This is a genomic window from Streptomyces sp. NPDC058001, from assembly GCF_042886315.1.
GTDB lineage: Bacteria > Actinomycetota > Actinomycetes > Streptomycetales > Streptomycetaceae > Streptomyces.
The window spans coordinates 230055-345397 of record NZ_JBHVQT010000007.1 but is presented as its reverse complement, the minus strand read 5'-3'; the positions used below and the strand labels follow the sequence as shown (position 1 = coordinate 345397).

Genomic DNA, 115343 nt, shown 5'->3' with positions numbered 1-115343 from the left:
GGGCCGCCGCCACCGTGCTCCTGGCCGTCGCGGTGCTCTTCACCTTCGGTGAGATCTGGGGCGAGGCCGCCCGGTGGGGGCTGCGGTACGAGTTGGCGCCCGCGAACGCGCAGGGCCAGTACCTGGGGGCCTTCGCGACCGGTGACGCCTTCGCCCTGATCGCGGGGCCGGCCCTGGTCACCACCGTGCCCGACCGGTTCGGCGGCCTCGGCTGGCTGCTGATCGCCGTGCTGTTCCTCGGCGTACTGGCCGCCAGCGGCCCCGCCGTCCGCTGGGCGGAACGGACCCGGGTGCCGGAGACCGGGACAGCAGATGTCCCGCTGACCACAAAACCGTAACCCGCCGTCGGCTTTGTCCACCGCGACTCGATCGCACGAGGCGTTGGGCGGCACGGCGGGTGCGGTGAAGGCGCCGTGATTTCTTCATGTCTTCGGTGTGATCCGTTCGCTGCTGGAACGGAGCGGACGCTTCCATACTGGAAGGCACGAGCGGATCGGCGGGCGGAGCCGCACTTCCTGTCGGCTCCGACAGCCCTAGGAGGTCCGTTCACCGTGATACCACCCGCGGAAGACTCCCCCGCGCGCATGCACCACCTGTGGTCCCTGCGCGAGGACACGGTGGTCGGGTGGGACGACGAAGGCCGCACGCTGGTGCTCAGCGGTCCGCAGGGCACGGAGCGGGTCGAGGATCCCACGCCCGCGGTGGTCGAGGCGCTGCGCCGGATGGAACTCGGTCCCGTGCTGCTCGCCAACCTGTTGCAGGCGAACGGCGGGACGTTCTCCGGGCACGACACCTACACGATGGTCCTGTCGGTGCTGCGCGGGATCTCCCACGTGGTGATCAGGACGCTGTCCCTGGAAGACCTCAAGGGGCCGGTGCTGTCGGTGGTGCCGGAGGGCCGGACCGCCCACTTCTCCCTCGTCCCGCTGTCGGCGCAGCGCAGGGTGCGATTACGGCCCACCGTGACGATCACCGTGCGGGGGGACGTGTTCCGGGTGGAGTGTCGCACCCTGGAACATCGGGTGGAGATCCACCGTCCCGAGGCGATGTGGGTGGTGTCGCTCCTTGCCTGGCCCATGACACCGGACGCGATGGTCGAAGTGTTGCCCCTGCCCGCCGAGTTGACCCTCGCCATCCTCGGCTATCTGGCGGGGGCCGGGATGACGGTGGCCGCGGGCTGACCGCGCCACCGTCCAGGGCGGGGACGGGAGTTGACCCCGCTGGTCACAGCAGCCAGCCCGACTCCCGGGCGATCCGGATCGCGTCGACCCGGTTACGGGCGTTGAGCTTGGTCACGGCCGTGGTGAGGTAGTTGCGTACGGTGCCCACCGAAAGATGGAGGTGCCCGGCGATCTCCTGTGGTTCCGTGCCTTGCGCTGCCAGTTGCAGCACCTCGGTCTCGCGGGTGGTCAGCGGGCTCTCCGTGCCGCCCCAGGCGGCCAGGGCCAGTTGGGGGTCGATCACCCGCTGGCCCGCGACGACCCGGCGCACGGCCTGGGCGAGATCGCTGGGCGGGGCGTCCTTGAGGAGAAATCCGGCGACATGCGCGGACATCGCCCGGCGCAGTGTGCCGGGGCGGCCGAGGCTGGTGAGGATCAGGGCCCGGCACTCGGGGAGGCGCTCGTGCAGGAGTTCGGCCGCGCTGAGACCGTCCAGGCCGGGTAGGTCGATGTCGATGATGGCCACGTCCGGCCGGTGTTCGCGCGCCGCGCTCAGGATCTGGTCGCCGCGTTCGAGTTCGGCGATCACCTTCAGGTCGTCTTCCAGATTGAGCAGAGCCACCAGTGCGCCGCGGACCATGTGCATGTCCTCGGCCAGGAGGATCCGTATCATTGTCGCTTCCCCCGTCCCCCCACGTACGTGAAGTTGCTGGATCTTACCCAAGCGCATTCGCCGTCGGTGTTTCGTCAACAGGCAAGAACAGGCCAAGGTTGCTCATGCGACACTGTCGGCCCGGCCGTACGGCTGCTCGCCGTTCGTGATCTCGATTGAGCGCGGTTCGCCGACCCGGGCCTCCTGGACCGGTGCCTCGGCGGTGAGCCGGAAGACGTCCACGTCGGAATCGTCGAGGAAGCGCCGCACGAGCAGCCGGCCTCCGATGTCTTCCAGCCGCCGCTCAAGGTTGCCCAGGCCGCTGCCGCTGTGCGGCGACGGGGTCTGATGGCCGAGCGTCAGGCCGTCGTTGACGATCGTGAGGCGGGCGAGATCGTCCTCGATCCGCGCGGAGATCCGGCAGTACTCGGCCTTGGAGTGCCGCAGCAGGTTGGTGACGCCCTCGCGCAGCACCGTGGCCAGCACGGTGGACGTCGCCGTTCCCAGGCGCTCGACGGCGTCGTGGGTGTCGACGGTCACCGAGACCCCGGCGGCGCCCAACACCGACTCGGCGGAGGCGAGTTCGGCGCTGAGGGACATCTCCCGGTACCCGCGGGCGACCCGACGCACATCGGCCAGTGCCTGGCGGGAGATGACGAGTACCTCGTCGACCTCCTCGCGGGCCCGGTAGGGGTTGGCCGGGATGAGGCGGTGGATCAGCTCGTTCTTGAGGGTGATCGCGGAGAGGCTGTACCCGAGCAGGTCGTGCAGGTCCCTGGAGAACCGTAACTGCTCGTTGCTGACGGCCAGTCGGGCCAGATCGGTGCGGGCCCGGTGCAACTGGTCGACCAGGCTGTTCAAGCGGCTCAGGCCGTACACCACGAGACCGGTGAGCGCGGTGGTCTGACACATGTACACCATGTCGACCACGCTCCGGTCGTACAGGATGCCGGGGATGAGCAGGCTGAGCGCCGTCAGTCCGTACAGCGTCCAGCCCGCCCGGGGCGGCAGGAGAAGCAGCAAGGAGCCGGCGAAGAAGCCCGCCATGGCGCCCCAGGACACCCCGAACCAGATCAACGGCAGGTAGGAGAGGACGCCTTGGGCGGCCAGGGTGAGCATCTTGGTGCGCACCCGTGCCTCGGAGATGCTGGGTCCCGAGTGCACGAGTTGCAGCAGGAACACCAGCACCAGGCAGATCAGCGCGAAGGTCAGGCCGTACCCGTCGAACCGTTGAGAAAGGATGTTGAGGAAGGTGATGCCCAGATAGCAGACCAGCGCGGCCACCAGAACGCCCCGGGCGGTTCTTGTGGCCACGCTGCTGTGGTCCTGCGATTGGCCGGAATGTGATGGAAACCTATGTGGATCGGTACCGTCCATTTCTCGTCCGAGCCCCCCGTCGTTTACTCGATTGCCGTTCGGATGCAACCGGCGTCATTCTAGACAGAGGACGGTCTGAGACTGGCGCAAAGTGTCTATTGGGCGATCGGGCAACTGTCCGAAAATAGTCGCGTCGCACTCACGTCACACAAAGAGCGGAATCGGGTTCAACTGCTCATACGGTGTGGGCCGGGAGAGGCGTCCGAGCGCGACCGGTACATCGAAGAGCCTGCCCGGCGCGTACCGGGCCCAGAAGTGCCGGAGCCCCGGCACCATCACCTTGACCACCGGCATTCCGACGTCCGGCCGGGTCTGGTCGAGAACGAGAAGCTCCAGGCCCTTGGACCGGACCAACTCCGTCATGGCCTTGACGTCATCGAGCAGATCGGTGCGCGCAACGTAGGTCCAGTGGCCGGGAGTTCGCGGCCGGGTGGCCGGATCGGGCGCTAGATATGACTGGTTGGCGAGGGTCGCCTGCCGCCACCAGCGAACCGGGAGCGGATCCGTGATGCCGTAGCCCCCGCCGGGGCGGCCCGCGCCCACCGCCGGCAGCAACTGCCCCATCTCGGTGAGCGCGCGGCGCAGCGCGAGCGCGGGGTCGAAGTGGGCGCCGAAGCCGAAGACGATGTCCTCGGTGGGCCCCTCCGTACGCCGGGACAGTGCCACCACCGCGGGGATGCCGAGGTCCGAGGTGAGGTCCAGCGCCCACAGGTCCCGGCCCAACTTCCGGTATCCGTCGCGCAGTCGCTCGATGTACGGCTCGTCGAACGCGTTCAGGTCGATCGCCGGCTGCCGGGTCCGGTTGTACCACCACAGGGCGACGGCGTCCCGCTCCACCAGTTCCAGGAAACCCTGCAACAGGGCGTCCTCCGGGCTGCTGCCCGCCGCGTTGCCGTTGGAGTCGGCGTACGGCCCGTGCGGGGACGGGGTGCCGGACGGGAAGTAGAGCATCGACGTGGGCAAGAGCCGGTGACGCCGCTCGGTCAGGGACCACACGGGTGTCCACTCCACCGGCCGGTTCTCGTCGAAGGGCTCGGGTACGTGGTGGAAGGGCGAGCCGGAGCGGTTCCAGCGGTCCCGCTCGCGGAACTGCCGATCCGCGTACAGCTGGCAGGAGTTGGGGTGGACGGCATGGTCGCCGAGGGCGCGCAGGGTGTCCACCACCAACGGTTCGTCGCCGTGCCGTGTCCCGCTGTAGCGCTCCACCGACTCGCACAGCGCGCTGGTGCGGGCCTCGGTGTCGGTCAGGCCCTTGCCGCCGCTGAGCGAGCGCAGCCCGGCCAGACCGCCCTCCCGCATCGCGAGGTTGCGCCCCGACACATAGGTGGTGGCGAACTCCGGTGCCCCGGGCGACGGTTCGAGCACCGGAACGATTCCGGTGACCGGGCTCACCAGGTGCCCGTAGCGCTTCAGTAGTTGGTCGGGGCTGAGTGCACGGTGACCGCCGCCGCCCTGCCCGGCCTTGGGCCGCGACACCGGGACGAACGGCGCGAGCACGCGCCGGCTCGTCAGTCCCGGGTCACCGCAGGAGGGGCACTGGGGGATACGGGACACGGCGTGCACGCGGGTCCGCAGGTTGAGGGTGTCGACGGTGCGGACGGAACCCTGGTCGGCGTAGCGCAGGCCGGCCAGCCACTTGGCGGCCTCCAGGACCGTGCTCTGCGCGGCCATGACGCGTCCCGCCGACAGTGAGGCGATCGGCCGGCCGAGCGGACGGTCGAGGCCCAGGGCCTGCTGGAGCGATCCCTCGTACCCGCGGTGCTGCTTCAGCCGGGCGGCCAGACACGACCAGCAGGGTCCCTCGTCCGGCCGGAAGAACGGGCCGATCCAGGGTTCGTAGCCGCACAGCCGGGTGAGCAGCCAGGGCCTGCCCGCCGCCCGGTGCTCGGCGTCGACCCGCTCCAGCTCCGGGGAGAGGTAGTCGTCGCACAGGACCAGCGTGAGGTCCGCGTCCGATTCGGTCACGTTGATGCCGGACTCGACACCCGCAGCGAGCACCGCTTCGGCGTCGACGCCGGCGAGCGGCAGGACCCGGAGCCGGGAGCCGGCCAGCCCCGCCGCCGCCCGTGCGCCGTCCAGTCCGGCCAGGTCCCAGTACGCCTCGGCGACCGGGTCGGTGCCCGTCGCCGCCGGGGCGGGGCCGCCGAAGCGGAGCAGTCCGGCCTCGCTGAGGAGGCGCAGCCCGCCCTGCGCCTCCTCGGCGGTCAGGGCGGGCGCGGCACCGTGCAGGATCTCGGCGAGTGACCTGGTGCCGTCGAGCAGCGGGACCAGCACATCGACGAGGGCGCCGTGCAGGGTGGTCATGCCCCGGCGGGAGACCAGGTAGGTCGCCTCGCCGGGGATGGTCGCGGGACGCAGGTGATGCCTGAAACCCACGAGGGTTGAGCCGTCCTGTAGGGCGGCCGATCCGAGTCTCCTGGTGTGCGGCGACCCGGAAGTCATATCCAGGACCCCCCGACCGCGTCACCCTCCACGCCCACGGGAGCCGCGGTCTCCGCACCGAAGTCATCGGTGGGGGCGGTCTGGACGCAGTAGGTGAACTGGGCGGTGTCGGTCGGGGCGGTCTGGGCGCAGTAGGTGAATTGGGCGGTGTCCATGGGGATTGGCTGGGCGCAGAACGTGAATTGGGCGGTGTCCATGGGGATCGGCTGGGCGCAGTAGGTGAACTGAGCGGTGTCCATGGGGATCGGCTGGGCGCAGAACGTGAACTGGGCGGTGCCGGTGGGCGCGGCGTCCATGCCGTAGGTGAACAGCATGGTGGAGCCGGCGGAGTGGTCGAGGGTTTCGACCACGAGGAGCGGACGAGCGGGAGCTGCCTCGGTGATGCGCGCCGAGTCGGTGACAGGGGTGGTGACACTGGCGTGGCTCATCGGAGAGGATCCTCACTGACGTGGTCGGATGGTGCTCCAATGGCCGGAATTCTTCGTGGGTCAGAGCTTCACGGACAGTGTCCCTTTCACCGGTGACAGGTGAAGTTCTCACTCAAGTGGAGGCCCCAGCTCCGTCAGCCGCCCGCTTGAGCGGTTCCCACCAGTTTCGGTTGTCGCGATACCACCGCACGGTTTCGGCCAGACCCTCATCGAAGCTCCTACGGGGTGAGTAGCCCAGCTCCTCACGGATCTTCGTACAGTCGACGGAGTAGCGGCGGTCGTGCCCCTTGCGGTCCTCGACGTGTTCGACGCTGTTCCCCCAGTCGGCGCCGCACGCTTCGAGCAGCATCCCGGTGAGTTCCTTGTTGGACAGCTCGGTGCCGCCCCCGATGTTGTAGGTCTCGCCCGCGCGGCCCTTGGTGCGGACCAGTTCGATGCCCTGGACATGGTCGTCGATGTGCAGCCAGTCACGGACGTTGCCGCCGTCGCCGTACAGCGGGACCTTCCCGCCGTCGAGGAGGTTGGTCACGAAGAGCGGGATGACCTTCTCGGGGAAGTGGTGGTGGCCGTAGTTGTTCGAGCAGCGGGTGACCCGGACGTCCAGGCCGTGGGTGCGGTGGTACGACAGCGCGATCAGGTCGCTCGCCGCCTTGGACGAGGAGTACGGCGAGTTGGGCCGCAGAGGGTGGCTCTCGGGCCAGGAGCCCTCGTCGATCGATCCGTACACCTCGTCGGTGGAGATGTGCACGAAGACCTTGACGCCGGCCCGGTGCGCCGCGTCGACCAGCGTGTGCGTGCCGACCACGTTCGTGCGCACGAACTCGGCGCCCCCGTCGATCGAGCGGTCGACGTGCGACTCGGCGGCGAAGTGCACGACCTGGTCGTGCTCGGCCATCAGCTTCCCGACCAGCTCGGGGGAGCAGATGTCGCCCTGGACGAGGGAGAAGCGCGGGTGCGCCCGGACCTCGTCCAGGTTGGCGGGATTGCCCGCGTACGTCAGCTTGTCCAGGACGGTGATCGCGACGTCGCCGGGCCCCTCGGGGCCGAGCAGCGTACGGACGTAGTGGGAGCCGATGAAACCGGCGCCGCCGGTCACCAGGACGCGGGTCGTGGTCGTCATGACGGCACCGGTGCCTCAGCGTGGTCGGACGGGGTTCCGGCGGCGGTGTACTGGTTGACGGGCAACGGATGCCCGGCGTACCTGTTCATCGCCACGATCGCCTCGCTGAGGTCCTCGTAGCCGAGTTCGTGGTACAGCGGTGCGCCCTGCCGTGAGGCGAACAGGCTCACGCGCTCGCACCCCGACGCCAGGAACCGTTCGGTCAGGTGGTGCGCCAGGGTGCCGCCGATGCCCCGGCCGCGGTACTCGGGCAGCGTGGAGACGGCGATGACGAAGCCGGCGGCCGTCGCGGGGGACTCGGGGCTGGGGAAGCGGGACCTTGTCTCGCCGGTCGCGGCGGCGACGGCGGTGCCGTCGACCTCGGCGATATAGGCGTGGAAGGTGGGGTCGTTCTCCAGTCGGTGCCGCGTCATCTCCTCGCAGGCCGGCATCCAGTCCGTGGGATGCGGGCCGTTGATGGTGTCGTGCATGACGCGGCGCAGCTCGGTGAGGACCTTGGCGTCGGCCGGTGTGGCCGGTCGTATCGGGAGCATGGACGGACTCCTTGGTCGGGCACGGGGGACTCTTGTCAGGCGGCGCGGACGGCCGGTTCCGGGAGACGGCGGGACGCGACCTCCGCGACGTAGGCGCCGTAGTCCGTGCCGCTCATCTCCTCGCCGAGGCGCAGGCACTGCTCGGGGCTGATGAAGCCGCGGTTGAGCGCCACCTCCTCGACGCAGGCGATCCACTCGCCCTGCCGCTGCTCGACCAACTGGACGTACTGCGCCGCCTGGAGCAGCGAGTCGTGGGTGCCCATGTCCAGCCAGGCGAAGCCGCGGCCGAGTTCGGTGAGCCGGGCCCGGCCCTGCGCCAGATAGGCCAGGTTGACGTCGGTGATCTCCAACTCGCCCCGCGCCGAAGGGGAGAGGTTCTTGGCGATCCCGACCACGTCGCTGTCGAACAGGTACAGCCCGGTCACCGCTAGGTTGGAGCGCGGGCTGAGGGGCTTCTCCTCCAGCGACAGCAGCCGGCCGTCGGCGTCGATCTCCCCGATGCCGTACCGCTGCGGATCGCGCACCCGGTAGCCGAACAGCGCGGCGCCGTCGAGCCGGCGCACCGCGTCGTCGAGGAGCACCGAGAACCGTGGCCCGTGGAAGATGTTGTCGCCCAACACCAGCGCGACCTGGTCGTCCCCGATGAAGTCGGCGCCGATGACCAGGGCTTCGGCTATGCCGCGCGGCTGGTCCTGCTCGGCGTAGGAGATGTTCAGGCCGAGCCGGGAGCCGTCTCCGAGGAGGGTGCGGAAGCTGTCCGAGTGGTCCCTGGACGAGATCAGCAGGATGTCCCGGACGCCGGCCAGCATCAGTGTGGAGAGCGGGTAGTAGATCATGGGCTTGTCGTAGACCGGCAGGATCTGTTTGGACAGCGCGCCGGTCAGCGGGCGCAGCCGGGTGCCGTTGCCGCCGGCGAGGATGATGCCCTTCATCTCAGACCTCCTCCTTCCACTGCTGTTCGAGCCGGGTGCTCAGCTCGTACCGCGGCAGCAGGCCCTGCTCCGCGGCCTCGGCCAGCGTGGGCGCCACGGTGTCCCGCTCGGAGTAGACCGGCGTGATGTCCTCGGGGATCGGCAGATCGAGCGCCGGGTCGGTGACCGAGATCGCCAGCTCGTGCTCGGGCACATAGCTGCTGGTGACCATGTAGGACATCACCGTGTCGTCCTCCAGCGCGATGAACGCGTGGCCCAGACCGACCGGGAAGTACATGGCCCGGAAGTCGTTCTGGTCCATCAGCACCACGTCCCACTTCCCGAAGGTGGGCGAGCCGACCCTGATGTCCACCACGATGTCCAGGGCCGAACCCTTCGGGCAGTAGACGTACTTGGCGCATCCGGGCGGGGTCAGCGTGTAGTGCACCCCGCGCACCACACCGCGCTTGGACCGGCTGTGGTTGGTCTGGGAGACCGGGAAGCGCGTGTTCCCGGTGGCCTCGGTCCAGGCCGGTCCCTGGAACGGGGAGAGGAACAGCCCGCGTCCGTCGGGGAAGACGGTGGGGGTGAACTCCAGTGCACCGGCGACGGCCAGTTCGCGGACCTTCATCACAGCACCTCCCGGAGGGTGGTGATGACCTTGTCCTGGAGCCCGGACGGCAGCGACGGGTACATCGGCAGCGAGAAGATCTCGCCCGCCAGCTTCTCCGTCACCGGCAACGAGCCCTTGGCGTACCCGAGGTGGGCGAAGCCGGTCATGGTGTGCACCGGCCACGGATAGCTGATGTTGAGGCTGATGTCGTACGCCTTGAGAGCCTCGATGATCCGGTCGCGCTCGGGGTGGCGGACCACGTAGACGTAGTAGACGTGCGTGTTGCCCTCGTTGACCTTGGGCAGCAGCAACTCGGTGTCGCCCAGGGCCTCCTGGTAGCGGCGGGCGACCTCCTGGCGGCCGGCCACATAGGCGTCGAGCCGGGTCAGCTTGCGGCGCAGGATCTCGGCCTGCACCTCGTCCAGGCGGCTGTTGTGGGCCGGGGTCTGGACCGTGTAGTACACCTTCTCCATGCCGTAGTAGCGCAGCTTGCGCAGCGCGGCCTCGACATCGGGACGCGAGGTGACCACGGCTCCGCCGTCGCCGTAGGCGCCGAGCACCTTCGTCGGGTAGAAGGAGAAGGCGGCGGCGTCGCCGGTGGTGCCGGCGAGCTTGCCCTGCCGGGTGGCGCCGTGCGCCTGCGCGCAGTCCTCCAGGAGCGCCAGGCCGTACCGGTCGGCCAGGGCCTTCAGCGGGTCCAGGTCCACGCACTGGCCGTAGAGGTGGACCGGCAGCAGGGCCTTGGTGCGCTCGGTGATCGCCGCCTCGACCTGGCCGACGTCCATCAGGAAGTCGTCCTCGTTGACGTCGACGAAGACGGGCGTGGCGCCGGTGCCGTCGATCGCGACGACGGTGGGCGCCGCGGTGTTGGACACCGTGATCACCTCGTCGCCCGGACCGACCCCCAGGGCCTGGAGGGCGAGTTTGAGCGCGTTGGTGCCGTTGTCGACACTGACGCAGTGGTCGATGCCGTGGTACGCGGCGAACTCCTCCTCGAAGCCCTTGACGCTGTCGGCGAGCACCAGCGCGCCGGAGGAGAAGACCTTGTCGACGGCGTCGAGGATGTCCTCGCGCTCGCTGTGGTACTCGGGCAGGTAGTCCCATACGTAGGTGGTCATGCGCGTCCTTCTCGTGTCGTCGTCCTGGTCCTGCGGCGCGGGTGAGGGGAGTTCAGCGGGTGCGGGGAGTTCGGCGGTCCTGCGGTACGGCGTGGCTCAGGGCGGCCACCGTGCGTGCCAGGCCCTCGTCGAGAGAGACCCTCGGACGCCAGCCGGTCACCGAGCGGAACGGGGTGGAGTCGATGGTCACGCTCAGGAAGTCGGTCTTCGGGGCGTGCGCGGGCGGCGGCACCGAGACGACCGGGACGGCGGGGGCACCGGTACGGGCCGCCGCGTGCCGGGCCACCGTGCGGAAGACGTCGCCGAGCGCGTCGCCGCGTCCGGCGCCCAGGAGCCAGGCGCGGCCGGCCAGTTCGGCGGGATGGTCCAGGGCGGCGACGAACGCGGCGGCGATGTCGGCGATGTGCACCAGGTCGCGGCGGACGGTGCCGTCGTGCCACAGGGTGATCTCCTGGCCGGCCAGCGCCCGGCGGGCCATCGCGGCGACCACCCCGCGGTCGGCGGTACCCGGCACGGTGCCCTCGCCGTACACCGTGGGCAGCCTGAGGCCGACTCCGCGGACCAGGCCGGCCTGGCTCGCCGCGAGCAGCAGCCGTTCCGCGGTCAGCTTCTGCTCGTCGTACACCGTGCCCGGCCGGTCCGGTTCGCCGCCGTCGAGCGGTTCCCGCGGCGGGGCGCCGACCTGTGAGGCGGCTCCCGCGTAGACCACCAGTGGCGGCCGGTCGGCGTTCGCGGCCACCTTCAACAGGTCGCGCATCACCCCGACGTTGACCCGCTCGCCGCCCGGTTCGGCCGCGGCCCGCCAGCCGCCCTCGCACAGCAGTACGTGGATCACGGCGTCCGCGTCCTTGACGGTGGCGGCCAGTGCGTCCCGGTCGGTGAGGTCGGCGGTGACCACCTCGACCTCCGCGCGGGCACCGTCCGGTACGGCGGCGGGGCGCCGGGCCACCGCCCGCAGCCGCAGCTCGCGCCCGGCCAGCGCGGCGAGCACGGCCGAGCCCACGAAGCCGGTGGCGCCGAGCACGGTCACCAGGGGCCGGTCGGTCGGTTCCGTTGTCATGCGGGTGCCTCCCAGGGCGGGCGGATGGATGCGGTGCGGCCGGGACGCGGGGGCGTCTGTGGCGGTACGGGCCCCGTGGCCTGCCCGGGTCCCGGCTCGGCCGATGGTGCTGCCGTCCGATCGGGTACGGGCGGAGAAGCGCTGGAGGCGGCCATGGCCCAGCGACGTGGGATGCGACTCGACCGGCGCTTGAGCCCGACGACCTAGCCTCGGCGCGATGTCTTGCGCCGTGCGCATCGGACCGGCGCTTCGTCACCGACCGCGCGACGGAAACCGTTGCCCCCCATGGTGAAGTCGGAAGGAAATCCCTGAATGAGTACTGACAAGGTCGCCGCCGGTGGTGGTGCGGCCGGGGCGGGGAAGTCCCCGGGCACGGCCACACTGATCACGGGCCTGACCGCCTTCATGGCGGGGCTCGACAACCTGGTGGTCGTCACCGCGCTGCCCACCATCAGGGAGAAGCTCGGGGGCAGCCTGGAGGACCTGGAATGGACGGTGAACGCCTACACGCTGTCCTTCGCCGTGCTGATGATGTTCGGTGCCGCCCTCGGCGACCGGTTCGGGCGCCGCCGGATGTTCATCGCCGGTCTGCTGCTGTTCACGGCCGCGTCGGCCGCCGCCGCCCTGGCACCGGGCATCGGTGAGCTGATCGCCGCCCGCGCGGTCCAGGGCGCCGGTGCCGCCATCGTCATGCCGCTCTCCCTCACCCTGCTCACCAGTGCCGTGCCCGCCGCGAAACGGGGTGCGGCGCTCGGTATCTACGGTGCGCTCAACGGACTGGCCATCGCGGGCGGCCCGCTGGTGGGCGGCGTCGTGGTGCAGCACATGTCCTGGCAGTGGATCTTCTGGATCAATGTGCCGGTGGGCCTGCTGCTCGCCCCGCTCGCCTGGCGTGGTCTGGCCGAGAGCCGTGGACCGAACAACCGCCTGGACCTGCCGGGCACGATCCTGGTCAGCCTCGGCATCCTCGGTCTCGTCTACGGCCTGATCCGGGCCAACGGCCATGATGGCTGGGGCGCCCCGCTGGTCGTGGGTCCCCTGGTGGCCGGCGTCGTACTGGTCGCCGTGTTCGTCCAGTGGGAGCGGCGCAGCAGGGCGCCGATGCTGCCCATGGGCATGTTCCGCAACCGGGCCTTCAGCGCCGTCAACGCGGGCGGCCTGCTGATGTCCGTCGGCATGTACGGCGTGGTCTTCCTCATCACGCAGTTCATGCAGACCATCCAGCACATGTCGCCGACGGAGGCGGGCGTGCGGATGCTGGCGTGGACGGCGATGCCGCTCCTGGTGGCGCCCGTCGCGGGCATCATGTCGGACCGGATCGGCGGCCGGCCCGTGGTGGCCTTCGGGCTCGCGCTGATGGCCGCCGGGTTTGCCTACTGGGCTGTGGTGATGAGCCCGGACGTGTCCTATGTCGCGCAACTGCCCGGCTATCTCCTGGGCGGTGTGGGCATCGCCTGCTTCTTCGCCCCGCTCCTCAACCTGACGATGAGTTCCGTCGCCGTCTCCGAGCAGGGCATCGCCTCCGGCTCGACATCGGCCACCCGGGAACTGGGCGCGGCGCTCGGCGTGGCCGCCCTCGCCAGCGTCTTCACCCACAACGGCGGCTATGCCTCGGGCCAGGACTTCGTCGACGGCTTCGTGCCCGCCCTGTGGGTCGGTGCGGCGGCCGTGGCGCTCGCCGCGGTCGTGATGCTCTTCGCCACCCCGCCCGCCGGCGTGCGGGAGCAGCTCGGTGCCGAACCGGACAGCGCCGAACCGGTCCGGGACGAGGTGGGATCGACCCCGTCGGCCACCCGCTGACACCTCGTAGGGAATTCCGTCATCACGTCATCCGTCATCACGCCACCGGCAGAAAGGCCGTGCGAGACATGAGGGTTCTCTTCGCAAGCCTCGGAAACTACGGACACATATTCCCCCTGGTGCCGCTCGCCCAGGCGGCACGGGCGGCCGGGCACGAGGTTCGGTTCGCCACCAGCGAGCAGTTCCACCCGATCCTTGAGAAGGCGGGCCTGCGGCCGGTCACCGCGGGGCTCTCCGTCCCCGAGGCGTACATCGAGGCGGCCGGCGGCCAGGCGTTCCTGGATGCCAACGGCGGTGCCGTACAGGCCAGTGATGTCCCGCCCGAGGTGCTGGCGGCCCTGGGCGTGAAGGCGTTCGCGTCGGTGCTGCCGCGCAGCGTGGCCGCGGACCTCGCCCCTGTCATCGACTCCGTCCGGCCCGACCTGGTCGTGTACGAGATCACCAACCCGGGCGCGGCCTTCGCGGCCGTGGCGGCGGGCGTGCCCGCCGTGTGCCACGGCATCGGCCGGGTCTCGTACGACGCCACCATGGACCCGCTGTTCCAGAAGGAGTTGTACGCCACGGCGATCGACCTCGGAGTGGCCGACAAGATCGGCCAGAGCCGCACTCTGGGCAATCCGTACATCGACATCTGCCCTCCCGCCGTGCAGAACCAGGACTTTCTGGACTCGGGTGTCGAGCGGATCCCGCAGCGGGCCGTCGCCTTCGCCGAACCGGGCGAACTGCCCGCGCGTGTCACCCAGGGCGAGGGCCCCCTGGTCTATCTCAGCCTCGGCACCGTACTCGGCTCCGCGGAGCTGCTGCGCACCGCGATCGACGGGCTGCTGCCGCTGGACGTGCGGATCCTCGTCGCGACGGGCCCTGTGGTGGACCCGGCCGCGCTCGGCGAGCTGCCGGACCGGGTCGTCGCGCTGCCCTGGGTGCCCCAGCCCGAGGCGCTGCGGTACGCCACCGCCGTCGTCCACCATGGCGGCGCGGGCACCACGCTCGCCTCGCTGGCCGCAGGACTGCCCCAGCTGATCCTGCCGCAGCCGGGGGACGGCCCCGGTAACGCGGCGGCGGTGCGCGCCACGGGTGCGGGCAGCCTGCTGCTCGCCGAGGAGGTGTCCGCCGGGGCGGTGGAGGCCGAGATGCGCACCCTGTTGACCGACGGTGCCCACCGGGAGGCCGCCCGCGGTGTCGCCCGCGAGATGGAGGCCATGCCCGAGCCTGCCGAGACGGTCGAGAGGTTCCCCGAGTTCGTCCGCTGACCGGCCCCGACGGCCCGTGCCGCGCGCTCCTCCAGGATCGCGCGGCACGGGCGGTCGCGGTGCGTCAGGCCGTGGCGCGGACCCGGCGCAGGGTGCGGGCGTACAGCGGCGGACCCAGCACGCGCCACACCAGACGGGCGGGTGCGGGCATGCCGCCGAGCAGGATCGCGCGGTCCCGCTCGTCGGCCTCCTCCATGACCATGCCGAAGAACTTCAGCAGCTTCGACTTGGGTGTGCTCAGCACGAAGTGCTCGCCCAGCGAGGCCCATTCCTTCGCGGTGAGGAATCGCTCGGCGAGGGGCAGCAGGTGGGCCTCCTCGTCGTCGAGGTGCGCGACGAGCACCGTGCGGTGCTCTTCGAGCGCGGCCACGAGGCGGTCACGGGTCTCCGCGTCCGCCGTGGGCGCCCACCGGGTGACCAGGGCGTCGACCACGGCGAGGGTCTCCACGATCCGCTCGTGCTGGGCCTCCATGCGCTGGACGACCTCGCGCTCAAGGCCGACCCGGGTGAGCATCGGCGGCCACAGCAGCTCGTCCTCACCCTGGTGGTGGTTGACCAGCCCGGTGTGTACGTCGGCGAAGTGCTCGGCGAGGACGGCGGAGCGCTTGACGTCCCCCGGGGCGACCGCGGCGATCATCTCGCCGAGCAGCCGGATCTCCCGCCGGAAGGCACGGTGGACGATGACCATCTCCTGGGCGTCGAACCCGCCGAACCCGGAATCACCTCCGGGAGCCGGTGACTGGCCGGACGTGGACGAGGTCATGGGCGCGTTCCTTTCGTGGGGTGCCGGACTCATGAACCGGAATCGTTCCCAGCTTGACCCGGGACCACTCAAGTCCCGCTTGAGCCATCGGCTGGGAGCGTCCTCCAGGGTGACTCGACCGCGTGTGGCGATGCTGTGACCCATCGTTCTTCTCCGACCCAGCCGAGAGAGGCCAGTATGTCGAAGAATCACCACGCTCTCGTCCAGCACTTCGTAGACATGATCAACAGCCATGACGTCAGCACCATGCCGGAGCACACGGCGCCCGGCCACATCGACCACAACCCGGGGGTGGCCGACGGTCTCGCCGCCAACACGGCTTTCTGGACCGGGGTGTTCGCCGCCTTCCCTGACATGAAGGTCGTGGCACACGACATCGTCGCGGAGGCGGACAGGGTGGCCGGCCGCTTCGAGTACACCGCGACCCACCAGGGCACGTTCCTCGGCATACCGGCGACCGGGCGCACGGTGAGCTTCCAGTCCATCGACATCTGGAGGGTGGAGGACGGGCTGCTCGCCGAGCACTGGGACCAGCTGAACATGGACGACATCTTCCGGCAGTTGGGGGTCGACCCGGCGACGCTCGCGCACTCCTAGGCGCGGGGCGCGGGGCGCGGGGCGCGGGGCGTGGGGCCGGGGGTGACGTGGTCGCCAGGGTCGGTCGGACCGGCAGGTGAGTGTGACCGGCCGCCCGGCCCCGGCCGCCGCGCCTCCCCGGCAGGGCCCGGTGGGCGATGCCCGCCGGGGGCGGGCGGCCGTGCGGCTACCGTGCGAGATCTCCCCGTACCGCCCCGGTCGCGCGCAGGGCGGCGATCAGGGTGCGCGCCTCGATGTTCACGTAGTTGCCGTGCCGCAGCAGGCCGCCGAGTTGTTCCTCGGTCACCCAGATGAACTCCTCGGGCACGTCGAGCGGGAACTCGTCGCCGACCTCCACCAACTGGTAGCGGTTGGTGGCGTGGTGGAAGCGACCACCCTCCTCGGACTGCACCGAGTCGAACAGGATCCGGTCCCGCGGCGCGCCGAGGACCAGGTCCAGATAGCGCGGCCGGTCCTCGGCCGGCAGGGACCGCGCGTGGCCCGGCTGGCAGTGCACCGTCGGCGCCAGCTCCGCCACGTTCAGCACCCCGGCCTCCGACCTGGCGTGCGCCAGCAGATGGGGCACGCCGGCGACACGGCGCACCAGGAACGCGGCCAGCCCCTGCTCGGCCGGTGCGAGCAGCGGTTGCGACCAGTGGGTCACCTCACGGTTGGTGGCCCGTATCTCCGCGGCGAGCAACGTGAAGTGATGTCCCAACTCGTGGGCGATCTTGTCGTCGGTACGCCGCCAGTGGGAGACGTCCGCCAACGGTATGGACCGCTGGACCAGTTCGCGCCGCGCCTTCACCTCGGTGAGCCGGCTGAGGACCTCCCGCGTCGAGTGCAGCGGGGGCCCGCCGCCGACGAACGAGGGAATCAGCGACAGCACGGTACGGGCGTCCATGTTCAGCACGTTGTCCTCGTGCAGCAGCCCGTACAACTGGCCGAGGGTCAGCCACACGAAGTCCTCGTGCCCGGGTACCTCACCGACCGCCTCCACGACCATGTTCCGGTTGCGTTTGCGCAGGAACCAGGCCCCCTGCTCCGACTGCAACGAGTCGAACAGCCCCCGGCTGCTTCGGCGCGGCGGCACGAAGTATTCGAGGTAGCGGACCGCCGAACCTCCGTGCACCCCCGTGTAGTTGCTGCGGGTGGCCTGGACGGTCGGCGACAACTGCACCGTGTCGAGATTGCCCGGCTCCATCTTGGCCTGCATCAGGCAGTGCAGGACGCCGTCGAACTCCTTGACCACGATGCCGAGGATGCCGATCTCGGGCTGGTTGATGATCGGCTGCGTCCAACTGCTCTCCCGCCCGTTCCAGGAGGTGCGCACATGCAGCCCCTCGACCGAGAAGAACCGCCCGCTCCGGTGCACGAGGTCGCCGGTGTCGTCCTGGAAGTGCCATCCGTCGAGTTCGGAGAACGGGATGCGCCGCACGTCGTAGCGCTTGGAGCGGCGCTGGGCGGTGAACCAGCGGCGGAACTCGGCGTTGGGTGTGATCGCGCTGTCGGGTGTCCGCGCGGACAGGGCGAAACGCGGGCCGAGTTCCGGGGTCGTCTCGGAGGGCACCGCTGAGGTCACGGTACTCGTCATGGATCTGCTCCTTCGCTGGGCTCGTGCGCGGGATCGGACCATGACCCTCCTGCACCCCGATCGCCTGCGGCTGGAGAGGGCCTTGAGGCATGTCCGGGGACGATGCACGCATCGCTCCAGCCGGTCTTGAGCAGCGGCGCCTACCGTCGTCGGCATGGATCTCAGTGGCCTGGAAATCAGCGAACTCGCCCTCCCGGACGTGTTCCTGGTCTCGCCGCGGGCTGTCGGGGACGACGTCGTGGTCCGCTACGAGGTGTTCCGCCAGGACCTTGTCGAGGAAGCGGTCGGACGGCCCTTCGCGATCCGGTACAGCGATCTGTCCCTCGCGCGGCGCCGGGTGCTGCGCGGCATCCACGGCACCACGGGCCCGGACAGCCGTGCCAGGCTGTTCGGCTGTGTGCGGGGCGCCGCCGTCCATGTCGTGGTGGACCTGCGCGTCGGGTCCCCGGACTACGGCCGGTACGAGACGGTCTGGCTGGACCACCGCAGCCCGTCCGGCGTGTTCGTCTCCGAGGGCCTCGGCCACGCCTGGCTCGCCCTCCAGGATGACACGGTCGTCACCTGTCACAGCTCCCGGCCGTACACGGCGGACACCGTCTACACGGTCAGCGCACTCGACCCCGCTCTCGCCCTGCCCTGGGGGCTCACCGAGGCGCCGGTGATGACCGACGACGACCTGGCCGCGCCCACCGCTGAGGAGGCGCTGGCCAAGGGGCTCCTGCCGGCCTACGAGGACTGCCTCGCCCTGTACGGCCGTCCCGCGCTCGCCACCGACTGAGCCACCGGCTGAGCCACCGACTGAGCCACCGAGGGTCCGGCTCTCCTCCCCCCGCCGGACCGGAGGCCCCGCGTGCCCTGAGGACACGCGGGGCCTCCCCCATGTCCGGGCCGCCCTTCGACCGATCGGCGGCCTGCCCGGCGGACTATGAATCGGTCACGCCCTGAGCGGGACGGAGACACCCGGCAGAGAAGGAGTGACGCACTGTCCGGGCGGCGGGCCGCATGGGACGTTCGAGGTCCGACGACAGAGACAAGGGGGGCCGCATGCGAATCTTCGTTCTGGGGTCTTTGGACGCCGAGCTGAGGGGCGTTCCGATCCTTCCCACGGCGGCGAAGCCGCGGCAGATCCTGACCCTTCTCGCCATCTACGCCAACCAGGTGCTGCCGGTCTCCGCGCTGATGGAGGAGATCTGGGGTGACGCCCCGCCGCGCAGCGCGCTCACCACGCTGCAGACGTACATCCTCCAGCTCCGCCGCTGCATGGAGAACGCGCTGGACGGAGAGCCCGGCGGCTCCAAGGAACTGCTGCTGACCCGGCACGGGGGATATCTCCTGCACGCCGAGCCGGGCAGCATCGACGTGCACGAGTACGACCGGCTGTCCTCCCTCGGCCAGCGCGCCTTCGACCGGGGCGACCACCAGCAGGCCGCGGAGCTGTTCCGGGAGGCCCTCGGCCTGTGGCGGGGCCCGGCCCTGGTCGACGTACGCACCGGGCCGCTCCTGGAGATCGAGGCGATGCGGCTTGAGGAGAGCCGGCTCGGGATGCTGGAGCGCCGCAACGACGTCGAACTCCGGCTCGGCCGCCATGCCGAACTGCTCACCGAACTCACCGCGTTGACCGCCCGGCACCCGCTTCACGAGGCCCTGCACGCCCAGTCCATGGTGGCCTTCTACCGGGCCGGGCGCCCCTCCGCGGCGCTCGATGTGTTCCAGAACCTGCGTACCCACCTCGTGGAGGAGCTGGGCATCGAGCCCTCACAGCGTCTTCAGCGTCTGCAGCGGGCCGTGCTCGGCAGCGATCCGGCGCTGGACGTCGACGCCGGGACCGGGCGGGTGCTCGACCGCTTCACCGGGTGACTGCGCGGGGAGGAGTCGTGCGTGTGCTGTTCTCGGCGGGCCTCGGCATGCCGGCCGTGCTGCGCCTGGTGTTGCTCGCCAGGGCGTTGCAGGCGGCCGGTAACGAGGTCCGCTTCTGCTGTCCGGCCCGAGCCCGCTACCGCGTGGCTCGGGCCGGACTGGTCCCGGTGCTGGCCGATCCGCACCAGTTCAGCCGGGCCTGGCGGCCCGACCTGGTGGTCCACGATCCGCTGTGCCCCGACTCGACCGCCATGGCGGCCATGTCCGGAGTGCCCACCGTTGGCTATCTTCCGTATGCCCAGCCGCCGTTGTCGCCGCGGCCGACCGTCTGGATCGACCCCTGTCCGCCGCCGCTGCGGGCACGACCGGAGCCCGGTGCCTGGCATGTGCGCTGTGACGCCTACGAGTTACCCGGGAAGCCGGTGCCCCGGCCCGCCGGGCTGCCGCTGCTGCCGCGCGTCTGCATCGCCGGGGTGCCGACCGGGACCCGGCCCGAGGACCGGCGCCGCGCGCGGCTCTTCCAACGTGTCGCCGAGGGCGCCGAAAGCCTCGGCCTGCAACTCCTCGTACTGACCGGCGACGACCACCCCTGGAGCCTGCTGCTGCCCGGCTGCGTCGTCGTCGTGCACGGCGGGGACGAGGGCGTCGTGTACGCGGCTGCCCGGTTCGGAGTCTCCCAACTGGTGCTGCCGGCGGGGGAGCGGGAGCGGCGGGCCGGGGCGCGCCTGGAGCAGGCCGGCATCGGCCGTTGCCTCTCCGACGACGAGTTGGCGGGCGACCCCAGCATGCTGCGGCTGCGTTTCCACATCGCCGAGCTGGTCAACGGCGGTCGGGTGCTGCCCACGGCCGCCCGTCTGGGCATGGCCATCGCCCGCATGCCACCGCCGGCGGACCTTGTCCCGGACATCGAGGCGCTGATGCGCTGACGTCCTGATGACACATGACAGGCCCGCGCCGGCGGGGGAATTGCGGCGCGGGCCCATCGGTCCGGACGACCCCGCTGATCAGTTCTGGAGGGCGGGGGCGCTTGATGATCCAGTCTGCCGACCGGGTCTGGAATACGGCTCGAACCCTGGTCGGCGGACCGTGTGCCGGTCAGCGGGATCCGTCGGGGCGGCCCGGGGTGAGTCGCGGCGGCGCCGTCCAGGTGAGGCCGATCGACTCGGAGGAAGTGGCGGGGCCTGCCCAGGGATCCTCGCCGTGGATGTCGAGGATCTGCTCGCGCAGCCACAGGTCGAAGGGGTCCTTCGACTCCGCCCAGCGCCTCCTGGTCCGCTCCGGGTCCGTGGTCTCGAAGTGCACGATCACATGGTCCCGGTCGGGCCGCGGGTCGATGCGGAGTACCTCGTGGGTGATGCCCAGCCGCCGCCGGGACGCCTCGTACTCGCGCCGGCGCGGCCCCTGAAGCTCCTGGGTGAGCCGGTGCCAGGCCATGGGCTTGCCGTTGAGCAGCGGCACGGTGCGCAGCACGGACCGGGCGCCCTCCACGGCACGCCGGCCGCCCTTGCGGGGCGCCAGCATCCGCATGCCGAGCGCGGCGAACAAGTTGGACGCCACTCCGTGCGCCCAGCGCTCGGCGATCCTGCCCTCCTCGTCGAACCGCCAGATGACGATGCCGACGGAGAGGAACGTACGGCCGGTGGGCGCGACGCCGAGCAGGTCGCCGAGATGGGTGCCGCGCCAGGTGTTGTGGATGACGACCAGGTCGTCGTGTGCGCTGATGTCCTCGATGGTGACGTGGAAGTCGGGGAACGCCTCACGCAGTCCGGCGATGGTGTACTTCACGCCATCGGCGCCCTCGGGCGCGCCGGGCAGGCCCTCGTGGTCGACGACGTCCGGCCGGTACAGCTCGTCCACGAGCGAGAAGTCGCCCTGGTTGACGAACTCGGCGAAGACGCGCCGGATGGTCGCCTTGTTGCGTTCCTCGGTGCTTTCCCACGCTGTCCGCGTCGGGTCGGTGGTGGTCGCAGTGGTCACAACAGCAGTCCTCTCATCGTGCGCGTGTACGAGCGCGCTCACACCGCGGTGGCGGCGGCGTCCGAGGCCCACCGCGTGGCGTAGGCGACGTGTTCGTGTTCCGTGGTGTGCATGGTGCGGGCCCAGCCGAGTTTCAGGACCCGGTCGCGCAGCCAGATGGCGGCCGGGTTCTCCAGGGCGCCCATCACGCCGATGCGGTGCGCGAGCAGCTGCATCGGCCGGGTGCGCTCCTGCCGCTCGGCCTCGTAGGCACGCAGCGCCTCGGTGACGCCGGCACCGGGCGTGGCGAGGCGTTCGGCCAGGACGAGGGCGTCCTCGACCGCCAGGCAGGCGCCCTGCCCGATGTTGAAGCTGACGGCGTGCGCGGCGTCGCCGAGCAGGGTGACCCGGCCCCGTCCCCAGACGGGGTCGGGCTTGCGGTCCACCACGTCGCCGCGCAGGATGCTCTCCGGCACGGTGGCGTCGAGGATCTGCCGCACCGGATCGGTCCAGCCGGCGTGCCGGGCTCGCAGCATCTCCAGGGTCTGCTCGGGCGTCCCCTCGTCGCGACCGCCGGCGGGACCGTTGGCGACACTCATCCAGTGCACGACGCCGAGGGCGATGTCGTAGTACGTGAAGCGGGTCCCGGGACCGAACAGGGCCTGGAAGGAGCCGGGCGGGAACTCCTCGGGACTCATCTTGGCGTGGCCGCGCCACGCTATGTAGCCGGTGTAGTCGGGCGGTTGGGGGCCGAGCAGCCGGGCGCGCACGGCGGAGTGGACGCCGTCGGCGCCGATCAGCAGGTCGCCGTCCTCGGAGGTGCCGTCGGCGAAGTGGAGGCTCACCCCGTCGGCGTGCTCGGTGTACCCGGTGACCTCGGCCCCGGTGACGAGGGGCGCGGTCACGGCGTCACGCAGGATGCCGTGCAGGTCGGAGCGGCCGATGGCGACCGTGGGCTGCCCGTAGCGCTCGACGAACTCGCCCACCGGGTAGGTGCCGATGACCCGGCCCTTCGAGGTCGCGAAGCGGCATACGTCCTGGGCGGGGGCGATCTTGGCGACCTGGTCGGCGACCCCTAGGTGGGCCAGGGCGAGCATGCCGTTGGTGAAGATGTGCAGTCCGGCGCCGCCGTCGCGCAGTTGGGGCGCGCGTTCGAAGACGACGGAGTCGATGCCCTGCTGTTGCAGGGCCAGTGCGGTGGCGATACCGCCGATCCCGCCGCCGGCGATGAGAACCCGGCGTATCGGACGGGGTGTTGCTGCGGACATGGCTTTCTCCCGGAGGTCGGGGCGGATGGCTCGGGGAACAGGGGGTCAGTGGCTCAGCGGGTCAGCTGGGGCATCTCGCTTGCCGGGTACCGGTCGCCGGCCGTGATGCCGTACGGGGCGATGGAGTCGATCGCCGCCAGGACCTCGTCGGAGAGCCGCACGTCGCTCGCGGAGACGTTCTCCTCCAGGTAGGTGCGCCGCTTGGTGCCGGGGATGGCGACGACGTCCTCGCCGCGGGAGAGCACCCAGGCGAGGGCGAGGCGGGTGACGGTGGTGCCGGCCGCGGCGGCGAGATCGCTGAGCTGGTCGACGACGGGCAGGTTCCGGCGGATGTTCTCGCCCTCGAAACGGGGTGCGATGCGCCGGAAGTCGAGGCCCTCGGGGATGTCCGAGGTGCCGCGGATGGTGCCGGTCAGAAAGCCGCGGCCGAGCGGGCTGTAGGCCACGAAGCCGATGCCGAGATCGCGCACGGTCTCCAGCACGCCGTTGACCTCGACGTCCCGGGTGAACAGGGAGTACTCGGTCTGTACGGCGGTCAGCGGATGCACCGCGTGGGCGCGCCGGATGGTCGCGGGCGCCGCCTCGGAGATCCCCAGGTGCCGGACGAGTCCGGCCGCCACGAGATCGGCGAGCGCGCCGAAGGACTCCTCCACGGGGACGTCGGGGTCGACCCGGTGCAGGTAGTAGAGGTCGAGGTGGTCGGTGCCCAGGCGGCGCAGGGTGCCCTCGATCGCCCGGCGGATGTAGTCGGGGCGGCCGTTGATCCGCCACGTCAACTGGCCGTCGGGGCCGACCTCGTTGCCCACCTTGGAGGCGAGCACCACCTCGTCGCGGCGCCCGGCGACGGCGCGGCCGATCAGCTCCTCGTTGGTGTGCGGGCCGTACATGTCGGCGGTGTCCAGCAGGGTGACACCGAGTTCGAGTGCCCGGTGGATGGTGGCGACCGCCTCGGTCGCGTCCGCGTCGCCGTACCCGAACGTCATGCCCATGCAACCGAGGCCCTGGGCGGTGACGTCCAGTCCGGGCTTCCCCAACGTGCGTTGTTGCAGTGCCACTTGATGCCTCCTGGAATTGCGTCTGACGACAGGGATGAAGGGGGTTAAGGGGATGAAGGGGATGACGGTCGCTCAGGCCGGCAGCGGTGCCCGCCAGGTCACCGAGAGCCCGGTGTACACGTACCGGCTGGCCTCGATGCCGAGCAGCACGATCCGATGGCCGGGGCGGATACGGCCCGAGGTCCAGCCCGCGTCCAGCGACAGCGGCACCGCGGCCGAACCGGTGGCCCCCACATCGGCCAGGTTCTCCACGATCCGACCGGTGAGCGCCTGGTTGTCCTCGGCGGACAGTCCGGCGGCCTCGTACTCGTCGGCGAAGTAGTCGGCGTTCCCCTCCGGCAGCACGATCGCGTCGAACTCCCCGAGCGTCCGGCCCTCCTTCCGCGCCATCTCCTGGATCGCGCGGACGAACACCTGCGGCCCGAACGTGGAGGTGCCGGGCACGTCGATCTTCATCTGGATGAGCTGGCGCCGGCGCATCTGCTCCGCCTGCGACACATCCGTACCGCCGCCGATGATCTCCATGCCGGGCTTGCGCAGGCCACCCACGCAGGCGTTGACGAAGGCGAACTCGTCCGCCGGTTCGCCCGCCGATTCCCCCGCGGGCTCGGCCCGCAGCACCACGGCTCCGGCGCCGTCACCGAAGGTGTACAGCGTCAGCCGGTCCCGCATCCGCACGCGTGCCGGGTCCTTGTCCAGGAAGAGCGGCGCCATCAGGGGCGAGACGGCCTCGCTGCCCACCACGAGGGCGGTGCGCGCCGTCCCGTCGGCCAACTGCCGCCGGGCCAGGTCCAGTGCCTGCACCCAGCCGGCGCAGGCGCCGCGGATCTCGATCGCGGCCACACTCTCCAGGCCCAGATAGTGCTGCAGGGTGGTGGCGACGTTGGGCAGCGTGTACTCCGGCGTCGCCGTGCACACCACGATCAGGTCGACTTCGCCGGGCTCCACACCGGCCCGTTCCAGGGCCTGCCGGGATGCCCGCTCGGCCATCCGGCTGTTGTTGATCACATGCTTGCCCGTGGCCGGGTCGATCATCCAGTACCGGGTCTTGACCTGGATGCCGTCGAGGACGTCGTCCGGGAGTGGCCCGACATATTTCTCCAGCGTGCCGTTGTCCAGCGGATCACCGGGCACATAGCCGCCGGTGGAGAGAATCTTCACGTCGTACGCCGTGGTCATCGGCCGGACTCCGTTCCGTTCAGGGGGGCGGGGGACAGGACGAGCGAGGTATGGGTGCCGCCGAGGGACGAGCTGTTGACCAGGACCGGGCGGTGCGCCCCGCCCTCGCGCCAGGCGCCGACGGCGAGGACCGCCGACAGATGGGCACCCGCGCCGGCCGGCTCGCCGAGCACCCGCTTCGGAGCCTCGAACCGCACCCGGCCCAGGTCGAACACCCGCTCCACAGCGGCCTGTTCGGGTCGGTCGGCGGCAGCGAGACCCGCCGCGTTCGCCCAGACGGCCGAGATCTGGTCCGGCCCGAGCCCGGCGCCGCGCAGTGCCTCGCGCATCGCCCGCTCCACGCCGTCGCCCGACGGGTCCCAGCGGCCGATGCCGCACGCGTCCGACGCGGTCGCGTGCCCCAGGACCACGGCGTGGATCGGGGCGCCGCGCCGCTCGGCACTCGCCCGGCGCTCCAGCACCAGCGCGATGCCGGCCTCGGCGAGCGTGTACCGGCGCCCGGCCGCCGAACCGAACAGCGGGATACCGCGGTACGCGTCCAGCGTGCCCGGTGAGAACGCCTCCACCGCCGGCACCAGCAGGCGCTCGGCGCGCCCGGCGCGCAGCATGTCGTACGCGACACCCAGGGCGGCGGCGCCCGCCGCGTGCCCCGACGTCAGCGTCGACGTCGGCCCCTTGGTGCCCAGCGCCATCGCGACCTGGCCGGCCGCGCCGTTGTACACGGTGGCCGGGAACACCGCCGGGTTCGCGGACTGCGCACCCGAGGACAGCACCGGGACGGTGAACCGTTCGCTGCTCTCCATCGGCCCGATCGCGGTGCCGACCACCACGCCGGTCGCGGCGACGGCATCCGCGTCGCCGTCCGCCCGCGCGGCGCCCAGGGCGGCCCGGCACGCGGCGACGGCGAGCTGGGAGACCCGGTCCATGCGCCGGCGCGCCTTGGCGGAGCCGGCCGCCGAACGGTCGAACTCGACCCGGGCCAGGCGCAGTCCGTCCTCCGGCACACCCTGCCGGTGCCCGGCCGCGTACGCCTCCCAGAGCGCCTCGGCCCCCTCGCCGGCCGAGGTGATCACCCCGAACCCGGTCACCACGACCTCGTCCGGGCCGACCGCCGGAGGCGGCGCACCGGGGCCGCCGGGGCGGGCGAAGGCGACGGTGGCGTTGGCACCGGCGAACCCGAAGTTGTTGGACAGCGCGGTGTCCAGCACCATCGGGCGGCCCGTCCCCGCCACCGGGTCGAGACCGCACTGCGGATCCACTCCGGTGAAGGACGCGGTGGGTGGCGCCACCTGGTCGCGCAGGGCCAGCACCGTGACGATGCCCTCCACCGCGCCGGCCGCGCCGAGCAGATGCCCGATCATCGACTTGGTGCTGGACAGTGAGGTCTTCTCGGCGGCCTCGCCGAGCGCGGCACGCACCGCGTTGCTCTCCGCCGCGTCGTTCTTCGGAGTGCCGGTGCCGTGCCCGTTGACGTACCGGACGTCGTCGGGGGTCAGACCCGATGAGGAGAGGGCCGCGCGGATCGCCCGCGCCGCGCCCTCGCCCTGGGGGTGCGGCGCCGTCGGGTGGTGGCCGTCGGCGGACAGGCCGTAGCCCAGCACCTCGGCGACGACCGGGGCACCGGTTCGCTCGGCCGCCTGTCGCGACAGCAGCAGGAGCATGCCGCTGCCCTCGCCCAGCGACAGACCCGACCGGTCCTTGGAGTAGGGGGCCGCTGGCTGTACGGAGAGCGACTCCAGGCTGCTGAACCCGGCGAACGCCGACTCGGTGAAGGCGTCGCTGCCGCCGACGAGCATCGCGTCGGCCCGGCCCGCCCGGATCACGTCCAGGGCGTGGGCGAGCGCGTGCGCGCTGGAGGCGCAGGCCGTGTTGGCACTGAGTACCGGACCCTTGAGGCCGAACGCGGCCGACAGCGCCTCCGCGGCGGCCTGCGGCGGTACGAACGTGTAGCGGTGCCAGTCGGGCGTGCGGCCCTCCTGCACCTCGCGCAGGGCGAGTTCGGCGCTGCGCCAGCCGCCGTGGCAGGTGCCGTACGCGACGCCCCAGCGCTCGGCCGGGATGTCCGCGCCGACCCGCAGGCCCGAGCCGGCCATGGCCTCCTCGGCGGCGGAAAGCGCGAAGTCGACGGAGAGATCACGGATGTCGGAGCCCGGAGCGTAGTCGTAGTCGGGGACGCGGGGTTCGGTGATCTCGCCACCCACGGTGGTCTGGTAGCCGTCCATGGGCAGACGGTGTACGGGCGAGATCGCCACCCGCCCCGCGCGCACCCCGTCCCACAGGGCCTCGGCGGAACCGCCGTGCGAGGTGATCGCACCCACTGAGGCGATCACGACGCCGACGGTCTGGTCAGGAACGTCAGTCATGCGTCTGCTTCCTTCTCTGGACGGGCCGTTGGGCCGCTCACGTGGGCCTGGACAGGGTCAGCGCCACGGCCTGCCCCTCGATGCCCCGGGCCAGCGCCATCGCATGGGACGGCCTGGACTCCCGGGCGCTGCCGCGGACGTGGTCCAGATCGCACACCGGGTCGGGGTGGTCGAGGTTGAGCGTCGCGGGCACCACGCCGTGGTGCAGGGCCAGCGCGCTCACGGCGGCGTTCAGCGCACCGCCGCCGCCGACGAGGTGGCCGGTCTGCGGCTTGGGGGTGCTGACCGGCACCGATCGGGCGGCCGGGCCAAGCGCGGTGCGCAGGGCGATGCTCTCGGAGGTGTCCCCGAGCCGGGTCGCGGAGCCGTCCGACGCGATGTAGCCGAGGTCGTCGGCGGTCAGCCGGGCGTCCCGCAGCGCGTGCCGCACCGCCCGGGACAGGCCGCGGCCCTCGGCGTCCGGTGTCGGTGGGGTACGGGCGTCGTGGCCGGCGCCGTAGCCGGTCAGCTCGGCGTAGATACGGGCGCCGCGACTGAGCGCCGCCTCCTTCTCCTCCAGCACCAGCAGCGCGGCGCCTTCGCCGGGGACCGCTCCGCCGCGCTCCCGGTCGTAGGGGCGGTACGCCTCCTGCCCCAGGTCGTTGCGGGTGGTCAGTACGCCGAGCCGGTCGAGCAGCGTCATCGACCACCAACTGGTGGCATCGTCGTAGCCGCCCGCGATCGCCACGTCCGCGTCCCCGCGGCGCACCGCGCGCATGGCCCGGCCGATCGCGTGGGCACCCGCGTCGGCGTAGCCCGCGAAGAAGGTGCTGGCACCCCGGATGCCGTACGTCTGCGAGATGTTGAACACCGCGCCGGGCTGCAACCCTTCGACGAAGAACAGCGGCGGCATGATGACGTCGGCCTTCCGGCCGAGGTGGGCCAGGTCCGCCGTGCCGTCCGGGCGGCGGATCACCTTCAGCTCGTCGATCAGCTGCTCCATGCGGCCGATCGACTTGTTGCCGCCGAGGTACAGGCCGGTCCGGTGGCCGAGTTCGGCGCCGCCGGCCTGGCTGTGCGGCAGCCCCGCGTCGTCCAGGGCGAGCCGGGCGGCGGCCAGCGCGAGGCGGTCGCCGCGGTTGATGGTGCGCAGTTGGCGCCTGGTGGCGAACCGGGTGGCGTCGAAGTCGGCGATCTCGCCGCCCAGCCGGGTCTGAAGGGGCGACGGGTCGTAGGCCCGGATCGGGCCGATCCCGGACTCGCCGGCCACCAGCGCCTTCCAGTTGGCCTCGGGGCCTTCCCCCAGCGCGGTCAGCAGGCCGATGCCACTGACGACGATCTGGCGTCCGGTGCCGCTCATCGGTGCTCCTCCATGTCGGTGGCCGCGTCGGTGCCCTCCTCGTAACGCCCCACGACCAGACCGACGTTGGTGCCGCCGAAGGCGAACGCGTTGACGAGGGCGTGCCGCACCTCCCGCTCGCGCGCCGTGTTCGGGACGAAGTCGAGGTCGAGCCGACGGTCGGGCGTCTCCTGGTTGATGGTCGGCGGCACCAGCCCGTGGTTGATCGCCCCGATCGCGGTGAACACGCTCAACGAGGCGCCCGCCGAGGTGAGATGACCGGTCATCGACTTCGGTGAGCTGACCAGCAGCCGCTGGGCGTCGTCGCCGAACACCTTCTTGATCGCCGTGGTCTCCGACAGGTCGTTGCCGTGGGTGCTGGTGCCGTGCGCCACGACGTAGTCGATGTCGGCCGGTTCAAGACCGGCATCCGCGATGGCGCCCTGCATGGACTCGATGGCTCCGCTGCCGTCCGGCGGCGAGTCGGTGACCCGCCAGGCGTTCAGGCTGGTGCCGTAGCCCAGGATCTCGGCGTGGATGTGTGCCCCGCGGGCGCGGGCCGCCGTCAGTTCCTCCAGGACGAGGAGGACGCCGCCCTCTCCCAGCACGAACCCGGACCGCTTGCCGTCGAAGGGGCGGCTGGCCCGCTGCGGATCGTCGTTGTACTCCTTCGTCAGGGCCCCCAGCAGGCTGAAGCCCACCAGGTCGAGCCAGGACGTCAGCGAGTCGTGGCCGCCCGCGAGCATCAGCGTCGCGTCGCCCTCCTGGATGCTGCGGAAGGCTTCTCCGATGGCGTGCCCGGAGCCCGAGCAGGCGGTGGACAGACCCAGCATCGGGCCGGTCGCGTCCAACATCCGGGCCATCGCCGCGGTGCCGATGTTCTGGCTGTAGGCCAGCGCGTCCGAGGGCGCGTAGGGGACGAACGCGTCGTCGCGGCCGGTCTCGTCGCGCAGCGCCCCGACATCCACCAGCCACTGGAGGTCCGGCCGGTCCACGCTCGTGCCCGTGGCCACGCCCATGTCCGCGCCGTCGTACGTCCCCTTGTCGACCCCCGCGTCGCGCAGTGCCTCCCAGGCCGCGCCCACGCCGAAGGTGCCCGACCGCAGCAGATGGCGCAGGCCGACCTCGTGGGGCACGGCATCGGAGAGCTTGAAGTCCTTGACCTCGCCCGCGATGGTCACGTCGAAGCCGGTGGTGTCGATCGAGGTCAACTGACCGACTCCGCTGCGCCCTTCGGCCAGCCCCTGCCAGGTGCTCGGCGCGTCGTTGCCCAGCGGTGTGACGGCGCCCAGGCCGGTGACGACCACCCTGCGGTTCATCGCGGCGCCTCCGTCCGCCGTACCTGCCGGCTGTCGACGCGGTCGATCGGATGGAACCGCATCATCGCCCTCCCTCGGTCGTGGGCCGCCCCGGGCCGAGCCGCGCGGTCCGGCCGCCGTCGACGTGGAGCGGCTGTGTGTGTCGTGTACGCGGCGTCGTCACTGGCGAGGAACGCGGTCGCCGCGGCCCGGCCGTCAAGCCTCATGCCGTTCGTCTCCTTCTGCCGTGGGTGTGGTGCGAGCTGGTGCCGTGTCCGGCGGGACCGGCGGCGGGTCGGGGTCATCCGGTGTGTCCGGCGTCGTGCGGGTGGGCGGTTCCGGTCCGGGGGCCGTGTCGTCGGGGGCCGTGTCAGGCGGGCTGAGCACGCACACCAGGACGGCGTGCGCCATGGCGAGACCTCCGCTGTGGGTCAGGGAGATGTCGATCTGCTGCATACCGAGAGACCCGGCGACGGCCGCCACCTCGCCGTACAGCCGCACCCGGGGGCGTCCGCCGCGGTCGTTGACGACCTCGATGTCCGTCCACTCCATGCGCGGGCCCATACCGGTCCCGAGGCTCTTGAGCACCGCCTCCTTGGCGGCCCAGCGGACGGCGAGGTGCTCGCCGGCCCGTCTGCGGCGATCGCAGTAGGCCAGCTCGCGTGGCGTGAACACCGTGTCCCGCAGCCCGGGGTGCGAGGCCATCAACTCCTCGACCCGGGCCACCTCGGCCAGGTCCATGCCGGTCCGCACCCGTAGCGGCCACGCGGCGGGGCGGTCCGGTGACCGCCCCGCGCCCGGTTCACGCAGCGGCTGTGGCGAGCGAGGCACGTTCGGTCACCAGGTCCGACAGGTTCCGCACCGTGAACAGCGTCAGCACCTCGTCCGCCGTGATCTTTCCGGCCAGTTCCCGTACGTCGATCTGGGGCAGCGACTTCTTGAGCTGAGCCAGCCCGACCTCGTTGATGATGTCGTTCTCGTCGGCGAACTCCTCGTCGGGTATGCCGCCCTGGAGCAGTTCGGCGATGTCCGCGACCTTGATCTTCACGTCCGACGCGCGCTCGATGCGGAACAGGACGTCGAGCAGGTCGATGGACTCGGCGTCCAGGTCTCCCAGCAGGGTGGCCTCCGGTATGACCTCGTCGAGATCGATGCCCAGCGCGTCGGCGACGGCCTCCTGGACGATGGCGGTGAAGTCTTTGCCCTCGTACGGCATGTGTCCTTACCCTTCGTGAACGGTTGCTGGTGATGAATGGACCGGGATGGTGCGACCGGCCGTCGGGCCGGCGGTTGATGAGGTGTCAGGACGCCACCGGCTCCTGCCACGCGGCCGGCGCCAGGGTGCCGTGGAGCGCTGTCAGGCGACGCGGGTCCCCGGTGGAGCGGGTACGGACCTCGTCCAGCGTCCGGCGGGCGAGTCCGCTGAGCACCCGGCCGGGGCCGATCTCGGTGTACGCGCCCACCGGGTGCCGTGCGGCCGTACGCAGCACATCGACCCAGCGGACGGGTCCGGTGAGCTGACGCCGCAGCAGTTCACGGGCCTCCTCGCCCGAGCGGACGTAGGTGCCGGTGACCGAACTGATCACGGGCAGGACGGGATCGGCGAACGGCCGGGCGGCGAGCGCGTCGGTGAACTCCTCCTCCACGGCCCTCATCAGCGAGCAGTGGAAGGGGGCACCCACGTCCAGCGGCACGACCCGCTCGGCTCCGGCGTCCAGTGCGACCCGGCCGGCCTCCTCGACGGCGCGGGCATGCCCCGAGATCACGGTCTGCAAGGGCTCGTTGTAGTTCGCGACCTGGACCAGGCCGACGTCTTCGGCGCTGTCGCAGGCGGCCAGCACCTTGTCCGCGGGCAGGCCCAGTACGGCCGCCATCGCGCCGGGCACCTCGCGGGCCACGTCGCCCATCAGCCGGCCGCGCAACCGCACCAGCTCCAGGGCCGACTGCAGGGACAGCACCCCGGCGGCCACCAGGGCCGGGTACTCGCCGAGGCTGTGGCCCGCGGTCACCGCGGGCCGGTAGCCGGCGGCCCGCAGCACATCCCAGGTGGCGAGGCTGGTCGTGGCGATCGCGGGCTGGGTGATCTCGGTGCGGCCGAGTTCCTCGGCGCTTCCGGTCACGCAGATCCGCGACAGCGGCAGGCCCAGGATCTCGTCGGCCTCGGCGAACAGCCGCCGGGCCGAGGCATAGGAGTCCAGCAGGTGCCCGGCCATACCGGGCCGTTGCGAGCCCTGCCCGGGGAACATGGCCAGGCAGCCGGTCGGCGCGCCGGGGCTGACGGAGCCGGTCCGACCGGTCATCGGATACTCCTTCCGTGAGGTGGTGCGGGCGTGCGCGGCCAGTCGGTCGCGTCCGGTGCGGTGGCGGGCTCGGGGCGGTTCCAGGCGGCCGGCCGGCCCCAGCCGCGCTCGGCGGCCGGCGACGGGCCCGGCGCGCCCGGGGCCCGGCGAACCGCGGTGAGTACGACCAGCAGCGCGGCCAGTTCCTCCGGTGTCGGGTTGCCCCGCAGTACCGAAAGCGGCGCGGTCGGTGGCGTGCTCACAGCGGCTCGTTGCCGTGTTTGCGCAGGGGCTGCCGGGCCCGCTTGGTGCGCAGCATGTCCAGGGACTTGATCAGCACCCGCCGGGTGTCCGCCGGATCGATGACGTCGTCGACATGACCGCGCCGGGCGGCGACGAAGGGGTTCATCAACTGCTCGGTGTATTCGGCGACCAGCTCCCGGCGCACCTTCTCCGGCTCCGCCGCCGCCTTGATCTGCCGGCGGAAGATGATGTTGGCCGCGCCGTCGGCGCCCATCACGGCCGTCTGGTTGGACGGCCAGGCGAACGACAGGTCGGAGCCGATCGACTTGGAGTCCATGACGATGTACGCGCCGCCGAACGCCTTGCGCAGGATGACCTGCACGCGCGGCACCGTCGCCTCGCAGTACGCGTACAGGAGCTTCGCGCCGCGTCGAATGATCGCGTTGTGCTCCTGGTCGGTCCCGGGCATGAACCCCGGCACGTCGACCAGCGTCACGAGCGGGATGTTGAACGCGTCGCAGGTGCGCACGAACCGTGCGGCCTTCTCCGAGGAGTTGATGTCCAGCACTCCCGCCATCGCGGCGGGCTGGTTGCCGACGATGCCTACCGAGTGGCCGTCCAGGCGGGCCATGGCGCACACGATGTTCGGCGCCCAGTTCTCCTGGATCTCCAGGTAGTCACCGTCGTCGACGATGTGACCTATGACCGTCCTGATGTCGTACGGCGTCCGGTCGTCGACCGGCACCAGACGCAGCAGTTCCTCGCAGCGCCGGTCCGGCCCGTCCAGGGGCGTGGTCCAGGGCGGCGTCTCGGCGTTGTTCGACGGCAGGTAGGAGAGCAGTTCCCGTACGCCCTCGAAGCAGGACTCCTCGTCCGGGGCCACGAAGCTCGCCACGCCGGTTCGCGTGCCGTGGGTGTACGCTCCGCCGAGTTCCTCCTGCGTGATCTTCTCGCCGGTCACCGCGTGCACCACGTCGGGCCCGGTGATGAACATGTTGGCCATGCCCTCGACCATGAACGTGTAATCGGTGAGCGCCGGTGAGTAGACCGCGCCGCCCGCGCAGGACCCGAGCACGACACTGATCTGCGGCACCACACCCGAAGCGCGGACGTTGCGGGCGAAGAGCTTGCCGAAGCCAGCCAGCGCGTCGATGCCCTCCTGGATACGGGCTCCGCCGCCGTCGTTGAGGCCGATGACCGGGGCGCCCACGGAGTCGGCGAAGTCCAGCAGTTGGTGGATCTTCGCGGCGAACGTCGCGCCCAGCGCACCGCCGCGCACCCGGGCGTCATGGGCGAAGACGAAGACCTTACGGCCGTCGATCTCGCCCCACCCCGTGATCACTCCGTCGCCCTCGGGGTGCGAGTCCTCCATGCCGAAGCCCGTCGCCCGGTGCTCGGCGAACAGACCCAGCTCGGTGAACGTGCCCGGGTCGAGCAGCTGGTCGATGCGCTGACGGGCCAGCAGCTTGCCCTTGGAGAGGTGGCGGGCGTCGGCCTCCGGGTCGTGACCGAAGTGGGCCTCCGCCCTGCGGGCGGTCAGCTCCTCGGTCAGGTCCGCCATCGTGGGTATGAACGCCGGTGCCATCGGCGGGGTCTCGGAGTGGGTCTCGCCGAGGTCCGGCAGCACGGCCTGGGGAGCGTCCGGAAGTGCCATTGCGGTCCCTCTCTGTCCTGCCCTGTCGCTTCGGGGCCTTCTCATCCACTGTCGGACACCGGGATGGGCGCAGGACTGGAGCGCGTCTTGACCGCGGGTGTACTCCCAGGTCGGCGCCCTATAAGGACGGTTGCACGGACGGTTGCACGGTCACGCTCACGGTCTCGGACGGCTCGTCGGCACGGCCCGTCCTGAGCCCGTGCGCGAAGCTGCGCTGCAGACCGTCGAGCCGGTAGCGGGTGGGCAGGTCGGCCACCGCGGCCTCGGCCACGGTCAGGAAATGGGCCTCCACCAACTGCTCGCAGGCGTCCTCGACGGTGGCGAAGTCCTTGCCGAGCACCGGGCACGCCAGATGGGCGTCGAACTCGGACACCGTCAGGTCGGCCAGGCAGCGCAGCACCTCGCGGGCGTCGTCGGGCAGCGCGTTGTACGACGCCGTGAAGCTGTCGCGCACGCTCAGCGAGCTGTGCGCCAGCTCGTCCAGCCGCCGCGCCTCGTCACTCAGTCGTTCCGCGTAGCGGCGCAGCGACCAGTGGGGGCGGGTGTTGAGCCGGACGGCGGCGGCGCGCAGGGCGAGCGGCAGTCCACCGCAGTACCGCGCGATCGCGGCGGCTGCGGCCGGCTCCCGGGTGACGCGCTCCGTGCCCAGCAGCCGGGCCAGGAGCCGCACACTGTGGCCGTGCGGCAGCTCCGCCAGAGGCAGGACGCGGGCGCCGAGCGGAGTGCTGAGCCGTCCTCTGCTGGTGATCAGTACCGCGGTGTCCCCGCTGCCCGGCAGCAGCGGCTGCACCTGCTCGTCGTCGACCGCGTCGTCCAGGGTGATCAGCAGCTGACGCCCGGCGAGAGCCGACCGGTAGACCTCGGCGCGTTCGTCGGGGTCGGCCGGGATCCGGTCGGGATCCGTTCCCAGCGCGCGCAGCAGCCGTCCCAGCACCGCGTAGGGGTCCGCCGGACGTGCGCCGCTGCCGCGCAGCGCCGCGTACAACTGCCCGTCCGGGAAGGCGGACCGCAGTCGGTGCCCCAGGCGCACGGCCAGCGCGGTCTTGCCGACACCTCCGCCGCCGACGAGCAGGACGGCGGGCGGCTGTGACGCGGTGGGCCGGGTCAGGGTCCGCTGGACCAGGTCGAGTTCGCGTTCACGCCCGGTGAAGTCGGGGAGGTCGACCGGGAGCATCAGCGGGACGACGGGGGTGGGCCGGGAAGGGGCGAGGACCTGGTGTGTCCCGGCGCCGTGCGGGTCGCCGCTTCGCTCGGGCGGCGGCGTCGGAGCGGCGGACTCGCCGCGCAGGATCGTCTCGTAGAGCTGCTGCACCCGCCGCGACGGATCCGTGCCGAGATCCTTGGCGATCAGCCGGCGCATCGACTGGTAGTACTCAAGGGCGTCGACGCTGCGCCCCTCCAGGTAGAGCGCGAGCATCAGGCGTTCGCCGAGCTGCTCGGAGAGCGGGTCGGTCAGCAGCGCGGCGCGCAGCTCCGCGAGGACGGCGCCGGGGCGCTCAAGGCGGATCTCGGTGTCCGCCCACTGGCTGAGCGCCTCGTGGTGCAGCTGCCGCAGTGTCTCCCGGACCCGGGCCGCCCAGTCGCTGTGCATACCGCCCAGCGCGTCGCCCCGCCACATGGGCAGTGCCTGCTGGAGCAGCGTGCTGCGTTCCTGGTCGCCGAGGTTCTCCTGCTGGGCGCTCTTGACCAGCCGGCGGAACCGCACCAGGTCCACGGCGCCGAGATCCGTCGATACCAGATAGCCGGCCGGCGACCTGACCAGGCCGATCGGCTCGGGCAGCTCCGCCGAGGCCGTGGCGAGCGCACGGCGCAGCCGGGTGACGTAGGTGTGGACGACGTTACGGACCCCCGCGGGCGGCCGGTCTCCCCATACGCGGTCGACGAGGGACTCCAGCGGCACCGGCCGTTCGGGATCGACCAGCAGGGCGCCGAGGATGCTGCGTTGCCGTGCGGGGCCGATATCGGCCAGAGCGCTACCCGTCCAGAGTTCTATCGATCCCAGTATCCGGAGCTCCATCGAAGATCACCCGTATCCCTTCAGTGCCCGGAAGCTAACTCCGGCCGGTGCAGCGCTCCTTGATTTCTGCTCTGCCCTGACGGAGCACCTGATTCCGTTTCCATGCTCGTCCTGCACTGTCGGGCCCGCGACGTTCGCGGGCCGCGCACGAGCGGCGCTCGCGCTCCAGCAGAGCGCGAGGGACAGGCGAGGGGAGCGGCCTAGCGTCGGCTCCCGAACCGAATCAGCCAAAGTCTGAAGGAGTCTCCATGGCCACCGAGGAGCACGAGTTCACTCTGCCCGGCGCGGATCTTCCGCAGCCCGACGCCGAGCTGCGCAAGCGGCGCGAGGCGGTCGTCATCGAGCACACCGTCGCCGAGGGTGCCTGGGACATCGATGGAGTGCTCGCGACGTTCCCGCGCGGCGGCGTGTACAAGGTCATACCGTTCGAGGAGGGGCCGCTGATCGGTGAAGAGGCCATCAAGAAGGGTTACTTCGCCGAACTGGAGAAGGCGTTCCCGGTCGCGGACCACGGTCTGTTCCATGTCCACCACACGCCGAGCGCGGTGATCGTGGAGGCCCAGTTCCGCGCCAAGCAGGAGGCGGACTGGCGGGGTATCCCCAACCGCGGCAAGACGGTCGACGCTCCCGTGGCGATCTTCTTCCACTTCGACGGCGACGTACTGATCGACGAGACGCTCTACTTCGACATGGCCACCTTCCAGCGTCAGCTCGCCTGAGCCTCGCGTGCCGGGGTGCGCGCATCAGGGCACCCCGGCTGCCCAGGGCTCAGTCCATCGCCGACCGACAAGGACCACCCATGAGCGTGTCCAGGACGGACCGGAAGAAGCCGTCGCTGACCCACTCGGACGGGGTGCGCCCGCTCCTGATCGAGGCCGCGGGCCTCACCCTGTCCGGCCTGCTGGCCGAGCCGCCCGACGGGCCACCGCGGGCGACCGTTGTCGCCGTGCACGGCGGCGGCATGCGCGCCGGCTACTTCGACGGACAGGTCCACCCCGACCTGTCCCTGCTCACGCTGGGCGCCCGGCTCGGCTTCACGGTGCTGGCCCTCGACCGGCCCGGCTACGGCCGGTCCGCGGAGCAGGTACCCGCCGGGCTGACCCTCGACGAGCAGGCCGCCGTCCTGCCCGCGGCGCTCGACGCCTTCGCCGAACGGCACGCCGTCGGGCGGGGGTTCCTGCTGCTGGCCCACTCCTACGGCGGCAAGCTCGCCCTCACCACCGTGGCGCGCACCCCCGGCCTGCTCGCCCTGGACGCCTCCGGCGTCGGCCACCGTATGCCGGCCGACCAGCCGAGGCTCCGCCGCCATCTGGACTGGGAGCGCAACTGGGGACCGCTGGGCCTGTACCCGCCGGGCACCTTCCGCGCGGCCGAGGCCCTGGTCGCCCCCATGCCCGCCCGTGAGGGGGCCGAAGTGGCCCTGTGGCCGGAGGTGTTCGAGGACGTGGCACCGCGGATCGACATCCCGCTGCGGCTGACCTTCGCCGAGCACGAAGCCTGGTGGCTGCACGAGGAGTCGGACATCGCCGACATGACCTCCCGGCTGACCAAGGCACCTGTCGTCCGGGTCGAGCACCAGCCCGAAGCGGGCCACAACATCAGCCTCGGCCACGCCGCCCGCTGCTACCACCTGCGCGCGCTCGCCTTCTTCGAGGAGTGCCTGCAATCCGCCCCGCAGCCCACGACTCGCCCGACGCGCACCCCCGGAGAGACACCATGACCACGCCGTACGAACCGATGCCCGAGGACTGGCAGCGCGCGCTGTGCGTCGTCGCTCATCCCGACGACCTGGAGTACGGGCCCGCCTGCGCGATCGCCCGGTGGACCGCGCAGGGCAAGTTCGTCGCCTACGCCGTGGTGAGCCGCGGCGAGGCCGGGATCGCCACCATGGACCCGGAGGCCACCGGTGCGATGCGCGCGGAGGAACAACTGCGGGCCGCGGCGGCGGTCGGGGTGTGGGACGTCGACTTCCTCGGCCACCCGGACGGCGTCATCGAGTACGGCCTGCCGCTCCGCCGTGACCTCGCGCGCTCGATCCGCCAGTACCGCCCGGACGTACTGGTCACCATCAACTTCTACGAGCGGTGGCGCAGCGGCGACTGGAACACCCCCGACCACCGCAACGTTGGCGTCGCACTGCTCGACGCGGCCAGCGACGCCGGCAATCCCTGGGTCTTCCCCGAACTCGTCGACGAGGGCTTCCAGCCGTGGGCCGGCGTGCGCTTCCTGGCGGTCGGCGGTTCCCCGGAGTCCGGGCACGCCGTCGACGTCACCGAGGGCATGGACGCCGGTATCGAGGCACTGGCCGCGCACGCCGGCTATCTGGCGTCGCTGCCGCCCGACAACCCGATGGCCGACGTCGCCGGTTACCTCACCACCAAGCTCACGCACTTCGGCGAGCGCTTCGGCAATGTGCCGACCATGCCGTTCGAGATCATCGGCGTCTGAACCGGATCACGAGTCAGGTCCTGATTCGCAGTCAGGACCGGCTCAGGACCCGGCGGCGGATCAGGACTCCGCGGCGGAGAACAGCAGGCAGTAGTCGCCGGTGACGCTCTCCGACGGTGTGCTCCACTCGAAGTAGATCTCGCCCTCGAACTCCAGCACCGCGGACAGCGCGTGCCCGATGTCGAACGCCAGCGGGGTGACCTTGCCGCTGGAATCACGGAAGTTGCCGACGCACACGCCGATCCGGCCGCCCGGCCGCAGATGCTTGCCGATGGTGCCGAAGATGTCCGCCAGCTCGGCGAGATAGCGCCCGTAGGAGCCGTCCATGGTGCGGAACGCGGTGAGCGGGTTCTCCGGGTGGTCGTGCCGCGCCATGTACGGCGGGCTGGTCAGGCACAGATCGAACTCGCCGAGCCCGAGCCGGTCCCAGTCGCGCACATCGCCCGCGAGGAACCGGCTCGGCGAACCCGCCGGCAGCCGGGCGTTGCTCGACGCGACGCGCTGATCCTGCAACTCGATCCCGGTGCCGACGCGGCCGAGCCGGTCGGCGACGACGATGGTGGTCCCGTAGCCGGAGAACGGGTCGAGCACCCGACCGCCCGGCGGACTGAACGCCTCCACGATCGGCCGGATCTGCGCCTCGGTGAAGTGGATGTCGTTACGCGCGCCCGGTGGCCGCTCACGTGCCTTGTCCGCGCTGTCCAGGCGGAGCAGTCGGTGTGCCGTCATGATGTCCTCCTACGACGAAGACGACCCGTCTCCCGTCCCGCGGACGATGCCCGCGGTGACGGGGGAGGGGTCGTCGGGCGTGGTCACCTCAGGCCGCGACCTGCTCCTTGCGCGGCGGCGTGTAGTCGGCGTGGTCGACGGCGCGCTCCCACACGGACTCGAACGCCTCCTTGCACTGCCGGATCAGCTTCGGGTCCTCGGAGAACTCGTGCGGGCCCCACGAGCCGTCGCCGTGGAAGTTGGTGTAGCGCACCAGGCTGTCGTCGAACACCCAGAAGTCGTTTCCCGGCAGCAGCAGTTCCGAGGCGCGCTGCCGCGGCAGCCAGCGCACCTTCTCGCCGGCGGGCACGTTGACGATCGTGGTGGTCTCCCACTCGTACTGGATGAACTCGGTCACCGGCTCGGACACGATCCGCGCCCGTCGCCAGTCGATGCCGCGCTTCACCGCGTCCTGCACCAGTTCGACCCAGTCGAGGTGCCGGTCGTACTCGATCGGGACGCCCTTCTGCCAGTCCACGAAGACCGGCCCCTGCGGGGTGTAGATGTCGCGCCCCTCCAGGTGGAGGGCGGAGTGCTTGGTCTGCGCGATCAACTCGGCGAAGGCCGGGAAGTTGCTCGACATACGGATCTCCAATCCAAGGTCGTACCAGGGTGAGGTCGAAGCGACGGTCGCCTGCTCGACTTCCGGGGCGCGGTCATCCGAATACACCGCCCTTCGCCAGTGCCCGCCGTGGGAGGCGGGCCCATGGCCTTGACCCCAGTTGACAGGTACGGCCTCGAACCGGGCTAGAGGATCGGTCCGGCAGCCCCCGTCGTACGAGCCCGCGACGGTCGAGGAACACGGTTCGTCGGGCTCGGGCGGTCGGCGGACAGCCGGTCAGGGGTCCACTCAGGCGTCAATGCGGTACCCGGACGCATCGGTTCGGTGCTGACCGCCGAGACCAGGGCGTCCCGGCGAGAATCCATCAAGTCCATGACATAGAGGTCTTCGAAGCGCAGTGGTGTCCCGTCCCCCTGCCCGTCCAGCGGAAGCGCCGAGAGATCAAGGGTGTCGAGCGAATCCAGGTCCGTCCTGCCTATCTTGATCAACGCCTCCTTACGGACCCATTGGCGCAGGAAGGCGTGATCAGGGTCCGCGTGCGCGGTCACCAGAGCAAGCTCGGCGGCGGTGAGCACGCGGTGCATGACCTCGGTGCCGCGGCCACGCACGAACCGCTCCACGTCAATGCCCACCGGGACATGACCGGCGACCGCGGCCACCACGCCATCGGTGTGGGAGAGACTCAGATACACGTCCGGTCGGTCGGCGAGCAGCGGCCGGCCATGGTCGGTCCCGCCGCACGTCGGGCAGTGCTGGGCGAAGGCCACCTCGGTCGGGGCGACGCCCAGCAACCACCCCGCGCAGAGCCGGACCAGGGCGTGCGCGGCGACAAAGTCCCGACGGGCCGTCTCCCGGTGGAACCGCGCGAGCCGCCCCCGCTCTGCCTCGTTCAGCAGGTGCGTCCCCGCCACCGGATGCCGCAGCACCTCGTCAGTACCTGCCACCACGGCCACCGGGTCGCCGTCAATGACTGGGAGCGCCGGCCAGGATGCGGTCCACCAGCTCGCCGATGGTGACACCGGCCAGTTCGGTGCGCCGGATGTCCACTCCGTACTCCCGCTTGACGGTGACCATCAGGTCGGCGACGTCGAGCGAGTCGATCTCCAGCGTGTCGATCGTGGTCTCGGCGGAGATGGTCTCCTCCGGTAGGCCGAGGTCGACCAGCTCGGTGCGGAGGAGATCGTGCACGGCCTCCGCGGTCACCTCAGTGGGATGGGACATGGGGTTTCTCCTTATGGTTGCGCGGAAAGCGAGCCGCGGGCGAAGTGGGGTACGTCAAAAGCAGTGAGGGGTCGGTTCTCCGGTGAACCGATTCCGGCGTCATCGAACGCTTCCCACACTGCATCCAGTCGCACTCAATAAATGCTTGAGCATCACTCGAAAAATACTTGAGGAATTCCCGAGAAATGCTTGAGAAATGCTTGAGCAGTAGGGCTGTCAAGGGTCGACAAGGCGCGCCTCCCGGGGAGATGTTCCGAAGAATCAGACGTCGAATCCGAACGGGTCGGACAGGTGTCATCCGAGGCTCACCATGCCGTCCCGCTCGCGGCAGAATATGGCTCTGACCTGCACCGACAATTCGGTGACCAGGATTCCTGCCGCTGCCGACGATCACCCGACAGGAATCGGAGTACGTAATTCCGCAGGGCGCGCGCATGCCCCTTTCGGCAATGGCGACGTGTTCTTCTTCGGAGATCTGCACGGTTCCCTACTTTGACACCGACTCATCCCGGTGTCCAGATCGGGACATGCGTAGGGGAGGGCCTGGCGGATGGTATTGTTTGGATCATCTCGGCCGAGTATTGTCGGTGCAATGAATGATGACGTCGTAATCACAGGCATAGGAGCCCTGACTCCGGTCGGAAATGATCGGGAGAGTAGCTGGGAAGCGATGGTGGCGGGCCGATCCGGCATCGCACCCATCACCGCTTTCGATACCGCCGGAATGAGCACCCGATTCGCCGGTGAAGTGAAATCTTTCCGGCCTTCCGACCACTTTGACGTCAAACGCACCCGGCGTATCTCCCGGTTCACCGCGTTTGCTGTCGTGGCGGCGCGCGAAGCGGTGGCCGACGCGAAGCTGGACATCGACGACGACAACCGGGACCGGGTGGCGGTCGTGGTGAACGCCGCGGTCGCGGGCTTCGACACCATCGAGGCGGCCACGCGGCAGTTGGTCGCCGACAGAGAACCGAGTTCCTACTTCGTGCCGTACTCGCTGGCGAACATGCCCAGTTGCGAGGTGGCGATCGACCTCGGCGTCCACGGCCCTGTCAACGCCAATGCGCTGGCCTGCGCGAGCGGCCTGTACGCCCTGGCGGACGCGCGGCGCCTGATCCTCTCCGGCGAGGCGGACGTGGTCGTCTGCGGCGGCACCGACGCGGGGATCACTCCGGTGTTCATGAACGGTCTGTCCACCATGGGCGCGCTGTCCCGGCGCAATGACGACCCCGCCGCGGCGAGCCGCCCGTTCGACGTGGACAGGGAAGGGTTCGTGCTCAGCGAGGGAGCGGTGGTCCTGGTCCTGGAGTCCGCCGAGCACGCCCGCCGACGCGGAGCCACCCCGTACGCCACTGTCAGCGGTGCCGCGTTGACCTGTGACGCCTTCCACGTCAGCGCCCCGTCCCCGACAGGTGAGTACGCCACGGCCGCGATCAGGACCGCCGTCCAGCGGGCCGCGGTCGCACCGGACGACGTCGACTACGTCTGTGCCCATGGCACCTCCACCAAGGCCAACGACCGCACCGAGACCAAGGCTCTCCAGGCGGCGTTCGGCGCGGCGGTGGACCGGATCCCTGTGAGCAGCCCGAAGTCGACCGCCGGCCATCTGCTCGCCGGCGCCGGCGCGCTGAGCGCGATGGTGTGCGCGCTGGCCATCCGCGACGGCGTCGTGCCGCCCACGATCAACCTGAACTCCCCCGACCCGGAGTGCGAGTTGGACCACGTGCCCAACGTCGCGCGCCGGTTGCCCGTACGTACAGCGATGGCGAACGCCTTCGGCTTCGGCGGCCAGAACGTCGTCGTGGTGTTCACCGCCCCCGATCCGCTCTGACGATTCGGGCGAAGAGGCCGGCGGCGCCCAGGTGCCGACGACGGGCGGACAAGCACACGAAGCTCCTGACAGACACGGTGATCTCGGTCGAGAACCGTGTCTGCCAGGAGCTTCGTCGTTGCGCGGAACTGTCCAACTCGCGGTCGGCAACGTCAGGTTGGAAGGCTCACTGCGGGGCGGGGTCGGGCGGCAGACTCGGCGCTGTCGCGCAGCGTGTACCGGAACGCGTCCAGCAGCGCGTGCCACGAGGCGGTGACGAGGTTCTCGTCGACGCCGACCGTGCGCCAGCGTCGCCGGCCGTCGAAGAAGGTGGCCAGTACCCGGGCAGGCGCGGCGCTGCCCCGCTCGCCGGTGGGAATCCGCACCTGGTAGTCCGTCAGCTCCAGCCCGGCCAGTGCGGGGAAGAGCGTGTCGAGAGCCTGATGCAGCGCGCGGTCCAGCGCGTTGACGGGACCGCTGCCCTCGCCAACGGCGACGACCGGCTCACCACCGGGGATCCGTAGCCGTACGTGGGCCTCGGTGGCAGCCTCGCCGGAGCCCTGCTCGACGGTGACGCGCCAGGAGTCGACGGCGAACAGCTGCCGGTCGGCCGCCTGCCCGAACAGCGCCTCGCGCAGCAGCAGTTCGAAGGACGCGTCGGCGGACTCGAAGCTGTAGCCCTTGTTCTCCAGCTCCTTGACACGGGCCGAAGCACGGGCCACCGAATCGGAACCGGCTGCCACCGTGTAGCCCAGCTCGCGGGCCTTGAGTTCGACGGACGAACGACCGCCCATGTCGGAGACCAGGGTGCGCATCCGGTTCCCCACGACGGCCGGGTCGATGTGCTGGTACAGATCGGGGTCCACCCGGAGCGCCGAAGCGTGCAGGCCGGCCTTGTGGGTGAAGGCGGAGGTGCCGACATAGGGGTCGGCCGCCCGGACCGGATGGCCGGTCAGCTCACTGATCGCCTTGGCCGTGGTGGCCATGTCCGCCAGCCGCGCGGCCGGCAGGACCTCGATGCCCCGCTTGAGTACGAGGTCGGCGGCGACGGTGAACAGATTCGCGTTGCCGCACCGCTCGCCGTACCCGTGGGCGGTGCCCTGCACCTGCACCGCGCCCGCCTCGACAGCGGCGAGGGTGTTGGCGACGGCGCAACCGGTGTCGTCGTGGCAGTGGATGCCGAGCCGGGCGCCGGTCTGCTTCAGTGTGTCGGCCACGGCCGCGTGGACCTGGTCCGGCAGCGAGCCGCCGTTGGTGTCGCACAGCACGACGGCATCGGCGCCCGCCTCCGCCGCCGCGCGCACGCATTCAAGGGCGTAGTCGCGGTTCACGCGGTGGGCGTCGAAGTAGTGCTCGGCGTCCACGAACACGCGCCGGCCCGCGTGGACGAGGTACCGCACGGTGCTGGAGATCATGGCCAGGTTCTCGGCGAGAGAGGTCCGCAGCGCCCGTTCCACGTGCCGGACATCCGACTTGGCGACCAGGGTGATCACCGGTGCGTCCGAGGCGAGCAGCGCCTGAACCTGCGGATCCGCGGTGACCAGACCTCCGGGGCGGCGGGTGGCCCCAAAGGCGGCCAACTCCGCGTTCTCCAGAAGGAGTTCCGTGCGGGCGCGGCGGAAGAACTCGGTGTCCTTGGGCACCGCGCCCGGCCACCCGCCCTCGATGAACCCGACGCCGAAGGCATCCAGGTGGCGCGCGACGGCCAGCTTGTCCTGCACCGTCAGCACCATTCCCTCCTGCTGGGTGCCGTCTCGCAGAGTGGTGTCGTAGAGCTGCACGCCTCGCACTGCCATCACCGTGACCCTCCTGGGTAGCTCACCGCACCACGGTCCGGCAGAGCCCTCAAGCATCACTTGACCCGCCGCCTGGCGACACCGGCGATCGGAAGGCGAGAACCGGCGCGTTATGTGGTGTCGGCGCTACGGGCGATAGCTTGACGTTCGGACTTCGGTCCGCCGGAGGCAGTGGGCATCCGGCGCGGACCGGTGTCGCTTCCATCAATAATTCGGCCGCCCGGAAGTCCGCGTACGCTTGCCGTTCACACCGTGAGTTTGACCGCTTCGAGCCAGTGGTCGTTTTCCAGGGTGCCGCCGAAGTTGAGTTCGGGGCGTGGGGGAACGCATTTTTCGTCGCCCCAGTTCCAGTCGTTGACTTTGCTGCGCTGGCAGATTTGGCCGCTGCCTATGTTGATGGCGAAGCCCGACATGTTGGGGGCGCCTTTCGCGGTGCTGCCTATGTAGTTGTTCTTGCCGCTGGCCTTGATGGCCGTCCACGACTTCTCGAACTTGCCCTGGCCGTTGGTCGACCCGGGGTCGTGGAGGAAGGCGACAGCGGCCGAACCGTCGGCTCCGGACACCGCGATGTTGAGGGCCTTGATGGGCCGGTTCTGGCCCACCGTGCCGGCCATCGTCCCGTCGCACACGGGCTTCTGCCAGCCCTGTCCTGAGACATACGCGCTGTAGCAGATGTGCCGACCGGACGCGTCGTTCCTGGCGAGACGGTTCACGGCGGTGGCGGCGGTGTCCCGTGGGGGCTTCGCCGTCACGGTGGTTCGCGGGGGATTCGCGGTCACGGTGACCGGCGGTGGCACCGCGGGCCCGGTGTCCTTGTCCCCCTTCTTCGGGTCCTTCGACTCGTGCGGCGAGGCCGTCGTGCTGGGTGAGGGCGAAAGAGCGCCGGTGATCGACGAGGCGGACGGTGCCGGACTTCCGGCATGAGGGGAACTGCTCGTCTCGGTGCCGGCGCCCGCGGCCTCCTTCTGGCCCCCGCCGTCGTCCGATCCGCCGCTGCCCAGGATCACCAGCGGAACGACGACAAGGGCGGTCACGACGAGGGCCATCGGTCCGACGACCACAGGATTGTGCAGCAGACCGGGCGACTCGTACTCGTCGTCCGACTGGCGTGCTCCGTTCCTGCGGAGGATGTTCGGGAGCCTGGGCGTGGTGGCCGCGGGGCCGGGAGATGGGGGAGATGCGGCCTGCCGCTGTTCCGCTACCGGGTACGCGTTGACGCCGAAGTCGTCCTCGTCTTCCTCGTCGTCAACGTCCTTCCCCTCGTCAATGTCGTTCCGCTCATCGACGCGGTTCTCCTCATCGCCCTCGTACTCGCTCTCGTACTCGTATTCGCCCTCGTTCTCGCGCCCAACTAGGTATTCGTCCTCGCCCGCGTCATCGTCCTCGCGGTCGTCGGCAAGGCTGACACCCTCGTCCTCGTCTTCGTCCTCGTCCGCCCAAGAAGGCACCGCCCCCGCCGCGGCACCGATCAGCGGCGCCGGTACGTCGTATCCGGTCTCCGCCACCGGCTCCCCGGCCGGTTCGATCGGCTGCTCGTCGTGTTCCCGGGGCACCGGGACCGGTTCCGGCACGACCCCGGCGGCATCGGGCCCCGGCTCGTGCTGGTCCAGAAGGGTGCTCGAACCGTCGGGCGTGACCTCGACCCAGGCCACGTAACCCGCGGCGGGGTCCGAGATGAGTGCCGTCACGGTGGTGTCCAGGTCGCGTGCGTGGCCGTGCAGCGTGTCGAGGATCGCGGCGTCGAGCGTCATGTCGTCCACCGCCGGCACGGGTTCGCCGTCGATGGTGGCCGAGCCGTCGTCGGAGATGACCACCGCGAAGAGAGGGGCCGGTTCGGACGACCCCCCGGCAGAGCCCCCGGGAGACCTTTCAGCAAACCCCCCGGCAGGGTCCGGCTTGCTGAAATACATCGATGTCCCGGACTCGGCAGAGTCACCCGCCACGATCGACTCGTCCCTTTCCTCTTCATCGCCCCGGCTCATGGTCATTCCTTCCTTACGTTCCCGGCTGTTCGGTCCGGTCGGGGGAGCGTTGCGACAGTCCCCTCGTAGCGCAACGGGCGTGGCGCGGAAACGGTTCAATGCCTCGTATCGACGCCTTGTGCGGCATGACTCCTGACGGCATTTCGTTCTCCTCCGTTCCGTTCGGGCGTGATAAATGGGAATTGGCCGATTCCCGGCGTTTAGGCGGTGAAGAAGTGGCCGGAAGCGGGCGCTTCGAGAACGCCTTTCGGGTAGCCCTGTTCAGTAAGCTCCGGAAGGTGTCACTTAATGAAGACTTCTTGCGCTTCACCGTGCTGGGCCCGGTCAGGTCCTGGCGCGGCGAGGCGGAACTCGACCTCGGTTCGCCACAGCAGCGGGTCGTACTCGCGGCGCTGCTGTTAAGGCGGGGGCGCCCCGTCACGCTCAGCGAGTTGCTGGACGCGGTATGGGGTGAGGAACCACCACCGGCGGCCGTCTCCGTTCTGCGGACCTATATATCGCGCCTGCGCAAGGTGTTGGAGCCGCGCCGGGACGCGGTGGACGCGGCACGGGTGGTCGTGTCGGTCGGCGACGGATACCTGGTGCGGCTCCAGGATGACGCCCTGGACCTGGCCGTCTTCGAACGCCGGGTCGCGGAGGCCGCCAAGGCGCGCGCCGCCGGGGAGATGTCCGCCGCAGCGGATCTGCTGCACGCCGCGCTCGGCGCGTGGCAGGGAGCGGCGCTGGCCGGACTCCCGGGCCCGCTGGCCGAGTCCGAGGGTTCGCGGCTGAACCAGGAACGGCTCAGCGCGTTGGAATCCCGATTGGACATCGATGTCACCCTCGGACGCCACGGCGAAGTCATCGCCGAACTGACCTCGCTCACCGCCAAGTACCCCCTCTGGGAGCAGCTGTGCCGGCTGCTCATGCTGGCGCTCTACCGGTCCGGTCGGCAGGCCGAAGCCCTGGCGGCCTACCGCAGGACGCGCGGCGTCCTGGTCGCCGAACTGGGCATCGAACCCGGAGCGCCGCTCAGGGAACTGCACGACCGTATATTGGCGGCCGACACGTCCCTGGTCGCCGACCCGCCTCGGCAGCCCGACCCCCCGCCGAAGCCGGCTTCCCCGGACGTCCCCCCGGCGACCCGCCCGGCTCAACTGCCCCCCGGTCTGTCCACCTTCGTCGGCCGAAACGCCGAACTCGCCTGGAGCCGTGACCTGTTGTTCGGCAGCGGCACGGAACCGTCCACGGTGGTGATCAGTTCGATCGGCGGAATGGCCGGTGTGGGCAAGAGCGCCCTGGCCGTCCACTGGGCCCACCAGATAGCCGACCGCTTCCCCGACGGACAGCTCTACATCAATCTGCGCGGCTTCGATCCGACCGGCTCCGTCGTCACACCGGACGAGGCCATCCGGGTCTTCCTCGACGGGCTCGGTGTCCCCCCGATGCGGATCCCCGCCGGACTCGAAGCCCAGGCGGCCCTCTACCGCAGCCTGCTCGCCCACCGGCGGGTGCTGATCCTCCTCGACAACGCCCGCGACTCCGAACAGGTCCGCCCCCTGCTGCCCGGCAACCCCGGCTGCACGGTCATCGTCACCAGCCGCAACAAGCTCACCGGCCTGGTCGTCAGTGACGGCGCCCATCCCCTCACCCTGAACCCGATGACGCCCGTCGAAGCACGCGCCCTCCTGGCGCGCCGCCTCGGCACCGGCCGACTGGAGGCGGAACCCCGGGCCGCCGACGAGATCATCGCGCGCTGCGCCCAACTGCCCCTGGCGCTGGCCATCGTCGCCGCGCACGCCGCCGCACACCCCGTCTTTCCGCTCATCGCCCTGGCCGAGGAACTGCGCGACAGCCACGGCAGCCTCGACGCCTTCGTCGCCGGTGACGACCTCACCACCGATGTACGGGCCGTCTTCTCCTGGTCGTACCAGGCGCTGTCCGACCCGGCCGCACGCCTGTTCACGCTGCTCGGCCTGCACAGCGGCCCCGACCTCTCGGCACCCGCCGCGGCCGGTCTCGCCGGGCTCCCGCCGCGCGACACCCGGCGGCTGCTGACGGAACTCACCCGTGCCCATCTGCTCACCGAGCCCTTCCCGGGGCGCTACGCGCTGCACGATCTGCTGCGCGTCTACGCCGAGGAACGGGTCCGTGCCGACCGGACACCGCGGGAGCGCGAGGAGGCCGTCGAACGCCTGCTGGCCTGGTATCTGCACACCGCCGACGCCGCCTATCCCCAGATCACCCCGAGGCGGCGCAGGATTCCCCTGGAACCACCGCCCGCCTCCTGCCGGCCCCTGGAGTTCACGACACAGGAACAGGCCCTGGAATGGTGCGAGACCGAACGGGCCAATCTGGTCGCCGCCGTGCATCAGGCGGGCGCCTCGGGGCTGTCGGGCATCGCGTGGCGGCTGCCCGCCGTCCTGTGGGGGTTCTTCTACCTCCGCAGCCACATGCTCGACTGGTTCGACACCGCACGCACGGGCCTGTCCGCCGCGCGCGCGGCCGACGACCGCCCCGGCGAGGCCCAGGGGCTCATGGACACGGCCGCCGCGCTGCGCAGCGCGGGCCGGTTCGACGAGGCCGTCGAGGAACTGCACCGGGCGGTGGCCGCCTACGAGGAGCTGGGAGACACGGACGGCCTCGGATCGGCCACCGGGAATCTGGGCGACGCCTATCTCCAGTCCGACCAACTGGACCATGCCGTCGAGTACATCAAGCGTTCCATGGACATCGAACGGCAGGACGGCACCGCCTGGGCGAAGGGAATCTCCCTGGCCAACCTGGGCGACGTCTACCAGCGGCTCGGCCGGTTCGACGAGGCCATCGACGCCCTGGAAGAGGCCCTGGTCATCCTGCGCGCCAACGACAACCGCTGGGTCGAGGGTGTCACCTACGACATCCTCGGCACGATCCACTGCCGGCTCCAGCACTACGACCAGGCCGTGGAGTACTACCACCTGGCCCTCAAGGCGCACCGGGACGTCTGCAACCGCTGGGGAGAGGGCGACACCCTCTACAACCTCGGGGACGCCCGGCAGGCCGCGGGTGACTCCGAGGCCGCGTACGACAGTTGGCGGCAGGCACTGGCACTCTTCACGGAGTTCGATCATCCGGATGCCCAGAAGGCGCGCGCGAGACTCGACGGCCGGGACGTCCCGCCCGACGCATGAGGCCCTGAGGCCGCGTCGGGCGGGACCGCTTGATCTCTCATCTCTACCGGACACGGTCCGCTTCAGCCCGCCTCGCGGTAGACACGGCCGCTGGCGTTGGGGGTCGTTCCGTTGTAGAGGCCGGTCGGGCTGGTCTGGGTGGAGAGCGTGAACCACGCGTAGCGCTCCACGAAGTCCAGTCCGTTCAGCATCTGCGTCGATCCCTTGACGAAGTCGGCCTGCTCCTGTTCGTTCGGGTAGCGCGGGGTGCCCTGGGAGAAGTCGATGAGGCCGTACTCGGTCAGCCAGATCGGCTTCTGGTAGCGGTCATGGACAGCCTGGAGGTAGCCCCGCAGATGGTTGACGGCCTCCGGGCCGAAGTCCGAGCCGTACCAGTGCAGCGGAATGAAGTCGACGCGCAGACCGCGCTCGGCGGCGCCCTTCATGAAGCGGTCCAGCCAGCCACCTTCGAGGTCAGCGCCGGTGGCGACGGCCGGAGCGCCCATGCGCAGACCGGTCGACTGGAGTCTCGGCCACAGGTCCAGTGCCTGTTCGGGCGTCATGTTGGACTGTGAGGGCATGTCGGGCTCGTTGAAGCCGAGCAGGGTCTTGCCCTCGTTCTTGGCCCGGCCCAGTTCTTCGTCGGTGACGGAGCCGGGGCCCCAGATCATCGGGACGTAGTCGACCCCGTTCGGCCTGGTGACGTTGCCGGTGGTGGAGGTCCAGTTGTAGTACCAGGACGCACCGGAGTCGGCGAGGGCCTGCGCGGCACCGTCGACCGGGTTGAGGCTGATGCCCCTGTTGCCCTTGGCCGCGGGCGGATTGCCACCGGGGTCGCGCACATCGGCGTTCCTGGGGTCCACCGTCCGGACCGGTTCCTGCGGGGCGGCGCCGGAACCCTCGAAGGCGACGGTCAGGCCGGTGCACTTGGTGCACTGGTAAACGACCGCGTTCCCCGGCTCGGCGTCCTGCTTGGACCAGGCGTACGCGGTCGGGCACTTCTTGTTGATCGCGTCGCTGTACGGGGTCTTCGCGTCCCGGTTCGGGTTCACGCAGACCACGCCCTTGCCGGTGGCCGGGTCCTTCACAAGGTTGTCGGCCGGACAGGTGGCCAGCAGATCCTCGACACACCCCGCCACCGCGCACTCACCGCTCTGCGGCGGGTCCACGCCGTCCGGGGTGATGGTGATGGGCATCGAGACGGCGTTGACGTAACTGATGTTGTACCAGGGCGCCAGCGCATCGGCCGGATCGAAGTTGAACTCGGCGAGACCGGTGGGCTGTTCACCGGTGGAGCACCGGTCGGCGAACGGTCCGCAGTCACCGACGACACAGTGGAAGGTGCTGCCTTCCTCACCGGTACAGCCCTCACGCGCGAAGAACTTGCCGCGCCAGTGCCCGGCGCCCGAGTGCTCGGGGATGGTGATGGTGGCGGACTGGCCCGGGTCAAGGGTCGGCAGTCCGGTGAGTGCCTGCGAGCCGTCGGCGTTGACCGTGCTGCCGACCCAGATACGGCCGGCCGTCTTGTTCTTGAACGTGACGGTGTGCTCGGCGCCGTTCGCGTCCCCGACGGATTCGCTGTTGATGTCTCCGCCGTCGGAGCGGTTGGCCTGGACGGCCATGGCGGTGCCGGTGACTCCGACGATCACCAGTAACAGGGCCAGGAGCCAAGTTGTGCGTCTGCGCATGGAGCATGCCTCTCCGTCGAGCTTGCGCGGTCGACCTATGGGGTGCCGCCGCGGCAAGCACGACGGATGCGCGCGGCGGATGGTTCACCGTTCCCGCGTGCGACCGATGCCGGTTCGGACGACGGGAGCAGGGCCTCCTGGTGCTGCTCGCTCGTGATCGCGGTCCCGAGCCACCGGGAGGCCCCGCCGTCATGCCCTCAGGCCGACTGCGGCCTCCGGCAGGTCACTTGGGGCCGTGACCCGAGGACTTCTTCTGCCTGGTACCCGAGGTGTGCTCCTGGTGCCTCCGACTGCTCTCGCCGGTCGTTCGCCGCTGCCCCTGGCTGTAATCCTGCGGGGTCACCGGGCTCATGAAGGTGAGATTCGTCTGCGACTGGGACGCCTGACCCGCCTGGGGCTGGGTGGTCTGGGCCGGCTGGGCCGCGTAGTACGCCTGGCTTCCGTACGTCTGGCCTTGGTCCCCGTACGTCTGGCCCCCGTACGCCTGGCCTGTCTGCGCGGCTTGGGTCGGCTGTGACTGGTCCCGTTGCAGCCAGGCGGAAGGCGCCATGGTGATCTGCTGGTGGGGGTCGTTGCTCGCGTAGGCCGCGATGTTCCGGTAGGTCGCGTACAACTCCTCTCGGGCATTGTTCATGTCCCTCTCCGCGCGTTCTTCGGTCGAGGACCTTCGTCCCGGCTCCTGTGGCATTGCGTGACGCTCCCATCAGTCCAGAGAGTTGTTGGCCAAGGTGTTCCGAGCCCAACAGGTCGTGGCTGAAGCACTTTTGTCCGACGGTCCTGCGGAGCCCGTTGGTACCTCCAACGGATGTGGAGAGGGGGACGGTTCACCCAGGTCGGACATTTTCGTGTCCGCGGGGGCCAGGGTTGAACCGCCGGCCCAAACCGCCCGTCGTGTCCCATGTCGGCAGACCCGGTCCAGGAAACCCGATCCATGCGAGTCCGGCAGGGAGAGAACCGAGGAGAGAGGGCGATCATGGCGGACAACGACCCGCGGCCCCAGGGAACGAGGCGGGCGATCGGCGCGGGCCCCGAAATGAGGATGGCGCGGGACCTGATCGCCGCCGAGTACGAACTTCGCGAACCCTCCATGTCCGAAAGCCTGGTGGGGGTGTTGCGGGACGCGTGGAATCGCCTCATGGGCCGGTCGGCGCCGACGGGGGGAGAGGCTTCGTACGGCGGTGGTCCGGAGGTCGGCCCGCCGGGCCGGGGCGGGTACGCGCCCGGGGGGCAGCAGCAGCCCGCCGCCGAGATGCGGGACCCCAGGACGGCGGCGGCACAGATGACGCTCATGCGCCTCGACAGGGCGGTCGAAGGACTTTCGCCCCGCCAGTACGAGGCATTCGAGGACGCGGTGCTCCATGTGCTCAGGTCCGACAAGAGGCTGGACGACGCGTATCGCACGGCACCCGACAGCATGCCGATCGTCAAAGCGTGTGTCACCAACGCGCTGCACCGGGAGGACCAGCGCAAGCGTTCCCGGGACGGGGTCGCGGCCCGCGAAGTCAAGCGGCCCGGAAAACTGGAGAAGCACCCGCGACCGCAGGACCCCGCGACGAATCGTCAGGTCACCCGGACGTCGGGGCCGGGTGCCCCAGCCGGAGCCCTGCCCGCCGACAGGCAGTCCCTGGTCGGCACGGAGGGCATGAAGTCCATCCAGGACTCGTCGTTCGGACCCGCCGCCCAGCACCGGAGGACCCGCTCCGGCACCCCCCAACCAGTCAGGAACCCGTCCGCCCAGGCCCGGAGTGGCCCGACGCGGTGAACCCACCGACGGAGAACCGGCCACAGGACCGAACACAGAACCGGACACCGGACCGGACAATGAACCAGATCTACGGAGAGCCGTGCCAGCCATACCGACGAAGAACCCCGGCACCGGGACAGGAAACCCCGCCGCCCCGCAGGAACCCCTCGCGCCGCCGCTGTTCATCCTCTACCTGGAAGGGCCCGCCTACGCGCACACGCTGCGTCAGCTCACCCTCTGGACCCACCATGTGCTGCTGCCGGTCTACGGCAGGGAAGTCACCTCCGCGTCCCCTTGGTGCGCCCGCTGGTGGGAACACCCCGAAGCCATCGCCCAACTGCACGGCCTGTGGCTGGCCTGGGGTGACCTGACCGGTCCGGGATCTCCGCTGACCGGCCCCGCCATGTGGCACCGCGACTACATGTCACCGGTCATGGCGACCCTGCGGGACCCGCAGGGCCCCTTCGCCGGCTGCAAGCCCGGCATGCACCGCGGCAAGGAGACTCCCGTCGTGGACGTCGTCGACCCGTTCGCGCCGCCGCCCGCGTGATCCGGCGGTCGCGGCATCGACGGCCGAGTCGGCCGGTCGGTCCCGAAGTGTGTCTTGAACCAACCCGGTTCCGGTTCCGTTGAGTTCGACGGCAAGCAGTTCTCCTGCTACGGGAAGGACACACGACATGCCCGAAACCCCCGTCTGGCGTATCGACCTGGAGAGAGGGCGGCGGCCCTCCCTCACGGACGAGACACCGGAGTTGTACGACAGCGCGAGCTTCCCCTCCTCCCCCGATGGGTCATCGCTGGGCTTCATCGACCAGGGCAACAACCTGTACGCCGCCGTCCCCGACCGTCAGGAAGGGTGGAAGGTATGGCTGGCACAGGGACAGCAGTGGGTGGAGACCAACCGTAAAGAGATCATCACGGGCGTCAAGGTCATCGCCAACTCGCTCGTCCTGGCCGGATCGACGGTCGAGGCGTACGGGCCCGCCTCGGCCCAGACCGGTGGGCTCGCCGCGAAAACGACCGGCTCCGTTCTGAACACGCTCACGCAGGGCTGGGACGTGTACAACAACGTGAGTTCCGCGCGCCAGACCTATGCGGAGGACGGCCTCAACTCGGGGGTGGTCCAGGACTCGGTCAGGGCGGTGGCGCAGGGTGTGGCCCTGGGGGGAGGAGTCACGAACGCCTTCGCCCCCTGGGTGGGCAAGGCCGCGGGACTGGTGCAGCAGGGCACGGCCATCGCCTCGCTCGCGACGACTGGTCCGACGAGCCAGGAGACGAAGGAGGCCAGGAAGAAGAAGGGCCAGACCTTCACCCAGCACCGCAATGACCACATCGACGTGGCGGAGCCGGCGGCGGGACAGCCGCGGCCCCGGCACGGTGGCCAAGGTCGGCCTGCCGACGCCGATGTGACCTTCCGGCCCGTGAACTACGAGGATTCGAGAAGGCCGCGGGCTCGGCGGCAGGACACGGAAGTGGACCCGAGCGCGTACTCGACTTCGTCGGCGGCGGCACGGTATACGCCCACGAGCGCGGCGCAGAACGCGGACACGTCCTATTTCGCGGCGCAGGGGCAAGGGCAGGGGCGGGGACGGGGGCAGGACAGCCCGTCCCAGGCGGACACGAGTGGGTTGGCGAGGCAGGGTGACGTCCGCAGGCCCGTCCGGCGTCAGACGACGTGGACCGAAACCCCCAGCAGCAGCTCCTCCAGCCGCAGCCGCAAGTGATCAGTTCGGCGAAGACGGCGCCTCGGTGAATCACCCATCCTGCTGAAGGACGGCCGCCGTTCGCGTTCCGGCTCGCCGTGAACCGGCCGATACGCCGCCCGCTCGACGGACGGCGTATCGGCCTCCGCTCTGCCCCGCGTCCTCACGCGTCCGGCCGTACCACCCCGAGGATCGCCATCGACGCGGCCGGTGCCACGGTCACCGATCGTCCGGGGCGCGGGGAGTGGATGATCTGGCCGTCGCCGATGTAGAGGGCGACATGGCTGGCACCGGAGAAGTAGACGATGAGGTCGCCGGGACGCATCTTCTCGACGGGGACGTGCTTCAGCCGGCGCCACTGTTCCTGCGAGGTGCGCGGGATGCGGACGCCCGCGGCCAGCCAGACCTGCGATGTGAGCCCGGAGCAGTCGAAGGAGTCGGGGCCCTCGGCGCCCCAGACATAGGGTTTGCCGAGCTGACGGGTGGCGTGGGCGATGGCTTTGCGGCCCGCCGGGGTCGCCTTGGTGCCGATCTTCTTCAGGATGCCCGTGGCCACCCATTTCGCCTGGGCGTCCCGGGCCTCCTGGTCGTCCAGGTCGGTGAGACGCCGGCGCTCCGGTTCGGCGAGGCGGGACTCCAGCAGCTCGGCGGCGGCGATGTCGCGCTTGATCTTCCTGCGCTCCGCGGCCATCTCGCGGCGGCTCGCCTCCAGCCGCTTCAGTTCGCCGGCCGCTTCGGCGGTGCGGGCGCGCAGGTTTTCGCGCGCGGCCGTCAGTCCGGTCATCACGTCCCGCGTGGTCTCCTGGGCCCGCAGACTGCGGCCCGCGTTGTCCAGGGCGTGGCCGGGGTCGGGGGCGAGGGCGAACTGCAACTCGGCGGGGAAACCGCCGTTCCGGTACTGCGCACGCGCCGCCGCTCCGGCCAGTGAGGTGAGGCGGGTCAGCTCCTCTTCCGTCGCATCGACGCGGGCGTTGAGCTTGCCGACCTGCTTCTTCCGCGCCGCCACCTTCTCGCCCGCACCGTTGTACTTGTCCGTGGCGACACCCGCGTCGTGATAGAGGCGCTCCAGCCGGGCGCGTACCTCGGTCAGGGTCTCCGGGTCGGCGTACGCGGCCTGCTGGGTCGTCGCCGTCAGAGCGCAGGCCAGGGCGACCGCGGTCGCCGCCCGTTGGCCTTGAGTGCGCATGGGCCGTCTCATCTGGGCCGAAGCTCCCTTCGTACGGTCGGACCGGGGCGGGGACGGGAGTACGCCCGCACAGATCGGGGAGTACGCACTCACAACGGACGGCTCCCGCAGGGCGGTTCAAGGACGCGTGAACCAGTGACACCCGGCATCCGTTGTGCGCGGGAAGCACGTACGGCGAGTGAAGGCGGCCTGATGGAACCGGAGTTGCTGCTCCTGGCCCTCGGCGTGGGGCTGGGCTCCGGGTTTCTGCTGGTCGCCGTCCGGCAGACGGCGACGATCGCGCTCCTCGCGGTGCGGGGAGTACTCGTCGTGGGCCGGGTGACGGCACGGACGGCGACCGACCGCAGGCGCGGCGGGCTCGTGGCGTTCAACGACCACCTGGGGCGGTCGTTCGTCCTCGATCCGGGGGCGTACGGGGCGCTGTACGGTCTGCCGCCGATCGGCGACACCGTGCCCGTGGCCTATCCGCGCGACCGGCCCCAGGCGGCCCGGGTATGGGCGCCGCGGCATCTGCTGGCCCCGCCGTTCGGATGGTTCCTCGCGGCGACCCTCACGTTCGGTACCGCGCTCGCGGTGACACGATGAGCCAGGGCGGGGGAGACCCCGGCCCGCCCGGACGGGTCCACGAGATCGATGTGCTGCGCGGGTTCTCCCTGCTCGGCATCCTGTTCGTCAACGCCCTGATGATGTCGGGCCCTTACACGGCGCTCGGCGGCGGACCGGAGGCGTCCGACGCCGACCGGGTCGCCGCCTGGCTGATCACCGCGCTGGTCTCCGCCAAGTTCTACCCCCTGTTCGCCTTCCTGTTCGGCTACAGCTTCGTGCTCCAGACCCGGTCCGCGCGACGGGCGGGCGCCGCGTTCGCGCCACGCCATCTGCGGCGCACGCTGGGGCTGTTCGGGATCGGTATCGCCCACGCCGTGCTGCTCCACCCCGGCGACATCCTGACGATGTACGCGGCCCTGGCACTGGTCCTGTACGGCCTGCGCGGCCTGACCCCCCGGGCCGCCGTACGGATCGCGGCCTGCCTCCTCGTGGGCCTGTCCGTGCTGCTCCTCGGATACGGGCTGCTCACCGTGGCCGCCACCGAGCCGCTGACACCCGAGCGCTACGCACCCCTGGTCGCCGACACCGTCGCCGCCCACCGCGGCGGAGTGCTCTCGGTGCTCGGGGTCCATCTGCGGGACCTGCCGGCGACGCTCGAAGCGAATCTGCTGTACGCCCCTCAGATGCTGGCCGCGTTCCTGGCGGGCCTCGCGGCGGCCAAGTCCGGCCTGGTGGAACGGCGTGCGCACGACCGGCGATGGCTGCGCCGGACCGTCGTACGGTGGCTGCCGATCGGGCTGGCCGGCGGTGTCGTCACGGCGGTGTGCGCGAACGGGCCGCTGGACAGCCGCTGGTTCCTCGTCGGCCACGCGGCGGCCGTGCTGACCGGACCGGCGCTGACGGCGTCGTACGTCTGCGGACTGCTTCTGCTGCTCCACTCGCGCGGCCGGGCGGCGGCCGTACTCGCCGCCTCCGGACGGATGGCGCTCAGCCACTACCTCACCCAGTCGCTGGTGCTCGCGTGCGTGTTCACCGGGTACGGCTTCGGGCTCTACGACCGTGTCGGCACCGTTGTCGTCCTCGCGGGGTGCCTGGTGCTGTTCGGCATCCAACTCGCCGTCGGGACACGGCTGATGGCCCGCACACGGTACGGGCCCGCCGAGCTGGTGCTGCGTACGATCACCTCGGGGCGGCGTCCCGGGGGGCGGGAGGCGACTTGGCCAGCGGCACACCCGTCGGACGGCCACCCGTCGAACGGCCACCGGTCGGACGGCCACCGAGCAGACGGCTCGCGGCCCGTGCGGTGATGGCCGCCGTCTCCGCCTTCGCCGCCGCCGAGATCGCGTCGGCGCCGGGCTCCTTGTACCAGGGGCGCAGCCGGATCAGGGCGGGCCGGACACCGGTGGCCAGGAGGAGCGCGGTGCCCTTGGGGAGGGCGCGGATGCGATCCGGGGGCAGCACGGCCTCCTGCCGGTAGGAGTACGAGCGTGAAGTGCCGTCCTTGCTGCGGGAGATGCTGGGGGTGCGCACATCGTGCTGACCGACGAGCGTGGAGATCTTCTGCACGAAGTCCGCGTCGTCCAGACCCGCGCCGAGGAGCTTCACGGTGGCCGCGCTCCACAGCGCGTCCATGCCCACCTCGCCCCACACCCGGGCTCCCTGGCGGTAACTCTGCAACAGCGTCACGACGTTGATGCCGCGTGAGCCGAAGTGCGAGTAGAGATCCGGGAGATCGGAGATACGGCACACGTTGGCGGCTTCGTCGAGCACGGCGGTCAGCGGCGGGTCGAGACGGCCGCCCATCCGCTCGGCGGCGACCACACCCGCCCGCATCGTCGCGTCGGCGAGGCCCGCGATGACCCCCGCCGCCGAACCGCCGCCGTCCTTCGACAGCAGATAGAGCGTGTCGTGGCCGAGGACGTGCTCGTCCGGACGGAACTCCGGAAGGTTCGGATCGGGCGTGACCCAGGCGAGGATCTCGGGGTCGAGAAGACAGGAGACGGTCTGCCGGGCGGTCTCGTAGATGCCGTCGCGCGTCTCCACAGCGCCGCGTACCGTGCCCTGCAACTGCTCGGCCATCGCGACGAGTCCGGCCTGGCGGAGCAGGTCGACCGGGGTGCGGTCGGCCGGGTCGGCGAGCCAGGCGAGGAGTTCGGTCACCGGGGCCCGGTTGCGCGCGGCGGCCAGGAACAGCGCGGTGAGCGTGTTCTGGGCGGCCGAGATCCAGAAGTCCTTCTTCGCGGTGTCGTCGTTCACCGACGCCACGAAGTGACCGGCCAGCCGACGGGCCGCCTCGATGGTGTCGCACTCGCCGAGCAGGTCCCACCACATGGCGCGCGGAGTGTGCGCGATGCCCTGCGGGTCGAACGTCCATACCGTGCCGGCCTTCTCACGTTCGGCGCGGGTGACGGCGTACACATCGGACTTGTTGGAGGTCAGCAGGACGGCGCCCTGGGCCCGCAGCACCCGGGGAACGGCGATGCCGGTGGACTTGCCGGCGCGCGGCGCCATCAGGTCGAGTTCCACATCCTCGTAACTGCTGCGCAGTTCGGGGCCCTTGGGGTCGAGGTCCCCGAGGAGGTTGCCGGTCTCGTCCGGGTGCAGTTGCTCGCGGCCGTCGAGGCTGGGACGCAGTTCGCGGGCGCGGGCCTCGATGCCCTTCGGGCACATGGCGGCGAGTTCACGCCGTCCGGCGAGACCCTTCGGGCGGGCGGCACGGTTCATGAGGAGCAGCACGGTGAGGGCGATCGGCACCGCGATGAGCACCAGCAGGCCGAGCATGCCCGCGTAGACGGCGCCCGCCGGAACCCCCGGCCACAGCGCGGCCGGTCCTTCGGAGACCAGACGGGCGACCGTGGACAGGCCGAAGGGCGGGGTGTCCCAGCCATGGCCCGCGAGTCCGGCGCCGAGGGTGCCGCCGGACCAGGCGACGGTGAACATGAGGAGGCCGGTGCCTGCGGTCGCGGCGATGGCCCACGGCAACTGATCGTTCAGACCACCGCCTCCGCGCGGGCCGCTCACGCGGTCCACCTCCCGGCCGGCGCCTCGACACCGGACGCGTCGCCGAATCCGTGCGGCCCTTCCCGGGATGCCCGTGCGACCTCCGCGGCGGCGCGGCCGGCGGCCTGCTCGACGCCCTCCTCGTTGGGTGTCCAGCGGGTGTTGGTGTTGTGCAGATGGCGTTCCGCGTCCGTGATCGCCACCTTGATGGGGATACCGGGGCGACCACCCACCTTGATGAGGAAGCGCCCCCGGCCCGGCGGTTCCTCGTTCTCGCCGTTGACACCCCAGCCGGGCGGCGACGACCAGGACGAGACGAGTTCGATCTCACGCCGTGACAGCCCCACCACCTTGCCGAGATCCTCCATCTCGGTCCTCGGCAGCCCGGCGCACACCACCATCCCGGCCCGCTCCACGAAGCCGCGCGCCTTGGCGCGGTCGGCGTCGGTGCCCAGCGCCTCGGCGTCCTTGAGGGTGTGGGTGATCTTGGCGTCGCCGAGACCGAGCGAGCGGTTGAGGCGGGTGAGCGCGTCGATACGGTCCACGATGCCGGACGCGGCACGCAGCGGGCGCCACAGCTCGTCGAGCACCGTGAAGAACCAGCGCCGGGGGGCGAGTCCGGCGTCCGCGAGTGCGTGCGAGGCGGCCACCGTACCGAGCCCGTCGGACCAGGCGGCGAGCATCGCGGCGGCGGTCAGTTGGGTGTCGGCCTCACCGATGCCGGAGATGTCGATGCACACGGCGGGCGCGTCCGGGTCGATACGGGTGGACGTCTCGGAGGCGAAGGTGTCGCCGAGCGGGCCGTCGAGGATACCGAGCAGGGACCGGTGCAGCGGGTCGACGGCGTCCCGGTAGCGGGTGTCGTCACCCCGGTCGAGCGTGACGGCGCGTACCCGTGGTGGGCCCTCGGTGAGGACCCGCAGCACATCGGGCAGCAGCGTGGTGCGGCCGGCGGGCGTGCGTTCGCGCAGATGATGGAGGACGGCGGAGAGCACGGACTGCTCGTGGTCGTCCATGGGCCGGCCGCGCACGATGGTGATGAGCGCGGCGACCATGTTCAGGACCCGGCCATGGGCCTCCGCCTTCAGCACCTCACCCGCCTCGCCACCGATCTTCGCGGCGGCGGCACCCATCGCACCCGGGTCGAGGACGTTGATGCCGCCCCGGCCACGGCCGATGGAGATCACCTGGCCGCCGAGCGCGCGGACGGTGTCGGCGTAGTCGGGCTTGAGGTCGCCGAGTACCAGCGGGACGACACCGGTCGCGGCGAGCCCGATCAGCATCCGGTTGACCAGCGTCGACTTGCCCAGGCCCGGCATACCGAGCATGAACAGCGACGGGTTGGAGATGTACCGGGCCCGGGTGAACCAGCTCAAAGGGTCGCCGCACACCGTGGCGCCGGTGAAGAGATGCTGCCCGAGCGGAACTCCCGTCATGGGCGAGCCCGACCCCGCGGCGAACGGCCACATGCCGCACGCCTGCACGGTGGTCGCGCGCCACATGGTCGGCGGATCCATATAGCCGACGCGCCCACCGCCCGCCCCGTACCAGCCCCGGGGCGGGACGTACAGCTCCTTCGGACGGGACGGGGCCTTCTTCGGGGCCGCCTTGTTCGCCCCCAGACCGTCCGCCGCGTCGTCGACCAGGCCCGGCCGCTTCCTCGTGCCCCGCGCCTTGTGCGCGCGCTCCTCGGCCAGGCGGTCCGCCTGCTCGGCGCGCTTGCGCTCACCCCGGCTCACAGCGCCTCCTGGATCTCGTGCGGGACGAGGGTCTGTTCCCACGGAAGGATCCCGGCGGGCAGCGTGCAGGTGAACGCCGCCGCCTGCATCCGGTCCGCGGGCCGCATCTGCACCCGCGACGCCGCGGTCAGATTGCGTACGGTGACGTTCGCGTCGGCCAGTTCCTCCTCGCTGTCGACGGTGACCGTCAGCATCAGCGAGAACTCCACGAGCCCGGCACCCGACGCCTCCTCGGCGGCGGTCTGCTCCGCCGCCTTCACCTCGGAGGCCGCACGCGCCTGCACCATGCCCTTGCCGGACGTCGCCATGAACTGGGCGCTGCGCCGGTCCGATTCGACGATCCGGGCCGAGGTGGCGGGGTCGATGGGCCGATAGATCAGCGCGACCCGCTTGCGGCGGGTGCCCGGGGCCGCCTCCAGCATGCCCCGCAGCACCGAGGACCGGATGGTGCCGCGCGGCGCCAGGGTCAGCATCCAGGTACGGGACACACCCGAGTCGTGCTGATAGCTCCGCACGCTCTCGACGGCCGCGGCGGGCCCCGCGTCGTCCCACTCCAGGCCCGTTCCGCCGTGCTGGGCACGGGCGTTGAGGACATCGGCGGCGACGGCGGGGTCGTACGCGACGCGGACGACCTCCGCTATCCGCTCCGCCGACAGCGGATAGGCGGCGCCGCCGCCGGCCGCGACGAGTCCGCTGAGCAGGCCCGGGATACGGATGGCGAGGTCGGTGATGATGTCGTCCCTCCGGCGCTTCTGGCCGCCCGGGACGCCGTAGGTGAGGGAGACATAGGTGTGCATCTCGGTGGAGGCGCTCGGGTAGCGCTCGACGACCTCCTCCATCACGGCACGCGCGGCCGGCGGAGCGTCGGGGCGGATACGGGGCAGCACCTCATGGGCGAGCCGGGTACCGGGGTCGGGAGCGGTCTCCACGATCACGGAGGCGCCGCGCAGCCCGGGTTCATGGGCGAGGCGCGCCAGCCACTCGCCCCACAGCGCCACCCAGACGTCGACCTGGTCCGGGTCGATGAGCGAGCCGCCGTCGGGGTCGCAGCCGAGGACGATCGTGTACAGATTGCGCTGCGGGTGGTGCAGGACGCCGAAGGGGCGGTCGTAGGCGTCGCGGCTCTCGGTCGCGGTGACCTTGTTGAGCAGGCCCGGCGGGCGGAAACGGCCACCGGGCCGGGCCGACAGCGGACCGGAGACGTAGAGGTGCGCGCCCTTCGCCTTCCGGCGCCGCCACCCGATGCGCAGCGCGATCAGCTGGTAGACGTTGCGCCCGTCCGGGGTACGGACGGCCAGCGGCAGCACGAACATGACGACCGGTACGAGCACGACGATCGCGGCGTACAGCGAGATCAGCGACGCCAGCAGGGTGATGATGAGCCCGCCGAACACCGCGAAGGTGCCGACGAGCCCAAGGGGTCCGAGCCCCGGCCGCCGTGGCCTGCGCCAGTTCCCGTAGGTCGGATGGGTGGCGGCTTCCGTGGACATGGGTCCGGATTCCCTTCGTGGAGTGACGGGTGCGCGGCGGGATGGTGGTGGGGGAGGGGAAGGCCGCTGAGCCGCCCCGGGGGAAGGCGACTCAGCGGCCGGTCAGGGGGAGGAGACGACGGGGACGGACCGGCGGTCCGGCGTCGTCACGCTCCCGGGTCAGGTGTTGTGACCCTTCTCGCCGTCGGCGCCCTCGACGGCGCCGGTGACGGCCTTTCCGGCGACATTCGCCGCGGTCACCGCCGCCATGACGGCGGCACCGGCCGGGCCGCCCGCCGCCGCCCCGGCGCCCGAGGCACCGGCGGCGCGCCCACCGCCCGCGGCGCCGCCGCCCGCCCCGGCCGTCTGGGGCGAACCGCCCCCGCCGGAGCCGGAGCCGGACGCGCCGGAGCCGGACGCACCACCGGAACCGCCCGATCTGTTCGAACCGCCGGAGCCGCCCGACCCGTTGGAGCCACTGGAGCCGGCCGCTCCGCTCACTCCGCCGGAACCGCCCGACGAGGCCGCGCCCGACGGGCCCTTCGGACCCATCCCCCCACCGGAACCGCTACTGCCGCTACTGCCGCTGCCACCGCCGAGCTTGACCGCGCCGGACGCCACACTGCCCGCCGCCTGTCCCACGCCGGACATCGCGTTGCCCGAGCCGAGGGCGGCGGTGGCGGGCACGATGAGTTTCAGCAGCGCGGGCAGCGCGATGGCGGACAGGAGCATCACGCCGATACCGGCGATGCGCTCGCTGACGAACGCGGTCTCGCCCCGGACGGTGGTGCCCTTGCTGGAGGTGATCATCACCGAGCCCGCGTACAGGATGAGACCGACGGCGGGTTTGTAGAGCAGCCAGGCGATCATCCAGCCGATGTGCTTGCGCCACCAGCCGCCGCCCCAGTCCGTCATCGAGGCGGCGGCGGCCATCGGGAGGGTGCCGAGCATGAGGATCATGACGCCGAGCCGGATGTACATCAGGATCGTGTGGATGATGCCGGAGATCAGCAGCAGGAAGGCGAGGACCAGCATCAGGAAGCTCTCGATGGTGCCCTTGCCCGAGCAACTGCCGATGCCCGCGAGGAGCGTCTCCACGCTCGCGTCGAACAGATGCTTGGAGTAGTCGTCCGCGACGGAGGCCGCGGCCATGACGATCGTGGTGGCCGCGCCCGAGACGAGAATGACCCGGAGGATGCCCTTCATCGCCGTCTTGCCCGCGTCGGCCCTGCGCTCAAGGGCCATCCGGGCAGCGGCGAAGAGCAGCGAGCCGACCGCGAGATAGACCACGATCCACTGTGTCTGGCTGCCGATGGTTTTCGACGAACTGGTCCCCGTCAACGTGGGGACCTGCCGGGTCAGCCCCCCGAACACCTGGACCGCCGCCGCGAGGATGAACTGCGAGATCAGGTCGAGGATGGTCCCGATGGGGTTGCCGAGGAAGCTGAAGAAGCTTGAGAACAAGTTGAGGGTTACGTCACCGCAATCCATGTCAACCTCCCCACAGGGTGAAGCCGGCGGCGCTCGTGACGGACGACGCCGAGGAGTGCAGGGAGCCGTTGCCGGTGGGCTGGATCTTCCAGTCGCCGCCGCTCCACCGCAGGACGATGCTGGTCGCCGCGTACCCCTGCTCGCCCCTGAGCAGCAGCCGGACGGTCGCCGCTTTGCTCGTGTACGAGGTCACGGAGTAGCCGGCGAACGTGGCGACGGACACACCGCTGGTCTCCGGGTCGACGTCCTGGCTGACCGACCGCTTGAACTCGAACATGTCGCGTCCCGTTCCGGAGACGACCTGTTGCTCGGTGGCGGTGCGCCAGTGGGGTCCGCTCATCTGCGAGGGGATGATGTGGGCGGCCAGTACGGCGCCGATGGGTGTGTGCGCGAAACACCACCACGGGACCCCCTCGGTTCTGGTGGGTCCGGCGGAGGAGGAGACCGGCACCCGCGCGACCCCCAGCTTGCGCCAACTGACGTTCTTGGGCGCGGCCTTGGGTACGGTGTCGCCCGCGCTGTCGTCGGTGTCGCACCCCTCGGGCCGGCCGTTCTTCATGACCGTGGCGCCGGAGAGCGGGCCGACGGATGCCGCCGCACGCGCGCGGTCGCCGGTGTCGTCCGTGGCGGACGTCAGCGCGGCGACAATGCTCAGCACGACGACGACGCCGAGGAACCCCGCCGACAGCTGCCAACTGCGCTGCTTCCAGAAAGGCCCGGACTCCTCGACCCGCTGCTTCCTGCGTAGGAACATCTCGACGGCCCGCCGGCTCACTTGAAGACGAAAGTGACGAGCGGGCCCGCGGTGGCCACCAGGATGCAGCCGCCGAGCACCATGCCGAGCCGGCTCATGTGCTCCGAACTCTCGCCCCGCTTCACCGAGACGGCCATCATCGCGCCGGTGATGAGGACCCCGGCGACGCCGGCGGCGGTACCGGCCCAGGCGGCTATGCCGAGGACCGTGTCGACAATGGTGGTGAGTTCCTTCGGAGCGCTCCTCCCCGGCGTCGGAACCTTTGACTCGGCCCCACCGGGATCGGGTGCGGCCAGGAAGATGGTGGCTTTGTGCAGCAACGAGGACATGGGGATCTCCGAGAAATGGGGCCCGGATCGAGCGGTGGGCGGGAAGCGACTGGGTGAGTGACTGGGAGTGCTTGAGGGTGCGTAAGGAGCTGGGGAGGACGAGGGAGAACCAGGGAGGACCAGGGAGGTCTAGGGGGGGCCGCCGCGGAGTGACAGGTCGCCCAGGGCCGCGACGAGCGGACCGGCCGTCACGGCGAGAACACAGCCGAGGAACACGTAGAAGACACCGCGGAAGTGCTCGCCGCCCTCGCCCGGATCGCCGCGGCGCAACTGGAGCGACATCTGGATGCCGACGAAGATCAGTCCGGCGACTCCGGCGGCCGAGACGCACCAGGCCAGAATCCCGAGAATCGTGCCGGCGCCCACGGGCGGGCTGTAGGGCTTGGCGGCCAGGAACCGGGCGACGAGCAGGGAACGGGTCACGACGTGGACCCCGATCCGTACACGTCGCCGCCCACCAGCTCGGCGAGCATGGCGAGTCGCCTGGGCGGGGACTTCGGGCGGCCACCCGTGCGCCAGGCCGGTATCCACGGCACCCGGTAGACGCGGGCGACGGAGCGCAGCACCCGGACGCGGCGCAGCAGACTGAGCGGCAGCCGTCCGGGGGCGTCGGCGACCAGGACCACGGCCAGCAGGTCGAGCCCCTTCGGGGCCTTCCCCTCCTCGAACGCGCGGAGCACCCGGGAGACCGCGCGCAGTCCGTCCGCGCTGGTCCTGCCGACCAGCACGATCCGGCGCGGCTCGCCCTTCCTGGGGTCAGGCCAGCGCGCTCCCACATCCACTCCGCCGAGGGCCTCGGCCAGTGTGGTCGCACCGGACCCGCCGTGCGCCTTGATCCACCCGACCTCGCCGCTGTCCGCCGTCCGCGCGCTCTTTCGCGCCGTCTTCCGCGCCGCCTTGGGCCGCTTCGACTCGTCCCAGGACGCATCGGAGGCGGGAGCGGGAGCGGGGGCGGGAGCAGGGGCGGCACGGCGTGCGGGAGTGGCACGTCGTACGGGGGTGGGCTGCGGGGTCGCCGGGGCCGACGTGCGAGGGCGGGGCCGTACGGGGGCGTCCGTACTCGGTGCCGGACCGGCAGCGCCCGTACGTGGTCTGGCCGCGCCCGTACGTGATCTGGCAGCGCCCGTATTCGGCGCCGGACCGGGCGCGTCACCGTCCGCGGCGGGCCGCGTCTTCGGGGGTGTCTGCCGGGGCGGTTCGGGCTGCGCCGGTTTCGGTCCCCGTACCCATGACTGCGGGCCCGACGCCGGAGGAGTGCCCATGGGTCCCCCACCCCTTTCGCCGCTCATGGTTCCGCTGCTCTGACTCATCTGTTTTCCACTGATTTGAACCCGATTGCTCTGCGGCCCGTTTGCATACTCCGAGCCCGTCGGACAGCACAACGGGTCGTGTGGCCGCAGCGGTTCAAGGCGAGAGGAAGAAGTAGGCGCTCATGAGCGGGACGGGAGAGGGCGGTGGAGAGAACAAGTCGAACGCGGCCAGAAACACCATCGCCGCGGGCGCCGGCTGCGGCTGCCTCTTCTCCCCGGTGGTCCTGGGCGGCGCGGCGATCGTGGTGATCATCATCTGCGGGTTCGGGGTCCTGCTGGCCCCGCTCATCGCACTGATCCTGCTCTTCGGCGGAGGTGGCGGCGGCGGGGACAGCACCAACGAGGAGACCGCCAACGAGTCGCTGACCATCCTCCAGGGCGACGGCAAGGGCGAACTGGACGTCTCCACGGTTCCCACGGACCTGGCGGAGCACATCAAGAAGGCCGGCGAGCTGTGTTCCGCCATCGGCCCGATCGTCATCGCGTCGCAGATCGAGAAGGAGTCCGGCTTCGACGCGTCCCTCGTCGGCGCGCATGGCGAGAAGGGCGTCTCACAACTGCCGCCCGACATCTTCGAGAAGTACGGCAAGGACGACGACGACAACGACAAGACCTCCGCCACGGACGCGGCGGACTCGATCATGGCGCAGGGCCGCTACCTGTGCGAACTGGCCGACCAGGCCCAGAAGATGATCGACAGCGGCGAGGTCAAGAAGACGGACGCCGAAGGGAACCCCACGAGCGTCCTGGACCTCGCCCTGGCCGGCTACCACGTAGGCATCGACGAGGTCCGTAAGGCCAAGGGAATGCCGCAGACGAACGACGCCCAGGGCTACGTCTTCTCCATCCGCGTCCAGTTCGCCAAGTACCAGGGCATCGGCGCCCCGCCCTCCGGGGCCACCCCCGGCGTCACCCCCTCCGTACCGGAATCGCTCAAACCCGAACCCGGCGGCGCCGACAAGGACGCCGTATGAGGAGGACATCCATGGCCCGCTACGAGGTGCACATATCCGGTGAAGGACTCGCCGAGATCGACGGAAACCCCCTCGCTCCCGCGCCGGGGCAGTCCGTGCACGAGGCCGTACTGGACCGGTTGCAGCGTTACGCGGAGGAGCGCGGCGCCGCTGTCGAGGCGACGGTGAACGACGGCCCCGGCGCGGACCACTTCGTCCTTCAGGTGGCGCCGGACGGTTCGAGCCATGTCCTCGCGCCCGAGGAGGCACCGGAGCCGGTACCGGAGCCGGAGCGCAAGGTGGAGCCGGAGCGCAAGCCGGAACCGAAGCGCAAGCCCGAGCCGGCCCTCACCAAGACTTCCCCCACCTCCCCCACCTCCCCCACCTCCCCCACCTCCGCCATCGCCGTCGCGGTGGCCCGCGCACGCGCCCGTGCCACCGCCGCGGTCCGTGCGCCGGCCTCTGCACATTCCGCCGTCCCGGTCCCCGCCGTCGTCATCGACCTCCCCGCCGAGTTCACCGAACAGGTCGACCGCATCAACGCGTGCGTGGAGGCCGGCCGGTACGACGAGGCGTTCGCCGAAGCGACCGCGCTGCGCGGGACCTTGACCGACACGGTGGGCGCCGAGCACCTGCACGCGGTGGAGGCACGGGCCGTGGAGGCGGACCTCGCGCATCTGTCCGGCGACCACCGCGAGGCCATCGTGCTGGCCCTGGCCGTCGCCCGGATCCGCTGCCGGGCCGGGGACGGGCGGGCGGAGGTGGTGCGGGCGACGGCCGTCTGGCACCACCTGGAGGACGATCAGGCAGCCACCACGCACGGCACCGAACTGCTGCACATGTGGGACCAGTTGGACCGGCGCGGCCTGCTGTCGCCCGCCCAGGCGCACCTCGCGGAACAGATCCGCGTACAGATGGACGAGTTGGCGGCGGAGTACGTCTGAGTCCGTGCGGGCAACCCCCGCGCACACTGCCCGCGCACCCCACCTGACCGGCGCGTCCATCGCCTCGTACAACGGGCGTCAAACGAACGTGGACCGCTCATCGGAACACTCCGTTGCTCGCCAGCCCCACAAGCACCAGGAGCCCCTGGCAGCAGCCCAGGGGCCCTAGCGCGCTCCCCCCTTGGGGCCGGCTACCCGAGGAGCAGGAGCACAGCCATGAACCTGACGGCCATCGGATCGGCGAGCGCGGGCTCCGCCGAGGAAAGGGCGCTACGCGATCTGTACCTGGATCACGGCCCGGCCCTGTACTCGTATGTGCTGCGCATGCTGGACGGGGACGCGTACCGGGCGGAGGACGTCATCCAGGAGACGCTGCTGCGCTGCTGGACCAAGCAGAACCTGGCCGACGACGAGGGAATGGCCGTACGGCCCTGGATGTTCCGGGTCGCCCGCAACCTCGTCGTGGACGCGCACCGGACCCGGATGGCGCGTCCGCCGGAGATAAGCGGTACGACCTGGCTGGGCGACATGAGCGCCGACGTGGACGACATCGAACGGATGCTGTCGTCCATGGTGCTCCACGACGCGCTCCAGGCGCTGACCCCCGCCCACCGGGAGGTACTTGAGGCGACGTTCTTCGCCGACCGCTCCACCCAGCAGGCGGCGGACGACCTCGGTATCCCGCGAGGCACCGTCAAGTCCCGTGTGTACTACGCCTTGCGCAGCCTGAAACTGGTGTTGGAGGGGACGGCGGGCGCGCTGGAGGAAGTGGCGGACCGGTGACCCCCTTCCACCGGTGACACCCTGCTGAACCGAAGCCCGCCAACTCCCACATCCCGCACATGGCCGATGACGTGGTGTCCAGGCTCACCGGGCGAGGCATTGTGTCCGCGAAGATCACCGGGGACGGCCCTCGAAGGGACGAGGGTGTGCACGTCGGCACCATGTACCGCTTCAAGGGGGTCCTGTGCACCGGCGGTCGAAAGGGTGGGTGAAAAGGTGGGTGAAAGGTGGGCGAAAATTAGACATCGGACGTGGTGAGGGGTGCTGGTCGGCGAGTATGGACCGACGATGACAGCCCAGACTCCCGGCCCGGATCCCGCCGACAGCGGCCCCTTCTACGGCCCCTTCGCTCACCTGACCACTCCGAACGCCCCGCTGTACCGGCAGGTGATGGGCACCTTCCTGGTCGCCAAGGAACGGTTCGCGGTGCATCTTCGGCCGGAAGATGTGCACGCTTCCCTGGAGGCGGACAGGCGGGCCGGCCTTGAGTCGGTGGTGAAGGCCCTGGACAACTTGGTCACTTGGGGCAATCTGCGGGCGGACCCGGACACCGCGCGGGTGACAGCGGTCGAGGACTTCTACCGCAAGCGTTTCATCTACCAGCTCACGCGAGCCGGTGAAGCGGCCGAGGCGGCGTTGGGTATGTACGACGAGGTGCTGGGGCGGCGCGGAGAGCTCCAAGCGGTCGCGTTGCACGACATCGTCACACAACTGCGGGCGCTTCTGGTGATCGCCGCGGAGGACGAGCCCGACTCGGCCAAGGCGTATGTCGCCCTGTCCGTGCTCACGGCACGCTTCACCGACCTCGCGGACAACGCCCGCGCTTTCATGGGCTCGCTCCAACGCACCATCGACCTGCACGACATCGAGGTGGAGGCGTTCCTCGCGTACAAGGATCTGCTGATCCAGTATCTGGAGCGGTTCATCCAGGACCTCATCACCCTCGGCGGCCGGATCGCCCTGCTGATCGGGGAGTTGGAGGAGCAGGGCCGGGTCGGGCCGCTCCTGCGACTCGCTGCCGCCCGGGACGCCGCCGACGCCGCTCCCGAAGAGGCCGAACGCGCGGAGGCGACGGCGTACCGGAAATGGGCCGCCCGGTGGTCCGGACTCGCCCAGTGGTTCGTGTCGGCGGAGGGACGTGAGTCACAGGCCAGGCTGCTGCGTGGGCGGGCCCTCGGGGCGATTCCGCAACTCCTCGCTGTGGTACGGCAGTTGAACGAGCGACGGGCCGGGCGTTCCGACCGTTCGGCGGACTTCCGCGAGCTGGCCCGTTGGTTCGCCCGAGCGCCGGACGACGAGGCGAGGCACCGGCTGTGGCGGGTGGGATTCGGCCTGTACTCCTCCCGGCACCTCACCGTCGACGCCGACACCCTCGATGAACGGACGGCCCGACCGGAGTCGGCCTCGACCTCATGGGCGGCGGCGCGACCCTTGTGGATCAGCCCTCAATTGCGCCGCACCGGCAGCTATGAACGGCGCGGCAAGCCCCGCAGGGTGGCGGACCGGGGAGAGGCGAAACGCAGGCTCGCCGAGATCGCCGCCCGGCAGGCGGAGCAGGCGGCTACGGCCCAGGTCCGTCTCGCGACGGGCGGCCCGGTCCGGCTGTCCCGCCTGGGAGAGCTGGACCCACTCGCGTTCGAGCTGTTCCTGCGCCTGCTCGGCGACGCCCTCGCCACCTGGCGGCCGGGGATGCGGACCACCGTCGCCGGCAGCGGCGACGGCTCCATGGAGATTCGACTCACGGCGCTCGATGACGGCTCGACCGCCGAACTGCGCACGCCGCACGGGGTGTTCAGCGGACCGGATCATCTGGTCGACATCATCGATCTCGCGCAGGGAAGCGGGGCCACCCGGTTCCCCGGTCCGGCATCCGCCCAGGCCGGTTCCGGGCCGGAGGCGGACGGGGCGGAGGCGGAGGGACCCGACGCGGCCACCGGTACGGCATTCGCGGCTGCCGAGTCCGCGCCGGAGCCCGTACGCGGACTCATCCCCCAGCAGGGGGCACACCTCCGGCCCGTACCCGTGTCACCGCGCCCCGCCAGCTCTCAGGTCTCCCAGATCTCCCAGGACTCCGGGGCCGCGAAGGAGGACCGATGACCAGGCCCCACGACGACGTCCTCGACGGTCAGCGCGAGGCCGACCTCCAGCGGGCGGCGCGTGCCCTGCTGAAGGAGCCGCTGCTCACCGCCGACGGGCCGCACGCCGACGCCTTTCGACTGGTGCGGCGACACGCCTCCGAACTACGGGAGTGGTTCGAGCGCAACGTCGGCTGGACGCTGCGTACGGACGCCGACGCCGCGCGTCTGCGCAAGACGCCGGGCACCCTCACCGACGCCACCCACGCGGCCCGCGAGGTCGGCCGGGCCGGCCTGCCCTTCACCCGGCGCCGCTATGTCCTGCTCTGCCTGACGCTGGCCTCGCTGGAACGGGGCGAGTCGCAGGTGGCACTCGGACGGCTCGCCGAACATGTCGTCCTGGCGGCCACCGATCCCGAACTCGCCTCCGCCGGGATCATGTTCACCCTGGAGCGGCGCGACGAGCGCCTCGACCTCGCGGCCGTGGTGCGACTGCTGCTGCGGCTCGGTGTACTGCGTCGGGTGGCCGGTGACGAGGAGGCGTACATCAGCGGATCGGGGGACGCGCTGTACGACGTACGGCGGCGTGTGCTCGCGGGGATGCCGGCCGCCCGGCGCGGCCCCTCCTTGATCGACGCCCAGGACTTCGAGGAGCGCATGGTCGAGATGACGGCGCAAACGGCGCTCGACAGCGATGAGTTGAGGTTCCGGGCAATCCGCTGGAAGCTCACCCGCTGCCTCCTCGATGATCCGGTGCTCTACTACGACGACCTCGCCGACGACGAACTGGCCTACCTCACCCGGCAGCGTGGCTTCATCACCGCACGGATCAGCGAACTGACCGGACTGGTCGCCGAGGTACGCGCCGAAGGCATCGCCATGGTCGATCCCCTGGACGATCTCACGGACGTACGCATGCCGGAGCAGGGCACGCACGGGCACATCACCCTGCTGCTCGCGGGACACCTGGCGCGGGCCGACGCACCCGTCGAACCGAGAAAACTGGCTTCCCTGGTACGGGAACTGGCCGTACAACACGGCGGATTCTGGTCCAAGTCGGCGAGAGAACCGGGAGCGGAGCCCGAGTTGGTGGAGCAGGCCCTGGTGAAGCTGGTGGCGTTGGGTCTCGTCGTGCGCACGGACCGGGGTGTCGTACCGCGACCGGCCCTCGCGCGGTACGCGGTCGGGGCGCCCGTCGTGAAGGAAGCGGCGCCCGACCGTCCTCAAGGAAGCAGCACCCGTCCCACACCCGTGGACGCAGAGATGACCGCGAAGGACGAAAAGTGACCCGCGTCGTGACGCCGCTCCCCACCCCCGCCCCCGGCCGGTGGCGGCCCCTGCGCCTCGGGCTTGTCGATCTGTTCCACTACGACGTCGAAGAGTTCTGGTTCCGGGACGGCCGACTCCTGCTGCGCGGCAACAACGGCACCGGCAAGTCGAAGGTGCTCGCCCTCACCCTGCCGTTCCTCCTGGACGGCGACCTTTCGGCGCGCCGCGTCGAACCCGACGGCGACCCGGGCAAGCGGATGGAGTGGAACCTGCTCCTGGGCGGTGATCACCCCCATCCGGAACGGCTCGGCTACACCTGGATCGAGTTCGGGCGGTTGGACGAGACCACCGCGGAGCCGCAGTTCCGTACGCTGCTCTGCGGGCTGAAGGCGGTCGCCGGACGCGGTATCGCCCGTCACTGGTTCGCGGTGACGGACCAACGGATCGGCGCGGGGCTCGACCTGCTCGACGCCACCGGTACAGCTCTGTCCCGGGACCGTCTCGCGGAGGCGATCGGCGCCCGCGGCATGGTGCACGACACCGCGAAGACCTACCGCAGAGCGGTGGACGAAGCGCTCTTCGGGCTCGGCGAGCGACGCTACGGGGCGCTGGTGGACCTGCTGATCCAACTGCGCCAGCCGCAGTTGTCCAAGCGGCCCAACGAAGCCTCCCTGTCCAGGGCGCTGACGGAGGCGCTGCCGCCGATGGACCAGGCCGTCATCGCCGACGCCGCGGAAGCACTCCGGTCGCTGGACGAGGAGAAGGAGGAGCTGCGGGCGGCGCGCGAGGCGGAGCAGGCGTCGTCGGGGTTCCTCGACCACTACCGTCGCTACGCCCGTATCGCATCGCGGCGCCGGGCCCGCCTGCCCCGCTCCGAACACGCCCGTTACGAGAACCTTCAGCGTGAACTCCTCAAAGCCCAGGGCGAGCGCGCACAGGCCCTGACGGACCGCGAGGAGGCTCGCGAACGGATCGCCGCACTGGACGAGTTGGCCGCTCGGTTGACCGCCCAGGACGCGGCGCTGCGAGCCGGTCCGGAGATGCGTGACGCCCGCGCGCTCGAACAGGCGGCGGCGGACGTCTCGCGCACCACAGCGGACCTGTCGCGCGCCCAGGAGGACCGTCGGACGGCGTCCGAAGCACACACCCGGGCCCTGGGCCGGCTGGACACCTCGCGGAACCGGCTCACCGCGGCGCGGCAGGCGTGGGACGACATCCAGGGCCGGGTGGCCGACAGCGCGGCGACCGTCCGGCTGGACGCCCCGCGGACGTTGGGAGCCGCCGAAGCGGTCCTGCGCCGGGAGGCGGACGACGCGACCGCACGCAGACGGCGCTCCGTCGAACACGTCGAGGAACTCGTCACCCGGGCCGAGGGGACCGAACTGGCGCGCCGTGCGGCCCAGGTGCGGGCCGACGAGGCCGATGAGGAGGTGGTGCACAGCGGCGAGCGACTGGCCGAGGCTCAGCAGAGTGTCGCGGACGCGGGACGGTCACTGGTCACGGCCGTGCGGGACCAGCTGTCCGGTTGTGCGGAGTTGCGGCTTCCAGGGTTGCCGGGGGTTCTCGACGCGCTTCAGGACTGGGTGAGCGGTCTGGACGGCCCGCACCCGGCACGCGTGGCGGCGGCCGAGACGCATCGCGCTCTCGCGGCGCGGCTGGCCGACCGGGCGGCCGGCCTCGCCCATCGCGAGACGGAGCGGGCGGAGCGTCAGCGGCTCGCGGCAGCAGAGCTGACCGCACTTGAGGCGGGCGGGCAGCGCGGCCCGTCGGCTCCGTACACCCGCACGCCCGGCGTGCGGGAACGGGGTCCGGGCGCCCCGCTGTGGCGGCTCGTCGACTTCCGCCCGCACGTCACCGAAGGCGAACGCGCCGGTTTGGAGGCCGCCTTGGAGGCGTCGGGCCTCCTCGACGCCTGGGTCGGGCCGGACGGTTCGGCGGTGGCGGCGGACGGACACGACGTGCTGCTCGATCCCTCGGGTCCGCCCGGCGCGGCGGGTCTTGATCACGCGCTGTGCCCGGCGGTCGACCACGCCGACGCGGGGGCCGCCGCAGTGGGGGAACGGACGGTCGAAAGACTGCTGGCCGCGATCGGACTGGCCGGAAAGCACGGCGACCCGACGGTGGAAGCCCCCGGCGACGGCAACGACACACGGGGTGCCACCTGGGCGGGCACCTGGGTTGCCACGGACGGGCGCTTCCGGGTCGGCGCGCTGAGAGGAAGCTGGGCCAAGGACAGTGCCCAGTACGTCGGTGAAGGGGCTCGGGAGCAGGCACGTCGTACGCGGATGCGCGAACTGCGCATCGGCCTGGCCGCGTTGGAAGCCGAGCGGGAGCAGCTGGGCGAGGAGCGGCGGGCGGTGGCCGGGCGGCGGGGTGTGCTCGACGCCGAACTCGCCGCCGTACCGGACGACGACGAGCTGCGCCGTGCCCATGCCCGCGTGAGTGCCGCCGCCGACGCCGCCCACCGGGCCCGTGCGCGGCACAGCGAGCGGGCAGCCGAAGCGGCCCTCGCGGTCGACGTCGCCCACCGTGCGACGGCCGAACTCACCGAAACCGCAGCCGACTTGCGCCTGCCCGCCGACCGGGCCGGACTGGGCTCCGTACGCCAGGCGCTCGCCGACCACACCGCGCTCCTCGTGGCGCTGTGGCCGGCTCTGCGGGAGAGCGCGGAAGCCGAGCGTGCGGTCGCCGGCGAGCGGACGGAGGCCGACCGGGCCGAGCAGCGGGTCGCCGAACTCGCGGAGCGCACCACCGAAGCGGTCCGTCTCGCCGCCGCCGCGGACGAACATCTCACCACCCTCCGCTCCACCGTCGGAGCGGCCGTCGCCGAACTTCAACGGCGGCTGGCGGAGACAGCGACCGCACTGCGGGGCTGCGAGACCGAACAGAAGGGGAGGCAGGCGGACTTCGGCGACGCCGACCGGCGCGCCAGTCACGCCGAGGGACGCATCGAGCGGCTCGGCGAGGACGTCACCGAAGCGACCGCCGCCCGCGAACGGGCCATCGCGGCCCTCCGGAGGTTCGCCGCCACGGGACTGCTCGCCGTCGCCCTCCCCGACACGGTCGTACCGGACGGCGGCGACGCGCCGTGGGCGGCGACCCCGGCCGTCAACCTCGCCCGAAGCATCGAGTCACAGCTCTCCACCGTCGATGACTCGGACGCGGCCTGGGAGCGGGTACAGAAGCGCCTCAGCGAGGAGTTCGGCAGGCTCCAGGACGCGCTGTCCCGGCACGGCCACACCGCCGCGGCCCGGCCGAGCGAGGACGGCATGCGGGTCGACATCGTCTACCAGGGCCGCGAACGGGCCGTTCCCGAACTCGCCGAAGCGCTCGCCGCCGAGGTCGCCGAACTGACCCGCATCCTGTCCGCGCACGAGCGCGAGATCCTTGAGACCCATCTGATCACCGAGGTCGCCGGGACCCTTCAGGAACTGATCGGCGCCGCCGAACGCCAGGTGCGGGCCATGAACAAGGAACTGGACGAGCGTCCGACCTCGACGGGCATGAAGCTGAGGTTGGTGTGGCGGGCATCCCGCCGGGCGCCGCAGGGGCTGGCGCGAGCCCGTGAGCGGCTGCGTCAGTCCGCCGACGCGTGGTCACCCCGGGACAGGGCCGAGGTCGGCGCGTTCCTCCAGGAGCAGATCGCCCGCCGACAGGCCGACGACAGCACCGGTAGCTGGCTGGAAGACCTCACCGCGGCACTCGACTACCGCTCCTGGCACGAGTTCGGCGTCGAACGCCACCAGCACGGCAAGTGGGTACCGGCCACAGGGCCCGCCTCCGGCGGCGAACGGGTACTGGCGGCGTCCGTGCCCCTCTTCGCCGCGGCCTCCTCGCACTACGCGAGCGCCGGCGGCGCGTATGCCCCGCGTCTGGTCACCCTGGACGAGGCGTTCGCCGGAGTGGACGACGACTCCCGGGCCAAGTGCCTCGGCCTGCTGCGCGCCTTCGACCTCGACGTCGTCATGACGAGCGAACGGGAATGGGCCTGCTACCCCCAGGTCCCCGGTATCGCCATCGCACAGCTCTCCCGCGTCGACGACATCGCCGCCGTCCTGGTGACCCGGTGGGAGTGGGACGGCAGTGACCGACGGCGCGGCACGGAGCCGGGCGCGACCACGGGGGCCGGGTCGGAGCCCGGCGTGACCATGGGGGCCGCCGTCATGGACGGCACCGGAGAACAGGAGTCCCTGTGGACGTGACCCCTCCGGTTCCGCCCGCACCGCCGACGACGACAGCGCGGGGCCCGCGACAGGTCGATACCGAACGCCTGGGCCGACTGCTCGGCGACCCCGGCCTCGCCTGGCTCGTGGAACGCGTCCGACAGCGGATGGCAAGTGGCCGGCCGCTCACCGGAACGGTCACCCTGTCACATCCCGACGCCCCACAACGCCGTGCTGCCGAAAGCCTGTTGGGACGCGCGCCGACCGCGGGCCGCTCGGTGACCGTACGCCTCGACGCCGTGGACGCGATCCTGCGCCACTCCGGTATCAGCCCCGACGGCCTGGAGGCCGCCGTGGTGGCACTCACCGGGCCTGTCATCCGGCAGGAGGAGACACGGGACAGAGTGGAACGGGCGTGGAAGGAGGCGTATGCCCCACTCGGCACCCTGGACGCCGAGCTGGCCGACTGGGCGGAACGGATGCGCAAGGACGGGCTCGTACGGCGACTCGCGCGCACTCCGGAAGCCGCCGGCCCCCTGGTGGTCTCCGCCGTACGGGCGCTGCGCTCGCTGCCCGCCGTGCCTCCGACGTCACGCGCGACGTTCGCGGCCCGTCATCTCTCCGGCGCCCATGCCCTGGACGAGGGGACGCCCCTTGCCGCTCTCGTCCTGTCGGGGATCCGGGCCCTCACGGGTTTCCCCGAAGGCGGCGGTGCCGAGTGGCGCAGGGACGCCTGGGCGTCGGGGGGCCTGCTCAAGGACGACCTGTCATCGACCGTTCTCTGCCTCAACCTGCGCGGCACCCCGGCCCTCGACTGGATGGCCGACGTGGGTGAGCCCGCGGTCCTGACCTTGCGCAGCCTGTCCCGTCAAACGCCGGTTCCCGCCGCGCCGATGCGCGGCTCTGTTCACGTATGCGAAAACCCGGCGGTACTGTCCGCCGCCGCCGATACGTTCGGCCCGGCATGCCCGCCCATGGTGTGCCTCCAGGGACAGCCGTCCGCCGCCGCGCTCACCCTGCTGCGCGCTGTGTGCGCGCAGGGAGCCGACCTCCTCTACCACGGCGACTTCGACTGGGGCGGCGTACGCATCGCGACGGCGCTGCGGCGCAGTGTTCCGTGGCGGCCGTGGCGCTATACGGCAGCTCATTACCGTGCGGCACTTCTCAAGCTGACCGATGCCTCGGAACTGACCGGGTCGCCCGCCGAGACCGCGTGGGATCCGGACTTGGCCGCCGCGCTGAGCGAACGCGGTGTGCGGGTCGAAGAAGAGGCGGTTCTCGACGACCTGCTCGCGGACCTGGAGCCGGGGGCCCGATGACGTGACGTGGAGCGCGTGATCAATTCGGCCGAGGGCAGGTGTGCGCGAAGGTCACTTCCGCGAGTTGGGGGACGGACCTCGGTGCCAGTCGGGGGAGCAGTGGGAGCGCGTACCGCCAGTGTTCGCCCGCCAGTACCTCCCGTACGAGGTGGCGGGCCTGCTCCTCGTCGCGGGAGGAGTCCGTGCCCAGGGCGTCGGCGAGTGCGAGGAAACGCAACACCGGTGTTGCCTGGGGAGCCCAGCCGTCCGCGGCCGGGGCGACCGTCGGGACGCCCGCGAGGTACGCCGCCACCGCGGCGAGGGCCGCCGCCCGCTCACCCGGCGTACCCGCCAGCCCCGCCGTGTCCCGCGCCGCGCGGACATCGCCCCGGAACGCGCGCAGGATCGCCCACTCCGCGACCGGCAGCACCCCACCGGGCAGCGGCGTCATGGCCATGTACCGTTCCCATCCGCTCAGTTGGTCCCCCAGCGACGGCACCTCGGGAAAGCGACCGCTCGCGGCGAGCAGGCCGTTGAGCAGCACGGCGTGCGGGTTCCACGACTGGATGTTCTCGCCCGTACGGGCACAGAGGTCGGCGAGTGCCGCGCGCATAGCGGGGCCGGGGTGCCGTGGGTCCGGCAGGACGAGCAGCAATTCCGCCACTCGGGGAAGAGACCGCGCCCGTTGGCGCGGCGAACGGGCCACCCGATGCGACTCCGTCAGGCGTTCCTCGACGATCCGGGCGGCGGTTTCGGGATCGTGGGCGGCGAGGCCAACGGCCACGGCGGTCCGTGCCCGCTCGATCTGGTCGCGCACCTTGCCCTTCGGCCGATCCCAGCTCGCCCATGTCTCCGCCGGCCCGGACTCACCGGCATGCGCGAACGCCTGGGCGACGAGGCCACGTACGGCGGGGTCGGGAAGTTCCGTGACCAACTCGGCGGCCTCCCATGCGCACCGACCGGCTTCCGCTCCGTACCCGTTGGCCAACGCGCAGCCCATCGAAACGGTGGCCAACGCGCCGGCCCGCTCGGCCGGTTCCGGCGACCGGCGCGCGAGCCGTACCGCCTCCTCGGCGTGCCCTGTCGCGGCAAGCGCCCCGGCCAGCGGAAGCGCCCACCCGTCAGGACCGCCTGCCGACGCGTGGCCTTCCCAGCGGGCGAAGGCTGCCGAGAGGAGCTGTTGGCCGTGGGCGGGGTAGGTCGTCAACTTTGCTTTGATGTCCGCGAGTTCGGAGTTCTTTTCTGACTCCGCTTGTCCGGTGGTTCCGGGGGCGCCGACGGCTTGGTCCAGTACGGCGCGGGCCTGGTACCGGACGTCATCGCCGAGTACGTCTCTGTGTAGTTCATTCGGGACAGCGTCCAGAAGGTGCTTTGCGGCGTCCTCGTGGTCGACGTCGAGCAGGGCGCGTACGACGCGGGCCAGGGTGGTGGACAGTTCGAGTTCCAGGTGGGCACGGTTGGCGGGGGCAAGTGCCTCCGGGGCGGTGAGTGCGGCGAGCAGTGCCTTGCGGGCCAGCTGCGCCAGGGTACGGGCCTTGTCCGGCCGGTCGCTCTTCAGGGCACTGGCGCCGAGGGCGAGGAGGTCGATGTGGGTCAGGTCCGACGCGGGGTTCAGTTCGGCGCAGAAGATCTCGATGCGTTCGCGGATCGCGGCGGGGCCTGTGGGGCACTTCTTGTTCGACTTCGATGCGGGGAGCGGTTCCGGGCGGGCATCTTTGACGAGGTCCTGGAACCTTGTGTCGCTCCTGGCCAGCACCCTCTCCCTGATCAACTCCCCCCAGATCTCCAGGGCTTCCGCCCGTTCCCAGGCATCGCCCTCGATCAGCGCCTCCGCGTGCTCCGCCACCCCGAGGAGCCAGTCCGTGGTCTCCGTGTCGAGCAGTTTCGCGGCGCGAATCCGGGACGCCCAGCTCATGGCCTCACAGGAGAGGACGGTACGTAGCACCGTGCGTGCCGCCTCGTGCTGACCGCAGTTGTAGAGCGCGGCAACCGCCTCCGCCAACTCCTCCCACTTTTGGTCCTGTTCGGTGAGCAACGGCGTGGCCGCCATGGCTCGTACCGCCCACTCGGCCGCCGCCAGCGCGGTCTCTGCGGCCTCCGGACTTTCCTCCTGGGTGAGCACTACAGCGACATCGGCCAGCCGTACTGCCTTGGCCGCGTCATCCGGTGCCGACAGGGCCAGTTCCCGCGCCCGGGGCAGGTCACCGGCGAGCGCGAACATCTCGGGAAAGTCTCTGGGCACGAGGCGGGCACGCCGGGACAGCAGGGCGCGGGAGACGGCGACGCGTGCGACCACGCCGAGGTCTCCGCCCTCGTCGGCCGGTACGAGATCGAGCTGCGCCAGCGCCTCATCGAGACGGCCGTCCGCTGCGAGCCGCAGTTGGCGGCGCGGATCGAGGACGTATCGCTCAAGACGACGGGGCTCGCACAGCAGACGCGGGTAGTGCGACAGCAGGTACGGGGGAGTGGACGCGGGCCAGCCGCGCGCCTGCCAGGAGTCGGCCCAGGTGTCCAGGAGGCCGGTGCAGAGTGCGCGTCCGTCGCGTCCGCTCTGTTCCTGTGCGGCGTGCAGCAGTTCGTCGTCGCCGAAGACATGGCCCTCGGCGCCGTCTGGTACGAGACAGTGGCCCCGCGCACCCGCCAGCAAACGGTCGACCTCGGCACGGTCGACGCTCGCCAACTCGGCCAGATCCCCGGCGCGCAGCCCCGCCCCAGCGAAGGCGAGCAGCCCCACGAGGATTCGCCCCACCTCGGACGCACCGAGCCCCGCCAGCTCCTCCCGCGCGGCGCGATCCGTATCGATGTCCCGGGCATGCGCCGAAGGGCGGAGCGCGCGTACGGTCGCCCGTCGGCGCAAGGGGTGGTGGTCGGCCTGAACGTCGGCAGGTGGCTCCGTGGTGGGACGGCTCGACACGATGACATGGATCGCGCGCCTCGCGCCGTGCTTCGTGGCCCGCTTGGGCGTGCGCACCGGCTCATAGGGGAGCAAGGACGCGATGCTGTTACCGGGCCGATCAGCTTCCGGCGCCCGGCCGCGCAACGCGGCATCCTCGTCCAGCCCGTCGACCACGACCAGCAACCTGCGGCCGTTCCTTGCCGAACGAACGGCCGCATCGCGGAACAGAGCGTGGAGTTTCGCGGGCGGAACGTTCTCCGGGACGGCTGGCGTCTTTCTCCCCAGAAGAGCCGTCAACTGCCGCACCATCTCGCCCACAAAGTGGTCGGAGCGGTTCCAGCCTTTGGCCTCGGAGACGAAGTAGCCCACGACATCGACACCTTTGGGCTGCAACCATAGGAAGCGGCCCAGCAGCGCGGACTTCCCGGCCCATCGAGGTCCTTGCCACCAGAGGTACGAGGGCGCGTTGTCGTCGGAGGCATGGACGAAGTCGCGCATGACCTTGAGTTCGTCCCTACGACCGTGGAGGGGTTTCCCCGCGAACCTCTCGGCCCCGTAGCGCACCATGGACTGCCGCCACTTGCCGCGTCCCTCTTGACTGCCCCGATGGTCCTCGCTCTCCCACTGCGCGGCTTCGAGTGCCTGCCGCCACTCGTCATCGAACCCCGCAGCCTCTCCGACTTCTTGCCGAAGGTGGACCACGAGCCGCTCGACGTCGTCGGTGTTCTCGCCGAGCGGGGCCGTCTTTCCGCTGCACCACAGCTTGATCGCTTCCCGACTTACGCCCGCCTTCTCGGCGCACGCCGAGAAGCTGGCGTTCCCCGATGCCTCAGCTCGCTTGCGTAGATCCTCCAGCATCTCGCCGAGCTTGATGCGAGCTGCGTGACTCGCTTCCACTCCGCCCTCCCCAATGTGCTCCGACGGGCAATTTCATGCCTCTGACCTGCGTTTTCCGAATACTCGGGTGACGCGCTCGTTTGGCGATGCCTGGTCCGCCAAAGTGGCACGTGCCCGGCAGTCGGACACCGGGCACAACCGGAAGGATCACCGTGCCCGTACTCCCCGCCCTCCTCCTCGACGCCACCACCTGGGCCGCCGCCGGCGCCGCGACATACACGGGCGTCCTCGCCACCGTCGCCCTCACCTCGGTCCTCGCCCGCACCCCGGACCGCCGCCGCGACGCCCGCGCCACGCTGACGATCCTGATGCGGCGCCGCCCACCGCGATGACGGCCTCGGGCGGGAACGTAACGGACATCCGGCGCCCACCTTGAGTGGCCACGGGCGATTCCGCAAACCCCCCAAGCCTCAACTCACCTAACTGCTAGCGTCCCCTCGGTCACCGTACGTGGCCCCCAAGTGAGAGTGGTAGCCCAGCCTTGCCCGACGTGTGCGTGTTCGCTGAGAAGCGTCCCTCCTGGGACCCCCGGTATCAGCCCTGCGTGCCCACTGTTTCCGTTGGGGGAGAGGTCAGTGATCTCTCCCTGATCGAAGTCCTTGGTCGGGCCGAGGACTTGACGGCTCTCACCTGCGCCACCCCGGGCGAGGGCGTCGCCCTGGTCGACTATCTGCTCGGGATCTGCTTCGCCGCCGGAGTCTTCCCCGCGTCCACCGATGCGTGGCGTGCCTGGGTCGCCGGTGAGCACAAGCTCGATGACGTCGCGGCGTGGTTGGCTGATCAGCCTGCCGATGACTGGGATCTTTTCCACCCCGTCAAGCCCCTCGGTCAGAGCAGCATGCTGACCCCCCTCATGGACGAACACGGCACAGGCCCGGCGCAGTTGGTGCTCGAACACGTCGGTGATTACAGCCAGTTCTTCGACCACCATCACCTTGAGCACCCCGACCGGCTTTCGGCCGCCGCCGCCTTCCGGGCCATGCTGACCCAGCACGTCTACGGACTGGCGGGCCGGGCCCGAGTGTCCGGCAAGACGCTCGGTCCGAAGCTGACCAACCTTTCCGCAGGGCGCCTCCAGGGCCGTATCCGTGTCGTGGTCCAAGGGCGCACCGTCGGGGACACCCTGCGGTTGAACCTCTACCCCGCCGCCAAGGGCGAGGTCGGCCGGTTCAACCAGTCCTGGACCACGAGTGACTTCCCGCGCCGAGGGTTCCGTACCAAGCCGCCGGGTCGCGTCACGTCCGGCCCCGCCGACCTGCACACCTACCTCGGCCGTTCCGTACTCCTGCGCCCGGCGCCGACGGCCGAGGGCGAGCCCGTCACGGTCGACCGGGTGCTGATCGGAGCCGGTGAACTCCTCAGCCTCGATCCCGAGCGTGATGTCGAGGACGCCGTCTTCAGGAAGATGGCGAACGGGCATCCCAAGCCTCTCTGGCCGTCCCCCACCCGGGCCCTGTGGCGTGACGCTCACGCTCTCTACAGCGCGGCGAGAGATGCCGAGACGGGGCTGTTCGGACGGCTGCGCGAGCTGTCGTTTCCGAAGGAAGGAGACAGTGCGTCCTGCATGCTCTGGGCCGTTGGGCTCATCGCCAACAAGACCCTCGCCGTGGCTTGGACGGACGGATACTTCCCGTACGCCCCGAGTCAGGGCGAGGCTTTGTGCGAGGCGTCACGGCGAGGTTCGGACATCGCCGAGTGGGTGGCGCGCGGACTGGAGCGCGCCGCCTACGTGGCCTGGAAGATCGTCTACCCGAACCCCAAACCCGCCGACCGTGCCGCCCAACAGGCCCGCTTCGATGCCCGCCGCGAGTTCTGGCCCGCCGCCGAGGAGCCCTTCGAGCAGTTGCTCGACGAAACGGTCCGGGGCGAACCCGTTCCGCTCTCCCTGCTCGACTACGCCCAGGAACTCCGCTTCAAGGCCGAGGAGTTCCTCAAGCAGCGTCTCGACTCGCTCCCGCGCAACGACGACGGCCACCGCGCCCGCGCCCGTGCCGAAAGCCGCTTCCAGCACGACATGGCCGACCCCAAGGCCCCCGCCGAACTCCGAGGGGAGACGCACGTATGACCGAGTGGACCGAACCCGTCCCGGACCAGCGGGGCGGCGAGCAGCTCACGGCCTGGCTCACCTCCCTCGTACGCAACCGGGAGTACGGCAAGCTCGCCGAACTGCGCCGCACCGAACCGACCGACGCCCACATCCGGGCCGGCTGGTACGGCCCGCGCGAGCACCGCGAGATCTTCGAGAAGGTCGCGTTCCTCTTCGGCGTCTACCACCAGGGCAGTTCGGTGCCTCAGTACGGGACGGGCAGCCTCGGCGCGGCGGCGCGCAGGATCGGGGACGGTACGGGCCGCGGCCCCGAAAACCCCGGTGCGCAGCGGCTGTTGTCGCGCGTGGTCGCGAGCCGCCGCATTCCCTGGCGCCACCTCCAGCACACCGTCACCCGGCTGCGGTCCTGTGAGCAGCCGCCGCCCTCCTGGATCCAGCTCACCGACGATCTGACCCGCTGGCACGACCGCAAGGCGCGCATCGCCTACGGATGGTCGGTGGACTTCCACAATCCGCGCACGCGGAGCCGTAGCGGAACGACGAGTACGCAGACGACGCGGAAGGACGCGAGTACGTGACCGAGGCCCCCCGAAGCCAGTTCCTCTCCCTGCATGTACTGGAAACCCTGGTCGCCGTGCTCCCCGTACGGGACGAGAACGGCTCGCCGAAAAGTCTGGTCTACGGTGGAGTCGAACGTCACATGATCACCAGTCAGGCGCGCCGCCGGGCCGAGCGGGTGCACGCGCGCCACCGCGCCAATGCCGGTATCGGCGCCCTCGCGGGCCGCAGTACCGGACTCCGTACCCGCGAGTGGGCGCTCATCACCGCCAAGTCCCTGGAGACCGACCACGGTTGGGACAGGCAGGAGGCCATCGTCACGGCCCGCGCGGTCATCGAGGCCACCGGCCTGAAGTTCGGCGACCCGGCCAAGAAGACCGTCGCCCATCTGACCAAGGTGCTCCTCTTCGCCCCGGCCGACACCGGCACCCGGATCGCCGCCCGGATCCAGGAGCACGCCGAGGAACTGCGGGCCTGGCGGGACGGTTATCTGCGGATCCAGGAAGAGGCCGCGAAGAAGTCCCCGCGCAAGGGCGGTCGGAAGGCCGATCCGGAACCTGATGCGGAGCCCGAGCAGGAGACCGGATCGCACGACGCGGCACTGCCCGCCCTGCCCAAACACCACCGCGACGCCGTGCTGTTCGCCATCGCGCCGCGCGACGCCATCGACATCGCGCTCTACGGCCGTTTCCTCGCCGAGATCGCGGACTCGCCCAATGTGGACGGCGCCGTGCAGAGCGGGCACGCCTTCACCGTCCAGGAGGCAGAGCAGGTCGACGACTTCTACGCGGCGGCGGACGACGCCAAGCTGCACCGGAAGCGGAACGCCCTGGACTTCCTCGACTCCGCCGACGACGCCGGGGCCGGCATGACCGGCTACCAGTCCCTGATCTCCGGCACCTTCTACCGCCACGCCGTCCTCGACCGCGTCCAGTTGCACACCAATCTCCGTGCCGCCGGTATGGCTGATGCCGAGGCGGCGGAGACCGCGGTCGCCGCCGAGAAGGAGTTCGTCAACGCCTTTGTGGAGGCGTTCCCCGAGGCCAAGAAGAACTCCACGGCCTCCACCGGCTCGCTGCCCGCCCTCGTCCTCGCCTTCGAAGGCGCGCGCCCCTACAACTACGCCGCCGCCTTCCAACTCCCCGTGGACGAGAACCCCACCAGCGCGGGCGGCGAGGGCCCGGCGGGTCCGGCGGCGGTCCGCAGACTGCTCCACCACCACGCCTTCGTCGGCGACCGCCGCCCCGATCTGAAGGCCGCGCGGGTCCTGACGTACGACCCGCAGATCGACGCCGTGCTCAAGGAGTCCGGCGGGGCGGGTGTGACGGCCGTGAAGACGATCGAGGAGCTGACGCCGTGAGTCATGTGCTGCTCCTCCGGCTCGCCGCCCCGCTCCAGTCCTGGGGCGTGGCCGGCCGGTTCGGACGGCGCGACACGCACAGCAGGCCCACGAAGTCAGGCGTGATCGGGCTGTGCGCCGCAGCCCTTGGCCTGCCCCGCGAGCCGCCGCCGAACGATCGCAGGAACGACCCGCTCAACGACCCGCTCAACGACTCCCTCAACGACTCCTTCAACCACTCACTCAACGACCCGCCCAATGATCCGCTCGCCGAACTGACCCCTCTACTCTTCGGCGTACGCGCTGACCATCCCGGCAAACTGGTGCGCGACTACCACTCCGTCGGCGCCGGCCGGTTCCCACTGCGGCCCCGCGACTTGGTCACCGACCACCGGCGCGCCGCTGCCGTCGCCCCCGCGCTGGAAGCCGCGAGCGGGGACACCTTCGGCCACCATGAACTCGACGGCTGGTACGGAGCGCCGAAGAAGATCGCCGCCGACCCGCGCTCCGGCACCCTCGTCTCCGCGGAGATCCGCAGGAACGCGCTGATCACCGAGCGCTGGTACCTCGCCGACGCCGCCTTCCTGGTGGGCCTCCAACACTCCGACAAGGAACTTCTGGAGCGGATCGCCCACGCCCTGGAGCACCCGAAGCGCCTGCTGTGGCTCGGCCGGAAGTCCTGTCCGCCCTCGGGTCAACTCGCCCTGGGCGTACGGCCCGGCACCCTCGCCGAGGTCTTCGCCTCCGTGGCGTTGCTGCCCGCGTACTCCGAGGCACCCCAGCGCACACGCGACCACCGGCCGTGGGCCTGGCTCGAAAGCCCGCGGCCGGTGCCCGGCACCGCACCGGTCACGGACCAGCCGGTGAGCTTCCACGCCATGGGCCCCCAGCACGCCGCGCGTTGGGAGACCCGGGTCCGCGTCACCATCGACCCGCACGCAGGCGATTGGAACATCATCCCGTGACAGCGCCCCGCACCACGGCCGCCAGGTTCGTCGCCACGCACACCCTCCTGACCCTGGACGCCAGACATCCCTACGCCGCCAAGTCGCTGATCGACGCGCAGGACATGCACCGGACCGTCATGAGCGGCTTCCGGGGCTGGGTGGACGACGGCAGCCGCGACGCCCGCGCCCAGATGGGCATCCTGTCGACCTGGACCCTGAACCTCCGCGAGGCCCGGCTCTCCCTCGTGGTGCAGTCCCGGGTGCCGGGTGACTGGGGCCGGATTCCGGGGGCGGCACTCGCCGATGAGACCGAGACGCTGACCCTGGACCGTACCTTCGGCGTGGGCGACACGGTCGACTTCCGGACCGTCGTCAACCCCGTGCGCAGCCGCCCCGCCGCACCCGGCTCCCCGGAGAAGACGCGGGGCGTACGGGTCGCTCATACCCGCCCCGACTACGTGAAGTCCTGGTTCACCCGCCGCCTCCAGCCGCCCGGCGAACCCTCCGTCGCGCCCGACGGCCTGACCCGCCTGGGCGCCGACACGCACCCCGACCAACTGGCCGTCCGTATGCTCCCGCGCATCTCCAGCCCCGCGCCGCACAAAGGTCTCCGTATCGCCCGCGCGGAGGTCAGAGGAAAGCTGACGGTCACGGACCCGGAGGCGTTCGTGGGCGTCCTGACGAGAGGGCTCGGGCACGGGCGGGCGTACGGATGCGGGCTGATGTTGGTGCGCTGAAGGACGCCCCGCTGAAGGAGATACGGGCGGTTTCCGGTTTGCCCGGATCAGAGAAACGTCCAGGCCGGTCGGGCGGACCGACCGGCCTGGACGTTGTCGTCAAGCGATGTGATCAGGCGCCTGTTCCGACGCCGTGTTCCGACGCCGTGATCAGTTCAGGTCGAACCGGTCCAGGTTCATGACCTTGTCCCAGGCCGCGACGAAGTCGTTCACGAACTTGTCCTTCGCGTCGTCGCTCGCGTACACCTCGGCGAGGGCGCGCAGTTCGGAGTTGGATCCGAAGACGAGGTCGGCACGGGTGCCGGTCCACTTCACCTCGCCCGTGGCGGCGTCGCGGCCCTCGAACGTGTTCGCGTCCTCGGACGTCGCCTTCCACTCCGTACCCAGGTCGAGCAGGTTGACGAAGAAGTCGTTCGTCAGCGAACCGGGCGTCGTGGTCAGGACGCCGAGCGACGACTGCTGGTGGTTCGCGCCCAGCACGCGCAGGCCACCGACCAGGACGGTCAGCTCGGGGGCGCTCAGGGTGAGCAGGTTCGCGCGGTCGAGCAGCAGGTATTCGGCCGGCAGCCGGCTGCCCTTGCCGAGGTAGTTGCGGAACCCGTCGGCGGCCGGCTCAAGCGCGGCGAACGACTCCGAGTCGGTCTGCTCCTGCGAGGCGTCCACGCGACCCGGTGTGAAGGGCACCGAGACCTCGGAGCCCGCGTCCCGCGCCGCCTTCTCGACAGCGGCGCCACCGGCGAGCACGATCAGATCGGCGAGCGAGACCTGCTTGCCGTCCGACCGGTCCGCGTTGAAGCTTTCCTGGATGCCCTCCAGCGAGCGCAGCACCGTCGCCAGCTCGTCCGGGCCGTTGACCTCCCACCCGCTCTGCGGCTGGAGCCGGACCCGGGCGCCGTTGGCGCCGCCGCGCTTGTCGCTGCCACGGAAGGACGAGGCCGACGCCCAGGCGGCGGAGACCAGTTGGGACACCGAGAGGCCCGAGGCGAGGATCCGCTCCTTGAGCGACGCGATGTCAGCGGCGTCCACGAGGTCGTGCGTCCGCGCGGGCAGCGGGTCCTGCCACAGCAGGGTCTCGGAGGGAACCTCCGGGCCGAGGTAGCGCACGACCGGGCCCATGTCGCGGTGGGTCAGCTTGAACCACGCGCGCGCGAAGGCGTCCGCGAACTCGGCCGGGTTGTCCTTGAAACGACGCGAGATCTGCTCGTACGCCGGGTCGAACCGGAGCGACAGGTCGGTCGTCAGCATCGTCGGGGCGTGGGTCCTGGACGCGTCGTGGGCGTCGGGCACTGTGCCCGCGCCCGCGCCGTCCTTCGGGCGCCACTGGTTCGCGCCCGCAGGGCTCTGGAACAGCTCCCACTCATAGCCGAAGAGGATCTCGAAGAAGCTGTTGTCCCAGGTCGTCGGGGTGTCCGTCCAGATGCCCTCAAGACCACTGGTGATCGCGTCGCCACCCTTGCCGGTGCCGAACGAGTTCGCCCAGCCGAGGCCCTGCGCCTCGATCGGGGCGGCCTCGGGGTCGGCGCCGACGCTGTCCGCGGGACCGGCGCCGTGCGTCTTGCCGAAGGTGTGGCCGCCGGCGATCAGGGCGACCGTCTCCTCGTCGTTCATCGCCATCCGGCGGAACGTCTCACGGATGTCGCGGGCCGCGGCGATCGGGTCCGGGGTGCCGTTCGGACCCTCCGGGTTGACGTAGATGAGGCCCATCTGGACCGCGCCGAGCGGGTTCTCCAGCTCACGGTCACCGGTGTAGCGCTCGTCGCCGAGCCAGGTGGTCTCGGGGCCCCAGTAGACGTCCTCGTCGGGCTCCCAGACATCCGCGCGACCGCCGGCGAAGCCGAAGGTCTCGAAGCCCATCGACTCCAGGGCGACATTGCCGGTGAGCACCATCAGGTCGGCCCACGACAGGCTCTGGCCGTACTTCTTCTTCACCGGCCACAGCAGCCGGCGGGCCTTGTCCAGGTTGCCGTTGTCCGGCCAGCTGTTGAGCGGGGCGAAACGCTGCTGACCGGCACCGGCACCGCCGCGGCCGTCGCTGATGCGGTAGGTGCCCGCGCTGTGCCACGCCATCCGGATCATGAACGGGCCGTAGTTGCCGAAGTCGGCGGGCCACCAGTCCTGCGAGGTCGTCAGCACCTCAGCGATGTCCTGCTTCACCGCCGGGAGGTCGAGGGCCTGGAACGCCTCCGCGTAGTCGAACTCCTCGCCGAGCGGGTTCGCCACTGCGGGGTTCTTGGCGAGGATCTTCAGATTGAGCCGCTCCGGCCACCACTGGCGGTTTCCGCCACCCTGAGTCGGGTGCGGGGCGCGCCCGTGCGCGACCGGGCAGCCACCCGCGCCCTCCGTCTTGGCGTCCGTGACGATTGCATCTGGGTTCTCAGACATGGCAATCCTTCTTGAATCGGTGGATCACTGTGCTCAGGGGCTGCGGGCGCTGAAAAGCCGGGAGCGGACCGCTCGGCGGGAAACCGGTGCGGAGACCGCGGGGCGTCGGTGGCTGGTCGCGCGCACGCGGCGAAACCGCACAGGTCACGGTCCCGCGCCCCACGCGGGGCGATGTACCGCACCGGATTTCCCTGATCCCGCTCAGAAGTGGTCCAGTCTCTAGGCTGTCGGCAGAACTGATCCTACGATGGACAGAGTCCAAGTCAAGAAGAACGCCAAGCCCATACCCGGTCGGAACGCGGACGGCCACGGGCGGCATTAGTGTGTCCCGCTGCCTGTGCCCCGCCGCGTGTGTCCCACTGCCTGTATCCCACTGACGGAAACCTGGACGGGTGGACCGATATGAGTGACCTGCTGGAGCGGCTACGAGGGCGTGGCTGGCGGATGACCTCCCAGCGACGAGTCGTCGCGGAGGTCCTCGACGGCGACCATGTACACCTCACGGCCGACGAGGTGCACGTCCGCGCGGCCGAACTCCTGCCCGAGATCTCCCGGGCGACCGTGTACAACACCCTGGGTGAGCTGGTCTCCCTCGGTGAGGTCATGGAGGTCTCCACCGAAGGCCGCGCCAAGCGCTACGACCCCAACGCCCGGCATCCGCATCAGCACCTGGTGTGCTCCCGCTGCGGCACCATCCGCGATGTCCACCCGACCGGCGACCCACTCGCCGACCTCCCGGCTGAGGAACGCTTCGGCTTCACTCTCTCGGAGGTCGAGGTGACGTACCGGGGCCTGTGCCCGTCCTGCGTGTAGGGCGTTCGTTCACTGTGATCGGGCCGGATCGAGCCGGTTCGGGCCCGGATCAGGCTCAGATCGGGCCCGAATCAGACCCCGAAGAGTTCCTCCGCCAGGTCGTCCAGGGTCGCGATGTCCTGGAGGGGGAGGAGCGCCGCCACCGGTTCGAAGACGTCCATGGTGTGGTGTTGGGCGACGCCGCGTGCCTGGCGGTGCAGGGCGAGGCCCATGGCCTGACGGGCGAACCCCTTTTCGGCCGGCCAGTCGGCGGCGTCCAGGAAGGCCCGTAGCAGCGTCTTGTCGCAGTCGAAGACATCGCGGTGCACCTGGCACAGTTCATAGTGGCGGTCGGTCACCAAGGTGTCGCCCCAGTCGATGATTCCGGTGAACTGGCCGTCCTCCAGGAAGGTGTGACGGGTCGTCACATCACCGTGCACGACCACGCGGTCGAAGGGCCGGAGTCCGCCGAGGTAGTCCTCGACCTGGGCGACCAGATGGGCCGGCAGGGAACTTTGCTCGCAGGCCGCCGTCACGTCGAGAACCGGCAGGTCGAGGTCGCTGACGATGCCCGATGTGCTGAGTCGGTGCACGCGGCCGATCTGACGTCCCAGTTCCGTGGCGATCTCCAGCCGCTGTTCCCTCGTCACCGCGCCGGTGGCCGCCAGCGCGGTCCCGGGCATCCGCGTCGTGATCAAGTACGGCCAGGGGGCATCCTGATCGTCGGACAGGCGGCCATCGCCGAGCAGCCGGGGCGCCGCGATGGCGGGGTCCGTGGCCAGCAGACGCTGCGCCGCCCGCTCGGCGGGATGGCCCGCGCGCCACGACGGCAGATACCCGAACAGCTTCACCACCACATCGCCGTGCAGATACGTGGGATACGTCCCGCCGGTACCGGCCACCGTCTCCTCGCCGGGGGCGGCAAGGTCATGGCGTTCCAGGATGTGGGTGACGTACGGCTGCCAGAAGCCGACGTCCTCAAGATGCCGGACGTAATCGGGCGTCGACGTGAAGTGCGGGGGCGTGATCATCCGGCGAGTATGGCGGGTGCGGGGTGTCCGACACACCCGAAATATGGCGTGGGCGACGTCAGTACCCGTGGGCCAGGACCGCACTACCCGTGGGCCAGGACGTCAGCACCCACACGTCAGGACCTCACCACCCGTACGTCAGGACGTCGTCCAAGGCGTCGGTGAACACGTCCGCGCTCTGCCGGGTGAGACACAGCGGCGGCTTGATCTTCAGTACGCATTGCCGGTCCGACGTCGGCTGGACGACGACGCCCAGTTCCCGCAGCCGCTCGCAGATCGCCGCCGTCTCCTCGGTCGCCGGCTCCAGGCTCTCCCGGTCCCGGACGAACTCCACGCCGAGGTAAAGTCCCGAGCCGTGCACCGCGCCGATCAGCGGGTGCCGTTCCGCCAGTTCCAGGAGCCGCGCCTTCAAATAACCGCCCACCTCAAGGGCGTTGGCCTGAAGACGCTCGTCCCGCAGCGCGTCCAGTACGGCCAGGCCGACCACCGAACTCACCGGACTGCCACCCGCCGACGAGAAGAAGTAGCCCTGGGTGCGATAGGCGTCGGCGATCTCGCGGCGGGTGATCACCGCGCCCAGCGGATGCCCGTTGCCCATGGCCTTCGCGACGGTGACGATGTCCGGCACCGCGCCCTGCTGCTCGAACCCCCAGAAGTGCGAGCCGAGTCGGCCGTATCCCACCTGCACCTCGTCGGCGACGCACAGCCCACCGGCGGCGTGCGTCGCCTCGTACACCTGCTGGAGATAGCCGTCCGGGAGGGCCATGCCGCCCGCGTTGCCGTAGTACGGCTCGCAGACGAAAGCGGCCAACGGGTGTCCCTGGGCGGCGAGTTCGGCGATCCGTGCGGCGGCCTCCGGACCGTACCGGTGTGCCTGGGCGTCCCGGTAACGCCCGCGGTACGAGTTGGGGGCCGCGACCGTGTGCACCCACGGGGGCCGTGAGGTGAGGGCGTTCGGGTTGTCGGCGATCGAGGTGGAAACCGCGTCGCTCGCGTAGGTCCAGCCGTGGTACGCCTCCTCGACGGCGACGACGTCCTGCCGCCCGGTCGCCGCCCAGGCAAGGCGGAGCGCCAGGTCCACGGCCTCGGAACCGCTGTTGACCAGGAACACCGTGTCCAGCCCGGCCGGGAGCAGGTCCGTCAGACGCTCGGACAACTCCACCACCGAGGCGTAGTGGAAACGGGAGTTGGTGTTCAGCCGCTGCCACTGCCGGTGCACGGCGTCGCTCAGCGCGGGGTGGCCGTGGCCCAGCATGGTCACGTTGTTCAGCATGTCGAGGTAGCCGCGGCCCTCGGTGTCCACCAGGTGGTGCCGCCAGCCCCTTTCGATCCGGGGCGGTGCGGTGAAGTAGTGCTCCTGGACGGTGGCGAAGGAGCGGTTGCGTCGCTCCAGCAACTCCCTTTCACCGGGGGCACCGGGGGTGACTTGAGTGACCTGGGCGTCATCGCCGAGGAGCAGTCCGGTCGGGTCCGGGCAGACCGAGAGCCAGCCGGCGGCGAGTTCCGGGGTCACGAACCGGGGCGGGCGTTCACCGGTGAGCCGGGAGAGCTGGACACCCAGCACGTGAGTGCCGCTGCCGGCACCCGTACCCGTGCCTGTGTCCTCTCCTCCGGATACCGTGCCGAGCGTCTGCCCGGCGCTGACGGCACCGATCGGGACCTCGCCCACGACGCCGTCCAGGACGAGGTCCAACCCGCCCGTGTGCAGCGTCAATCCGTCGTCACCGTGCCGGGTGACCGTACCGTCCCAGGGCGCCAGGACCGCCGACGGACCGGTGAGGTACAGGTCCACGCCGAGCGCGCAGGTGGCGGTGGCGTCCGTGACGTCGACAGCGGTACGGGTCAGCCGGAACTCGCCGTGTCGGGTCCGTACCGCAGTGGGGCCCGAAGCCGACCCGTCCGGCGCCAACGCGCGTGCGGCGACGGCGGTTTCGGCCTCTGCGGTGAGCCACCGGCCCGTGTGCAACTCCTCGCTCTCCGCGGACAGATCTAGGACGGGTACGTCGTCCGGCAGTGCGGGCAGCGAGGGCAGCAGCCGGTGTTCGGTACGTGGTACGGCCTCCGCCACCCGCCCGCCGAGCGCGTGCCGGAGCTGGGCGGTCATCACCTCTACCGGAACCGACACGGCGGCCTCGAACATGGCCCACTCACGGTCCAGCGCGGCCGAGGCGTAGCCGTTGCCGGGGTCGAGGAGGGTGTCGTACTGCCCGCTCACCACCATGACGGCCGTCCGCAGCACGACCAGCGGCCACAGGGCGGCCACCTCCTCGTCGCCGAGCGGTCGCGCCGCGTGGAACGCCCGCACGGCGGGCAGGACCGATGCCGGTCCCGCCCCGTGATGGTGCAGTACGGAGGCACAGGTGACGGCGAGTTCGGCCACCGTCCAGCCGGGGCCGAGGTCACCGAAGTCGATCACGCCGACCGGCATACGGCGGCCGTCCGGCGCGGTCTCGCAGACCACGTTGTTGTCGGTGACGTCACCGTGGATCACCTGCACCGGCAGCCGCTCCGCGTACGGCTCGACCAGGGCGTACGCGGCTCTGGACGCGCTCCGTACGCGGGCGGCGCGTGCCTGGTCGGGCAGGTGCGGGGCCAGGGCCTCGATCACCGAGTGCGCGTTGCGCAGGTCCCACAGTCGCGGCCGGGCGGACTCCACCGGCTCGGTGTCGGCCAGTCCCGCCGCGATCTGTCCGGAGAGTTCCCCGAGCCGGGCGACGACCTGCGGGGCGAGATACCGGCTGTCCATGATCGGCTCGCCCGGGACGTAGTGCAGCAGCCGGCAGGCCAGGTCGGCTCCGTTCGCGTCGAACCGCTGCACCATGTCGCCGTCGAGTCCCGCGTGGGCCCGGGGAAGTCGCAGGCCGGGCAGGGCCTCGGCCAGCCGGTCGACCGCGGCGCACTGGGCACGCAGCCCGGCCGGTTCCGTGACGGGATTGGTGATCTTGAACACGAAGTCGCCCGCCGCGGTCCGCACCCGGTAGTTACGGTCCTGCTGGCTCCCCAGGTCCGCCAGGGTGCCGCTGACCCCGAACCGCTCCTTGAGCGCGACCGCCACATCGGCCTCGTCAACCGGGACCATCGCCGCCACCAGCCACTCAGCAGCCGGAAACCCCATGGCTTGCTCCACTCCTCCTCGGCCCCGCACACCGCCGCCCCGAGCCCGGCGGGGGCGATTGCCGGAACGTTCCGGCAACGGTAATCGGAGTGTCAATGAAGACGACGGACGGGGGTCCGTACCCAAACTCTCCCGGTACCGGCCCACGGACGCCGACGTTGAGGCGATGACGCACCACTGGCGCTATGTCGGGTACCTGATGGAGCGGAGGCTCCCTGGTTCGACGCCGGAAGGGCGCGGCGGGGAGTCGGTCATCGGATCATGCTGGCACGTGGCGTTTCGGCATGGGTGCGGTCCGGGCAGTTTCCCAAATAAATTTTGCAAAAACTCTTTTGGAAAGTGGTCCCCGGACCCTACGCTGCCGTCATGGTCAGCGAAGAACGTGAGCGCAGACGCGTACTGGACCCCGAGCGGGACGCGGCGGCCCTGAAGGCACTGACGCACCCCCTGCGGATCCGGCTGCTCGGGCTGCTCCGGCAGCACGGGCCCGCCACGGCGAGTGAGCTGGCGGTGCGGACGGGGGAGTCGTCCGCGTCGACCAGCTACCACCTGCGTGTGCTGGCCAAATACGCCTGGGTCACCGAGGCCGAGCACCGCGACGGGCGCGAGCGGCGCTGGCGCTCCGTGCACGACGTGACCTCGTGGAACAACACCTCCATGGAGGTCTCACCGGAGAGCCGTGCCTTCGTCGAGTTCTCACGCCGGCGCCAGATCGAGCATCTGGCGGACTCGGTCGCCCGCCACGAGGCGGACCTGGCGGCCGGACGCCTGGCTCCGGAGTGGCGCGAGCCCTCCGGCATCAGCGATCTGATCCCCCGCCTGACCCCCGAGTCACTGACCGAGCTGTGGCGGGTCCTTGACGAGAAGCTGACGGAACTCGTCGCCCGGGACGAGGGGGACGCGCGGGCGGAGCAAGTGGTGCTGCTGACGGCGGGGTTGCCGTACGCGAGGACGGAACCGGAGCCGGAGCCGGAGCCGGAACCCGAGCCGGAGTCGGCGTCGGCGTCGGAGTCGGAGTCGGCGCCGGAGTCGGAGTCGGCGCCGGAGTCGGAGTCGGAGGCGACGGATTCGAGCCGTACGTCGATGACCCCCAAGCGTCCCCGCGCGGACCGCTCCCGCAGAAAGGCCGACCCCTCGTGACCGGGCACGAACCCCCTCTCCCACTCCCGGTCGCCCGCCGGCGCTACGTCACCGTCTCCGTCCTCTTCTGGCTCCCCATCGGACTGTCCCTCGGCCCGCAGGTGCTGCTGTTCACCGAGCGCGGTATGGCACTGGTCGCCATCGCGGGCTTCTTCGCCGCGCACTCCCTCACCGCCGCCGCGCTCGAACTCCCCACCGGTGGGCTCTCCGACGTCCTGGGACGGCGCGTCGTCCTCGCCACGGCCGGGGTGTTGAACCTGTCCGCGTTCACGCTGCTCGCGCTGGGCACCGTGTCCTGGGTGCTCACCCTCGGCATGGCGATCATGGGCGCGGGCCGCGCCCTCTCCAGCGGCCCGGCCGAAGCCTGGTACGTGGACACCGTCCAGGCCCACTCCGGACCCGACGCCGATCTCCGTACCGGCCTCGCGCGCGGAAGTGCCGCGACCTCCGCCGCGCTGGCGGTGGGCACCCTGGTCGGGGGCGCGCTGCCCTGGCTGCTCGGCCGGGGCCCCGACCTCGGTGCCCGGCTGAGCGAGGCCACGTCCGGCCTCGTACTGCCGCTGTCCGTACCGGCGTTGCTCGGCGCGGCCGTGATCGTGGGGTTCGTGGTGTACGTCCTGACCGCGCTGCCCGAACCGCCGCGCCCGCCCGCGACACTGCGGAGCGTGCTCGCCGACGTGCCGGCCACCATCGTCGGCGGGCTGCGCCTGGGCGGGGGCGACGCGCTGGTGCGGCGCGTGCTGCTGAGCGCCGGGGCCGCCGGGGCCGCGCTGGCCACGATCGAACTGCTCACGCCTGGCCGCGCCGCAGGGCTGACCGGCGCGCCGGAGTCGGGCGCCGTGCTGTTCGCGACGCTGGCCTGCGCCGGGTTCCTCTGCTCGGGGCTCGGCAGCCATATCGCACCGCTCACGGCCCGGCTCACCGGCGGCGGCGAACGCGCGGTACTCGCCGGACTGGGGGCCGGCGCGTGCGGATTGCTCGTGCTCGGTGTGACGGCGGGTTCCTCAGGCCCGTTCGGCACGGTCGTCGCCGCTCTCGGCTACGGCCTGGTCTACCTCGGGCTCGGTGTCGCGGGCCCGAACGAGAACGACCTGCTGCACCGCCGCGTCACCAGTTCGCGCCGCGCCACGGCCCTCTCGGTCCAGTCCCTCGCCCTCCAACTCGTCGGCGCCCTGGTCGGTTTGGCGGTCGGCGCCCTCCCCGGGGGCCCACCGGCGTGGCTGCTCGGCGGGACGGTGCTGGGGGCCGGGGCCCTGCTGTGGATACGCGGCACGCCGTCCCGCGAGGCCGTCCCGCGCCCGACCGGGACCCCGGACACCGTGGGCGGGGGGGACGGTGGGTAACGCGCGTGGCGCCTCGCGATGACGCGCGGGGCGCCTCGGGATGAGGGGGCGCGATGCGGGCCCGGCCGCTACCGTTGATCCCCACGGTTGCGGACAGGGGGAGTTGCGGCGTGCTGGATCAGGTTTCGCTCACGGCCATCGCGACGGTGCTCGGCGCGGTCGGCTCCGGCATGGCCAACGAAGCCGGACGCTGGGCCTGGGAGTCGGCGGGCGGACTGGTACGGCGGATCGCCGGACGCGAGGTGACCGCCCCGACCGGCGCGGGTGAACGGGACGCCGTGGCAAGGGAAGTGCTCGCCGGGTTACAGCGGCAGCCCCAACTCGCCGTGGCCTGGGCGGCATTCGCACAGGCAATCCCTGGCGGAGTCCCCGGTGGAAGCTCCGGCGGAATTACCGGAACTACCGGTGGGGGACGACTGCCCGTCGGCCAGGTCCCGCAACTCCGACCGTCCACCCGCTTCTTCACGGACCGTCAGACCGCCCTCAAGCAACTCGTCCAGGAGGCGTCCCGCAGCGCCGACGGACGCCCCAGGGTCGCACTGCTCCACGGCGACGAGGGCATGGGTACCAGCACCCTCGCCGTGCACTGGGGCTGCCGGGACGCCCGCCGCTTCTTCCCGGACGGGCAGCTCCATGTCGACCTGCGCGGCGACACACCCGGCGCCGCACTGGGCGGCGCGACCGCCCTGCACCGGCTGCTCGGCCAACTCGGCGTACCGGCCGAGGAGATCCCCACCACGGCGGACGAGCGGATCGACTTCTTCCGGCGTACGGTCGCGGAACTGCGGCTCCTGGTCATCCTCGACCATGTCCGGTCCGCCGCGCAGATCCGGCCCCTGATCACCTCCGCGCCCGGCGTCTTCACGCTGATCGTCTCGCGTCACCCGCTGCCCGGCCTGGACGCACTCCGTATCCCCGTCGAACCGCTCGCCGACCGCGACGCGGTGCGGCTGCTCACCCAACTCGTGGGCAAGCAGGCCCTGTCGGCGGCGCGGGCCACTCTGCCGTCGGTCCTGGAGCGCTGCGGCGGCTCGCCGTACGCGCTGCGGGCCGCCGCACTCCGCCTGACCGAGCCGACGCCCAGCCCGTCCGGCACCCCCGACGACCCCGTACCCACCGCCGCCGACGACACCTACCGGCTCCTTCCGCCGGACGCCGCCCGCGTGTACCGCCTGACGGCCCTGCGCCCCTGGCCCGGATTCACCCCGGCCACCGGCGCGTGGGCCACCGGGCTCGCGGAGGCGGACACCGCGCGTCTCCTTGGTGAACTCGCCGACGTGGAACTCCTTGAACACACCACGGACGGCCGCTACTTCTACCGCCCCGCCGTACTCGCGCACGCCGCACGGACCGCCGCGCATGTCGACGGGATCGCCGGCTGCGCCCAGGTCGTGACCCGGACCCTCGCGGGGTACCGGGATCTCGCGGTGGGCGCCGCGCGCGCCGCGCTGCCCAACAGTTGGCGGGTCCCCTCGCTCCCCGCCGGAGCGGCACCCGTGGTGTACGACCGTCCCGGTACGGCGGTGGCCGTGCTCAGCGCCGAAGTCGGCAACCTGGTCCAGGCGATCCACGCCGCCGACGAGTTCGGCGACCACACCACCGTCATGGAACTGGCCCAGGCCCTCTGGCCGTTGCAGCTCAAGGCCGGGTACCACGACGAACTGCGCCCCGCGCTCCAGATCGCGGTACGCACGGCCGACGCCCACCGCCCCGGCACCCGAACCGCGGGCGCCCTGCACGCTCAACTCGCCCACACATTCACCGAGTTGGGGCAGTGGGACGAGGCGGAGAGCGAGGCGCGGAAGGCCGCCGACGCGGAGAGCGCCGCGGGGCATGTGCGGGGACATGCGTCAACGGTCGAGTTCCTGGGGCTGCTCCGGCTGCGTCAGTGGCGCTTCGCCGACGCCCTCGACTGCTTCGACGCGTCGGGACGGCTCTACGACGGGATCGGCCCCGACGGCGAGGGCGCCGCCGATCTGCCTCGCGCCCGCGCCCTGTTGGAGCGCCACCGGGGCCGGGCCCTGCGCGGCCTCGGCCGGCGCGCCGAGGCGAAGGAGCGGCTGGAGACCGCGCTCGGGTTCTTCCGCGAGAGCGGCGAGGCGTACAACACCGCCAGGGCGCTCACCGATCTCGCCGAGACCTGTCTGGACGGCGACGACAGCGCGGGGGCGCTGCCCCTGATCGAGGAGGCCGAGGCGGCGCTCGCCGACGAGCAGGCCACGTACCAGCTCGTGCATCTGCGGCGGATGCGGCAGCGGTGCGGGACCACTGCCCCGGATGTCAGTCCCGGCGGTCCCGGCGCGGAGTGACCGTCACCCGGTGCGCGGCCGTTCCGGTCCGCACGGTCAGACCGTCCGCCGCGAGCGCGTCGACCGGGTGACCGGCGGCCAGCAGGGTGTGCAGCGCGGAGGCGTACGCGGCCGGATCCGCGTCCCCGTCATGACGCGCGGTGACATCCAGCAGGTCTCCGGCACGGGTGCGGACCACACAGGCGTCGGGCCCGGTGACGTAGACGGCGAGCGCGCAGTCCCGGTGCCGGTCCAGAACCTCCGCGCACCAGTCGGCCGGTGAGCCGAAGCGCGGGTCGTCGGGCGGGCCGTCGCGCAGGACGAGGTCGGCGAGGTCGAGGGCGCGGGGGTCACGTGTGTCCTCGTGGACGGCGGTGTGGCTCTCGGTCGTCCCGTCCCGACCACGGGCACGCGGCGTCCGGTCCGGATCGGCGTACCGCTCCACCTCCACCTCGCGCGCTCCCCGGTACCGGGTGAGGACCCGCAGGGGCGCCGTGCGCGCGGCCGGTCGGTACGGGGGCAGCGGCAGCGGTTCGAGGAGTGCGGGTCCGGTGGGCGGGCGCAGGGCGAGGTGCGCGTAGAAGAGGCGGCGCAGTCGGGTGGCGGACTCGCCGGGCAGCGACGTGGTGAACTCGGCGGGGCCCGGCTCGGGTGGATGCGGTGCGTCGAGTTGGGGCCGCAGGGGCCGGTGCGGGTCCAGGCGGGGCGCCCGCCGGACGAAGTCGGCGGCGGGCGACGCCGGGTCGAGCCCCGCGAGGGGTGCGGCGCCCAGAAGTACGGGGGTGCCGAGTGCGGCGGCGTAGTAGGTGACGGCGCCATGGTCGCCGATCACGGTGTCGGCGGCGATCAGGGCCTGCCGCCAGTCGTGCAGCGGGTCGATCAGGGTGAGGCCGCCGCGCTGGGCCCGGTCCAGCCAGGCCCGGATCTGGCCGGGTCCGTGACCGTGCCAGATGTTGGGGTGCAGGACGGCGGCGAGCCGGTACTCGTCGGCGGGCAGCTCGGAGGTCAGCGCCGGCAGCAGCGCGGGCAGGATGTCGGCGCCCCCGGCGCCGGACCGGTCACCGAACAACGACTCGGGGTTCCAGGTGGAGTTGAGCACGACGAGCCGCTGCCCGCGCCGCACACCGAGGGCCCGCCGGTAGCGGTCGCGGTACGGACGCGCCGCCAGCATCCGGTCGAAACAGGGGTCACCCGCGAGTACCGCCGTGTGCGCGGCCTCGGGGCAGGCACGTCGGAGGCGGGCGATCTGTTCCGGGTGGGAGAGGACAAGGGAGTCGGCGACGGGCCGCGCGGTACGCCCGGACAACAGCCACTCGGGCGCCAACCCGAACACGGGTTCCTTCGTTTCCGTTGTTCCGTTGTTCCGTTGTTCCGTTGTTCCGTTGTTCCGTTGTTCCGTTGTTCCGTTGTTCCGTTGTTCCGTTGTTCCGTTGTTCCGTTGTCGCAAGCCTCTTAGTGTAGCCAACGCCGTGCGAAAGTATGACCAACTTCGCATCAAGGGCGTCGAGTTCGCCCCCGAAGCTCGCCGAGATCGCGAGGTCGACCGGGGTCGTGAGGGCCTGGTCCCAGGGGAGGACCGGGACGCCGGTGTCCGCGAGGAGTTCGGTCACACCGGAGGCGAAGGCCGACGACCCCGTACAGGTGGCGAGGAGTTGGACGCGCAGGTCGTCGTGGAAGAGGGGGAGTACGTCGAGCAGCCGGGTCGCCGACGTGACGTTGTGGACAACGAGCAGGACCCGCCGGCACCGGCCCCGGGTCGCCCAGCGGGCGGCGTCGTCACCGACCGGGACCCGGATCCAGCCGGGCCGTCCGTCGGAGGACTCCCGCCGCTCCCGGAGCCCCGCCCGTCCCTCGTCCATCCCCAGCCCCCCATATGTGACCGGCCACCATAACAATCGCCCCCCGACCCCCGTACCCCACGAGTGCCGCACCCCCCCAGGCCCCCGTACCCCCACGGTTGCGTCCGCGGCCTTCATCCTGAGCCCGAGCCGCATGCTCCAGCAGTTCGGCCTCGGGCTCGCGGTGGCGATCCTCCTCGACGCCCTGGTCATCCGCTGTCTGATCGTGCCCGCGGTGATGCAACTCCTCGGGCGGCGGGCCTGGTGGCTGCCGGGGGTGCTGGCGCGGCGGCTGCCGAGGGTGGCGTTGGAGCGGCCGGACGGGGCGTGACGTCGTCGGGGTTGCCGGGGGCGTCGGGGTCGCCGGGATTGCGGGGGCCGTCGGGGTTGCCGGGGCCCGGAGGTGGTGAGCGCTCAGGATGTGTTCAGGTAGCGGCTGACACGGTCGCACCATGACAGCTGAGACCTCCGGGCCCCCTGGGCTCACTGAAACGCGGTACTCGCGCGGCACCGCCACGGGCCCGCGCCTGCGGTGGAACAAGGTTCCCGAAGTCACCCTCTACTTCTGGGTGATCAAGGTGCTGTGCACCACCGTCGGCGAGACGGCGGCCGACCTCCTCAACTCGAACCTCGGCCTGGGGCTGACCGGTGTGTCGCTCCTGATGAGCGCACTCCTCGCGGTCGTCCTCGTCGCCCAGTTCCGTACCAGCGCCTACCGTCCCGGCATCTACTGGACCGCCGTGGCCCTGATCAGCGTCGTCGGCACCCTGATCAGCGACAACCTCACCGACAACCTCGGCGTGCCGCTGGAGACCAGTACCGCCGTGTTCGCCGTGGCGCTCGCGATCGTGTTCGCCGTCTGGTACCGCACCGAGCGGACGCTCTCCATCCACAGCGTCGACACCGTGCGGCGCGAGACCTTCTACTGGCTGGCCGTCCTGTTCACCTTCGCGCTCGGTACCGCCGCCGGTGACCTGGTCGCGGAGCGCCTGGGCCTCGGCTACTGGGTGTCCGCCCTGCTGTTCGCGCTGGCGATCGGCGCGGTCGCGATGGGCCGGTTCACCATGGGCCTCAATGCCGTCGGCAGTTTCTGGATCGCCTACATCCTCACCCGCCCGCTCGGCGCCTCGATGGGCGACTATCTCTCCCAGCCCACGGCCGACGGCGGCCTCGGCTTCGGCACCGTCATCACCAGCGTCCTGTTCCTGGCGGTCATCCTCGGTCTGGTCGTCTATCTGACGGTGACCCGGCGCGACGTCATCGAGGATCCGGTCGAGTCCGGGACCGAGGTCGGGTCCGGGTCCGGGTCGGCGTCGGGGCGGAACGGAGAGGTCACCCGGCGGGCAGGGTGATCACGAACCGCGCCCCGGGCGTGTGCTGTTGGTCGTAGCCCACCTCACCACCCGCGGAGCGGGCCAGGCGTCGCGCGAGCGGCAGCCCGAGGCCCGCTCCGCCATGTCCGTCCCCGGGCTCGGCCCGCCGCCCCGGCTGGAACAGCTCCCCGAGGAACGACGCCGGCACCCCGTATCCGTCGTCCTCGACCTCGACCCGTACGGTGTCCGGCCGCCGTACCGCCCGCAGGACCACCCTCGAACGGGCGTGCCGCAGCGCGTTGTCGAGGAGCGGCGCGGCGATGCGCTCCAGGAGGGCGGGGGAGACACCGGCGATGACTTGTCCCTGGACTCGTACGTCGACTTGTACGTGGACCTGTATGTGGTCGGGGGTGCCGGACCGTTCCGCGAGCCGTCGGAGTACCGGCAGGACGTCGGCGGTGCCGGGCGTGGAGTTCGCGTCGTCACGGGCATCGTCCAGAAGGGTGTCGCAGATCTCGCGCATCGTCCGGGCCGCGTCGGCGATGGCCAGGTGCGTGGTGCCGGTCTCGCCGGGGGAGCGCGGAGCGGCCTGCCACCACTCCAGCTCGGCGATGATCATCGCGAGCGGATTGCGCAACTCGTGCGACAACTCCCTGGTCAGCTGCTGCTCATGGCGCAGCAACGCGCGGATACGGTCGAGCAGCGCGTCCAAGGACATGCCCAGACCGGCGAGTTCCGTCGGCTGCCCCGCGCCGCCGAACCGTTCGTCCGACGCGACGGCGCCCGAGCGGGTCGCCTGCTCCGTCATCGTGCGCACCGGACGCAACGCCCGCCCCACGGCGAGCCGCGTCAGGACGTACGTAAAGGCGAGAACGGCGGCGTCGAGAGCGAGCGAGGCGAGGAGGAGGGTATCCGCCGACGCGCGGTACGGGGCGAGATCGAGGGCTGTGACGACGGCGGCGGCGGTGAGTGGGGCGGGGGTGGTTGTACGGGGGTTGGTGCCGGTGCCGGTGCCTGTGTGGGTCTTGGCATCGGTGCCGGTGACCGGCTGGGCGCAGAGTCGGACGCCGCCCCCGTCACTGTCGCCGTTGACCGTGACGCACCCCTGTGCCGGGTGCGCCGCCAACGCGTCGGCCGCGCGCGTGACGGGACTTCCGGCGGTGACGGACGGCGGCTGTTCGAGGACCCGGCCGCCCGCGTAGATCCAGACGTTGGTGTCGAGCGGCCCGTCGCCCGGTGCCTCCAGGACTCGTACGGGATCGTGGCGCGTGTCGACGGTGGTCGCGACGGCTGCCGCGCGCGTACGCAACTCGTCGTCCGCCTGCCGCTGGAGGTGCCGTCCGACGACCGTGTTGAAGACCACCGTCAGGATCACCATCACCAGCGTGGCGGTGGTGAGCGCGACCAGCGAGAGCCGGCCGCGCAGCGTACGGGGCCGGAACCTCGGCCACCCGGAACGGAACGCCCTCATGACAGACGGTGCCCGATACCGCGCGCCGTCGTCACGGTCATCCCACTGCCCGCGTCGCGCAACTTGCGCCGCAACCGGGTCAGATACTGATCCAGGGTGTTGTCACTGACCTGGGCACCCTCGGGCCAGCCCGCCCTGATCAGCTCCCGCCTCCGGACGATCTCACCGGGCGCCCCCATCAGCGCGGCGAGCAGCCGGAACTCGGTCGGCGTCAGGGCGACTTCGGTGCCCCCGACGGCCAGACTGTGCCGTACGGCGTCCAGGATCACGTCCCCGCTCGCCGCCGGCTCGGCGGGCCCCGCGCGCTTCAGCACCGCCCGCAGCCGCGCTGCCAGCTCGGCGAGATGGAACGGCTTCGGCAGATAGTCGTCGCCGCCCGCCGAGAACCCGGTGAGCCGGTCCGTGAGCCCGTGGTGGGCCGTCAGGAAGATGACGGGGGAGAGGAAGCCGTTGGCGCGCATGGCCTGGCACACATCCCGGCCGTCCGCGTCGGGCAGCCCCACGTCGAGCACGGCGGCGGCGATGTCCGCGGTGCCGGAGGCCAGCCGCAGGGCGACGGCCCCGGTCTGCGCGGGCACCGTGTCGAACCCCTCGTCCCGCAGGCCGCGCACCAACACGTCCCGCAGCCCGTGATCGTCCTCGACGACCAGAATCCGCCGCCTCACGCGCGACGAGGACGCACTCGCTCCTCCCCACCGAGGCTTACGCCACCCGCTCCACCCCCCTTCTCCTGCCGCCCCGGCACCGGCACGCGCCGCCCCCGTTCCTCCCCGCGCTCCAGCCATCGCGTGCCGACGCCCACGACCAGGCCCACCCAGGCGATCGCGTACAACCAGCCGCCCACCACATCGGTGAACCAGTGCACCCCGAGATAGACCCGGGTGAGGCCCACCGCGACGGCCCAGCAGCCGATGACGACGGCCGTCGTACGGCGGCCTCGGGGCGACCGGAGCAGTACCGCGAGGATGAGCAGCAGGGCGGTGATCGCCGATGTGCTGGTGTGACCCGAGGGGAACGACCAGCCGGACGCGTGGGTCGCCCAGTCCTGCTCGGGCGGTCGCGGACGGGCGACCAAGTTGAGGACCACGTACCGCAGGCCCTGGCCGACGAGGAGGCAGCCGAGGCCCGCGGCGGCGGCGATCACCCGCTGCCGCGCCGTGCGCCCGACGATCACCCCGGCCAGGACAACCAGCGCGTACGGCCACACACCGGTGCCGGTGGCCGTGAGGCCCCGCGCGACGGCCAGCGCCACCGTCGGACGGTGCGCGTCGGACCAGGTGTGCAGACCGCCGTCCATGAACAGCGGAGCACCGTCGCGGCCGATGACCACCATCGTCAGCAGCGCGAACGCGACCAGCGCCCCCAGGCACACGGAACCGGCGAGGCCCGGCACCTCCTTGCGGTTCATGACGCGACCAGCAACGGACGCAATCGCGTCGCCGTCAGCCGTACCGCCATCGTTTCCGGCATCCGGCGCAGCAGTATCACCAGGGCCAGTGCGACCAGGGCGCCCACCGCGACGCCCGCCACCACGTCGTGCGGGTAGTGGACGCCCACCCACACGCGCGACGCCGCCATCGCGGCGGCGGCCACCAGGGCGACGGCACCCAGTCGCCGCGACACGAAGTACAGCGCCACGGCGGTAGCGGCGGCGAGGGCCGCGTGGTTGCTCGGGAACGACCAGTCACCCTGTGCGGGACACGCCTCCAGCGTGCTGACCCGGAGGCTCTGACAGGGTCTGTCCTCGCGCACGATCAGCTTGATCACGTAGTCCGCGCCGTACGCCACCAGCACGATCGCCGGTACGGCCAGCGCCCTCACCGCCACCGAGGTGCTCTGCCGCCGGGCCCGCCACCAGGCGGCGACGATCAGCACCACGAAGACCGCGAGGCCGTATGTCGACCACGCCGAGATCACGTCGTCCAGCCAGGCCGGCGAACGCTGCGCGAGGCCCACCACATCGGTGTACGCGGACCCGTCGATCGAGGACCCGTCGAAAGCGAGGAACAACCCACCGCCCCTTCCATTTCCGTGTGACGATCGCGGAGCCCGAGACACCTATCGAGCACGTGACCGAATTGTGTGATGACTACAGAGATGTAGACGGTCTACTGAACTGTAGACGAAGCTCCGGCGTCGATCGTTCCCGCCGGACCGCCCGGATGTGAGGTGAACTGGCGGGGACATGAAGGCCAGAATTGTCAGGGGCATGTCAACACATTGCTCGTCCGGGTAACCGCCGTCGGCCGGAAACGTGGGCCGTGTCCCAGGTCAGGCCCGGCGTCGCCGTCCACTGCGGCGCGGTGCCGGCGTCCCCCCGCCGAGCAGTTCCGTCCGCCGCTCCTCGCCCCGCGTCTCGATCTGCGCCACGACCCGCCGCAAGGCGTCCGTGGTCCGGTGGCACTCCTCGTCGGTGAGCTGCCCGGTCACGAACACCTCCTCGGCGTTGAACTCCGGGAACAGGCCCCGCATCAGCCGCTCGCCGTCCTCGGTCGGCGCCAGCAACACCCGCCTGCCGTCGGTCGGATGCGCGCTGCGTCGCACCAGCCCCCGCGACTCCAGCGTGCGCGCCACCCCCGTGAGCGTGCCCTTGGAGATGCCCGCCTCCTCGGCCACCAGCCGGGTCTCCCGCTCGCCCCCCATCCACACGACCCACAGCACCACGAAGCCGGTCCAGGTCAGGTCGGAGCCGCGCAGGACGGAGTTCTCGACATGCTGGCGCACCGCGGCGGCGGCCCGGTGGACTTCGGCCACCATGGCCATCTGCTCGTGCCGGACGGGCGCGTCGCCCAACTTCGCCCGTACCAGTCGTTCGGTCTCGCTGTCGGATCGCCGACCGGGCACGAACCCTCCTCCAGGCATGGGGAATTGAAGCGAAGTCAAAGTGTAGGGGCGGGTCGACTTTCGGCCAGACCCCGCGCTCAGAACTCATCACGCGGGGCTCCCCACCACCTGGCACCAACCACCTCGTACCGGCCAGGGGCCGTGTCGCAGTTGGGCCGAACGGGTGAGGTGGCGTAAGAATTGACCGGTGCAGATTTCACGTGCGAGCCAGGACGGGGTGGGGATTTGAACAGCCACGACGTCACCGATGAACAGTGGGAGGGGCTTGCCCAGGTAGTACCGCTCCGCGGTCGCGACGAGTGGCCGTCATGGCCCGGTCACCGCGCGGCCCCCGAGGCCGTGACCGAGACGCGGCGCCGCTTCGTGGTGCTGCGGATCAACGTCTTCGCGGACGCGCGCGAGGTCGCCGAGACACTGATGGCGCAGATCCCCGTCCTGCTCGACCTGAGCAGCGCCGAGACGGATGTCGCCAAGCGCGTACTCGACTTCAGTAGTGGAGTCGTCTTCGGTCTCGGCAGCGGCATGCACCGCGTCGACCGCAACGTCTTCCTGTTGGCCCCTCCCGGTACGGAGATCAAGGGCCTGGTGGCCGAAGCCTCGATGCCGGGGACGTAGGCGGGTCGCGACGATGCCCACGCGCGCGTGTCATCCGCTTTTACCCCCCGTCTGATCCCCCGTTCGTAGGAACCGGTCCAGGCGGAACGGTTCGCCTGAATCCGGGCTCCCTACCGTCCGGAGACATGACTGTGCTTTCCCGTGGGACGGCCGAGCCGTCCGCGCGGCCCGACCGCCCCGGCCTCACCGAGCTGCGCCTGTCCGCCTTCGCCGCGCACCGCGCCGCCAGCTACCCGCTGGGGCCCTTGACGCTCTTCGCGGGCCCCAGCGGCAGCGGCAAAACAGGTGCCCTGCGCGCGTACGAGGCGCTGGCGCGGCTCGGCGCCGGCGCGTCCCTCGCCGAAGTGTTCCCCGACCCGGTCGCATGCGTGCCTGAACGGGCTCGGCCCGACGCCGAACAGCGGCGCGGCTTCCGCGTCGGCTGCACGGTCGACGGCCCCGCGGGGACCGTACGGCTCGATCTCGCCGTCCAGGCCGAACCCGAGCTGCGGATCGTCGGCGAACGCCTGACCCTCGACGGACTGACCCTCCTGGAGACGGCGCTACGGGACCCCGGCCGGCCCACCGTGCAGGCGGCCTGGCACACCGCGGGGGCCACGCCGGTGACCCGCGCGCCGCTGCCCGACGACCTCCTGGGCACCGCGCTCCTGCCGCTGCGCGTCGCGGGCAAGACCGACGGTCAGCGTCTGGTGCTCGCGGCGGCGGAACAGGTCGTCGTGGCCCTGCGGTCGGTGTTCGTGTGCGACCCGCGCCCGGAGCGTATGCGCGCGTCCGTGCCCTGCGGTGGGGGCCGGCTCCTGAGCGGCTGCGACAACCTCGCCGATGTTCTGCTGCGTACGCGCGCGGAGTGCGGCCGACGTCACGGTCTCTTCGTCAACGCCGTCCGCGCGGGATGTACGGGGCCGGTCGCCGACGTCCTCACCGAGGCGCTGCCCGACGGTACGGTACGGGCGGTCATCGACCGGGGTGACGGGGCCCGTACCCCCTTACAGCGGCTCGGCGAGGGCGAGTTGCGCTACCTCGCGTACGCGCTGGTCCTGCTCACTGGGCCGGGTGTACTGGAGGTCGACCCGGCGGCCGAGGTGCCGTCGGCCTACCAGTCGCTCACCGTCCTCGCCGACGGCCTCGACCGGTGCCTCGACACCCGTCAGTTCCGTGAACTCGTCACCCTCGCACGCGCGATGTGCGAACGCGGACACATCCGGCTGGTGGGAACAGTGGGCGAGACGGCACCACTGAGCGAGTCGACGGCGCCACCGGGACCGGTGTCGGGGGCGGGGGAGGCCGCGGGGAGCGGTGTTCTCACAGTGGTAGACCTGGGACGGTGACCACCGCATCTCCAGAGCCAGCCGGATCCCCGGAGCCAACCGGATCCCCGGAGCCGCCCGATTCCCCGGAGCCGTCCCGATCGTCCGGACCCGAGCCCGATTCGGGGCACAGTCCCCTCGACGTCCCCGCCTTGCAGCGACGGCTCGCCGAGTTCGCCGCCGCACGGCACTGGCAGCCCTTCCACACGCCCAAGAACCTCGTCGCCGCGCTCAGCGTGGAAGCGTCCGAACTCGTGGAGATCTTCCAGTGGTTGACCCCCGAGGAGTCGGCGCGGGTCATGGACGACCCGGACACGGCGCATCGCGTGACCGACGAGGTGGCGGACGTCCTCGCCTATCTGCTCCAACTCTGCGAAGTACTCGGCGTCGACCCGCTCGCCGCGCTCGCCGCGAAGATCGACCGGAACGAACACCGCTTCCCGGTTTCGGAAGAAGGGCCCTGAATCTGCCTGCTGTTGGCAAGCTCGTCACTCTCCGGAGTGGATGGCTTATCCACATTCGATTTTCTGTCCACAAATATCGGGCTACCTCTGGCTTTTCGTCCCGAAGATGCTCACGCTAGGTAGTGGACAAAGGAGTTGGAGGGGACGTGCCGCGAGCACGTCCCGGAGAGACGGGGTCGGCGGATGGACGCGGTACGGCTCATCGGAGTGAACAGACGTGCCCTGGCGGCGAGGACCGACGCACCGGGCATCATGACCGAGTCGTGGCAGGCTCAGGCCCTGGCCCAGGCGATGGGCAGCAGACTGGCGGTCACGGGTCCGCCGGAGTTACGGGGCGAGGCGCTCGGCCTCAGCGAGATCGGCGGCCGTGGCTGCGGCGCCCTGGTCATCCCGGCCCTCGGTATCGAGGGGATACGGGCGGCGCGGCTGACGGAGATCAGCGACGCCCGGGGCGCCCTGGTGGAGTTGGGCGCCCTGCTCGCCGACGTCGGGATCGCGCTGGTCGGCATCGCCTACTCCGCGGACGAGGAGGGCACCTACTGGCAGTGCATGGAGGCGATCGACGCGGCGGACGAATGCCGGGACCGGGTCCTGGAGATGCTCCGCAGACTGGTGGTGCGCGACCAGGCGCTCCCGGAGCCCGACTCGACGGCGGGGGCTACGTGAGGGACTGGGAAGGGCGGGGGAAGGGCGGGTCACTGCTCCGAGCGCCCGTGCAGTCAGGGGTTGACGGATTTTCACCCGACCGTGGTCCGGGCTCGGCGGCGCGACCGGGACGGTTGACGGGTGTTCGAGCGTGCAGGATGGAGGTATGGATCTTCGCATCTTCACGGAGCCCCAGCAGGGGGCGTCCTACGACACGCTGCTGACCGTTGCCAAGGCGACCGAGGACCTCGGTTTCGACGCCTTCTTCCGCTCCGACCACTTTGTCCCCATGGGCTCGTCCGACGGCTTGCCCGGACCCACCGACGCCTGGATCACGCTGGCCGGGCTCGCCCGCGAGACCAAGCGGATCCGGCTGGGCACGCTGATGACGGCCGGCACCTTCCGGCTGCCGGGTGTGCTCGCGATCCAGGTCGCGCAGGTGGACCAGATGTCGGGAGGCCGCGTCGAACTGGGCCTGGGCGCCGGATGGTTCGAGCAGGAGCACACGGCGTACGGGATTCCGTTCCCCAAGGAGAAGTTCGCGCGCCTGGAGGAGCAGCTCGCGATCGTCACGGGGCTGTGGGCGACGGACACCGGCAAGACGTTCAGCTACGACGGGAGGCACTACCAACTGACCGACTCACCCGCGCTGCCGAAGCCCGCGCAGACGAAGGTGCCCGTACTGATCGGCGGGCATGGCGCGACCCGCACACCACGTCTGGCCGCGCAGTACGCGGACGAGTTCAATATGCCGTTCGCGTCGATCGAGGACAGCGAGCGTCAGTTCGGCCGGGTCCGGGACGCGGCGGAACAGGCGGGCCGGGGCAAGGACGCGCTGGTGTACTCCAACGCGCTCGTGGCCTGTGTCGGCAAGGACGATGCCGAGGTCGCCCGCCGCGCCGCCGAGATCGGCCGTGACGTGGACGAACTCAAGGCCAATGGTCTCGCCGGTTCCCCGGCCGAGGTCGTGGACAAGATCGGGCGGTACGGAGCGATCGGTTCCCGGCGGATCTACCTCCAGATGCTGGACCTGTCCGACCTGGACCATCTGGAGCTGATCGCGTCGCAGGTCCAGCCGCACCTGTCGTAGGGGTGCCGCCGTCCCGTCGCCCGGCGGCACAGGGAGGCATGCCATGAGACACGGCCTCCCTCTGCGCCGCCGAGCGCGGGCGGGCTGCCCGGGGTCGGTCGTCGCCGGAGCGTCAGAGACGCGGGTCCACCGGTTCCGACTCCAGGGACAGCACCGCGAACACCGCTTCGTGGACGCGCCACAGTGGCTCGTCCTCGGCGAGGCGGTCCAGGGCCTCCAGGCCGAGCGCGTACTCGCGCAGGGCGAGGGAGCGCTTGTGGCCCAGGTGGCGGCCGCGGAGCCGGGCGAGGTTGTCGGGGCGGGTGTACTCGGGACCGTAGATGATCCGCAGGTACTCCCGGCCCCGGCACTTCACACCGGGCTGCACCAGCCGGTCCTGCCCGGTGCGGACGAGGGCGCCGAGTGGTTTCACCACCATGCCCTCGCCACCCCGGCCGGTCATCTCCAGCCACCAGTCGATGCCCGCCTGGACGGACGTCTCGTCGCCGGTGTCGACCAGGAGCCGGCCGGTGGTGCGCAGGAGGCCGGTCGGGTCGTGCTCGGCGAGCCGGTCGATGAGGGCGAGTTGCTCGTCGTGCGGCAGCCCGGCGAGGGACCGGCCACGGACAGCGAGAATCTGGAAGGGGGCGAGATGGACACCGTCGAGACCGTCGGTGGTCCAGCAGTAGCGACGGTAGGCGTCGGTGAACGCGGCGGCGTCCAGGGCCCGTTCGCGCTGTCTGGCCAGCAGGTCGGCCACGTCCGTGCCGCGTGCCGAGGCCGCTTCGAGAGCGGCGACGGCCTCCGGCAGCACGGCGCCCGACGCCGCGCCGACCGCCGCGTACTGCGCGCGCAGCAGCCCGGACGCCTTCAGCGACCACGGCATCAGCTCCGCGTCGAGCAGCAGCCAGTCCGTGTCGAGGGAGTCCCACAGCCCGGCACCCGTCGCGGCGACGCGCAGTCGGCCGAGGATCTCCTCGGTGACCTTCTCGTCGTCGAAGAAGGGCCGCCCGGTGCGGGTGTAGAGGGAACCGGTCGGGCCGTCCACGCCGAACCGCTCACGTGCCGCGTCCGCGTCACGGCACACCAGGGCCACCGCGCGCGACCCCATGTGCTTCTCCTCGCACACGACGCGCTCGACCCCGTCGGACCGGTACTGGGCGAACGCCTCGGCCGGGTGTTCCAGGAAACCCTCGCGCGAAGAGGTCGCGGTGGGGGCCATGGTCGGCGGGAGGTAGGGCACGAGGCGCGGGTCGACCGCGAAGCGGCTCATGACCTCCAGGGCCGCCGCCGCGTTCTCCTCGCGGACGGCGATCCGCCCGTGGTGCCGGGTCTCCACGACCCGCCGGCCGTGCACGTCCGCCAGATCGAGGGGCCGCCCCTCGTGCCCGCCGGGTGCCTCGGCGGCGAGCGGACGGACCGGCTCGTACCAGACCTGCTCGGCCGGTACGTCGACCAGTTCGCGCTCGGGCCAGCGCAGGGCGGTGAGAGCGCCGCCGAAGACACAACCGGTGTCCAGACAGAGGGTGTTGTTCAGCCAGCGGGCGTCGGGTACCGGTGTGTGACCGTAGACGACGGCCGCGCGGCCCCGGTAGTCCTCGGCCCACGGGTAGCGCACGGGCAGGCCGAACTCGTCGGTCTCACCGGTCGTGTCGCCGTACAGGGCGAGCGAGCGGACCCGGCCCGACGTGCGGCCGTGGTACTTCTCGGGCAGCCCGGCGTGGCAGACCACGAGCTTGCCTTCGTCGAGGACGTAGTGGCTGACCAGGCCGCGGATGAACTCGGCGACGCCCGCCCGGAACTCCTCGCTCTCGCGGCCCAACTGCTCGACGGTCTCGGTGAGGCCGTGGGTGAGCTGGACCTTCTTGCCGGCGAGCCAGCGGCCCAGCTTGTTCTCGTGGTTGCCGGGCACGCACAGCGCGTTGCCCGACCCGACCATCGCCATCACCCGCCGCAGCACCCCCGGACTGTCGGGGCCCCGGTCCACGAGGTCGCCGACGAAGACGGCGGTGCGGCCGTCGGGGTGTACGCCGTCGACATAGCCGAGCCGGGACAGCAGGGTGTCCAGTTCGGAGCGGCAGCCATGGATGTCGCCGATGATGTCGAAGGGCCCGGTGAGGTGGCTGAGGTCGTTGAAGCGCTTCTCGGTGACGATCTCCGCGCTCTCGATCTCCTCGACGCCGCGCAGGATGTGCACCTTGCGGAAGCCCTCGCGTTCGAGTCCGCGCAGCGAGCGGCGCAGTTCGCGCTGGTGGCGCTGGATGACATGGCGCGGCATCCCGGCCCGGTCGGGGCGCGCGGCGTTGCGTTCCGCGCACACCGACTCGGGCACGTCGAGGACGATCGCCTGGGGCAGCACGTCGTACTCGCGGGCCAGCCGGACGAGCTGCTTACGGGATTCGGACTGGACGTTGGTGGCGTCGATGACGGTGCGGCGACCCGCGGCGAGGCGCTTGCCGGCGATGTAGTGCAGGACGTCGAAGGCGTCGCGACTGGCCGACTGGTCGTTCTCGTCGTCGGAGACGAGGCCGCGGCAGAAGTCGCTGGACAGGACCTCCGTCGCCTTGAAGTGGCGGCGGGCGAAGGTCGACTTGCCGGAGCCGGTGGCGCCGATCAGCACCACGAGGGACAGGTCGGTGACGTGCAGCGTGCGGGTCATGCGGCGTCCTCCTTCGCGGTGTCGCGACCGGTGCCGTTGCCGGTGTCGCGGTGGATGGGGTGGTGCGTGTCGTGGTCGGCGTCATGAGTGGTGCCCGGGTCCCCGGCCGTGTCCGTGTCCGCCGCCTTGCGGAACAGGGCCAGTTGCGTCGGCGGCCCCACCTCGGGGTCGTCGGGGCCCACGGGACGGAACTCGACGGTGTAGCCGTACTGACCCGCCACGGTCTCCGCCCAGGTTCGGAACTCGTCGCGCCGCCACTCGAAACGGTGGTCGCCGTGTCGGACATGCCCGGCGGGCAGCGACTCCCAGCGCACGTTGTACTCGACGTTCGGCGTGGTCACGACCACCGTGGCCGGACGGGCGGCGCCGAACACCGCGTAGGCGAGCGCGGGCAGCCGGGGCGGGTCGACATGCTCGATGACCTCGCTGAGCACCGCGGCGTCGTACCCCGCGAGACGGCGGTCGGTGTAGGTGAGCGAGCCCTGGAAGAGCTTCACCCGCGCGGCCTGCCGCTCGCTCATCCGGTCCAGGTGCAGCCGGCGCGAGGCGATGGTCAGCGCCCGTACGGACACGTCCACGCCGACGATCTCCGTGAACCGGGCGTCCTTGAGCAGCGCCTGCACCAACTGGCCCTGGCCGCAGCCCAGGTCGAGTACCCGGCCCGCGCCCGTGTCGTGCAGCGCGGCGACGATCGCCGCACGGCGGCTGACCGCGAGCGGCACCGGCTTCTCCTCGGTGTCGGTGCTCTCGTCCACGGCGTTGTCGATGTCCTCGACCTCGCTGTCGTCGGCCTCCGCGAGACGCACCAGCTCAAGGCGTTCCGTCGCGGCGCGCGTCAGCGACCAGCGGCGTGCCAGATAGCGGCTGGTGATGACCTTCTGCTCCGGATGCGCCGCGAGCCAGCCCTCACCGGCGCGCAGCAGCTTGTCGACCTCGTCCTCGGAGACCCAGTAGTGCTTGGAGTCGTCGAGGACCGGCAGCAGGACATACAGATGCCGCAGCGCCTCGGCGAGGGTCAGGGTGCCGTCGAGGACGAGCCGTACGTACCGCGAGGCGCCCCACTCCGGGAAGCGCTCGTCCAGCGGCAGGGGTTCCGCCGCCACCGTCCAGCCCAGCGGCGCGAACAGCGAGCGGACCAGGTCGGCGCCGCCACGGGCCGGCAGCGTGGGCACCTCGACGCGCAGCGGCAGCGGCAGGGCCGGCAGCTCGGGCCGCGCCTTGCACTGCCCCTTCATCGCGCTGGTGAACACTCCGCTCAGCGCGACGGCGAGCAGCGATGACGCGGCGTACGGGCGGTCGTTCACGTACTGCGCGAGCGTCGCGTCAGGCGCGCCGCCACGGCCCTTGCCCTTGCCGCGCCGGACCAGCGCGACGGGATCCACCTCCAGCAGCAGCGCGGCCGTGCAGCGCTCGGCGGACGCCTCGGGATAGAAGACGTGCGCCGTGCCGTGCGAGGTGGAGAACACCTGGGCGCGCCCGGGATGCTTGTGCAGCAGAAACCCGAGGTCGGTCGCGGGGCGTTCGGAGGTACCGGTGGTACTGATCGTCAGGAACACCTCA

94 protein-coding genes and 2 pseudogenes (1 of these 96 only partly in view) are annotated in these 115343 nt (G+C 71.0%); 42 read left to right on the top strand and 54 right to left on the bottom strand.

Translation table 11 applies throughout. From position 1 onward, the window contains the following. Both ACFVT5_RS19605 and ACFVT5_RS19600 read left to right on the top strand, forming a co-directional pair. Positions 1-338, top strand: partial view of an MFS transporter gene (locus tag ACFVT5_RS19605; RefSeq protein WP_389889003.1) — the 3' portion only. It extends 916 nt beyond the left edge of the window; the window shows 338 of its 1254 coding nt (coding positions 917-1254); its start codon lies beyond the left edge, outside the window; the stop codon is at positions 336-338. Positions 339-551: 213 nt separating this feature from the next. Continuing rightward, the gene (locus ACFVT5_RS19600) at positions 552-1181 is read left to right on the top strand and encodes an NADH oxidase (protein ID WP_389889000.1); all 630 of its coding nucleotides are present in this window, start codon (positions 552-554) and stop codon (positions 1179-1181) included. A 43-nt stretch (positions 1182-1224) separates the two neighbouring features. Here the strand turns inward: ACFVT5_RS19600 and ACFVT5_RS19595 are convergent, their stop codons facing one another. From ACFVT5_RS19595 to ACFVT5_RS19550, 10 genes are all read right to left on the bottom strand, one after another. Further along, entirely contained in the window at positions 1225-1833 is a 609-nt protein-coding gene (locus ACFVT5_RS19595) for a DNA-binding response regulator (protein ID WP_389888997.1), read from the bottom strand. Between the two features lie 102 nt (positions 1834-1935). Then, positions 1936-3126 (bottom strand): sensor histidine kinase, encoded by a 1191-nt coding sequence (locus ACFVT5_RS19590; RefSeq protein WP_389888995.1) that lies wholly within the window; start codon positions 3124-3126, stop codon positions 1936-1938. Positions 3127-3333: 207 nt separating this feature from the next. Next, on the bottom strand, positions 3334-5631 hold the full coding sequence (locus ACFVT5_RS19585) for a TOMM precursor leader peptide-binding protein (protein WP_389888992.1): 2298 nt from the start codon (positions 5629-5631) through the stop codon (positions 3334-3336). Further along, entirely contained in the window at positions 5628-6059 is a 432-nt protein-coding gene (locus ACFVT5_RS19580; RefSeq protein WP_389888989.1) for a hypothetical protein, read from the bottom strand. The genes ACFVT5_RS19585 and ACFVT5_RS19580 overlap by 4 nt, the downstream gene beginning before the upstream one ends. Before the next feature lie 112 nt (positions 6060-6171). Then, a complete protein-coding gene (gene rfbB, locus ACFVT5_RS19575) occupies positions 6172-7179 on the bottom strand; it encodes a dTDP-glucose 4,6-dehydratase (protein ID WP_389888986.1) in 1008 nt (335 codons plus the stop codon). Continuing rightward, complete coding sequence (locus tag ACFVT5_RS19570) at positions 7176-7712, bottom strand: GNAT family N-acetyltransferase (RefSeq protein ID WP_389888983.1); 537 nt, start codon at positions 7710-7712, stop codon at positions 7176-7178. The genes rfbB and ACFVT5_RS19570 overlap by 4 nt, the downstream gene beginning before the upstream one ends. Positions 7713-7747: 35 nt before the next feature. Further along, positions 7748-8644 carry a glucose-1-phosphate thymidylyltransferase RfbA gene (gene rfbA / locus ACFVT5_RS19565; protein ID WP_389888980.1) on the bottom strand — a complete coding sequence of 299 codons (897 nt, stop codon included), beginning with the start codon at positions 8642-8644 and terminating at the stop codon, positions 7748-7750. A 1-nt stretch (position 8645) separates the two neighbouring features. Then, a complete protein-coding gene (locus ACFVT5_RS19560; protein ID WP_389888977.1) occupies positions 8646-9254 on the bottom strand; it encodes a dTDP-4-dehydrorhamnose 3,5-epimerase family protein in 609 nt (202 codons plus the stop codon). Continuing rightward, positions 9254-10354, bottom strand: a complete 1101-nt coding sequence (locus ACFVT5_RS19555; protein ID WP_389888974.1) for a DegT/DnrJ/EryC1/StrS family aminotransferase — start codon at positions 10352-10354, stop codon at positions 9254-9256. Before ACFVT5_RS19555 ends, ACFVT5_RS19560 begins: the two co-directional genes overlap by 1 nt. A 52-nt stretch (positions 10355-10406) precedes the next feature. Further along, positions 10407-11414 carry an NAD-dependent epimerase/dehydratase family protein gene (locus tag ACFVT5_RS19550; protein WP_389888972.1) on the bottom strand — a complete coding sequence of 336 codons (1008 nt, stop codon included), beginning with the start codon at positions 11412-11414 and terminating at the stop codon, positions 10407-10409. Between the two features lie 312 nt (positions 11415-11726). Here ACFVT5_RS19550 and ACFVT5_RS19545 point away from each other — a divergent pair, with 312 nt between their 5' ends. Then, positions 11727-13214: an MFS transporter gene (locus ACFVT5_RS19545; protein WP_389888969.1), complete on the top strand. Its 1488-nt coding sequence runs from the start codon at positions 11727-11729 to the stop codon at positions 13212-13214. A gap of 119 nt (positions 13215-13333) precedes the next feature. Then, positions 13334-14464 (top strand): glycosyltransferase, encoded by a 1131-nt coding sequence (locus tag ACFVT5_RS19540; RefSeq protein ID WP_389888966.1) that lies wholly within the window; start codon positions 13334-13336, stop codon positions 14462-14464. A 64-nt stretch (positions 14465-14528) separates the two neighbouring features. Here the strand turns inward: ACFVT5_RS19540 and ACFVT5_RS19535 are convergent, their stop codons facing one another. Further along, positions 14529-15227, bottom strand: a complete 699-nt coding sequence (locus ACFVT5_RS19535; protein ID WP_389888963.1) for a hemerythrin domain-containing protein — start codon at positions 15225-15227, stop codon at positions 14529-14531. 177 nt (positions 15228-15404) lie between these two features. Between ACFVT5_RS19535 and ACFVT5_RS19530 the strand changes: the two genes are divergently transcribed. Then, positions 15405-15824, top strand: a complete 420-nt coding sequence (locus ACFVT5_RS19530) for an ester cyclase (RefSeq protein ID WP_389888960.1) — start codon at positions 15405-15407, stop codon at positions 15822-15824. 166 nt (positions 15825-15990) lie between these two features. Here the strand turns inward: ACFVT5_RS19530 and ACFVT5_RS19525 are convergent, their stop codons facing one another. Further along, entirely contained in the window at positions 15991-17397 is a 1407-nt protein-coding gene (locus ACFVT5_RS19525) for an NDP-hexose 2,3-dehydratase family protein (protein ID WP_389888957.1), read from the bottom strand. A gap of 154 nt (positions 17398-17551) precedes the next feature. On the opposite strand from ACFVT5_RS19525, the gene ACFVT5_RS19520 reads away from it, so the two are divergent. The 3 genes from ACFVT5_RS19520 to ACFVT5_RS19510 all read left to right on the top strand — a co-directional run bounded on the left by ACFVT5_RS19520 (position 17552) and on the right by ACFVT5_RS19510 (position 20180). Beyond that, the gene (locus ACFVT5_RS19520) at positions 17552-18175 is read left to right on the top strand and encodes a dTDP-4-dehydrorhamnose 3,5-epimerase family protein (RefSeq protein ID WP_389888954.1); all 624 of its coding nucleotides are present in this window, start codon (positions 17552-17554) and stop codon (positions 18173-18175) included. Positions 18176-18441: 266 nt separating this feature from the next. Beyond that, entirely contained in the window at positions 18442-19254 is an 813-nt protein-coding gene (locus tag ACFVT5_RS19515; RefSeq protein WP_389888951.1) for a BTAD domain-containing putative transcriptional regulator, read from the top strand. Positions 19255-19271: 17 nt separating this feature from the next. Further along, a complete protein-coding gene (locus tag ACFVT5_RS19510) occupies positions 19272-20180 on the top strand; it encodes a glycosyltransferase (protein ID WP_389888948.1) in 909 nt (302 codons plus the stop codon). A 169-nt stretch (positions 20181-20349) separates the two neighbouring features. On the opposite strand, the gene ACFVT5_RS19505 is transcribed toward ACFVT5_RS19510, so the two are convergent. The 13 genes from ACFVT5_RS19505 to ACFVT5_RS19445 form a co-directional block, all read right to left on the bottom strand. Then, the gene (locus ACFVT5_RS19505) at positions 20350-21231 is read right to left on the bottom strand and encodes an ester cyclase (RefSeq protein ID WP_389888945.1); all 882 of its coding nucleotides are present in this window, start codon (positions 21229-21231) and stop codon (positions 20350-20352) included. A gap of 38 nt (positions 21232-21269) precedes the next feature. Then, positions 21270-22478 carry an FAD-dependent monooxygenase gene (locus ACFVT5_RS19500; protein ID WP_389888942.1) on the bottom strand — a complete coding sequence of 403 codons (1209 nt, stop codon included), beginning with the start codon at positions 22476-22478 and terminating at the stop codon, positions 21270-21272. A gap of 53 nt (positions 22479-22531) precedes the next feature. After that, positions 22532-23527, bottom strand: coding sequence for an aldo/keto reductase (locus tag ACFVT5_RS19495; RefSeq protein WP_389889443.1), 996 nt, complete (start codon positions 23525-23527; stop codon positions 22532-22534). Between the two features lie 78 nt (positions 23528-23605). After that, positions 23606-24712 carry a 3-oxoacyl-ACP synthase III family protein gene (locus tag ACFVT5_RS19490; RefSeq protein ID WP_389888939.1) on the bottom strand — a complete coding sequence of 369 codons (1107 nt, stop codon included), beginning with the start codon at positions 24710-24712 and terminating at the stop codon, positions 23606-23608. Further along, positions 24709-27075: a beta-ketoacyl synthase N-terminal-like domain-containing protein gene (locus ACFVT5_RS19485; protein WP_389888936.1), complete on the bottom strand. Its 2367-nt coding sequence runs from the start codon at positions 27073-27075 to the stop codon at positions 24709-24711. The genes ACFVT5_RS19490 and ACFVT5_RS19485 overlap by 4 nt, the downstream gene beginning before the upstream one ends. A 37-nt stretch (positions 27076-27112) precedes the next feature. Then, a complete protein-coding gene (locus ACFVT5_RS19480) occupies positions 27113-28414 on the bottom strand; it encodes a beta-ketoacyl-[acyl-carrier-protein] synthase family protein (protein WP_389888933.1) in 1302 nt (433 codons plus the stop codon). Further along, positions 28411-29712: a beta-ketoacyl-[acyl-carrier-protein] synthase family protein gene (locus tag ACFVT5_RS19475; protein ID WP_389888930.1), complete on the bottom strand. Its 1302-nt coding sequence runs from the start codon at positions 29710-29712 to the stop codon at positions 28411-28413. Before ACFVT5_RS19475 ends, ACFVT5_RS19480 begins: the two co-directional genes overlap by 4 nt. A 195-nt stretch (positions 29713-29907) precedes the next feature. After that, complete coding sequence (acpS, locus tag ACFVT5_RS19470; protein ID WP_389888927.1) at positions 29908-30522, bottom strand: holo-ACP synthase; 615 nt, start codon at positions 30520-30522, stop codon at positions 29908-29910. Continuing rightward, entirely contained in the window at positions 30494-30907 is a 414-nt protein-coding gene (locus ACFVT5_RS19465) for an acyl carrier protein (protein ID WP_389888924.1), read from the bottom strand. The genes acpS and ACFVT5_RS19465 overlap by 29 nt, the downstream gene beginning before the upstream one ends. 85 nt (positions 30908-30992) lie before the next feature. Next, positions 30993-31991, bottom strand: coding sequence for an ACP S-malonyltransferase (gene fabD / locus ACFVT5_RS19460; protein WP_389888921.1), 999 nt, complete (start codon positions 31989-31991; stop codon positions 30993-30995). Further along, positions 31988-32233, bottom strand: a complete 246-nt coding sequence (locus ACFVT5_RS19455; protein WP_389888918.1) for an acyl-CoA carboxylase subunit epsilon — start codon at positions 32231-32233, stop codon at positions 31988-31990. Before ACFVT5_RS19455 ends, fabD begins: the two co-directional genes overlap by 4 nt. Then, positions 32230-33798 carry an acyl-CoA carboxylase subunit beta gene (locus ACFVT5_RS19450; RefSeq protein WP_389889440.1) on the bottom strand — a complete coding sequence of 523 codons (1569 nt, stop codon included), beginning with the start codon at positions 33796-33798 and terminating at the stop codon, positions 32230-32232. The genes ACFVT5_RS19455 and ACFVT5_RS19450 overlap by 4 nt, the downstream gene beginning before the upstream one ends. A 187-nt stretch (positions 33799-33985) precedes the next feature. Further along, a complete protein-coding gene (locus tag ACFVT5_RS19445; RefSeq protein ID WP_389888916.1) occupies positions 33986-35884 on the bottom strand; it encodes a BTAD domain-containing putative transcriptional regulator in 1899 nt (632 codons plus the stop codon). A gap of 248 nt (positions 35885-36132) precedes the next feature. Here ACFVT5_RS19445 and ACFVT5_RS19440 point away from each other — a divergent pair, with 248 nt between their 5' ends. The 3 genes from ACFVT5_RS19440 (at position 36133) to ACFVT5_RS19430 (ending at position 38332) form a co-directional block, all read left to right on the top strand. Then, complete coding sequence (locus ACFVT5_RS19440; protein WP_389888913.1) at positions 36133-36603, top strand: hypothetical protein; 471 nt, start codon at positions 36133-36135, stop codon at positions 36601-36603. An 80-nt stretch (positions 36604-36683) separates the two neighbouring features. After that, positions 36684-37604, top strand: coding sequence for an alpha/beta hydrolase family protein (locus ACFVT5_RS19435; protein ID WP_389888910.1), 921 nt, complete (start codon positions 36684-36686; stop codon positions 37602-37604). Further along, the gene (locus tag ACFVT5_RS19430) at positions 37601-38332 is read left to right on the top strand and encodes a PIG-L deacetylase family protein (protein ID WP_389888907.1); all 732 of its coding nucleotides are present in this window, start codon (positions 37601-37603) and stop codon (positions 38330-38332) included. Before ACFVT5_RS19435 ends, ACFVT5_RS19430 begins: the two co-directional genes overlap by 4 nt. A 60-nt stretch (positions 38333-38392) precedes the next feature. Here the strand turns inward: ACFVT5_RS19430 and ACFVT5_RS19425 are convergent, their stop codons facing one another. The 4 genes from ACFVT5_RS19425 to ACFVT5_RS19410 all read right to left on the bottom strand — a co-directional run bounded on the left by ACFVT5_RS19425 (position 38393) and on the right by ACFVT5_RS19410 (position 40883). Beyond that, positions 38393-39061 (bottom strand): DNA methyltransferase, encoded by a 669-nt coding sequence (locus tag ACFVT5_RS19425; protein ID WP_389888904.1) that lies wholly within the window; start codon positions 39059-39061, stop codon positions 38393-38395. Positions 39062-39149: 88 nt separating this feature from the next. Then, positions 39150-39683 (bottom strand): DUF6879 family protein, encoded by a 534-nt coding sequence (locus ACFVT5_RS19420; protein ID WP_389888901.1) that lies wholly within the window; start codon positions 39681-39683, stop codon positions 39150-39152. Between the two features lie 164 nt (positions 39684-39847). Continuing rightward, positions 39848-40606 carry a 4'-phosphopantetheinyl transferase family protein gene (locus tag ACFVT5_RS19415; RefSeq protein WP_389888898.1) on the bottom strand — a complete coding sequence of 253 codons (759 nt, stop codon included), beginning with the start codon at positions 40604-40606 and terminating at the stop codon, positions 39848-39850. 19 nt (positions 40607-40625) lie between these two features. Further along, positions 40626-40883, bottom strand: coding sequence for an acyl carrier protein (locus ACFVT5_RS19410; protein WP_389888895.1), 258 nt, complete (start codon positions 40881-40883; stop codon positions 40626-40628). A gap of 592 nt (positions 40884-41475) precedes the next feature. Here ACFVT5_RS19410 and fabF point away from each other — a divergent pair. Then, positions 41476-42714 (top strand): beta-ketoacyl-ACP synthase II, encoded by a 1239-nt coding sequence (gene fabF / locus ACFVT5_RS19405; protein WP_389888892.1) that lies wholly within the window; start codon positions 41476-41478, stop codon positions 42712-42714. Positions 42715-42866: 152 nt separating this feature from the next. Here the strand turns inward: fabF and cimA are convergent, their stop codons facing one another. Further along, positions 42867-44489 carry a citramalate synthase gene (cimA, locus tag ACFVT5_RS19400; protein ID WP_389888889.1) on the bottom strand — a complete coding sequence of 541 codons (1623 nt, stop codon included), beginning with the start codon at positions 44487-44489 and terminating at the stop codon, positions 42867-42869. Between the two features lie 245 nt (positions 44490-44734). Next, the gene (locus tag ACFVT5_RS19395) at positions 44735-46303 is read right to left on the bottom strand and encodes a hypothetical protein (RefSeq protein WP_389888886.1); all 1569 of its coding nucleotides are present in this window, start codon (positions 46301-46303) and stop codon (positions 44735-44737) included. Positions 46304-46749: 446 nt separating this feature from the next. Here ACFVT5_RS19395 and ACFVT5_RS19390 point away from each other — a divergent pair, with 446 nt between their 5' ends. Further along, on the top strand, positions 46750-49623 hold the full coding sequence (locus ACFVT5_RS19390; RefSeq protein WP_389888883.1) for a BTAD domain-containing putative transcriptional regulator: 2874 nt from the start codon (positions 46750-46752) through the stop codon (positions 49621-49623). Between the two features lie 62 nt (positions 49624-49685). Here the strand turns inward: ACFVT5_RS19390 and ACFVT5_RS19385 are convergent, their stop codons facing one another. Together ACFVT5_RS19385 and ACFVT5_RS19380 are read right to left on the bottom strand one after the other, a co-directional pair. Then, positions 49686-51290, bottom strand: coding sequence for a glycosyl hydrolase (locus ACFVT5_RS19385; RefSeq protein WP_389888880.1), 1605 nt, complete (start codon positions 51288-51290; stop codon positions 49686-49688). Positions 51291-51513: 223 nt separating this feature from the next. Then, complete coding sequence (locus tag ACFVT5_RS19380; RefSeq protein ID WP_389888877.1) at positions 51514-51924, bottom strand: hypothetical protein; 411 nt, start codon at positions 51922-51924, stop codon at positions 51514-51516. A 339-nt stretch (positions 51925-52263) separates the two neighbouring features. On the opposite strand from ACFVT5_RS19380, the gene ACFVT5_RS19375 reads away from it, so the two are divergent. The 3 genes from ACFVT5_RS19375 to ACFVT5_RS19365 all read left to right on the top strand — a co-directional run bounded on the left by ACFVT5_RS19375 (position 52264) and on the right by ACFVT5_RS19365 (position 54758). Further along, complete coding sequence (locus ACFVT5_RS19375) at positions 52264-53052, top strand: hypothetical protein (RefSeq protein ID WP_389888874.1); 789 nt, start codon at positions 52264-52266, stop codon at positions 53050-53052. A 91-nt stretch (positions 53053-53143) separates the two neighbouring features. Beyond that, positions 53144-53584: a DUF4913 domain-containing protein gene (locus tag ACFVT5_RS19370; protein ID WP_389889438.1), complete on the top strand. Its 441-nt coding sequence runs from the start codon at positions 53144-53146 to the stop codon at positions 53582-53584. A gap of 127 nt (positions 53585-53711) precedes the next feature. Beyond that, positions 53712-54758, top strand: a complete 1047-nt coding sequence (locus ACFVT5_RS19365) for a hypothetical protein (RefSeq protein ID WP_389888871.1) — start codon at positions 53712-53714, stop codon at positions 54756-54758. Between the two features lie 142 nt (positions 54759-54900). Here ACFVT5_RS19365 and ACFVT5_RS19360 read toward each other — a convergent pair whose 3' ends face one another. Next, a complete protein-coding gene (locus tag ACFVT5_RS19360) occupies positions 54901-55923 on the bottom strand; it encodes an NlpC/P60 family protein (protein ID WP_389888869.1) in 1023 nt (340 codons plus the stop codon). A gap of 192 nt (positions 55924-56115) precedes the next feature. On the opposite strand from ACFVT5_RS19360, the gene ACFVT5_RS19355 reads away from it, so the two are divergent. Both ACFVT5_RS19355 and ACFVT5_RS19350 read left to right on the top strand, forming a co-directional pair. Next, a complete protein-coding gene (locus ACFVT5_RS19355; RefSeq protein WP_389888866.1) occupies positions 56116-56508 on the top strand; it encodes a hypothetical protein in 393 nt (130 codons plus the stop codon). Next, a pseudogene (locus ACFVT5_RS19350) lies at positions 56418-57599 on the top strand (DUF418 domain-containing protein); the annotation flags it as partial. The gene ACFVT5_RS19355 and the pseudogene ACFVT5_RS19350, both read left to right, overlap by 91 nt. Before the next feature lie 49 nt (positions 57600-57648). Here the strand turns inward: ACFVT5_RS19350 and ACFVT5_RS19345 are convergent. From ACFVT5_RS19345 to ACFVT5_RS19310, 8 genes are all read right to left on the bottom strand, one after another. Beyond that, a complete protein-coding gene (locus ACFVT5_RS19345; RefSeq protein ID WP_389888863.1) occupies positions 57649-59490 on the bottom strand; it encodes a type IV secretory system conjugative DNA transfer family protein in 1842 nt (613 codons plus the stop codon). Next, positions 59487-61208 (bottom strand): ATP/GTP-binding protein, encoded by a 1722-nt coding sequence (locus ACFVT5_RS19340; protein ID WP_389888860.1) that lies wholly within the window; start codon positions 61206-61208, stop codon positions 59487-59489. The genes ACFVT5_RS19345 and ACFVT5_RS19340 overlap by 4 nt, the downstream gene beginning before the upstream one ends. Beyond that, entirely contained in the window at positions 61205-62698 is a 1494-nt protein-coding gene (locus ACFVT5_RS19335) for an SCO6880 family protein (protein WP_389888858.1), read from the bottom strand. The genes ACFVT5_RS19340 and ACFVT5_RS19335 overlap by 4 nt, the downstream gene beginning before the upstream one ends. 159 nt (positions 62699-62857) lie before the next feature. Then, the gene (locus ACFVT5_RS19330; RefSeq protein WP_389888855.1) at positions 62858-64141 is read right to left on the bottom strand and encodes a hypothetical protein; all 1284 of its coding nucleotides are present in this window, start codon (positions 64139-64141) and stop codon (positions 62858-62860) included. Between the two features lie 28 nt (positions 64142-64169). Beyond that, entirely contained in the window at positions 64170-64943 is a 774-nt protein-coding gene (locus ACFVT5_RS19325) for a hypothetical protein (RefSeq protein ID WP_389888852.1), read from the bottom strand. Next, positions 64940-65251: a hypothetical protein gene (locus tag ACFVT5_RS19320; protein WP_389888850.1), complete on the bottom strand. Its 312-nt coding sequence runs from the start codon at positions 65249-65251 to the stop codon at positions 64940-64942. The genes ACFVT5_RS19325 and ACFVT5_RS19320 overlap by 4 nt, the downstream gene beginning before the upstream one ends. A gap of 129 nt (positions 65252-65380) precedes the next feature. Further along, positions 65381-65674 (bottom strand): hypothetical protein, encoded by a 294-nt coding sequence (locus ACFVT5_RS19315; RefSeq protein WP_389888847.1) that lies wholly within the window; start codon positions 65672-65674, stop codon positions 65381-65383. Continuing rightward, complete coding sequence (locus ACFVT5_RS19310) at positions 65671-66513, bottom strand: DUF6668 family protein (protein WP_389888844.1); 843 nt, start codon at positions 66511-66513, stop codon at positions 65671-65673. Before ACFVT5_RS19310 ends, ACFVT5_RS19315 begins: the two co-directional genes overlap by 4 nt. Positions 66514-66683: 170 nt before the next feature. Here ACFVT5_RS19310 and ACFVT5_RS19305 point away from each other — a divergent pair, with 170 nt between their 5' ends. The 7 genes from ACFVT5_RS19305 (at position 66684) to ACFVT5_RS19275 (ending at position 78067) form a co-directional block, all read left to right on the top strand. After that, positions 66684-67535 carry a lytic transglycosylase domain-containing protein gene (locus tag ACFVT5_RS19305; RefSeq protein WP_389888841.1) on the top strand — a complete coding sequence of 284 codons (852 nt, stop codon included), beginning with the start codon at positions 66684-66686 and terminating at the stop codon, positions 67533-67535. A gap of 11 nt (positions 67536-67546) precedes the next feature. After that, a complete protein-coding gene (locus ACFVT5_RS19300; protein WP_389888839.1) occupies positions 67547-68458 on the top strand; it encodes a hypothetical protein in 912 nt (303 codons plus the stop codon). Between the two features lie 216 nt (positions 68459-68674). Further along, on the top strand, positions 68675-69241 hold the full coding sequence (locus ACFVT5_RS19295) for a sigma-70 family RNA polymerase sigma factor (RefSeq protein ID WP_389888836.1): 567 nt from the start codon (positions 68675-68677) through the stop codon (positions 69239-69241). Positions 69242-69529: 288 nt separating this feature from the next. Beyond that, positions 69530-71338 (top strand): TIGR02677 family protein, encoded by a 1809-nt coding sequence (locus ACFVT5_RS19290; protein ID WP_389888833.1) that lies wholly within the window; start codon positions 69530-69532, stop codon positions 71336-71338. Then, positions 71335-72603 carry a TIGR02678 family protein gene (locus ACFVT5_RS19285; protein ID WP_389888830.1) on the top strand — a complete coding sequence of 423 codons (1269 nt, stop codon included), beginning with the start codon at positions 71335-71337 and terminating at the stop codon, positions 72601-72603. The genes ACFVT5_RS19290 and ACFVT5_RS19285 overlap by 4 nt, the downstream gene beginning before the upstream one ends. Continuing rightward, a complete protein-coding gene (locus tag ACFVT5_RS19280) occupies positions 72600-76787 on the top strand; it encodes a TIGR02680 family protein (protein WP_389888827.1) in 4188 nt (1395 codons plus the stop codon). Before ACFVT5_RS19285 ends, ACFVT5_RS19280 begins: the two co-directional genes overlap by 4 nt. After that, positions 76778-78067: a TIGR02679 family protein gene (locus ACFVT5_RS19275; protein WP_389888824.1), complete on the top strand. Its 1290-nt coding sequence runs from the start codon at positions 76778-76780 to the stop codon at positions 78065-78067. Before ACFVT5_RS19280 ends, ACFVT5_RS19275 begins: the two co-directional genes overlap by 10 nt. Before the next feature lie 19 nt (positions 78068-78086). On the opposite strand, the gene ACFVT5_RS19270 is transcribed toward ACFVT5_RS19275, so the two are convergent. Continuing rightward, complete coding sequence (locus tag ACFVT5_RS19270) at positions 78087-81839, bottom strand: hypothetical protein (RefSeq protein ID WP_389888821.1); 3753 nt, start codon at positions 81837-81839, stop codon at positions 78087-78089. A gap of 152 nt (positions 81840-81991) precedes the next feature. On the opposite strand from ACFVT5_RS19270, the gene ACFVT5_RS19265 reads away from it, so the two are divergent. The 6 genes from ACFVT5_RS19265 to cas6e all read left to right on the top strand — a co-directional run bounded on the left by ACFVT5_RS19265 (position 81992) and on the right by cas6e (position 87467). Next, positions 81992-82171: a hypothetical protein gene (locus ACFVT5_RS19265; RefSeq protein WP_389888818.1), complete on the top strand. Its 180-nt coding sequence runs from the start codon at positions 81992-81994 to the stop codon at positions 82169-82171. 212 nt (positions 82172-82383) lie between these two features. Beyond that, on the top strand, positions 82384-83904 hold the full coding sequence (locus ACFVT5_RS19260) for a type I-E CRISPR-associated protein Cse1/CasA (protein WP_389888815.1): 1521 nt from the start codon (positions 82384-82386) through the stop codon (positions 83902-83904). Continuing rightward, complete coding sequence (gene casB, locus ACFVT5_RS19255; protein ID WP_389888812.1) at positions 83901-84464, top strand: type I-E CRISPR-associated protein Cse2/CasB; 564 nt, start codon at positions 83901-83903, stop codon at positions 84462-84464. The genes ACFVT5_RS19260 and casB overlap by 4 nt, the downstream gene beginning before the upstream one ends. Beyond that, positions 84461-85804: a type I-E CRISPR-associated protein Cas7/Cse4/CasC gene (locus ACFVT5_RS19250; RefSeq protein WP_389888810.1), complete on the top strand. Its 1344-nt coding sequence runs from the start codon at positions 84461-84463 to the stop codon at positions 85802-85804. Before casB ends, ACFVT5_RS19250 begins: the two co-directional genes overlap by 4 nt. Then, positions 85801-86748 carry a CRISPR-associated protein Cas5 gene (gene cas5, locus ACFVT5_RS19245; RefSeq protein WP_389888808.1) on the top strand — a complete coding sequence of 316 codons (948 nt, stop codon included), beginning with the start codon at positions 85801-85803 and terminating at the stop codon, positions 86746-86748. Before ACFVT5_RS19250 ends, cas5 begins: the two co-directional genes overlap by 4 nt. Further along, positions 86745-87467, top strand: a complete 723-nt coding sequence (cas6e, locus tag ACFVT5_RS19240) for a type I-E CRISPR-associated protein Cas6/Cse3/CasE (RefSeq protein ID WP_389888806.1) — start codon at positions 86745-86747, stop codon at positions 87465-87467. The genes cas5 and cas6e overlap by 4 nt, the downstream gene beginning before the upstream one ends. Positions 87468-87617: 150 nt before the next feature. Here the strand turns inward: cas6e and katG are convergent, their stop codons facing one another. After that, positions 87618-89849 (bottom strand): catalase/peroxidase HPI, encoded by a 2232-nt coding sequence (gene katG / locus ACFVT5_RS19235; RefSeq protein ID WP_389888804.1) that lies wholly within the window; start codon positions 89847-89849, stop codon positions 87618-87620. A gap of 402 nt (positions 89850-90251) precedes the next feature. On the opposite strand from katG, the gene ACFVT5_RS19230 reads away from it, so the two are divergent. Further along, entirely contained in the window at positions 90252-90662 is a 411-nt protein-coding gene (locus ACFVT5_RS19230) for a Fur family transcriptional regulator (RefSeq protein ID WP_389888802.1), read from the top strand. 71 nt (positions 90663-90733) lie between these two features. On the opposite strand, the gene ACFVT5_RS19225 is transcribed toward ACFVT5_RS19230, so the two are convergent. Then, on the bottom strand, positions 90734-91672 hold the full coding sequence (locus ACFVT5_RS19225; protein WP_389888799.1) for a phosphotransferase family protein: 939 nt from the start codon (positions 91670-91672) through the stop codon (positions 90734-90736). 124 nt (positions 91673-91796) lie between these two features. Then, positions 91797-94787, bottom strand: coding sequence for an aminotransferase (locus ACFVT5_RS19220; RefSeq protein ID WP_389888796.1), 2991 nt, complete (start codon positions 94785-94787; stop codon positions 91797-91799). A 366-nt stretch (positions 94788-95153) separates the two neighbouring features. On the opposite strand from ACFVT5_RS19220, the gene ACFVT5_RS19215 reads away from it, so the two are divergent. The 3 genes from ACFVT5_RS19215 to ACFVT5_RS19205 all read left to right on the top strand — a co-directional run bounded on the left by ACFVT5_RS19215 (position 95154) and on the right by ACFVT5_RS19205 (position 99579). After that, positions 95154-95927, top strand: coding sequence for an ArsR/SmtB family transcription factor (locus ACFVT5_RS19215; RefSeq protein ID WP_389888793.1), 774 nt, complete (start codon positions 95154-95156; stop codon positions 95925-95927). Beyond that, positions 95924-97270 (top strand): MFS transporter, encoded by a 1347-nt coding sequence (locus ACFVT5_RS19210; RefSeq protein WP_389888790.1) that lies wholly within the window; start codon positions 95924-95926, stop codon positions 97268-97270. The genes ACFVT5_RS19215 and ACFVT5_RS19210 overlap by 4 nt, the downstream gene beginning before the upstream one ends. A gap of 110 nt (positions 97271-97380) precedes the next feature. Then, positions 97381-99579, top strand: a complete 2199-nt coding sequence (locus tag ACFVT5_RS19205; protein WP_389888787.1) for a tetratricopeptide repeat protein — start codon at positions 97381-97383, stop codon at positions 99577-99579. Here ACFVT5_RS19205 and ACFVT5_RS19200 read toward each other — a convergent pair. Then, the gene (locus tag ACFVT5_RS19200; protein WP_389888784.1) at positions 99551-100891 is read right to left on the bottom strand and encodes a hypothetical protein; all 1341 of its coding nucleotides are present in this window, start codon (positions 100889-100891) and stop codon (positions 99551-99553) included. The genes ACFVT5_RS19205 and ACFVT5_RS19200 overlap by 29 nt on opposite strands. 623 nt (positions 100892-101514) lie before the next feature. Between ACFVT5_RS19200 and ACFVT5_RS19195 the strand changes: the two are divergent. Beyond that, positions 101515-101727, top strand: a pseudogene (locus tag ACFVT5_RS19195) (MMPL family transporter); the annotation flags it as partial. A 121-nt stretch (positions 101728-101848) separates the two neighbouring features. Further along, the gene (locus tag ACFVT5_RS19190; RefSeq protein WP_389888780.1) at positions 101849-102748 is read left to right on the top strand and encodes a hypothetical protein; all 900 of its coding nucleotides are present in this window, start codon (positions 101849-101851) and stop codon (positions 102746-102748) included. Here ACFVT5_RS19190 and ACFVT5_RS19185 read toward each other — a convergent pair. The 5 genes from ACFVT5_RS19185 to ACFVT5_RS19165 form a co-directional block, all read right to left on the bottom strand. Beyond that, positions 102729-104180 carry a sensor histidine kinase gene (locus ACFVT5_RS19185; protein WP_389888777.1) on the bottom strand — a complete coding sequence of 484 codons (1452 nt, stop codon included), beginning with the start codon at positions 104178-104180 and terminating at the stop codon, positions 102729-102731. The genes ACFVT5_RS19190 and ACFVT5_RS19185 overlap by 20 nt on opposite strands. After that, on the bottom strand, positions 104177-104845 hold the full coding sequence (locus tag ACFVT5_RS19180) for a response regulator transcription factor (protein WP_389888774.1): 669 nt from the start codon (positions 104843-104845) through the stop codon (positions 104177-104179). Before ACFVT5_RS19180 ends, ACFVT5_RS19185 begins: the two co-directional genes overlap by 4 nt. Further along, positions 104842-105588, bottom strand: coding sequence for a phosphatase PAP2 family protein (locus ACFVT5_RS19175; RefSeq protein ID WP_389888771.1), 747 nt, complete (start codon positions 105586-105588; stop codon positions 104842-104844). Before ACFVT5_RS19175 ends, ACFVT5_RS19180 begins: the two co-directional genes overlap by 4 nt. Beyond that, a complete protein-coding gene (locus ACFVT5_RS19170) occupies positions 105585-106190 on the bottom strand; it encodes a phosphatase PAP2 family protein (RefSeq protein WP_389888768.1) in 606 nt (201 codons plus the stop codon). Before ACFVT5_RS19170 ends, ACFVT5_RS19175 begins: the two co-directional genes overlap by 4 nt. A gap of 261 nt (positions 106191-106451) precedes the next feature. Next, entirely contained in the window at positions 106452-107024 is a 573-nt protein-coding gene (locus ACFVT5_RS19165) for a MarR family winged helix-turn-helix transcriptional regulator (RefSeq protein ID WP_389888765.1), read from the bottom strand. 225 nt (positions 107025-107249) lie between these two features. On the opposite strand from ACFVT5_RS19165, the gene ACFVT5_RS19160 reads away from it, so the two are divergent. From ACFVT5_RS19160 to ACFVT5_RS19140, 5 genes are all read left to right on the top strand, one after another. Next, positions 107250-107639: a cell division protein SepF gene (locus tag ACFVT5_RS19160; RefSeq protein WP_389888762.1), complete on the top strand. Its 390-nt coding sequence runs from the start codon at positions 107250-107252 to the stop codon at positions 107637-107639. 125 nt (positions 107640-107764) lie between these two features. Further along, positions 107765-108967, top strand: a complete 1203-nt coding sequence (locus tag ACFVT5_RS19155) for an ATP-binding protein (RefSeq protein WP_389888759.1) — start codon at positions 107765-107767, stop codon at positions 108965-108967. A 131-nt stretch (positions 108968-109098) separates the two neighbouring features. Then, on the top strand, positions 109099-109410 hold the full coding sequence (locus tag ACFVT5_RS19150) for a nucleotide pyrophosphohydrolase (RefSeq protein ID WP_389888756.1): 312 nt from the start codon (positions 109099-109101) through the stop codon (positions 109408-109410). Between the two features lie 183 nt (positions 109411-109593). Continuing rightward, on the top strand, positions 109594-110076 hold the full coding sequence (locus ACFVT5_RS19145) for a DUF6099 family protein (RefSeq protein WP_389888754.1): 483 nt from the start codon (positions 109594-109596) through the stop codon (positions 110074-110076). Between the two features lie 145 nt (positions 110077-110221). Continuing rightward, entirely contained in the window at positions 110222-111145 is a 924-nt protein-coding gene (locus ACFVT5_RS19140) for an LLM class F420-dependent oxidoreductase (protein WP_389888752.1), read from the top strand. A gap of 112 nt (positions 111146-111257) precedes the next feature. On the opposite strand, the gene ACFVT5_RS19135 is transcribed toward ACFVT5_RS19140, so the two are convergent. Next, complete coding sequence (locus ACFVT5_RS19135) at positions 111258-113783, bottom strand: polynucleotide kinase-phosphatase (RefSeq protein WP_389888749.1); 2526 nt, start codon at positions 113781-113783, stop codon at positions 111258-111260. After that, positions 113780-115339 carry a 3' terminal RNA ribose 2'-O-methyltransferase Hen1 gene (locus tag ACFVT5_RS19130; RefSeq protein ID WP_389888746.1) on the bottom strand — a complete coding sequence of 520 codons (1560 nt, stop codon included), beginning with the start codon at positions 115337-115339 and terminating at the stop codon, positions 113780-113782. The genes ACFVT5_RS19135 and ACFVT5_RS19130 overlap by 4 nt, the downstream gene beginning before the upstream one ends. Positions 115340-115343 lie beyond the last annotated feature (4 nt).

Coding starts and splice junctions, on each gene's coding strand:
- ACFVT5_RS19310 (WP_389888844.1), bottom strand. CDS start 66,513: ATGGGCACTCCTCCGGCGTCGGGCCCGCAGTCATGGGTACGGGGACCG.
- rfbB (WP_389888986.1), bottom strand. CDS start 7,179: ATGACGACCACGACCCGCGTCCTGGTGACCGGCGGCGCCGGTTTCATC.
- ACFVT5_RS19420 (WP_389888901.1), bottom strand. CDS start 39,683: ATGTCGAGCAACTTCCCGGCCTTCGCCGAGTTGATCGCGCAGACCAAG.
- ACFVT5_RS19135 (WP_389888749.1), bottom strand. CDS start 113,783: ATGACCCGCACGCTGCACGTCACCGACCTGTCCCTCGTGGTGCTGATC.
- ACFVT5_RS19185 (WP_389888777.1), bottom strand. CDS start 104,180: ATGAGGGCGTTCCGTTCCGGGTGGCCGAGGTTCCGGCCCCGTACGCTG.
- ACFVT5_RS19545 (WP_389888969.1), top strand. CDS start 11,727: ATGAGTACTGACAAGGTCGCCGCCGGTGGTGGTGCGGCCGGGGCGGGG.
- ACFVT5_RS19530 (WP_389888960.1), top strand. CDS start 15,405: ATGTCGAAGAATCACCACGCTCTCGTCCAGCACTTCGTAGACATGATC.
- ACFVT5_RS19555 (WP_389888974.1), bottom strand. CDS start 10,354: ATGACCACCTACGTATGGGACTACCTGCCCGAGTACCACAGCGAGCGC.
- ACFVT5_RS19385 (WP_389888880.1), bottom strand. CDS start 51,290: ATGCGCAGACGCACAACTTGGCTCCTGGCCCTGTTACTGGTGATCGTC.
- ACFVT5_RS19190 (WP_389888780.1), top strand. CDS start 101,849: ATGACAGCTGAGACCTCCGGGCCCCCTGGGCTCACTGAAACGCGGTAC.
- ACFVT5_RS19175 (WP_389888771.1), bottom strand. CDS start 105,588: ATGAACCGCAAGGAGGTGCCGGGCCTCGCCGGTTCCGTGTGCCTGGGG.
- ACFVT5_RS19285 (WP_389888830.1), top strand. CDS start 71,335: ATGACCAGGCCCCACGACGACGTCCTCGACGGTCAGCGCGAGGCCGAC.
- ACFVT5_RS19560 (WP_389888977.1), bottom strand. CDS start 9,254: ATGAAGGTCCGCGAACTGGCCGTCGCCGGTGCACTGGAGTTCACCCCC.
- ACFVT5_RS19145 (WP_389888754.1), top strand. CDS start 109,594: ATGGACGCGGTACGGCTCATCGGAGTGAACAGACGTGCCCTGGCGGCG.
- ACFVT5_RS19435 (WP_389888910.1), top strand. CDS start 36,684: ATGAGCGTGTCCAGGACGGACCGGAAGAAGCCGTCGCTGACCCACTCG.
- ACFVT5_RS19535 (WP_389888963.1), bottom strand. CDS start 15,227: ATGACCTCGTCCACGTCCGGCCAGTCACCGGCTCCCGGAGGTGATTCC.
- ACFVT5_RS19445 (WP_389888916.1), bottom strand. CDS start 35,884: ATGGAGCTCCGGATACTGGGATCGATAGAACTCTGGACGGGTAGCGCT.
- ACFVT5_RS19440 (WP_389888913.1), top strand. CDS start 36,133: ATGGCCACCGAGGAGCACGAGTTCACTCTGCCCGGCGCGGATCTTCCG.
- ACFVT5_RS19225 (WP_389888799.1), bottom strand. CDS start 91,672: ATGATCACGCCCCCGCACTTCACGTCGACGCCCGATTACGTCCGGCAT.
- ACFVT5_RS19365 (WP_389888871.1), top strand. CDS start 53,712: ATGCCCGAAACCCCCGTCTGGCGTATCGACCTGGAGAGAGGGCGGCGG.
- ACFVT5_RS19320 (WP_389888850.1), bottom strand. CDS start 65,251: ATGTCCTCGTTGCTGCACAAAGCCACCATCTTCCTGGCCGCACCCGAT.
- ACFVT5_RS19295 (WP_389888836.1), top strand. CDS start 68,675: ATGAACCTGACGGCCATCGGATCGGCGAGCGCGGGCTCCGCCGAGGAA.
- ACFVT5_RS19380 (WP_389888877.1), bottom strand. CDS start 51,924: ATGAACAATGCCCGAGAGGAGTTGTACGCGACCTACCGGAACATCGCG.
- ACFVT5_RS19430 (WP_389888907.1), top strand. CDS start 37,601: ATGACCACGCCGTACGAACCGATGCCCGAGGACTGGCAGCGCGCGCTG.
- ACFVT5_RS19450 (WP_389889440.1), bottom strand. CDS start 33,798: ATGGCACCGGCGTTCATACCCACGATGGCGGACCTGACCGAGGAGCTG.
- ACFVT5_RS19525 (WP_389888957.1), bottom strand. CDS start 17,397: ATGACGAGTACCGTGACCTCAGCGGTGCCCTCCGAGACGACCCCGGAA.
- ACFVT5_RS19595 (WP_389888997.1), bottom strand. CDS start 1,833: ATGATACGGATCCTCCTGGCCGAGGACATGCACATGGTCCGCGGCGCA.
- fabD (WP_389888921.1), bottom strand. CDS start 31,991: ATGACCGGTCGGACCGGCTCCGTCAGCCCCGGCGCGCCGACCGGCTGC.
- ACFVT5_RS19570 (WP_389888983.1), bottom strand. CDS start 7,712: ATGCTCCCGATACGACCGGCCACACCGGCCGACGCCAAGGTCCTCACC.
- ACFVT5_RS19480 (WP_389888933.1), bottom strand. CDS start 28,414: ATGAGCGGCACCGGACGCCAGATCGTCGTCAGTGGCATCGGCCTGCTG.
- ACFVT5_RS19585 (WP_389888992.1), bottom strand. CDS start 5,631: ATGACTTCCGGGTCGCCGCACACCAGGAGACTCGGATCGGCCGCCCTA.
- ACFVT5_RS19550 (WP_389888972.1), bottom strand. CDS start 11,414: ATGACAACGGAACCGACCGACCGGCCCCTGGTGACCGTGCTCGGCGCC.
- ACFVT5_RS19360 (WP_389888869.1), bottom strand. CDS start 55,923: ATGCGCACTCAAGGCCAACGGGCGGCGACCGCGGTCGCCCTGGCCTGC.
- ACFVT5_RS19515 (WP_389888951.1), top strand. CDS start 18,442: ATGCGAATCTTCGTTCTGGGGTCTTTGGACGCCGAGCTGAGGGGCGTT.
- ACFVT5_RS19355 (WP_389888866.1), top strand. CDS start 56,116: ATGGAACCGGAGTTGCTGCTCCTGGCCCTCGGCGTGGGGCTGGGCTCC.
- ACFVT5_RS19375 (WP_389888874.1), top strand. CDS start 52,264: ATGGCGGACAACGACCCGCGGCCCCAGGGAACGAGGCGGGCGATCGGC.
- ACFVT5_RS19300 (WP_389888839.1), top strand. CDS start 67,547: ATGGCCCGCTACGAGGTGCACATATCCGGTGAAGGACTCGCCGAGATC.
- ACFVT5_RS19305 (WP_389888841.1), top strand. CDS start 66,684: ATGAGCGGGACGGGAGAGGGCGGTGGAGAGAACAAGTCGAACGCGGCC.
- ACFVT5_RS19230 (WP_389888802.1), top strand. CDS start 90,252: ATGAGTGACCTGCTGGAGCGGCTACGAGGGCGTGGCTGGCGGATGACC.
- ACFVT5_RS19465 (WP_389888924.1), bottom strand. CDS start 30,907: ATGCCGTACGAGGGCAAAGACTTCACCGCCATCGTCCAGGAGGCCGTC.
- ACFVT5_RS19220 (WP_389888796.1), bottom strand. CDS start 94,787: ATGGGGTTTCCGGCTGCTGAGTGGCTGGTGGCGGCGATGGTCCCGGTT.
- ACFVT5_RS19490 (WP_389888939.1), bottom strand. CDS start 24,712: ATGACCACGGCGTACGACGTGAAGATTCTCTCCACCGGCGGCTATGTG.
- ACFVT5_RS19580 (WP_389888989.1), bottom strand. CDS start 6,059: ATGAGCCACGCCAGTGTCACCACCCCTGTCACCGACTCGGCGCGCATC.
- ACFVT5_RS19410 (WP_389888895.1), bottom strand. CDS start 40,883: ATGTCCCATCCCACTGAGGTGACCGCGGAGGCCGTGCACGATCTCCTC.
- ACFVT5_RS19520 (WP_389888954.1), top strand. CDS start 17,552: ATGGATCTCAGTGGCCTGGAAATCAGCGAACTCGCCCTCCCGGACGTG.
- ACFVT5_RS19155 (WP_389888759.1), top strand. CDS start 107,765: ATGACTGTGCTTTCCCGTGGGACGGCCGAGCCGTCCGCGCGGCCCGAC.
- ACFVT5_RS19215 (WP_389888793.1), top strand. CDS start 95,154: ATGGTCAGCGAAGAACGTGAGCGCAGACGCGTACTGGACCCCGAGCGG.
- ACFVT5_RS19335 (WP_389888858.1), bottom strand. CDS start 62,698: ATGTCCACGGAAGCCGCCACCCATCCGACCTACGGGAACTGGCGCAGG.
- ACFVT5_RS19475 (WP_389888930.1), bottom strand. CDS start 29,712: ATGAACCGCAGGGTGGTCGTCACCGGCCTGGGCGCCGTCACACCGCTG.
- fabF (WP_389888892.1), top strand. CDS start 41,476: ATGAATGATGACGTCGTAATCACAGGCATAGGAGCCCTGACTCCGGTC.
- rfbA (WP_389888980.1), bottom strand. CDS start 8,644: ATGAAGGGCATCATCCTCGCCGGCGGCAACGGCACCCGGCTGCGCCCG.
- katG (WP_389888804.1), bottom strand. CDS start 89,849: ATGTCTGAGAACCCAGATGCAATCGTCACGGACGCCAAGACGGAGGGC.
- cimA (WP_389888889.1), bottom strand. CDS start 44,489: ATGGCAGTGCGAGGCGTGCAGCTCTACGACACCACTCTGCGAGACGGC.
- ACFVT5_RS19500 (WP_389888942.1), bottom strand. CDS start 22,478: ATGTCCGCAGCAACACCCCGTCCGATACGCCGGGTTCTCATCGCCGGC.
- ACFVT5_RS19485 (WP_389888936.1), bottom strand. CDS start 27,075: ATGACTGACGTTCCTGACCAGACCGTCGGCGTCGTGATCGCCTCAGTG.
- ACFVT5_RS19290 (WP_389888833.1), top strand. CDS start 69,530: ATGACAGCCCAGACTCCCGGCCCGGATCCCGCCGACAGCGGCCCCTTC.
- ACFVT5_RS19425 (WP_389888904.1), bottom strand. CDS start 39,061: ATGACGGCACACCGACTGCTCCGCCTGGACAGCGCGGACAAGGCACGT.
- casB (WP_389888812.1), top strand. CDS start 83,901: ATGACCGAGTGGACCGAACCCGTCCCGGACCAGCGGGGCGGCGAGCAG.
- ACFVT5_RS19140 (WP_389888752.1), top strand. CDS start 110,222: ATGGATCTTCGCATCTTCACGGAGCCCCAGCAGGGGGCGTCCTACGAC.